Source organism: Kineosporia mesophila (assembly GCF_021129235.1).
Classification (GTDB): Bacteria; Actinomycetota; Actinomycetes; order Actinomycetales; family Kineosporiaceae; genus Kineosporia; species Kineosporia mesophila.
On record NZ_JAJOMA010000015.1, the window covers coordinates 55,774 to 168,272 of the forward strand.

104 protein-coding genes, 3 pseudogenes and 1 riboswitch (2 of these 108 only partly in view) are annotated in these 112,499 nt (G+C 70.3%); of the genes and pseudogenes, 66 read left to right on the plus strand and 41 right to left on the minus strand.

Annotation, left to right across the window (positions count from 1 at the left end; genetic code table 11):
• From LR393_RS21175 to LR393_RS21210, 8 genes are all read left to right on the plus strand, one after another.
• Nucleotides 1–343, plus strand: the 3' end of a protein-coding gene (locus LR393_RS21175; protein WP_231485866.1) for a cell wall-active antibiotics response protein. The gene continues 467 nt to the left of window position 1, outside the view; the window shows 343 of its 810 coding nt (coding positions 468–810); the start codon falls outside the window, past its left edge; its stop codon occupies nucleotides 341–343.
• Nucleotides 344–473: 130 nt separating this feature from the next.
• Nucleotides 474–1,418: an alpha/beta hydrolase gene (locus tag LR393_RS21180; protein WP_231485867.1), complete on the plus strand. Its 945-nt coding sequence runs from the start codon at nucleotides 474–476 to the stop codon at nucleotides 1,416–1,418.
• Nucleotides 1,419–1,468: 50 nt separating this feature from the next.
• Nucleotides 1,469–2,485 (plus strand): LLM class flavin-dependent oxidoreductase, encoded by a 1,017-nt coding sequence (locus LR393_RS21185; protein ID WP_231485868.1) that lies wholly within the window; start codon nucleotides 1,469–1,471, stop codon nucleotides 2,483–2,485.
• Nucleotides 2,486–2,727: 242 nt separating this feature from the next.
• Nucleotides 2,728–4,278 (plus strand): serine/threonine protein kinase, encoded by a 1,551-nt coding sequence (locus tag LR393_RS21190; protein ID WP_231485869.1) that lies wholly within the window; start codon nucleotides 2,728–2,730, stop codon nucleotides 4,276–4,278.
• 168 nt (nucleotides 4,279–4,446) lie between these two features.
• Nucleotides 4,447–5,928 (plus strand): flavin-containing monooxygenase, encoded by a 1,482-nt coding sequence (locus LR393_RS21195; protein ID WP_231485870.1) that lies wholly within the window; start codon nucleotides 4,447–4,449, stop codon nucleotides 5,926–5,928.
• Nucleotides 5,929–6,168: 240 nt separating this feature from the next.
• Nucleotides 6,169–6,990 (plus strand): hypothetical protein, encoded by an 822-nt coding sequence (locus tag LR393_RS21200; protein WP_231485871.1) that lies wholly within the window; start codon nucleotides 6,169–6,171, stop codon nucleotides 6,988–6,990.
• 49 nt (nucleotides 6,991–7,039) lie between these two features.
• Nucleotides 7,040–8,017 carry a hypothetical protein gene (locus tag LR393_RS21205; RefSeq protein WP_231485872.1) on the plus strand — a complete coding sequence of 326 codons (978 nt, stop codon included), beginning with the start codon at nucleotides 7,040–7,042 and terminating at the stop codon, nucleotides 8,015–8,017.
• 117 nt (nucleotides 8,018–8,134) lie between these two features.
• A complete protein-coding gene (locus LR393_RS21210; RefSeq protein ID WP_231485873.1) occupies nucleotides 8,135–10,453 on the plus strand; it encodes a hypothetical protein in 2,319 nt (772 codons plus the stop codon).
• Between the two features lie 25 nt (nucleotides 10,454–10,478).
• Here LR393_RS21210 and LR393_RS21215 read toward each other — a convergent pair whose 3' ends face one another.
• The 4 genes from LR393_RS21215 to fxsA form a co-directional block, all read right to left on the minus strand.
• On the minus strand, nucleotides 10,479–11,723 hold the full coding sequence (locus LR393_RS21215) for a cation:proton antiporter domain-containing protein (protein ID WP_231485874.1): 1,245 nt from the start codon (nucleotides 11,721–11,723) through the stop codon (nucleotides 10,479–10,481).
• Nucleotides 11,724–11,802: 79 nt separating this feature from the next.
• On the minus strand, nucleotides 11,803–12,840 hold the full coding sequence (locus LR393_RS21220; protein WP_231485875.1) for a hypothetical protein: 1,038 nt from the start codon (nucleotides 12,838–12,840) through the stop codon (nucleotides 11,803–11,805).
• Nucleotides 12,841–12,861: 21 nt separating this feature from the next.
• Nucleotides 12,862–16,746 (minus strand): FxSxx-COOH system tetratricopeptide repeat protein, encoded by a 3,885-nt coding sequence (gene fxsT / locus LR393_RS21225; protein ID WP_231485876.1) that lies wholly within the window; start codon nucleotides 16,744–16,746, stop codon nucleotides 12,862–12,864.
• 18 nt (nucleotides 16,747–16,764) lie between these two features.
• Nucleotides 16,765–16,974, minus strand: coding sequence for an FxSxx-COOH cyclophane-containing RiPP peptide (fxsA, locus tag LR393_RS21230; protein ID WP_231485877.1), 210 nt, complete (start codon nucleotides 16,972–16,974; stop codon nucleotides 16,765–16,767).
• A gap of 202 nt (nucleotides 16,975–17,176) precedes the next feature.
• Between fxsA and LR393_RS21235 the strand changes: the two genes are divergently transcribed.
• From LR393_RS21235 to LR393_RS21260, 6 genes and pseudogenes are all read left to right on the plus strand, one after another.
• Nucleotides 17,177–18,295 (plus strand): FxsB family cyclophane-forming radical SAM/SPASM peptide maturase, encoded by a 1,119-nt coding sequence (locus tag LR393_RS21235; protein ID WP_231485878.1) that lies wholly within the window; start codon nucleotides 17,177–17,179, stop codon nucleotides 18,293–18,295.
• On the plus strand, nucleotides 18,295–19,602 hold the full coding sequence (locus LR393_RS21240; RefSeq protein ID WP_231485879.1) for an aKG-HExxH-type peptide beta-hydroxylase: 1,308 nt from the start codon (nucleotides 18,295–18,297) through the stop codon (nucleotides 19,600–19,602). Before LR393_RS21235 ends, LR393_RS21240 begins: the two co-directional genes overlap by 1 nt.
• 214 nt (nucleotides 19,603–19,816) lie before the next feature.
• Nucleotides 19,817–22,054 (plus strand): choice-of-anchor J domain-containing protein, encoded by a 2,238-nt coding sequence (locus tag LR393_RS21245; protein WP_231485880.1) that lies wholly within the window; start codon nucleotides 19,817–19,819, stop codon nucleotides 22,052–22,054.
• A gap of 836 nt (nucleotides 22,055–22,890) precedes the next feature.
• Nucleotides 22,891–23,385, plus strand: a pseudogene (locus tag LR393_RS37115) (3-hydroxyacyl-CoA dehydrogenase family protein); the annotation flags it as partial.
• A 66-nt stretch (nucleotides 23,386–23,451) separates the two neighbouring features.
• Nucleotides 23,452–24,267 (plus strand): alpha/beta fold hydrolase, encoded by an 816-nt coding sequence (locus tag LR393_RS21255; protein WP_231485882.1) that lies wholly within the window; start codon nucleotides 23,452–23,454, stop codon nucleotides 24,265–24,267.
• Between the two features lie 309 nt (nucleotides 24,268–24,576).
• The gene (locus tag LR393_RS21260) at nucleotides 24,577–26,319 is read left to right on the plus strand and encodes a SpoIVB peptidase S55 domain-containing protein (RefSeq protein ID WP_231485883.1); all 1,743 of its coding nucleotides are present in this window, start codon (nucleotides 24,577–24,579) and stop codon (nucleotides 26,317–26,319) included.
• Nucleotides 26,320–26,360: 41 nt separating this feature from the next.
• Here LR393_RS21260 and LR393_RS37120 read toward each other — a convergent pair.
• A pseudogene (locus LR393_RS37120) lies at nucleotides 26,361–26,579 on the minus strand (isochorismatase family protein); the annotation flags it as partial.
• A gap of 233 nt (nucleotides 26,580–26,812) precedes the next feature.
• Between LR393_RS37120 and LR393_RS21265 the strand changes: the two are divergent.
• A complete protein-coding gene (locus LR393_RS21265; protein WP_231485884.1) occupies nucleotides 26,813–27,076 on the plus strand; it encodes a hypothetical protein in 264 nt (87 codons plus the stop codon).
• 31 nt (nucleotides 27,077–27,107) lie between these two features.
• On the opposite strand, the gene LR393_RS21270 is transcribed toward LR393_RS21265, so the two are convergent.
• On the minus strand, nucleotides 27,108–27,704 hold the full coding sequence (locus LR393_RS21270; protein ID WP_231485885.1) for a hypothetical protein: 597 nt from the start codon (nucleotides 27,702–27,704) through the stop codon (nucleotides 27,108–27,110).
• A 122-nt stretch (nucleotides 27,705–27,826) separates the two neighbouring features.
• Here LR393_RS21270 and LR393_RS21275 point away from each other — a divergent pair, with 122 nt between their 5' ends.
• Nucleotides 27,827–29,020 carry a sensor histidine kinase gene (locus tag LR393_RS21275; protein WP_231485886.1) on the plus strand — a complete coding sequence of 398 codons (1,194 nt, stop codon included), beginning with the start codon at nucleotides 27,827–27,829 and terminating at the stop codon, nucleotides 29,018–29,020.
• Nucleotides 29,017–29,708, plus strand: a pseudogene (locus tag LR393_RS21285) (response regulator transcription factor). Before LR393_RS21275 ends, LR393_RS21285 begins: the two are co-directional and overlap by 4 nt.
• A 20-nt stretch (nucleotides 29,709–29,728) precedes the next feature.
• On the opposite strand, the gene LR393_RS21290 reads toward LR393_RS21285, so the two are convergent.
• Nucleotides 29,729–30,580 (minus strand): hypothetical protein, encoded by an 852-nt coding sequence (locus tag LR393_RS21290; protein WP_231485889.1) that lies wholly within the window; start codon nucleotides 30,578–30,580, stop codon nucleotides 29,729–29,731.
• Between the two features lie 144 nt (nucleotides 30,581–30,724).
• Here LR393_RS21290 and pdxY point away from each other — a divergent pair, with 144 nt between their 5' ends.
• Entirely contained in the window at nucleotides 30,725–31,576 is an 852-nt protein-coding gene (gene pdxY, locus LR393_RS21295) for a pyridoxal kinase PdxY (RefSeq protein ID WP_231485890.1), read from the plus strand.
• 24 nt (nucleotides 31,577–31,600) lie between these two features.
• Here the strand turns inward: pdxY and LR393_RS21300 are convergent, their stop codons facing one another.
• Together LR393_RS21300 and LR393_RS21305 are read right to left on the minus strand one after the other, a co-directional pair.
• Complete coding sequence (locus tag LR393_RS21300; RefSeq protein ID WP_231485891.1) at nucleotides 31,601–32,509, minus strand: cutinase family protein; 909 nt, start codon at nucleotides 32,507–32,509, stop codon at nucleotides 31,601–31,603.
• Between the two features lie 24 nt (nucleotides 32,510–32,533).
• The gene (locus LR393_RS21305) at nucleotides 32,534–33,388 is read right to left on the minus strand and encodes a helix-turn-helix transcriptional regulator (RefSeq protein ID WP_269327633.1); all 855 of its coding nucleotides are present in this window, start codon (nucleotides 33,386–33,388) and stop codon (nucleotides 32,534–32,536) included.
• A 91-nt stretch (nucleotides 33,389–33,479) separates the two neighbouring features.
• Here LR393_RS21305 and LR393_RS21310 point away from each other — a divergent pair, with 91 nt between their 5' ends.
• Nucleotides 33,480–33,800, plus strand: a complete 321-nt coding sequence (locus LR393_RS21310) for a hypothetical protein (RefSeq protein WP_231485893.1) — start codon at nucleotides 33,480–33,482, stop codon at nucleotides 33,798–33,800.
• Here LR393_RS21310 and LR393_RS21315 read toward each other — a convergent pair.
• Entirely contained in the window at nucleotides 33,795–34,715 is a 921-nt protein-coding gene (locus LR393_RS21315) for a LysR family transcriptional regulator (RefSeq protein WP_231485894.1), read from the minus strand. The genes LR393_RS21310 and LR393_RS21315 overlap by 6 nt on opposite strands.
• 82 nt (nucleotides 34,716–34,797) lie before the next feature.
• Between LR393_RS21315 and LR393_RS21320 the strand changes: the two genes are divergently transcribed.
• The 4 genes from LR393_RS21320 to LR393_RS21335 all read left to right on the plus strand — a co-directional run bounded on the left by LR393_RS21320 (nucleotide 34,798) and on the right by LR393_RS21335 (nucleotide 39,389).
• Nucleotides 34,798–35,718 (plus strand): DMT family transporter, encoded by a 921-nt coding sequence (locus tag LR393_RS21320; protein ID WP_231485895.1) that lies wholly within the window; start codon nucleotides 34,798–34,800, stop codon nucleotides 35,716–35,718.
• Between the two features lie 77 nt (nucleotides 35,719–35,795).
• A complete protein-coding gene (locus LR393_RS21325; RefSeq protein ID WP_231485896.1) occupies nucleotides 35,796–36,854 on the plus strand; it encodes a glycoside hydrolase family 6 protein in 1,059 nt (352 codons plus the stop codon).
• Nucleotides 36,855–37,014: 160 nt separating this feature from the next.
• Nucleotides 37,015–37,542 carry a MarR family winged helix-turn-helix transcriptional regulator gene (locus tag LR393_RS21330; protein WP_231485897.1) on the plus strand — a complete coding sequence of 176 codons (528 nt, stop codon included), beginning with the start codon at nucleotides 37,015–37,017 and terminating at the stop codon, nucleotides 37,540–37,542.
• 167 nt (nucleotides 37,543–37,709) lie between these two features.
• Nucleotides 37,710–39,389: a hypothetical protein gene (locus tag LR393_RS21335; RefSeq protein ID WP_231485898.1), complete on the plus strand. Its 1,680-nt coding sequence runs from the start codon at nucleotides 37,710–37,712 to the stop codon at nucleotides 39,387–39,389.
• Here the strand turns inward: LR393_RS21335 and moeB are convergent.
• Genes moeB through thiO form a run of 4 tightly spaced genes read right to left on the minus strand, consistent with a single transcriptional unit; the run spans nucleotide 39,367 to nucleotide 42,719 of the window.
• Nucleotides 39,367–40,488 carry a molybdopterin-synthase adenylyltransferase MoeB gene (gene moeB / locus LR393_RS21340; RefSeq protein ID WP_231485899.1) on the minus strand — a complete coding sequence of 374 codons (1,122 nt, stop codon included), beginning with the start codon at nucleotides 40,486–40,488 and terminating at the stop codon, nucleotides 39,367–39,369. The genes LR393_RS21335 and moeB overlap by 23 nt on opposite strands.
• Nucleotides 40,485–41,309, minus strand: a complete 825-nt coding sequence (locus LR393_RS21345; RefSeq protein ID WP_269327635.1) for a thiazole synthase — start codon at nucleotides 41,307–41,309, stop codon at nucleotides 40,485–40,487. Before LR393_RS21345 ends, moeB begins: the two co-directional genes overlap by 4 nt.
• Nucleotides 41,306–41,530: a sulfur carrier protein ThiS gene (thiS, locus tag LR393_RS21350; RefSeq protein ID WP_231485900.1), complete on the minus strand. Its 225-nt coding sequence runs from the start codon at nucleotides 41,528–41,530 to the stop codon at nucleotides 41,306–41,308. Before thiS ends, LR393_RS21345 begins: the two co-directional genes overlap by 4 nt.
• 7 nt (nucleotides 41,531–41,537) lie before the next feature.
• Nucleotides 41,538–42,719: a glycine oxidase ThiO gene (gene thiO, locus LR393_RS21355; RefSeq protein ID WP_231485901.1), complete on the minus strand. Its 1,182-nt coding sequence runs from the start codon at nucleotides 42,717–42,719 to the stop codon at nucleotides 41,538–41,540.
• 3 nt (nucleotides 42,720–42,722) lie between these two features.
• A riboswitch (TPP riboswitch) is annotated at nucleotides 42,723–42,827 on the minus strand.
• Nucleotides 42,828–42,858: 31 nt separating this feature from the next.
• Between thiO and thiE the strand changes: the two genes are divergently transcribed.
• On the plus strand, nucleotides 42,859–43,518 hold the full coding sequence (gene thiE / locus LR393_RS21360; RefSeq protein WP_231485902.1) for a thiamine phosphate synthase: 660 nt from the start codon (nucleotides 42,859–42,861) through the stop codon (nucleotides 43,516–43,518).
• Between the two features lie 35 nt (nucleotides 43,519–43,553).
• On the opposite strand, the gene LR393_RS21365 is transcribed toward thiE, so the two are convergent.
• The gene (locus tag LR393_RS21365) at nucleotides 43,554–44,909 is read right to left on the minus strand and encodes a TolB-like translocation protein (protein WP_231485903.1); all 1,356 of its coding nucleotides are present in this window, start codon (nucleotides 44,907–44,909) and stop codon (nucleotides 43,554–43,556) included.
• A 240-nt stretch (nucleotides 44,910–45,149) separates the two neighbouring features.
• Between LR393_RS21365 and LR393_RS21370 the strand changes: the two genes are divergently transcribed.
• Nucleotides 45,150–46,283: an FAD-dependent oxidoreductase gene (locus tag LR393_RS21370; RefSeq protein WP_231485904.1), complete on the plus strand. Its 1,134-nt coding sequence runs from the start codon at nucleotides 45,150–45,152 to the stop codon at nucleotides 46,281–46,283.
• Here LR393_RS21370 and LR393_RS21375 read toward each other — a convergent pair.
• On the minus strand, nucleotides 46,258–46,827 hold the full coding sequence (locus LR393_RS21375; RefSeq protein WP_231485905.1) for an isochorismatase family cysteine hydrolase: 570 nt from the start codon (nucleotides 46,825–46,827) through the stop codon (nucleotides 46,258–46,260). The two genes, LR393_RS21370 and LR393_RS21375, sit on opposite strands and share 26 nt — an antisense overlap.
• A 135-nt stretch (nucleotides 46,828–46,962) precedes the next feature.
• On the opposite strand from LR393_RS21375, the gene LR393_RS21380 reads away from it, so the two are divergent.
• Nucleotides 46,963–47,541 carry a TetR/AcrR family transcriptional regulator gene (locus tag LR393_RS21380; protein ID WP_231485906.1) on the plus strand — a complete coding sequence of 193 codons (579 nt, stop codon included), beginning with the start codon at nucleotides 46,963–46,965 and terminating at the stop codon, nucleotides 47,539–47,541.
• 3 nt (nucleotides 47,542–47,544) lie between these two features.
• Here LR393_RS21380 and LR393_RS21385 read toward each other — a convergent pair whose 3' ends face one another.
• A complete protein-coding gene (locus LR393_RS21385; protein WP_231485907.1) occupies nucleotides 47,545–48,462 on the minus strand; it encodes a LysR family transcriptional regulator in 918 nt (305 codons plus the stop codon).
• Nucleotides 48,463–48,558: 96 nt separating this feature from the next.
• Between LR393_RS21385 and LR393_RS21390 the strand changes: the two genes are divergently transcribed.
• Nucleotides 48,559–49,692 (plus strand): thiolase family protein, encoded by a 1,134-nt coding sequence (locus LR393_RS21390; RefSeq protein WP_231485908.1) that lies wholly within the window; start codon nucleotides 48,559–48,561, stop codon nucleotides 49,690–49,692.
• Here LR393_RS21390 and LR393_RS21395 read toward each other — a convergent pair.
• Entirely contained in the window at nucleotides 49,689–50,567 is an 879-nt protein-coding gene (locus LR393_RS21395; protein WP_231485909.1) for a LysR family transcriptional regulator, read from the minus strand. The two genes, LR393_RS21390 and LR393_RS21395, sit on opposite strands and share 4 nt — an antisense overlap.
• Before the next feature lie 119 nt (nucleotides 50,568–50,686).
• Between LR393_RS21395 and LR393_RS21400 the strand changes: the two genes are divergently transcribed.
• The 4 genes from LR393_RS21400 (at nucleotide 50,687) to LR393_RS21415 (ending at nucleotide 53,679) form a co-directional block, all read left to right on the plus strand.
• Complete coding sequence (locus LR393_RS21400) at nucleotides 50,687–51,685, plus strand: NADP-dependent oxidoreductase (RefSeq protein WP_231485910.1); 999 nt, start codon at nucleotides 50,687–50,689, stop codon at nucleotides 51,683–51,685.
• A complete protein-coding gene (locus LR393_RS21405) occupies nucleotides 51,682–52,092 on the plus strand; it encodes a nuclear transport factor 2 family protein (RefSeq protein WP_231485911.1) in 411 nt (136 codons plus the stop codon). The genes LR393_RS21400 and LR393_RS21405 overlap by 4 nt, the downstream gene beginning before the upstream one ends.
• A 523-nt stretch (nucleotides 52,093–52,615) precedes the next feature.
• The gene (locus tag LR393_RS21410; protein ID WP_231485912.1) at nucleotides 52,616–52,948 is read left to right on the plus strand and encodes an ArsR/SmtB family transcription factor; all 333 of its coding nucleotides are present in this window, start codon (nucleotides 52,616–52,618) and stop codon (nucleotides 52,946–52,948) included.
• The gene (locus LR393_RS21415; protein ID WP_231485913.1) at nucleotides 52,948–53,679 is read left to right on the plus strand and encodes a cation transporter; all 732 of its coding nucleotides are present in this window, start codon (nucleotides 52,948–52,950) and stop codon (nucleotides 53,677–53,679) included. Before LR393_RS21410 ends, LR393_RS21415 begins: the two co-directional genes overlap by 1 nt.
• 98 nt (nucleotides 53,680–53,777) lie before the next feature.
• On the opposite strand, the gene LR393_RS21420 is transcribed toward LR393_RS21415, so the two are convergent.
• The 3 genes from LR393_RS21420 to LR393_RS21430 are packed head-to-tail and all read right to left on the minus strand — an operon-like array spanning nucleotide 53,778 to nucleotide 57,201.
• Nucleotides 53,778–55,088, minus strand: coding sequence for a dihydrolipoamide acetyltransferase family protein (locus LR393_RS21420; protein WP_231485914.1), 1,311 nt, complete (start codon nucleotides 55,086–55,088; stop codon nucleotides 53,778–53,780).
• The gene (locus LR393_RS21425) at nucleotides 55,088–56,065 is read right to left on the minus strand and encodes an alpha-ketoacid dehydrogenase subunit beta (protein ID WP_231485915.1); all 978 of its coding nucleotides are present in this window, start codon (nucleotides 56,063–56,065) and stop codon (nucleotides 55,088–55,090) included. The genes LR393_RS21420 and LR393_RS21425 overlap by 1 nt, the downstream gene beginning before the upstream one ends.
• Nucleotides 56,062–57,201: a thiamine pyrophosphate-dependent enzyme gene (locus LR393_RS21430; RefSeq protein WP_231485916.1), complete on the minus strand. Its 1,140-nt coding sequence runs from the start codon at nucleotides 57,199–57,201 to the stop codon at nucleotides 56,062–56,064. Before LR393_RS21430 ends, LR393_RS21425 begins: the two co-directional genes overlap by 4 nt.
• A 144-nt stretch (nucleotides 57,202–57,345) precedes the next feature.
• On the opposite strand from LR393_RS21430, the gene LR393_RS36555 reads away from it, so the two are divergent.
• The 4 genes from LR393_RS36555 to LR393_RS21450 all read left to right on the plus strand — a co-directional run bounded on the left by LR393_RS36555 (nucleotide 57,346) and on the right by LR393_RS21450 (nucleotide 61,712).
• Nucleotides 57,346–58,515 (plus strand): acyl-CoA dehydrogenase family protein, encoded by a 1,170-nt coding sequence (locus LR393_RS36555; protein WP_331282968.1) that lies wholly within the window; start codon nucleotides 57,346–57,348, stop codon nucleotides 58,513–58,515.
• A gap of 237 nt (nucleotides 58,516–58,752) precedes the next feature.
• Complete coding sequence (locus tag LR393_RS21440) at nucleotides 58,753–60,294, plus strand: acyl-CoA carboxylase subunit beta (protein WP_231485917.1); 1,542 nt, start codon at nucleotides 58,753–58,755, stop codon at nucleotides 60,292–60,294.
• Between the two features lie 147 nt (nucleotides 60,295–60,441).
• On the plus strand, nucleotides 60,442–60,912 hold the full coding sequence (locus tag LR393_RS21445; RefSeq protein ID WP_231485918.1) for a MaoC family dehydratase: 471 nt from the start codon (nucleotides 60,442–60,444) through the stop codon (nucleotides 60,910–60,912).
• Nucleotides 60,909–61,712, plus strand: coding sequence for an HpcH/HpaI aldolase/citrate lyase family protein (locus LR393_RS21450; protein ID WP_231485919.1), 804 nt, complete (start codon nucleotides 60,909–60,911; stop codon nucleotides 61,710–61,712). Before LR393_RS21445 ends, LR393_RS21450 begins: the two co-directional genes overlap by 4 nt.
• 380 nt (nucleotides 61,713–62,092) lie before the next feature.
• Here LR393_RS21450 and LR393_RS21455 read toward each other — a convergent pair whose 3' ends face one another.
• A complete protein-coding gene (locus LR393_RS21455) occupies nucleotides 62,093–63,133 on the minus strand; it encodes an isopenicillin N synthase family dioxygenase (RefSeq protein ID WP_231485920.1) in 1,041 nt (346 codons plus the stop codon).
• 238 nt (nucleotides 63,134–63,371) lie between these two features.
• Between LR393_RS21455 and LR393_RS21460 the strand changes: the two genes are divergently transcribed.
• The 4 genes from LR393_RS21460 (at nucleotide 63,372) to LR393_RS21475 (ending at nucleotide 66,811) form a co-directional block, all read left to right on the plus strand.
• Nucleotides 63,372–63,851, plus strand: coding sequence for a DUF1203 domain-containing protein (locus tag LR393_RS21460; RefSeq protein WP_231485921.1), 480 nt, complete (start codon nucleotides 63,372–63,374; stop codon nucleotides 63,849–63,851).
• 19 nt (nucleotides 63,852–63,870) lie between these two features.
• Complete coding sequence (locus tag LR393_RS21465; protein WP_231485922.1) at nucleotides 63,871–64,311, plus strand: NUDIX hydrolase; 441 nt, start codon at nucleotides 63,871–63,873, stop codon at nucleotides 64,309–64,311.
• Nucleotides 64,312–64,330: 19 nt separating this feature from the next.
• Nucleotides 64,331–65,092 carry a class I SAM-dependent methyltransferase gene (locus LR393_RS21470; protein WP_231485923.1) on the plus strand — a complete coding sequence of 254 codons (762 nt, stop codon included), beginning with the start codon at nucleotides 64,331–64,333 and terminating at the stop codon, nucleotides 65,090–65,092.
• 105 nt (nucleotides 65,093–65,197) lie between these two features.
• Nucleotides 65,198–66,811, plus strand: coding sequence for a tetratricopeptide repeat-containing diguanylate cyclase (locus tag LR393_RS21475; RefSeq protein ID WP_231485924.1), 1,614 nt, complete (start codon nucleotides 65,198–65,200; stop codon nucleotides 66,809–66,811).
• Here LR393_RS21475 and pnuC read toward each other — a convergent pair whose 3' ends face one another.
• A complete protein-coding gene (gene pnuC / locus LR393_RS21480) occupies nucleotides 66,812–67,480 on the minus strand; it encodes a nicotinamide riboside transporter PnuC (protein WP_231485925.1) in 669 nt (222 codons plus the stop codon). It abuts the gene before it with no gap.
• A gap of 171 nt (nucleotides 67,481–67,651) precedes the next feature.
• Here pnuC and LR393_RS21485 point away from each other — a divergent pair, with 171 nt between their 5' ends.
• A complete protein-coding gene (locus tag LR393_RS21485) occupies nucleotides 67,652–68,422 on the plus strand; it encodes a maleylpyruvate isomerase N-terminal domain-containing protein (protein ID WP_231485926.1) in 771 nt (256 codons plus the stop codon).
• A gap of 34 nt (nucleotides 68,423–68,456) precedes the next feature.
• Here LR393_RS21485 and LR393_RS21490 read toward each other — a convergent pair whose 3' ends face one another.
• A complete protein-coding gene (locus LR393_RS21490) occupies nucleotides 68,457–69,137 on the minus strand; it encodes a TetR/AcrR family transcriptional regulator (protein ID WP_231485927.1) in 681 nt (226 codons plus the stop codon).
• A gap of 292 nt (nucleotides 69,138–69,429) precedes the next feature.
• On the opposite strand from LR393_RS21490, the gene LR393_RS21495 reads away from it, so the two are divergent.
• From LR393_RS21495 to LR393_RS21530, 8 genes are all read left to right on the plus strand, one after another.
• On the plus strand, nucleotides 69,430–71,064 hold the full coding sequence (locus tag LR393_RS21495; RefSeq protein WP_231485928.1) for an ABC transporter substrate-binding protein: 1,635 nt from the start codon (nucleotides 69,430–69,432) through the stop codon (nucleotides 71,062–71,064).
• A gap of 88 nt (nucleotides 71,065–71,152) precedes the next feature.
• On the plus strand, nucleotides 71,153–72,163 hold the full coding sequence (locus tag LR393_RS21500) for an ABC transporter permease (protein WP_231485929.1): 1,011 nt from the start codon (nucleotides 71,153–71,155) through the stop codon (nucleotides 72,161–72,163).
• 4 nt (nucleotides 72,164–72,167) lie between these two features.
• On the plus strand, nucleotides 72,168–73,040 hold the full coding sequence (locus LR393_RS21505; protein ID WP_231485930.1) for an ABC transporter permease: 873 nt from the start codon (nucleotides 72,168–72,170) through the stop codon (nucleotides 73,038–73,040).
• Nucleotides 73,041–73,045: 5 nt separating this feature from the next.
• Entirely contained in the window at nucleotides 73,046–74,659 is a 1,614-nt protein-coding gene (locus tag LR393_RS21510; protein WP_231485931.1) for an ABC transporter ATP-binding protein, read from the plus strand.
• Nucleotides 74,660–74,744: 85 nt separating this feature from the next.
• The gene (locus tag LR393_RS21515; protein ID WP_231485932.1) at nucleotides 74,745–75,716 is read left to right on the plus strand and encodes a carbohydrate kinase family protein; all 972 of its coding nucleotides are present in this window, start codon (nucleotides 74,745–74,747) and stop codon (nucleotides 75,714–75,716) included.
• Nucleotides 75,716–76,345: a class II aldolase/adducin family protein gene (locus LR393_RS21520; RefSeq protein ID WP_231485933.1), complete on the plus strand. Its 630-nt coding sequence runs from the start codon at nucleotides 75,716–75,718 to the stop codon at nucleotides 76,343–76,345. The genes LR393_RS21515 and LR393_RS21520 overlap by 1 nt, the downstream gene beginning before the upstream one ends.
• Before the next feature lie 36 nt (nucleotides 76,346–76,381).
• Nucleotides 76,382–77,629, plus strand: coding sequence for an aminotransferase class III-fold pyridoxal phosphate-dependent enzyme (locus LR393_RS21525; RefSeq protein WP_231485934.1), 1,248 nt, complete (start codon nucleotides 76,382–76,384; stop codon nucleotides 77,627–77,629).
• Nucleotides 77,630–77,716: 87 nt separating this feature from the next.
• Complete coding sequence (locus LR393_RS21530; RefSeq protein ID WP_231485935.1) at nucleotides 77,717–79,339, plus strand: peptide chain release factor 3; 1,623 nt, start codon at nucleotides 77,717–77,719, stop codon at nucleotides 79,337–79,339.
• A gap of 79 nt (nucleotides 79,340–79,418) precedes the next feature.
• Here LR393_RS21530 and LR393_RS21535 read toward each other — a convergent pair whose 3' ends face one another.
• Entirely contained in the window at nucleotides 79,419–79,934 is a 516-nt protein-coding gene (locus LR393_RS21535; RefSeq protein WP_231485936.1) for a flavodoxin family protein, read from the minus strand.
• A 346-nt stretch (nucleotides 79,935–80,280) separates the two neighbouring features.
• On the opposite strand from LR393_RS21535, the gene LR393_RS21540 reads away from it, so the two are divergent.
• From LR393_RS21540 to LR393_RS21550, 3 genes are all read left to right on the plus strand, one after another.
• The gene (locus LR393_RS21540) at nucleotides 80,281–82,209 is read left to right on the plus strand and encodes an oxidoreductase (RefSeq protein WP_231485937.1); all 1,929 of its coding nucleotides are present in this window, start codon (nucleotides 80,281–80,283) and stop codon (nucleotides 82,207–82,209) included.
• Between the two features lie 68 nt (nucleotides 82,210–82,277).
• Nucleotides 82,278–82,538, plus strand: a complete 261-nt coding sequence (locus LR393_RS21545; RefSeq protein WP_231485938.1) for a hypothetical protein — start codon at nucleotides 82,278–82,280, stop codon at nucleotides 82,536–82,538.
• A 102-nt stretch (nucleotides 82,539–82,640) separates the two neighbouring features.
• Nucleotides 82,641–83,333 carry a hypothetical protein gene (locus tag LR393_RS21550; RefSeq protein ID WP_231485939.1) on the plus strand — a complete coding sequence of 231 codons (693 nt, stop codon included), beginning with the start codon at nucleotides 82,641–82,643 and terminating at the stop codon, nucleotides 83,331–83,333.
• On the opposite strand, the gene LR393_RS21555 is transcribed toward LR393_RS21550, so the two are convergent.
• Both LR393_RS21555 and LR393_RS21560 read right to left on the minus strand, forming a co-directional pair.
• Nucleotides 83,318–83,563, minus strand: a complete 246-nt coding sequence (locus LR393_RS21555) for a hypothetical protein (RefSeq protein WP_231485940.1) — start codon at nucleotides 83,561–83,563, stop codon at nucleotides 83,318–83,320. The two genes, LR393_RS21550 and LR393_RS21555, sit on opposite strands and share 16 nt — an antisense overlap.
• Before the next feature lie 162 nt (nucleotides 83,564–83,725).
• A complete protein-coding gene (locus tag LR393_RS21560; RefSeq protein ID WP_345718636.1) occupies nucleotides 83,726–84,571 on the minus strand; it encodes an ATP-grasp domain-containing protein in 846 nt (281 codons plus the stop codon).
• Between the two features lie 239 nt (nucleotides 84,572–84,810).
• Between LR393_RS21560 and LR393_RS21565 the strand changes: the two genes are divergently transcribed.
• From LR393_RS21565 to LR393_RS21575, 3 genes are all read left to right on the plus strand, one after another.
• A complete protein-coding gene (locus LR393_RS21565) occupies nucleotides 84,811–86,511 on the plus strand; it encodes a long-chain-fatty-acid--CoA ligase (RefSeq protein ID WP_231485942.1) in 1,701 nt (566 codons plus the stop codon).
• An 84-nt stretch (nucleotides 86,512–86,595) separates the two neighbouring features.
• Nucleotides 86,596–87,465, plus strand: a complete 870-nt coding sequence (locus LR393_RS21570) for a heme-dependent oxidative N-demethylase family protein (protein WP_231485943.1) — start codon at nucleotides 86,596–86,598, stop codon at nucleotides 87,463–87,465.
• Nucleotides 87,458–87,763, plus strand: coding sequence for a DUF4288 domain-containing protein (locus LR393_RS21575; RefSeq protein ID WP_231485944.1), 306 nt, complete (start codon nucleotides 87,458–87,460; stop codon nucleotides 87,761–87,763). The genes LR393_RS21570 and LR393_RS21575 overlap by 8 nt, the downstream gene beginning before the upstream one ends.
• Here the strand turns inward: LR393_RS21575 and LR393_RS21580 are convergent.
• Nucleotides 87,751–88,737 carry an amidohydrolase family protein gene (locus LR393_RS21580; protein WP_231485945.1) on the minus strand — a complete coding sequence of 329 codons (987 nt, stop codon included), beginning with the start codon at nucleotides 88,735–88,737 and terminating at the stop codon, nucleotides 87,751–87,753. The genes LR393_RS21575 and LR393_RS21580 overlap by 13 nt on opposite strands.
• An 81-nt stretch (nucleotides 88,738–88,818) precedes the next feature.
• On the opposite strand from LR393_RS21580, the gene LR393_RS21585 reads away from it, so the two are divergent.
• Genes LR393_RS21585 through LR393_RS21595 form a run of 3 tightly spaced genes read left to right on the plus strand, consistent with a single transcriptional unit; the run spans nucleotide 88,819 to nucleotide 90,554 of the window.
• The gene (locus LR393_RS21585) at nucleotides 88,819–89,367 is read left to right on the plus strand and encodes a TetR/AcrR family transcriptional regulator (protein ID WP_231485946.1); all 549 of its coding nucleotides are present in this window, start codon (nucleotides 88,819–88,821) and stop codon (nucleotides 89,365–89,367) included.
• A 42-nt stretch (nucleotides 89,368–89,409) separates the two neighbouring features.
• Nucleotides 89,410–90,126: a GOLPH3/VPS74 family protein gene (locus LR393_RS21590; RefSeq protein WP_231485947.1), complete on the plus strand. Its 717-nt coding sequence runs from the start codon at nucleotides 89,410–89,412 to the stop codon at nucleotides 90,124–90,126.
• A gap of 44 nt (nucleotides 90,127–90,170) precedes the next feature.
• Nucleotides 90,171–90,554 (plus strand): VOC family protein, encoded by a 384-nt coding sequence (locus LR393_RS21595; protein WP_231485948.1) that lies wholly within the window; start codon nucleotides 90,171–90,173, stop codon nucleotides 90,552–90,554.
• Nucleotides 90,555–90,830: 276 nt separating this feature from the next.
• On the opposite strand, the gene LR393_RS21600 is transcribed toward LR393_RS21595, so the two are convergent.
• The 3 genes from LR393_RS21600 to LR393_RS36560 all read right to left on the minus strand — a co-directional run bounded on the left by LR393_RS21600 (nucleotide 90,831) and on the right by LR393_RS36560 (nucleotide 94,117).
• Complete coding sequence (locus LR393_RS21600; protein ID WP_231485949.1) at nucleotides 90,831–92,267, minus strand: DUF4153 domain-containing protein; 1,437 nt, start codon at nucleotides 92,265–92,267, stop codon at nucleotides 90,831–90,833.
• A gap of 102 nt (nucleotides 92,268–92,369) precedes the next feature.
• Nucleotides 92,370–93,434 (minus strand): HAMP domain-containing sensor histidine kinase, encoded by a 1,065-nt coding sequence (locus LR393_RS21605; protein ID WP_231485950.1) that lies wholly within the window; start codon nucleotides 93,432–93,434, stop codon nucleotides 92,370–92,372.
• 5 nt (nucleotides 93,435–93,439) lie between these two features.
• Nucleotides 93,440–94,117, minus strand: coding sequence for a response regulator transcription factor (locus tag LR393_RS36560; protein ID WP_231485951.1), 678 nt, complete (start codon nucleotides 94,115–94,117; stop codon nucleotides 93,440–93,442).
• A gap of 42 nt (nucleotides 94,118–94,159) precedes the next feature.
• On the opposite strand from LR393_RS36560, the gene LR393_RS21615 reads away from it, so the two are divergent.
• The gene (locus LR393_RS21615; RefSeq protein ID WP_231485952.1) at nucleotides 94,160–95,065 is read left to right on the plus strand and encodes an alpha/beta hydrolase; all 906 of its coding nucleotides are present in this window, start codon (nucleotides 94,160–94,162) and stop codon (nucleotides 95,063–95,065) included.
• 2 nt (nucleotides 95,066–95,067) lie between these two features.
• Here LR393_RS21615 and thrS read toward each other — a convergent pair whose 3' ends face one another.
• From thrS to LR393_RS21630, 3 genes are all read right to left on the minus strand, one after another.
• The gene (thrS, locus tag LR393_RS21620; protein ID WP_345718637.1) at nucleotides 95,068–96,312 is read right to left on the minus strand and encodes a threonine--tRNA ligase; all 1,245 of its coding nucleotides are present in this window, start codon (nucleotides 96,310–96,312) and stop codon (nucleotides 95,068–95,070) included.
• 147 nt (nucleotides 96,313–96,459) lie between these two features.
• Nucleotides 96,460–96,987, minus strand: coding sequence for a nucleotidyltransferase domain-containing protein (locus LR393_RS21625; RefSeq protein ID WP_231485954.1), 528 nt, complete (start codon nucleotides 96,985–96,987; stop codon nucleotides 96,460–96,462).
• Between the two features lie 294 nt (nucleotides 96,988–97,281).
• Nucleotides 97,282–97,896, minus strand: coding sequence for a TetR/AcrR family transcriptional regulator (locus tag LR393_RS21630; RefSeq protein ID WP_231485955.1), 615 nt, complete (start codon nucleotides 97,894–97,896; stop codon nucleotides 97,282–97,284).
• Between the two features lie 50 nt (nucleotides 97,897–97,946).
• Between LR393_RS21630 and LR393_RS21635 the strand changes: the two genes are divergently transcribed.
• On the plus strand, nucleotides 97,947–99,395 hold the full coding sequence (locus LR393_RS21635; protein ID WP_231485956.1) for an MFS transporter: 1,449 nt from the start codon (nucleotides 97,947–97,949) through the stop codon (nucleotides 99,393–99,395).
• 23 nt (nucleotides 99,396–99,418) lie between these two features.
• Here the strand turns inward: LR393_RS21635 and LR393_RS21640 are convergent, their stop codons facing one another.
• Nucleotides 99,419–99,775, minus strand: a complete 357-nt coding sequence (locus tag LR393_RS21640) for a VOC family protein (protein ID WP_231485957.1) — start codon at nucleotides 99,773–99,775, stop codon at nucleotides 99,419–99,421.
• Nucleotides 99,776–99,834: 59 nt separating this feature from the next.
• On the opposite strand from LR393_RS21640, the gene LR393_RS21645 reads away from it, so the two are divergent.
• Nucleotides 99,835–100,863 carry a helix-turn-helix transcriptional regulator gene (locus tag LR393_RS21645; RefSeq protein ID WP_231485958.1) on the plus strand — a complete coding sequence of 343 codons (1,029 nt, stop codon included), beginning with the start codon at nucleotides 99,835–99,837 and terminating at the stop codon, nucleotides 100,861–100,863.
• Nucleotides 100,860–101,615: a tyrosine-protein phosphatase gene (locus LR393_RS21650; protein ID WP_231485959.1), complete on the plus strand. Its 756-nt coding sequence runs from the start codon at nucleotides 100,860–100,862 to the stop codon at nucleotides 101,613–101,615. Before LR393_RS21645 ends, LR393_RS21650 begins: the two co-directional genes overlap by 4 nt.
• 30 nt (nucleotides 101,616–101,645) lie before the next feature.
• On the opposite strand, the gene LR393_RS21655 is transcribed toward LR393_RS21650, so the two are convergent.
• Both LR393_RS21655 and LR393_RS21660 read right to left on the minus strand, forming a co-directional pair.
• Nucleotides 101,646–102,602 (minus strand): alpha/beta hydrolase, encoded by a 957-nt coding sequence (locus tag LR393_RS21655; RefSeq protein ID WP_231485960.1) that lies wholly within the window; start codon nucleotides 102,600–102,602, stop codon nucleotides 101,646–101,648.
• 30 nt (nucleotides 102,603–102,632) lie between these two features.
• Entirely contained in the window at nucleotides 102,633–103,334 is a 702-nt protein-coding gene (locus tag LR393_RS21660) for an alpha/beta fold hydrolase (protein ID WP_231485961.1), read from the minus strand.
• A 177-nt stretch (nucleotides 103,335–103,511) separates the two neighbouring features.
• Between LR393_RS21660 and LR393_RS21665 the strand changes: the two genes are divergently transcribed.
• Complete coding sequence (locus tag LR393_RS21665) at nucleotides 103,512–104,519, plus strand: GlxA family transcriptional regulator (protein WP_407937339.1); 1,008 nt, start codon at nucleotides 103,512–103,514, stop codon at nucleotides 104,517–104,519.
• A 67-nt stretch (nucleotides 104,520–104,586) separates the two neighbouring features.
• Here the strand turns inward: LR393_RS21665 and LR393_RS21670 are convergent, their stop codons facing one another.
• On the minus strand, nucleotides 104,587–104,799 hold the full coding sequence (locus tag LR393_RS21670) for a DUF397 domain-containing protein (RefSeq protein WP_231485963.1): 213 nt from the start codon (nucleotides 104,797–104,799) through the stop codon (nucleotides 104,587–104,589).
• A 355-nt stretch (nucleotides 104,800–105,154) separates the two neighbouring features.
• On the opposite strand from LR393_RS21670, the gene LR393_RS21675 reads away from it, so the two are divergent.
• Complete coding sequence (locus LR393_RS21675; RefSeq protein WP_231485964.1) at nucleotides 105,155–105,805, plus strand: thymidine kinase; 651 nt, start codon at nucleotides 105,155–105,157, stop codon at nucleotides 105,803–105,805.
• A 166-nt stretch (nucleotides 105,806–105,971) separates the two neighbouring features.
• Here LR393_RS21675 and LR393_RS21680 read toward each other — a convergent pair whose 3' ends face one another.
• A complete protein-coding gene (locus LR393_RS21680) occupies nucleotides 105,972–106,826 on the minus strand; it encodes a CAP domain-containing protein (protein WP_231485965.1) in 855 nt (284 codons plus the stop codon).
• Between the two features lie 190 nt (nucleotides 106,827–107,016).
• Entirely contained in the window at nucleotides 107,017–107,589 is a 573-nt protein-coding gene (locus LR393_RS21685) for a TetR/AcrR family transcriptional regulator (RefSeq protein ID WP_231485966.1), read from the minus strand.
• Nucleotides 107,590–107,681: 92 nt separating this feature from the next.
• Here LR393_RS21685 and LR393_RS21690 point away from each other — a divergent pair, with 92 nt between their 5' ends.
• Nucleotides 107,682–108,602 (plus strand): NADP-dependent oxidoreductase, encoded by a 921-nt coding sequence (locus tag LR393_RS21690; protein ID WP_231485967.1) that lies wholly within the window; start codon nucleotides 107,682–107,684, stop codon nucleotides 108,600–108,602.
• A 122-nt stretch (nucleotides 108,603–108,724) separates the two neighbouring features.
• Here LR393_RS21690 and LR393_RS21695 read toward each other — a convergent pair whose 3' ends face one another.
• Entirely contained in the window at nucleotides 108,725–109,501 is a 777-nt protein-coding gene (locus tag LR393_RS21695; protein WP_231485968.1) for an RICIN domain-containing protein, read from the minus strand.
• 744 nt (nucleotides 109,502–110,245) lie between these two features.
• Here LR393_RS21695 and LR393_RS21700 point away from each other — a divergent pair.
• Nucleotides 110,246–111,499, plus strand: a complete 1,254-nt coding sequence (locus tag LR393_RS21700; RefSeq protein WP_231485969.1) for a nucleotide disphospho-sugar-binding domain-containing protein — start codon at nucleotides 110,246–110,248, stop codon at nucleotides 111,497–111,499.
• Nucleotide 111,500: 1 nt separating this feature from the next.
• On the plus strand, nucleotides 111,501–112,499 hold the 5' portion of the coding sequence (locus tag LR393_RS21705; protein WP_231485970.1) for a pyridoxal-dependent decarboxylase. It continues 165 nt past the right edge of the window; 999 of the gene's 1,164 nt are visible here — the first part of the coding sequence; the start codon lies at nucleotides 111,501–111,503; its stop codon lies off the right edge, out of view.

The following is a 112,499-nucleotide window of genomic DNA, read 5'->3' on the forward strand; positions in this document are numbered from 1 at the left end:
CTCCTCCGCGCTCGCCCTGGACCTGGGGCAGGCCCGCGTGCACAGCCTGGACGTGACCCAGGGCGTGGCGAGCGTCGATGTGCGCCTGCCGCGTCCGGACGGCACCCTGCGCGCGCGGATCGGGGGCGGGGCCAACGCGGTGCGCTTCCTGGTTCCCGCGGATGTCCCGGCCCAGGTGACCTTCTCGGCGGGTGTGGGCCAGGCGGACCTGGACGGTGAGCATCGCGATGGGCTGGCGGCCGGGACCGTTCTGGACGTACCGGTGTCCAATGACTCCACGGACCGGGTCGAGGTGGCGCTCGACTCCGGAATCGGCAGCTTCAACTTCCAGCACGAGAACTGATCCGGTCATTCTCCTGACGTAACCCGACATAGCCCCCACAATGACCTGATCCATTGGGGTGGAGCGGGTCATTGTGGGGGAAGTTATGTCGGCGGATGAAAAAGTCGTACGGCCGGCCAGGAAGAGAAGCGTGTGGCGCCGGATCGGTCTGGTGGCCGGGGTGCTCCTCGCCGTGCTGGTCCTGCTGGTCGGCGTGCTGTACCTCTATCCGCTGGGCAGCGACCGGTTGCAGCACCCCGAGGCGAAGACGCTGTCGTTCGCCGAGGCCTCGGCGGCGGGGGCGGCCGCGGTGCAGCGCGACGCCGGTGACGGCCAGGTGCGGTCCGAGTGCCGCAGCATCCTGCGTGTGCATCCGGTGAAGACCGCGAAATCCGTTCTCATGCTGCACGGTTACACCAGCTGCCCGAAGGATTACGTGGCCCTGGCCCAGCTGTTCTACGACCGCGGCTACAACGTCTACGTGCCCCGGGAACCGCACCACGGACTGGCCGACATCGACGAGGCGAGCCAGGTGAAGACCGACGAGCTGGCCGTCTACGCGAACGACGCCATGAACGTCGTGGCCGGCCTGGGCGACGAGACCGGCGTGATCGGGATGTCGGGCGGCGGGGTGCTGGCGACCTGGCTGGCCGAGTACCGCACCGACACCGTGACCCACCTGCTGGCCCTGTCTCCCTTCTACCAGCCCGCCGCGTCCCAGGCCCCCTCCTTCGTGCTGCGCCCGCTGACGGTGCTGTACGGGTTCCGGATCCTGCCCGACCGCCGCGTCGGGGACACCAACTTCACCCTGAGCGGGCTCGGGCAGTACCTGCGGGTCAAGAGCAACCTGCGCGACGACCCCGTCAACACCCGGCTGCGCAGCGTGGCGGTGGCCGTCTCGGTGAAGGACCCGTACATCGACCTGGACGCCGCGACCGCGATCCCGGCCGACGTCGCGCGGGCCAACGACCTGAAAGTGGCCGTCCACGAGTTCCCCGCTAACTTTGATCTTGGTCACAACATCGTCAACCCCGCCGCGCTCGGCCGCCACGCCGCCGAGGTCGGAAACCTCTACCTCGCCCTGTACGAGGGCTGAACCGGCAGGCCAGTGGGAAGAAGTAGCGGCCGCCGGTGTTGGATCCGGGTATGAAGAAGATCGGATTCCTCTCGTTCGGCCATTGGTCGGACACGCCACACTCACAGACCCGCACGGCCGCTGACACCCTTCTTCAGTCGATCGAGCTCGCCGTGGCGGCCGAGGAGGTCGGCGCCGACGGCGCGTACTTCCGGGTGCACCACTTCGCCCAGCAGCTGGCCTCACCGTTCCCGCTGCTGGCCGCCGCCGGGGCCCGCACCAGCCGGATCGAGCTGGGCACCGGCGTCATCGACATGCGCTACGAGAACCCGCTGTACATGGCGGAGGACGCCGGCGCCGCCGACCTGATCTCCGGGGGCCGACTGCAGCTCGGCATCAGCCGGGGATCACCCGAGCAGGTGATCGACGGGTACCGCTACTTCGGGTTCGAGCCGAAGGACGCAGACCACGCGGAGATGGCCCGGGAACACACCCGGCGGTTCCTCGAAGTGATCAAGGGCGAGGGCTTCGCCAAGCCCAATCCCCGCCCGATGTTCCCGAACCCGCCGGGACTGCTGCGGGTCGAGCCGCACTCGCCGGGTCTGGCCGACCGGATCTGGTGGGGCGCCGGCACGCGGGCCACGGCTGAGTGGACCGCGCAGCAGGGCCTGAACCTGATGAGCTCGACGCTGCTGAGCGAGGACACCGGGGTTCCGTTCCACCAGCTCCAGGCCGAGCAGATCCAGCGCTTCCGCGACGCCTGGAAGGCCGCCGGTCACCCGCGGGAGCCGCGGGTCTCGGTCAGTCGCAGCATCTTCCCGATCGTCAGCGACCTGGACCGGATGTACTTCGGCTCCGCGCGCGGTGGCCAGGACCAGGTCGGCTACCTCGACGGTGGGGCGGCCCGGTTCGGCAAGACCTACGCGGGGGAGCCGGAGCAGCTGATCAAGGAGCTGGCCGACGACGAGGCGATCGCGGCGGCCGACACCCTGCTGCTGACGATCCCGAACCAGCTCGGGGTCGAGTACAACGCGCACCTGCTGGAGAGCGTGATGAAGCACCTGGCTCCCGCACTGGGCTGGCGCTGAGCACCGTCGTGCGTTCCCCATGAATGAATGGGGGACGCACGGCACCGGTCCCGATAACGATGTGGTCGCCGATGTATCTCCTCCCGAAGCCGCGTCCTCTTTGTCGCGATCGGGATGCGCGCCCCTGCCGTCCCGGAGCGCGCGTGCGATGACGTTCCCGGCTCTCACCCGGCCGGTCGGTGGAGGTGGACGACGTGTCCGGGGCCAATGATCTGAGACCCGCTGACCCGCGAACCATTGGTGTGTACCGGGTTCTGGACCGGCTCGGATCCGGCAGCCAGGGTGTGGTCTACCTGGCGGAAGCACCCTCCGGGGCCTGGGTGGCGATCAAGCGGTTGCTCTCCGGCGGTGAGGACAACACGCAGGAACGCCGGCAGCTGGCCAAGGAGGTCGCGGCCGCGCGGCTGGTGGCGCCGTTCTGCACGGCCCAGTTGCTGGACGTGCGCCTGGAGGGCCCTTCGCCGTACGTGGTCAGCGAGTACATTCCCGGCCCGACCCTGAGCCACAAGGTCCGTCGGGACGGCCCGATGACCGGGGCCGCGTTGCAGCGGACGGCCATCGGTACGGTGACGGCCCTGGCCGCGATCCACCGTGCCGGTGTCGTTCACCGGGACTTCAAGCCGGCGAACGTGATGCTGTCACCGGACGGGCCCCGGGTGATCGACTTCGGTATCGCGCGGGATCTGGCCACCGACCTGACCGAGACGTCCAGGGTCGTCGGCACACCGGCCTACATGTCGCCGGAGCAGCTGAGGAACGAGCCGGTCGAGCCGGCCGCGGACATGTTCGCCTGGGCCTGCGTCATGGTGTTCGCGGCCACCGGGCGCACGCTGTTCGACGGAAAGCACGTGATGGCCGTCGCCTACCAGATCCTCAGCGGCGAGCCGACTCTGAGCGGTGTCCCGGACGGGCTGCGGATCGTGCTGGAACGCTGTCTGGCCCAGGACCCGGCCCGGCGTCCCACCGCCGAGCAGGTGCTGGCGATGCTGCTCGGGCGGCCGGAACCCGTGGCCGACCTGGACCTGCTGATCCGGGGGAGCCGGATCGCCGAGGCGGCCACCCCGGTGCCGCCGCTGGTGCCGCCGGGTGACTCACCGCACCGGCGGCGCGGTGTCATGACCTCAGGGCGCCGCATCGTCCTCGGCGGTGTCCTGCTGGGTGTGCTGACGGCCGGTGGCTGGGTCATCGGGCACGGGGTCGGGTCCGACCGGGTGCCGGTCGCCGTCGGCAGCGGGTCCCCCGGGGGTGAAGCCGGGCCGGCCGGTCTGCCGTCCGAGACTCTCAGCCGGACAGCAACTCCCACCGCGACCCGGTCGGCCGTTCACACGACGGCCAGGAAGAAGCAGACCGCGACCACATCTGCCCGCACCCCCTCGGCCACTCGCAGGAGCACACCGAGCGCGACGGAGAAACGGGTCGCGTCCGTCACCGGCACCGCTTCGATCGTCGGCATCGCCGCGCAATGCCTGGACATCGCCAACGCCCGCTCGGAGAACGGCACCCAGGTCCAGATCGTGCCCTGCAACGAGTCGAAGGCCCAGATCTGGACCGCGCGCAGGGACGGCACGGTCCGGGCCCTCGGCAAGTGCCTGAACGTGGCCGGCCGGGCGGTCGAGATCAACGAGTGCGACGGCACCGGCGACCAGACCTGGCGGATCGCCTCGGGCGTGATCGTCAATGCCGGGTCGGGGCGTTGCCTGGGAACGAAAAGCAATGGCTCGAAGGAGTACACGCCCGCGGTCGTGGCCGCCTGTTCCGGCGCGGCCGGTCAGGTCTGGTCCTTCCGGGTCTGACCGGCGGCGAACCGTTCTGCGCTGACAATAATCGGTGTCGCAGTCGGGAATCGGATGGAACCGATGTCTGCTGTCACGGGCCGGATTCCGTGAACCGATACCCCGGGCGAGGGCGCGTCCTCTATGGTCGAAGGCGGGAAGAACCCATGACCGACCGGGGGGTCGCGCATGAAGGTCGCCATCGTCGGCGCCGGGTACGCCGGGCTGGGCACCGCCCGCATGCTGATGCGCTGCGGTTTCGAGGTGACGGTGTACGACCGGGCGCCGGACGTCGGCGGGGTGTGGAGCCGGACCCGCCGCTATCCCGGACTGCGCACACAGAACGACAAGCGCACCTACGCCTTCTCCGAACTGCCTATGCCGGAGCACTATCCGGAGTGGCCCGACGGCGAGCAGGTGCAGCGATACCTGGAGAGCTACGTCGAGCACTTCGGGCTCGGGTCGTCGCTGCGGCTGGGCACCGAGGTGGTCACCGCGGAACTGACCGACGGGCCGGGCTGGTCGCTGACGCTCCGCCCGGCCGGCGCTGGGGAGAGCACCCAGGAGGGATTCGACCACCTCGTGGTCGCCAACGGGGTGTTCTCCCGGCCCGCCGTACCGGTCCTCACCGGCCGCACGCAGTTCGAGGAGGCCGGCGGCCGGGTCGTCGCGACCTCGGAGTTCCACTACCTCGAGGACGCCCGGGGCCGTGACGTGCTGGTCGTCGGCTACGGTAAGTCCGCCTGCGATCTCGCAGTACCGATCAGCGACGTCGCGAGCACCACCACGGTGGCCGCCCGGCGCCTGCTGTGGAAGATGCCCCGCAAGGTCGCCGGCGTCCTGAACTACAAGTACCTGATCCTCACCCGGGTCGGCGAGGCCCTGTTCCCCTACTTCCGGCCCTCCCTGCGCGAGAAGGTCCTGCCCGGTCCCGGTGGCCGGGTCGGGAAGGCGATGCTGGCCGGGGTGAAGGCCATTGCCGTGCGCCAGTTCCGGCTGCGACCGCTCGGCCTGGTGCCGCCCGGGAGTTTCGGTGAAATTGCCCGCAGCACGGTCAGCCTCGTCACCGAGGGGTTCTACGAGCGGGTCGCGGACGGGCGCCTGCGGGTCGTGCGCGACGTGCGGGTCGAGGAACTGACGGTGCGGGACGGGCGTCCGCACGCCCGCCTCAGCTCCGGCGAGACGCTGCCCGCCGACCTGATCGTCTGCGGCACCGGTTTCGATCAGCAGGTGCCCTTCCTCGCCCCCGAGGTCGTCGCCCGGTTGCTGGACGAGCGCGGAAACTTCGTGCTGCACCGGCAGATCCTGCCGCCGGACGTGCCCGCCCTGAGTTTCGCCGGCTACCGCTCCTCGTTCTTCTGCCCGCTCGGCGCCGAGATCGGCGCGGTCTGGACGGCGGCCTACCTGCTCGGTGGCCTGCGGCCGCCGCCGGCGGCCCGGATGCGGGCCGAAGCCAGCGAGAAGCTCTGCTGGATGGAACAGTTCAGTGCCGGCAAGCACGCCCGGGGTGCCAGCGTGGTCCCGTTCTCGATGCGCGACATCGACGAAGTCCTGGCCGACCTCCAGCTGGACGTCGGGCCGGTCGTCAAGGCCCGGCAGTGGCTTCTGCCGGTCGACCCGTCGTCCTACCGCGGGATCGGGACCGCGCTCCTGACCCGGCACGGGCTCTAGACCTCGCCGGAGAACGATCAGGGAAGAAGCTCTGCCCGCGCGACGAATCACTCTCTGCGAAGCTGTTTTCGCTACGAGGACGACGATACGGCCGAGCGCTCCTCGATCGTCTGCACCACTGAGAGATGTCAGACGGGCACCGGGTGGCGACTGCCGAAGGGCGGACCGAAGGCGGGGTTTTCCCGGAACTGGCCCGTCGGTGATTCTGCCCGGGTACCCTCAGCAGATATGGGGGTCTGTATGGGTCGAAAAGGGGCGATTACCGCTCTGGCTCTCGGCGCGCTCCTGCTGCCCGCCCCCTCCGTAGCTTCAGCCGCCCCGGACGACTCAGACCTCGTCTACTGCCTGAGCGGGCCCCACCGCGATGAGGTGGTGACCGCGGCCTCGGTTCTGGGGTCTGCGCACCAGGGTGCGACCGGCGGAACCGTCCGCCGGCGGGCCGGAGGTGCCGACCTCAGCCTGGAGGCCTGGCGGGCGGTGGACCGGCCGTCCTTCGACCGTGCGTGCGCCGCGGTGGCCTGGCCCCTCTCGGCCGACCCGCCCCCGGCAGCGGAGGCGTCCACTCCCTGGTGGCGATCGTCGTCGGCCTGGTTCGCGCTCGCCGGTGTCGTCCTCGGCGCCGCCCTGAGCGCGTTCTTCTCGGCGGTCCGGGAGTCACGCGCCCGTCGGCGTACGCAGGCAGCGGCCCTGAGAACGGCGGTCCGGGGGTTCCACCTGGCGGTGTCGGTGTATGTCGAAGATCGACGGTCGGCGGATCCTGGCCTGAGGGTCTCGGAAGACAGGGTCCAGACCTCCCGATCCGATCTCCTGACCCAGCTGGCGCACGCGTCCATTGATCGCCGGCTCCTCCTGGAGGCCCAGAGACTCGGGCAGGAACTGGATTCGGCATCGAGTCCCGGTTCTCGTCCCTTGGGTGTGGCCCTGACGACCGACTGGCCGATGGGCCGTGTCGACACGACGGCCCGGGGAATCGAGAAGGCCCTCAGGACTCTGCTGGACGACGTGATGAAACTGGCGCGGGCTGTCGAGCAGCCGCTCTGGCAGCGGTTGAGGCGGACATGAACCCGGCCACGCGATTTCCGTCAGCTCACGAGTGAGGACCTGCGCCCAGATGCCGATGTTTCACGAGCAGAATCCCTTCGTGCTGCCTGGTATGTCGCAGGTGCACCAGGCGCTCGATCCGAACGACCAGCACCGGGTCGAGGAGGACTACGTCCAGGTCGACCATTCCCTGGAGGCGTTCGCAAGTTTCCAGAAGGAAGCGGTGAGCGCCGAAGCCCTGGCCCGGGGTGGTCGACTGGTGGTGGTGACCGGAAACGACCGTACCGGGAAGACCTCGGTGCTCAAGCGATGCGAGCACTGGGTCCGGACCGGTCTCACCGATTCCCCGCCGGCGGCGCAGAGGCGCCTGGAGCCCGCGTTCATCGATCTGAGCCTGGGCAAGCCGGGTGACCTGGTCGTCGCCGACAGCCTGGTCGGATGGGTGACCAAGCGGGTCATCCAGATCCTGGAGAACAAGCGAATCATCACCCCGGAGCAGAGTGGACGATGGTTGGGGTGGGATGCCCCGGACCGGTTGGAGGCGGTGGGCGACTGGTTGACGATGAACAATCAGAATCAACCCCACCGGGCCTCCGTCGGTGCGCTGCTCATCGAATTGCCGCCCCAGACCACCTCCGCCCTTCTCTCGCGATTCGCCCAGCTGAGTCATCCGTACGTGATCCTCTTCGCCGAGTACGCGCCCACCGAGAGGAGCACGGGCTCCTGGTGGGAAGAGGGGGAAATGGCACGGCCCGGGCCGATCGAGGTGAAGGTGGGAGAGCTGCAGCCCCAGGACTGCGGGCGCTTCGTCAACCAGAGACTGCAACGGCACGACATCGTCGGGCAGGTACCGACGCTCGCGGCCGACGTCGAGGTGGAGCTCGAGCAGTTCCGCAACCGCCTGAGCATCGGGATGCTCCAGAAGTGGATGTTCTTCACTTACGAAACAGCTCTGGCCGAGCAGCCCCGGCCGGTCGAACTGTCGTGGGTCTATCTGATGGAGCGATTCATCGATCTGTCCCTCCAGGGTGGTCGCGAGAATGGCTGAACCTGAATGCCTCGCGCACGAACCGACCCTGCAGGCAGACCATCGCCCGGTCGGCTTGTCGTGCGAGTATCAGACGGAAGTCCAGGCCTTACCTGCCGCCGGGGTGGAGTTGCCGACATGACCGAGCACGAAAGCCAGGAACAGGTCACCGACCTCGTCCCCAATCCGTTCGCGGCCAGCGCTTTTGCCCAGGTACCCAGTCCCGAGAACCTCGCCTGGTGGCTTGACGAGGGCATCGGGAGCACCAGTCTTCCCACCGTTGCCATCCGCAGCGCCCTGGGATATCTCGACGGGTATCTGGCGTCGGTGCGGGAGGGGAACGTGGCGGACGCCGGTACGGCGATCGTCGTGCTGGGCGACTACGGCACCGGCAAGACACATTTGGGTGTCGAACTCTTGCGGCACGCCCGGGCCCGGAGCGGGCAGGACGTCAAGGTGATGTACATCGACGCCCAGCTCGGGACGTTCATCCCGTTGTACCGCAGGTTCTTCGAGTATCTGAACCGGGAGAGCCTGTTACAGCAGGTCACCTCGTACTTCAACGATGTCCTCATCGACCATCTCGAGGACGGGTTCGGAGAAGACCTGACCAACCGGGTGAGCGAGAGCCTGCGGACCGGTTCCCAGCAGCCCGAGACCATCGTCGAGAACATCGGTCTACCAGCGAATCTGTTCGTCGGCAGGCTGCGTGACCGGCTGCGCTCGGTCACCGGGAACGAGGAGTTCGCCCGGGCCCTGACCCTGTTCCGGCAGCTCAGTTACCGCACGGCGGTCTGGAACTGGTTGCGAGGAGACCCGCCGGAGCCGATCCTGGTTGAGCAGGGCATCGTCAGCACCCTCGACACCGAGGTCGCCGCCCTGGAGGCGATGGGCGTTCTTTCGCTGCTGTACGGCCGCAAGGACCAGCGTCTCGTACTCGTCATCGATGAGCTGGAGAAGCCGCTGATCGGCGTCGTGCGCGACGGGGAGGAGGCCATCGAGGCGTTTCGGCATCTCCTCACCGTCCTGCGCGAGGCCGGCGCCTTCCTGGTCCTGATGGGTCTGCCGGACTTCGTCGAGGCATTGCCGCCTGACGTGCGCGAACGCCTGAGCACCCGGATCGAGATGTCCGGGATGAACGCGGACGACACCGAGGAGTTCATCCAGCGCACGATGGCCGCGGCCGGGCGTGGACGCCGCCTGGCCCCCTTCACCTCGGCCTCGGTCGCCTACCTCGTGCGTCTGGCCGGGCAGACACCGCGGAAGATCCTGCGGCTGTGTTACCACGCCTACCACCAGAGCCAGATCGAGAACAGCCTGGTGACACCGGATATGGTAACCGCGGTCGCGGCCAGGCACGTGGAGATACTCAGTGCCGAGAAGGTACGGACCCATATCGGGGCCGCGCTCCGTGAGCAGGGTCGTGAGTTCCTGATCGAGCACACGCTCACCTCCGACGACACACTCGCGGAGGTCGACTTCTGGGTGTTCACCGAGGCGACCCCAGAACGGGGCTGCGCCATTCTGGTCACGGACTCACTGCTCGGGGAGTCCCTGACCCGGGAGGCGCTCGCCCGGATCGCCGAGGTGGGGCGGACCGATTCCACCGCCGAGATCCTGCTCATCGTCAACGGGTACGTGTCGGACAGCGACAAGCGCCGCCTGGTGACGGCCCTGGGCCGGGCCCCCCTGGTGTATCGGCAGGTCTCCTTCTCCGCCGAACTCGAGGGCCGGCTCGAACCGATCATGAATGATCTCGAGGGGGGCGAGGGCACCGACACTCTCGTCACGGTGTGGCAGAGACTCGAGCGGATCCTCCGGCAGCAGGCGAACACCTACCAGTTCATCGAGCAACTGGCCGTGGATCAGGACCGGGCCCGGGACAGTACGGAAAGTGGACTCGCGGAACTTCTGCGGCGCACCGATCCGGCGTCCGCCGGCTCCCGACGTGATTCGGCGGGTGCGGGGACGGGCACCGGTCTACCGAACGATGTGCAGGCGGCGTTCCAGAGTGCCCGAGACGTCCTGGCCGGCGCCCACCGGGTGGAATCGTTGCTGGAAAACACGTTCCGTGGTCCTACCCCCGCGCGGCTGCAGCATGTCGGCATCCTCGGTCAGGAACGGGCCACAGGTGCCTACGGGCTGGCCATGATTCTGGGAAGCTTGATCTCGGTGTTCGAGACCGCGGTCGGGCGCTGGTTCGAGCACCGGCGCAGCCAGCCCGCGAGGCCGGGTTCTTCCAGCGATGATCTGCGGCTCCTGTGCCAGACCTACACGCGGGTCTACCAGGCGCTGCCGCTGCGCTGGCTCCAGGACTACGAAGACCAGATCCGCCGGTTGGGTGGTCTGGAGGCAACTGCGCAGGTGCCGTCGGACAGGGATTCTGGTCAGGTGCGCGAACGCCTGGAAGAGCTGGGATTCCGGGTCGAGCGGCTGGCCCTGCAAGGGGAGCGCTGAGGCCGGCCCACGGCCAGGAGAGTTCTCAGCGGCGCACCTTTTCCCTCACCTGCTCGTTCTTCCGGGAAGAGGCGGGGTGTGGCGGAGGCGGTAGCCGGGACTCTGAAAGAGGTTGCGGCCCGGGGGCGGGCTCGAACCGGTCCCACAGGTGGTTACCGAGCGCGTTGAGCGCGGCCACGACGGGAACGGCCAGGGCGACGATGCCCACGGTCCCGGGAAAACGTTCTTCCAGAACGAGCGCGAGGACGACGGCGGTGATCCCGTTCTGCTGCGCCAGCGACAGCCTCACCCGGTCCCGGCCGCTGAGGTCGCGGCCGCGAGTGATGGGAATGCTGACGAGTATGTGGGCGCCGTAGGCGGCCACAGCGAGAACGCCCGCGACGGCCGGGAGATTGACATCGAGCTCACGCATGACGCTCATCGAGTCGGCCAGCACCAGGCCCACGACGAGAGCGGCCGCGGTGAAGGCGATCTTCGGGACCCGCTCGAGATATCGGCCGGCGACCGGGCGGAACAGCACGCCGCAGACGGCAATCCCGAGGAAAGCCGACCAGGCCGTGGCCAGGGCGATCAGGCCGGTCAGCGCGATCAGGCCGGGAACCTGCCGCAGCAGCGGCGGGCCGAGACGGATACGGAACGAGCGACGACGGTTGTGCCGGGCTTGCCAGGCGATGGACAGGGCGGCCGCGATGAGGACGATGCCCACGCTGCCCAGCAGCGCCGCCCACGGAGTGGTGGTACCGGCGACGGCCTGGCTGCTACCGGGCGGGTCGAGCGAGGCGGCCCAGCCGGCCACGTAGATGGTCAGCAGCGCGGTGACGGGATCGTCGAAGGAGGCCCAGGCGTCGAGAATGCCTTTCGCCCGGCCGGAGAGCTGGGAGCGCCGGCGATTGGCCTCGACGGACAGCGGGTCGATCTGGGCCACCGCGATCCCCAGGACGATCGCCCAGGGCTCGCGCAGGACGAGATACAGGGCGCCGGCGACCAGGGCGGCCTTGGCGACGACACCCACGGTCACGGCGACGAGGACGAGCTTCCAGTCGCGGCGCAGGTCCTGCGGATCGATGCTGCTGGTGGCGCAGTACAGGCCGAGGCAGACGAGTAGTGCCCCGGCCACCGGGTACCAGCCGGAACCCAGCACCTGCCCGGAGGGCAGGAGCCAGCCGGCGGTCATACCCAGGGTCAGTGCGAGAGCGGGCAGGGCCAGGGGAGAGGCCGCGGTGGGCGGACCGTGATCGTTCACCCGGGTGAGGAGGGATCGATGCCCCATCAGACGCCCCCGCAGTCATTGGTCGCACAATTAGCGAATATTGTAATGTGCGCCACATCACGTTGGCGATCTTCTCGGCTCAGTCTTTCAGTTTCGCCCGGCAGCGTCTGGCCAGACTGGCCATCAGTCGGTCGGCGGTTCCGACCACCTCCTGGTCGAGGGTGACCCCGAGCAGGAACCGGCGTCCTTCCAGGCGATACACGTAGATGGCGCCGCGTTCGACATCGAGTACGACTCGCTGGACCTCGCCCGGAACCAGGGCCTGGACCGCCCGGCCCAGCTCGCCCGCCCGGTCGGGCACCTGCGTCCCCAGTTCCAGGTACATCCGGCGACGGGCCCGGGAGGAGAGATCGATGGAGAGCTCGCGGACAGCGGGCTCGTCGAACTGGTCGGCGAAGAGCTGGCACGTCTGGTCGTCGAAAAAGGCCACGAAATGCAGTTCGGTCCCGGTCACGGCCCGCTTGCACAATGACTCCACGGACTCCCCGGAAGGGTCGGCCAGATCCATCGCCGCCGAGGTGTTCTCGAACGCCTCGATGGTCGGGGAGCTCCGCTGGAGAGCATCTTTCAGGTTCCCCCCGACGTTCTGCGGCGTCAGCCGGACCTGCCGCCGCAGTTCCTCGGCCAGGGCCCCGGTGGCCAGGTCCCCGTCGTGCACAGCGGCGGCACCCGGGAGCGCGCCCTCCTCGGATCCCGGCCCGGACAGGGCCGAGATGGAGATCCCGACGACGTACTGCTGCAGGACCACCGCATCGCAGAACACCGCCCCGCCCTCGGTCTGGACCACCAGACGGATCAGAGGGCCGGTACGGAAGGACTCGGTGCGGGTGTCCAGGGTCCGCGCAGCGTGGACGACACGACCACTGGAGCGGCGGAAGTCTTTCAGCCGCCGTTCCGGGCTGCGGTCGGGCCAGTGGTCGGAGGACGGGGAGCGGTCCAGCCCGTCGGCGGCGAAGTCGAACCGGGCGTGGGAGAAATGGGCGAGGTAGTGCGGACTTCCCGTCTGCACCGCGATCTCGGTGGCTCTCACCCGGTTGTCCCACGCCCCGTCGATGTGGTCCTCCCGCTCGGTCCGGACATGGGTCCCGGTGGCAGAGTCATCGGGCACGCTGGTCATGGCTCCTCCTCGTCATTGGCCTCAGACATCGGGGATGTCGATGTCGACCCAGAACAGATCGGCCAGGGACCGTCGGCCGGAGTCGGCGGAGGCGATCGTCAGGCGGTTCTGGCGGGCCAGGCGGGTGCGGGGATGGCGACGGGTGAACATCTGCTCGTACCCCTGCTCGGCCTTCTCCGCCAGGCGCGTCGCCTCCTCCCGCGATCCGGCGGTGGCCAGCGTGGCGGCCTGGTTCAGGGTGGCGTCCAGCACCCAGGGATGGTTGCGTGAGAGCCGGGTCTTCAGAGCGCGGCGGGCGGCCTCGCCCTCCTGGACGGCTTGCTGCTCGAGGCCGGCGGCGCAGTGCAGCACCGCGACGTTCACCTGGGCCGCGTGCACGAAGGGATGATCGTGGTCGAAGGACGTGGACAGCCCCAGCAGTGCTCGCTCGCCCAGTTCCAGGGCGGTGGGCAGGTGCTGGGCCAGGAAGGCCGAGTAGGCCAGGTTCAGCCGGCAGGCCTGGGTGGACGGATGGGACTCGCCGAGCAGGAAACGGAACTGCTCCTGCAACTCGTAGTCCGGCGGCGCGACGTCGTGGGTACTGAGGCTGCGCCGGGCATCCAGGACAACCCTCTGGCGCTGCACTCCCAGAAGGTCGGCCTCACTGGTCACCCGGTTCAGCTGGTCGAGCGCGAGCCGTAGCAGCCGGGCCGCTTCCGGGTAGTCGCCCAGTTCGCGCAGGGCGACCGCCAGCGCCACGACCTGCCGGATCGTGAACACCGCGTCCGGGCCGAGCACGCGTTCCGACCGTGCGTACAGGACGGCTGTCGCCCGCCGGGAACCCTCGAGCTCGCCGATCAGGCGTGCTGACAGCGCCAGGTTGGAGTCGGCCATCATGGTGTCCGGATGGTCGGACCCCTGGGACTCGGTGAAAATTCCCGCGGTGGTCAGGTCTTCGCTGTGGGCGTCTTCGAACTCGCCCTGACCCCGGTAATCGCCGCCGAGGCCGCGCATCGTCAGGACCGCTTCGCGGGAGAGCTTGTCGGCGCTGCTGATCTGAGGACGGAGCACCACCAGGTCCAGCTCCAGGGCCCGCTCGTAGTCGCCCAGCGCCCGGTGGATGTTGGCGAGGTTACGCCCGAACGACTGGGTGATGTCGTCGGAGCCCGGGAAGTCCCCGTCCGACCAGCGTTTCCACACGTCCTCGCCCCAGGCCGCAGCGGCCCGCCAGGAGTACAGCTCACCGTTACGGTAGAGCCAGCGCAGATGCTTGCGGACCCAGCGCCGCACGTCCGGGTCATCACTGTTCAGTGCCCCGGAGGGGACGATGTGCGGTGCCAGTTCGGCCATGCTCTCCGGGCGAGCCGGGTAGTCACCCTCGGCCTCGGTCGGGGCGTACCGAGCCAGCATCAGCAGTGCCTGCTCGCGGCGGTGGTGCACTGCCTCCGGCGGCATCGACTGCCGCAGGGCCTCCTGAAGGGCGCGGTGCATCCGCAGGGCCCGGATCCGCCAGTCGACCTCGAACAGCCCGAACCGCTGAGCCGTCCAGAGGATGCGGTGGAACTCTCCGGCGTCCGAGGTCAGGGACCCGGGCGGGCGCCCGGCCGCAGCCTCCAGTTGCTCCAGCGCGCTGCGGGACCCCAGCAGAGCCAGGGGAACCCCTTCCGGGGCCAGGAACGAGCACAGTTCTCCGAGAGCCATCGCAAGATCGCCGAGGGGCTCGTCCCGCAGGCTCCGGCGCGCCAGGGCGAAGGCCGCGTCGGTGATCGTGGCCGGGGTCTGGCTGCCGGGATCGGGAAGAGCGGCGTGCAGTTCGTCCAGGGCCCAGGAGATCGTCTCCTGATAGGCCTGGAAGGCGGTCTCGCCGCTCTTGCGGTGCAGCGGTGCCTGCTGGCCGATCAGATCGGCCAGCAGGCGGACCGCCACCGGCAGGCGACCCACGGCGTCCGCCAGCTCGGCCACCTGATCCTCGTTCGCGATCCGCAGCCGCTCGCGAAGGTAGATCCGGGCGTCGGCGGTGCTGAACGGCAGCACCTCGAGAACCTCGGCCTGGATCTGCCGGTGCGGGACGACCCGGCTGGTGACCAGGACATGACTGGTCGCCGTCGGAGCGGCGATCAGGTTGCCGACAACCTCCGGGGCATCGGCATTGTCGTAGATCAGCAAGGTTCGCTGGCCGGTGGTGTTCAGGTCGGTGATGTGTCTCAGGGCCGCCCGCACCCGGTCGGTCGTGGCCCAGCCTTGGGGCAGGTCGAACTGGTCCTGGGTCGCCAGTTCGTACAGACCGGTGCGCAGGCCGGCCTCGTCGCTCGCCTCGAGCCACCAGACGGTGTCGTAGTCGAAGAGGAAGCGGTGGGCGTACTCGCGGACGATCTCGCTCTTACCGAATCCTTCGGGGCCCCAGATCCACTGGACGGTTTCGCTGGACAGGAGCCGATCGCGGATCTGTTCCAGCGCTTCGTCGCGACCGCCGAACGCCGGGTTGCGGGCCGGCAGGTTGCTCAGCAGCGGCACCCGGGCGTCGGGGCGGGGGAAACGGGCCTGGGTGGTGGCCTGTTCGGGCAGGCCGAACAGGGCGAGGTTCTGGAAGAGCTCGTATCGGGCCTGGCTCTCGCTGGTGCCGGCCAGGTCGATCTGTCCGGCCAGGAGCTCCCGGGGCAGCAGGGTGGTGGCGGCCCGCGCCGTACCGTCCAGCGCCAGGACGTAGACGAAGGGCCGGCCGGGCCCGGAGGCCCCGGACAGACGCTGGACCCAGCGGTTGGCCGCAGATCCACCCAGACGGCTGGACCACAGCACCAGGACCCGGGCGCCGGGGGCTGGGGGAGGGGCGTTCTCGTCGAGGCAGACGCGCCGGATCTTCGCCTGGGTCGGTGCCAGGGTCTGGGCGATCCAGTCGGCCCAGTCCCGGTCGTGGGGGGCGTGGGCGATGACATAGGGCTCCGGCGCGCCACTGCGGTCCAGGCCGATGAACCGGCGATAACTGTCCCGGTACGTCTGGGGTATCGAGGCCAGGTGCCTGGCGGCCGTCCCGGTGACGTTGGCGGCCACCTGCTCATAGGCCCGGACCGGGGAGGGCTCAGTGCCCGGTTGCTCCACCAGGACCGGCAGGCCCGATTCCCGGCCGTATCCACTGTCCGGGACGGAGACGATGGCGGCAGAGCCTTTTTCGGAGACGGGAGGGAGGTCGGAGAAGGCGCGCTCGGTGTCCTGGGCCTGGCCGGGCTGGGGCGGTCCGAGGTGGCCCAGCCGGATCGGGACCGGCCACACCCGAAGGCCGGGACGGGGACAGAACCGGTCGATCTGATGGGCGAGGACGGCTGCGTCGCCGGCGTTGCGGCCGAAATTGCGGAAACAGACGATCAGGTCGTCGCACAGCTGCGCCGTCAGCCGGGTGGTGGCCGCCGGCTCGCCGGTGTCGGAGGAGCTGACGGATGCGATCGGAATGTCGAGGAGGACGACGTCGTACTCGGAACTGCGCAGCTCATGGCGGAGTTTGAGGGCTGCGTCCGTGGCCGCGCCGCTCCACGGAAGGCTGTTGAGCGGGGTCAGCGGGATCTCGATGACGTGGACCGGGACGGCTTCCACGGTCGGTGGCCGGAACTCGCTCACCTGGACGTCGGAGGCCGTGATCGGGGAATGCCCCCCGCAGATCGGCCAGGGAAACAGGATGAGGGCATTGGCCAGGGGACTGCCGACCAGTTCACGCAGGCGCTCTTCGGGGCTGCCCAGGGTGGCAGTACCTAGTTGCAGGGGTTGGAGATATCCGCTGACCTGGGGAGTCGTGGTCGTGGCCGGCATCAGATCGAGAATCAGGACGCGAAGGCCACTGCCGGCCAGGACGACGGCCGTGTTGGCGACGAGACTGGTGCGCCCGGCCCCCGAACTCGGTGATACGGCGCCGATCACCGAGGCTTCTGTGTGGTCCATCTGGACCCTCCCCCTGGGTCAGATCGAGCTGTTGAATGCGACGTAGGAGTCGCGTTGCCCGAGGTCAAGGATACGGGCCAATGACGTCTTGAGAGCAGAAAACGGTAGCTCGGCAAGTTCTTCGAGATTGATGTCCCCGAGATCGGGGAGTGGGCCGGGCCAGTCGCCGCCCGAATTTTCCTGGCCGGCGGCTGCCGAAGAGCCGGCGGCGCTGTCGGGAATGGTCATGATCCGGCACCGGACGACACTGGATTCCTCCGCTCGGGACGCCGCAGACTGAGGGGGCAGGTGTACGTCCGGCCGGGCGCGAGGGCCGGATGTTCCGTGACGGCCCAGTACATCAGGTCGGCCGGAGGTTCGGTATTGATTCAGTATTGATCACGACGCCATTGTGACCTCAGCGTGGGAAATTCGGAGGTGGAGGGGCTCGATGCTGCGCCAGTACATCGTGAAGGTGCACAGTCGCTGTAATCTGAGATGCGATTACTGCTATGTCTACGCCAAGAATGACAGTCGCTGGACGACGCGGCCCCCGGTGATGGCGACGGCTACTGTCGACCTTCTGGCCCGGCGGTTGGCCGAACACGTGAATGGCGAATCATCGTCACCAATTGATGTCATTCTTCATGGTGGTGAACCGCTGCTGATCGGGCGTACCCGTCTGCGTCATCTGGTGCAGACGCTGCGATCTGCCGTCGGGACGCTGAACTTCTCCGTGCAGACGAACGGCAGCCTGCTCTCGGCGGCCATGCTCGACGAACTCGACGAGCTGGGGGTCGGGGTCGGCGTGAGCCTCGACGGGGACGCGGCCGCCCATGACCGGCATCGCCGCACGGGGGGTGGGCACGGCAGTCATCGTCTCGCCGAAGCCGGCCTGGAACGGCTGACGGCCGAACGTCACCGCCATCTCTTCCGTGGCCTGCTGTGCACGATCGATCTGGCCAACGAGCCGGTGGCCACCTACGAGGCGCTGCTGCGGTTCGCGCCGCCGGCCGTGGACTTCCTTCTGCCGCATGCGAACTGGGATCAGCCACCCGACCTGCCCGCCGGCCGTGCCGTGCTCTCCCACGGCGACTGGCTGATCGCCGCCTTCGACCGCTGGTACGACGCACCCCGCCAGGAGACGTCCGTGCGGATGTTCGAATCCGTGATCGACGGGCTGTTCGGGCGCCCGTCATCGGTGCACGGACTGGGCACGGTGGCACCCTCGCTGGTGGTGGTGGAGACCGACGGCGCGATGGAGTGGAACGATTCCCTGGCGAGTGCCTACCACGGCGCCGCATCGACCGGCCTGGACCTGGAGCGCCATCGGTTCGCCGAGTTCGAGGCCCTCCCCGATGTTTCCGGCCCGCCGCCGGGATCCAGGGTCCCCACCCCGTGCCGGTCCTGCCGGGTGCAGCGCGTCTGCGGCGGTGGTCTGCCCGCACATCGTTACGCCGCAGATGGATTCGACCGGCGCTCGGTCTACTGCGCGGACCTGCTGGCCTTCATCCGGCACGTGCAGACCCGGCTGCGGCACGACCTGGGCGCCCTGACCCGGGCCGGGTGATGTCCCACCCCACCCACAGCCTCCCGGCCGGGATGCTGGACGAACTGGCTGCGGGGCGCTCCGACCCGGCGGCGATCCAGGTACTGACCCTGGCCCGGCGTAGCAAAGTCCTTCTGGCGCTGCGATTCCTCATGGAGCGCAGCGCCGGTCTGGATGCCGGGACCGCCCGGCGCACGGCCGCTGCCTATGCGCTGCTGGCCCAGGTCCAGAGCAGGAACCGGTCGATCGTCGACGAACTGCTGGCCTACCCGGCCGTCTCGGCGTGGGTCCTGCGGACCGCGGTGGCGATGGCCACCGGCCCGGCCCGTCCCGACGCCCTCGCCCTGGTCGCCGCGGCCGCCGCCCACCGGAGCGGTCAGCCCTACGAGATCGAGGTTCCGTTACGCCCGGCCCTCGTGCTTCCCGGGATCGGCCGGTTCACCTCCGCGGACGCAGCCGGTCTCGGGGTGATCCGCAGATCCTCGGCCGGTGGCGACAGCCGGTTGCGGGGCCCCTCGGGCCGGGAATCGGGACTGACCACCTCACCGGGCTGGGTGCCGCTGGAACGGATCAGCTGCTCGGCCGGCGGCATCGACCTGCGACTGCTGGTGGACGGTGACGATCTCGGGTCCCCGGACGGATCCCCTCTCACGCTCGCGCACCCGGGGCCGTCGACGGTGCGGACCTGGGCCGCGGCGCTCGCCCGGGCCTGGGAAACCCTGGTGGACAGGCATCGTGAGGTGGCCCAGGAGGTCGCGGCGATGTTCGTGGTCCTGACGCCTGTCGAGGCGGGCACCGGAGGGCACTCCAGCGCTACTGCGGTCGACGCTCACGGCGGTCTGCTGATGTCCTCGCCGGGAACAGCTCTGACCGTCGCCGAGATCTTCGCCCACGAGGTGCAGCACGCCAAACTCGCGCTGATCGTCGACGTGCACCCCTTGCTGCGCCGGCCCGCCCCGGGCGAGGACGGACCCCGCTTCTACGTGCCCTGGCGGCTCGACCCCCGTCCGCCCATGGGCATGCTGCACGGTGCCTACGCGCATCTGGGGGTCGCCGAATTCTGGCGCCGCAGGCAAGCACTGGGCAGCCAACGGGAGCGTCAGCGGGCCCAGGTGAACTTTGCCCGATGGCGATCGGCCGTGGCCGAGGTCGTGGCCCGGCTCCGGGACCACAGCGAACTCACCCCGGTGGGACGACGATTCGTCGAGGGCATGAGCCGCACGGTGAATGAGATGCTGATGGAATCCGTTCCGGCCACGGCCCAGAAGCAGGCCCGAGCGCTGGCCCAGGCCCACCGGCGAGCCGCGAAGGCGAGGCCCGAAGCGTGACGGGCGGGACTCCGGGGACTTCGGTCTGGTCGAGGGCGTGATGACCCACAGCGATCCGCGACAAGTCCTGACTTTGTGCACAGGTTCGGCTACCTTTCAGTGCAGTCCGGCCGGGACACCCGTTCCCGTCCGGCCGGCGTCCGGGCCGGGCTCATCCGCTCGTGCCGGCCGCCGCTCGCGCAGTGACCTCCGTCCACGTCTTCAAGGAGATTCGATGGTCCGGAAACGACTGGCGGCGACGATCGCTCTCGCGCTCGCCGTGCCGCTCACCACCCTGGCGTTACCCGCAGCCGCTGGTGTCGCAGCAACCACGCAGGACAAGCCCGGTGGCGCCGCTTCCGACATCACCATGGGCAACAAGGCCCCGCGTCTGGTGGACGGGAAGAAGGTCAAGGCCCCCACCAGCTACCAGGCGCCGAGCAAGGCCAAACTGAAAGCGTCGGCCGCGGCCGAGCCGACTCCGGCCGTCGGCACGGTGCGCCAGTGGGTCGCCTCCGACGACGTCGAGGGCTACTACCGCAAGGACTTCACCCTGCGGGGCGTGGGTGACCACATCGAGGTGTGGGTCGCCAACGACCTGGCGTTCCCCGAAGGTGACTGCCGTAACGCGGTCACGGGCAGCACCACGGTCACCGACGCGCAGGTGCAGGGCCTGGTCGACGAGTTCGACGACAACATGTACCCGAAGGAGACCGCTGCCTTCAGCACGCCCCCGGACCGGGACGGCTCGAAGGCCCTGCTGGGGCCGGACGCGAACGGCAACGGCGGCGTCTACACCGGCGGGGGTGAGAAGACCGTCACCCTGGTCGACAACGTCCGCGACGACAACTACTACGACTTCCCGGCCGTGCAGACCTACACCGCGGGCTTCTTCTCGTCGTACCTGAACGAGCTGTTCGACCGCAACACGATGACGATCGATGCCTACGACTGGACGCACCGCACCACCGCCGACCCGGTGGACGCGTCGACCAGTGACCCCTGCACCAGCCGGCCAGCTCGTCCGTGGCTGTACGAGGGCGTTTTCGGGCACGAGTGGCAGCACCTGCTGCAGTACTACACCGACCCGAACGAGGTGACGTGGGTCAACGAGGGCCTGTCCGACTTCGCCATCGCGCTGGACGGTTACTCCAACTCCACCGCGACGGTGTTCGAACCCGGCTTCGACAACCACATCATCTCCTACCAGGGCTACAGCACGGTGCCCACGACCTACAACCCGAACCCGAGGGACAGCGGTGGGGCGCAGAACTCGCTGAACCTCTGGGGTGAGGACGGCGACAACCCGAACGCGGTGCTGGCCGACTACGGTCAGGCGTACTCGTTCATGCTGTTCCTCTACGACCGGTACGGCCTGGACTTCATGTCCCAGCTGCACCGTGACGGCGAGCGGCAGGGGCTGGACAGCCTGGCCGCCGAACTCAAGGCGATCGGGGTCAAGGACGTCTACGGCGTGCTGCACGACTTCCAGTCCTCCACGCTGCTGGACGCCTTCCTGGACGCCTCCAGGAAGTCGAAGATCTCCGGCATCTCGAAGTCCCGGGTGACCACCAAGAGCCTCGAGGCCTCGGTCAACCTGGAGAACACGCAGTCGTACGCGAAGCCGGGCGCAGCCCCCAACGGCGCCGACTACGTGGAACTGAAGGGCAAGAACGGCAAGGCCCTGCGGGGCAAGGACCTGAAGTCGCTGACGTTCGCCGGCGCGAAGACCCTCCCGCCGGTCCCGCTGGCCTGGACCGTCGTGAGCGACGACCCGGACCGGGCCGGTAACCCGGTGCTGTTCTCCGGCAACGAGAACAACACCGACGCCGCCCTGGTCACCAGGGCGACGGTGCCGGCCGCGGACCCGACCCTGCGGTTCCTGGCCAAGTACGGCGCCGAGGCGACGTACGACTACGGCTACGTCAGCGTCTCCACCGACGGTGGCAAGACCTACAGCGCACCGATTCCCGGCAACCACACGGTGGCCGACGGTCCGCTCGGCGCGGGCCTGAACGGTACGACGACCGGGTTCGAGTCGGAGGAGTACGACCTGTCGGCGTACGCCGGTCAGGACATTCTGATCAGCATCCGGTACGTCAGCGACGGTGGCGTCAACGAGGGTGGTCTGCTCGTCGACGACATCTCCGTCGGTGGCACCGCGATCAGCGACGGTTCCAGCCTCGAGCCGTTCGACTCTCCCACGGAGATCGTGCCGGTCACGGTGAACAACTGGAACGTGCGCCTGGTCGGCCTGAACGCGAAGAAGCACCGCGCCGTCCAGGTCACCTTCAACGGCAGGTCCAGCATCACGCTCAGCCGCAAGAGCCCGGACCTGAAGAAGCTCAAGAAGTTCGACCAGGTCGTGGCCATCGTTGCCTACGACGAGCCGACCGAGCAGGTCCAGCAGTACGCGCCGTACACGCTCACCGTGAACGGCACCCTCCAGCCGGGCGGTAGCGCCCAGAGCTGATCGGGGAACGTGGGTACCCGCCGTCAGTGACGGCGGGTACCCACTCGTTCACCAGGCGGTGAGGATCGCGTCGGCCGGCTGCGAGAGGAACGGCGAGTGCGAGGTCGCCAGCGTGACGACGTTCGCCGGGGCGACGGAGATCTCGTCGATGTCCTGCACGAAGCGGCGCTGCCGGGGCCAGTTCGGCCGCCTGCGTGGCCACCACCCCACCCATGCTGGGGGCCACCACGACGCACGGTTCGCCGTTGCCGATCAGGCGCATCTGCCCGATCAGCGTGGCCGCCGCGGCGGTGGTCGTGAGGCCGGACACGGGGAGGGCTCGAATTCCCCGGTGCTGAACGGCCTTGCCCATCGCGCCTGCGGGGACCGGCCGCGCAGGCCGTGACCGGCCAGGTCGACGTCGGCACCGGTCCACCGCGGACGTCAGCCGGGCGTCAGTGCCGTGAAAGAGAAGCCTCCTGGCGTTGTCCACGCATCTGTACGGGAACTTCCCCCGAAACGCGAGGACCGCATGAGTACAGCTCCGCCGATATCCGATCGTTCCCGGTCCACGGTGATCCTGGTCGCTGTCTGCGCCGCCGTCCTGGTGCTGCCGGCATCGCTCACCGGGACGTCGGTCGCGCTTCCGCGGATCAGCACCGAACTGGACGCCGGTCTGGCGTCCCTGCAATGGATGATCAACTCTTACGATCTCGCGTTCGCCTGCTTCATGCTGGCCTGCGGATCTCTGGCCGACATCTTCGGCCGGCGGCTGGTGTTCACCGTCGGGGTGGTGCTGTTCGGGATCTCGGGCCTGGTCAGCGCGCTGACCTCGAACGTCTACGTGCGTCGCCGACCTCGCCGCCCGCACCCGGCGGCCGGAGTCGGTGATCGGGCTGCACTTCTTCAACCCCGCGCCGGTCATGCCCCTGGTCGAGATCGTGACCACCGGGTCCACCGGGCAGCCCGCCCTGGCCAGGGCCGTCGCGGTGACGGACGCGCTCGGCAAGGACCACGTGCGGTGCGGCGACCGGGCCGGTTTCATCGTGAACCGGCTGCTGGTGCCGTATCTGAACGACGCGCTGGAGACGGTGGCCCAGGGCTGCCCGCCCGGAGACCTGGATGCGGTGATGACCTCGGCGCACGGTTTCGGAATGGGCCCGTTGCGGCTGGTCGACCTGATCGGGACCGACGTCGTCCTGGCGATCGCGACGTCACTGCGGGAGGCGTTCGACGAACCCGGCCTGGACCCGTCACCGCTTCTCGTCGCCTGCGTACGTGAGCAGGTGCTCGGGGCCAAGAACGGCACCTCGGTCCGTGACCTGATCGGAGCGTCCTCGTGGAGCAGCTGATCGTACCGCGGCCGCGATCCGGCTCTGGACCGAGAGTCTCGGGCACCTGGACGACCCCTGCTGCTCGTGGCCGGTGGTGGGGCCCAGGGAATCTCCTGGCCCGACGACTTCTGCCGGGCACTCGCCGACGACGGGTTCCGGGTGGTGCGGTACGACCATCGCGACACCGGCCGGTCGACCGGGGGCGACCACGCCCAGCGTCCCTACGACCTGACCGCCCTGGCGGTGGATGCCGCCGAGGTCGTCCGGAGGCTCGGCGCGGTCGACGCGCACGTGGTCGGGCAGTCGATGGGAGGCATGCTCGCCCAGCTCCTGGCCGTTCAGGAGCCCGAGGTGGTGCGGTCGCTGGCGCTGTTGTCGTCCTCGCCGGACGCCAACGGCAGGGTCGGCAAGCGGCCGCGCACCGGGCTACCGGGCCCGGGCCGGGCGATGCTCGACCACGTCGCGACGATGGCGGTCGCCCCGCCCCGCACCCCGGAGGACAGGGTGGCGGCGGACGTGGCCGGCTGGCGCGTGCTGGTGGGCCCGCAGGCCCCCTTCGGCGAGGCCTACTGGCGTGATCCGGTCGAGCGCTCGACCCGTCGCGCCGAGACCCCCGGTGCCTCGGGATATCACGTGCAGGCGCTGGACCGAACCCCACCGCTGAGCCCGGCGGTCGCCGGGATCGGGGTCCCGACCCTGGTGGTGCACGGGGAGTGTGACGCGGTCTTCCCGCCCGAGCACGGCCGGGCCCTGGCCTCGGCGATCCCTGCCGCCCGGCTGGTCGAGATCGCCGGGACGGGACACATTTTCCCGCCGGAGTGGTCGTCCCGCATCATCGGCCTGCTGCGTGAGCACCTCCAGGAGGCAGTCGCCAGGGGAGGGAGCGTGGTGGGCCCGTAGGCGGCGGTCACCTTTTCGGGCGGGGTGAAAGCCACTGCCCTAAGGGGCGATTGCCCTTGTACCGGCTACTGGTCGGGAGATCAACCTCCCTCAGGAGGAAATATGGCACCCGTCGGATACGGGACGGTGCCCGCTCTACCCCTATGGTCGTAACTCCCCGCAAAAGCCGGACAAGCCATCCGAAGCGGCTTATGGTCGAAGTCGCCGAGAGGCACCACCACCGCCGACCGAGACAAGCGATGAGTGGGCCACCCGGTACCGCGCGGCAACGTCATGCCGCGCCTGGGATCTCGAACAGCAGGGGGAAACATGAGCAGGTCCCACGTGGCCTTCGGGTTCATCACGACGGCGGTGGTCTCCGGCGTCCTCGTCGCACTTCCCGGGTCGTCCTCCTTCGCCGCGGCGACGGACTGCCCGACGGCACTTCCCACCGCCCAGGCTGTCGACGGCCTGACCGGTACCGGTTACACGGTCGAGAAAGGTACGAAGGCCGAAGAATTCACGGCCAAGGTCCTGGGCCGGGTCACCGACGGTATCGCCCCGGGCGTGGACATGATCATGGCCGAGGTCGACTCGCCCGCCCTCGAGCGTGCGGGTGGCGTGTGGGCGGGCATGTCCGGCTCACCGGTCTACACCTCCGGCGGCAAGCTGATCGGGTCGGTCTCCTACGGCCTGGCGGCGTCCTCGAAGATCGCCGGGATCACCCCGGCCGCAGACCTGCTCGCGCTCAAGGGCGGTACGAAGAGCGCGACGAAGATCGCGGTCTCGTCGACGAAGGCGGCCCGCATCGCCAGTACGGGCGAGGCCTCCGCGAAGCTCGCCGCGAAGGGCTTCCAGCGGCTGCCGGTGCCGGTCACGATCACCGGCGCGGCCCCGAAGAACACCCAGCACTTCCTCGCCGGGATCGAGAAGAACAGCGGTCCGGTGGTGCGCACCAGCGCCTCCGCCGCCTCGACGCTGAGCGCGAGCGCCAAGTCCTCGCCCAGCGAGATCTTCGCCGGGTCGAACTACGCCGCCGCGCTGTCCTACGGCGACATCGCGGCCACCGCGCTGGGCACCACCACCTACGTGTGCGGCAAGACCGCGATCGCCTTCGGTCACCCGTTCTTCGGGGTCGGCCCGGCCGAGTACAGCGTGCACCCGGCCACCGCGGTCTACGTGCAGGCCGATCCGGTCGGTGGCCCGTTCAAGGTGGGCAACCCCGGTGGGGTGGTCGGCACCGTGACCCAGGACGGCACCATCGGGCTGACCAGCACCCTGGGCACGGCGCCCAAGCACACCTACCCGATCACCACCTCGCTGAAGAACGCGGCCGGTAAGACCTTCACCGGCAAGACCGTGGGTGTCTACCAGCCCTACGCCGGTGACATCGCGGCCACCCACCTGCAGTCCGCGATCGTCAAGGCCAACGGTGCGCAGGGGGCCGGGTCGGCCGCGGTGACCTACACCGTCACCGGCACCCGGGCCGGCGGCAAGAAGTTCTCGCTGACCCACACCGACCGCTACGCCGACTCCTACGACGTCGCCTACGCCACGGCCGACGCGCTCTACGCGTCGATCAGCCCGCTCGTGCAGCAGGAGTTCGAGAACGTCAACATCACCGGCGTCAAGGTCACCGGCACGGTGAGCACCACCTACAAGCCCTACCGGGTGACGAAGGTGGAGACGAAGAAGAGCGGCACCTGGGTGGCGCTCAAGGGCACCCAGAAGGTCACGTCCGGCGGCACCATTCCGCTGCGCGCCACGCTGCTGGCCTACCGCTCCACGAAGAAGGTCACGGTGCCGCTGACGGTGGCGGTCCCGAAGAAGAGCAAGGGCTGGACCGGTTCCCTCACCGTGGCCGACGGCCTGACCGCCGCCCCCGCGACGAACGAGCCGGCCTCGCTGACGGCCCTGCTCGCCCAGCTGCGCAGCGCCCCGGCGAACAATGTCCTGGTCAGCCAGGTCGACCTGAGGAGCTCCAAGGGCGCCAAGAAGCACAGCGTCCGGGAGACCGCGCTGAAGACGACCGTCAGCTCGTACTTCAAGACGGTCTCGGTGACGGTGAAGTAGCCGACCGCCCGGTCAGGGCAGTACACGATCCATCGCGTTACGACGGCACCGGCGGCGCTGAGTTCCTCCAGCGCCGACCGGTGCTCGTCAGTGGTGGCGCTCGCGGTGGCATCGGGCACCACGGTCACGGCGAAGTCGCCCGCCGGCGCGCTGACGGCCGTGGCGGCCACCCCGTGGGCCGTCGACAGGCCCACGATCACCGTCCAGGACACGCCCTGTTCGCACAGCCGGACCCGCAGGACCGATCCGGTCCTGGAGATCCACGAGGATCATCGCGGTCGACGGGTCGGTCACGAGGCCTGCTTTCGGGGGAGAAGGTGCCGTCGTCGTACGCCATCGGGCCGGACAGGTGCTGAGCCTCGTCCGTGATCCGGGGCCCCAGGAACGCGCCGGCTCTCGCGGCCGGGCCGGATCACGAACTATTCTCCCGTCATGACGGTTCAGGTGATCTGGCGGCCCGGGTGGTTCCGCGAAGACGGCCGGACCGTCTGAGGTGAGTGGCCCGGCGGTCATCCCCGGTGTTCTCCAGATCGAGACGGTGCCACCGCGGCCCGGCTTCGTGGCGGTGACGTTCCTCAGCGGTCCACGCCTCACCGTCGACATCCCGCGCGCCAAGGTGCAGGAGATCCTCAACTGGTGGCTGACCATCGCCCCCGAGGTCGCCGTCGACGGCTACATCCCCGACGACGTCATCGCGCAGTTCCGGGACGACATCATCGCCGCGGCCGTGCCCGACACGCCCGACCCCTCCTCCTGAGCCCACGGATCGGGTCCCGCACGAGGAGGAGTCAGCTCGGGTTAGCCTTCGCGCGACGCAGCCGGACGGTGGAGACCAGGTAGAGGATCGCCCCGCCGACGGCGTAACCGGCCACCCCGGTGAGCATCAGTTCGTCCTGGGCCGCCTGGGCGAAGAACATCAGCCCGATCAGCGTGGAGAGCCCGCCGCTGACGATCATCGCGACCTGCCCGGGCAGACCGCGGCGCCGCCGGGTGATCGCGAGGGCGAGCTGGATCAGGCCGGTGAGCGTGGCCCAGACCCCGAAGACGCGTAGAACCGTGGCCGGGCCGTCCGTCACGGCCACGATCAGGGCGACGGTGGTGATCGCGCTGATGCCCGCGTTGACGAGCTGGGCCCGCACCGTGCCGGGGGCACCGGCCGCCTGCTGGGTCCGGGCATCGAGGACGGACGCGACCACGTCGAGGACGGGGTAGAGGATCAGGAGGACGACGGCGAGCCGGGGCAGGTCGGAGTCGGCGGTCAGGGTGCCCGCCGACGACAGCGACACGGCCAGCAGGCCGGCCCAGACCAGGGCGATGACCGCGCGGGTCAGATAGAGCCGGGAGATGGCGCCGATCGCGTCCCGTCCGGTGGTGGTGGTCGACATGGTGATGCGTCCCGTCCTGAGAAGTGTGGGGGCTGTTGGTAGCGAGTCTGTGGGCCGGGCGGGACGGGCGCGTACTTCGAACGAAGTACAGGGGCCGGACCCGCGTGCCGGAGAATCGGGGCATGGTCATGGAGGTCCTGGAGCGCAACCGGCCGGCCGGGCCCACCGCCCCGGCGTGGATCCGCCGGCCCGGTGTGCTGCACCTGCTGGCCTACGCGGCGGCCACGCTCTCGTTCTCCGGGCAGATCGTCGCGGTGGTGATCCACGGGTCGGACCGGGACACCGTGCTGTCGGTGCTGCTGGCCGGCAGCGGGGTGGCCCTGTCGTGGTGGAGGCCGTGGGCCGGGCTGGTCGTGACCAGTGCGGCCGCGTTCGCCGTCACCGCGGTGGGCACCGATCCGCTGGCGGTGTGGATGATGGCGGTCTTCGTCCTGGTGTCGGTCACCTTCCGGGGAAAACCCGCCGTGCCCGCGATCGCCGTGGTCGCGGTGTTCTTCCTGGGGGCGTTCATGACCGTGGGCGGATTCCGGGGTGGTGCCAACGTCGGTGTCGCGGCGCTCTTCTCGGCCATCGCCGGAGGTGCCACCGGGGCCGCGCTACGGCATCACCGGGACCGCTGGTGGATGCTGGAGGAGCGGGCCGAGAAGGCCGTCGCCGACCGCGAGGTCGAGGCCTTCCGGCGGGTGACCGCCGAGCGCCTGCGGATCGCCCGCGACCTGCACGACGTGATCGGTCACCAGGTCGCCATGCTCAGCATGAACCTCGGGATCGCCGAGATCAGGCTCCCGCCCGACGCCGAGAACTCCCGCCGCGCACTGATCTCCGCCCGTTCGAACGCCCGCACGGTGATCGTCGAGACGCAGCGCATCCTCGCCCTGCTGCGCCGGGGCGACACCCGGCCCGGTGACGAGGCGCTGCGGCCGACCCCGTCCCTGGCCGGGATCCCGGCGCTGGTCGCCTCGTTCGAGCAGGCCGGGCTGAAAGTCGTCACCCGTCTGGACCTCCCCGAGGGTTCCGTCGAGCCGGGGGTCGGGGTGACGGTGTTCCGGGTGGTCCAGGAAGCACTGACGAATGCCTACCGCCACGGGGACGGGACGGCGGAGGTGGCGGTGCGAGAACACGAGGGCAGGATCCGTGTGACCGTCGAGAACAAGGTCGCCCCCACCAACGGCGGGGCCGTCCCCGGCGGTGGGCTCGGCCTGGTCGGGATGCGGGAACGGGTCGAGTCGTCGAACGGGAGCCTGTCGATCGCCGGCCACGGCGGGGTCTTCCGGGTGCGGGCCGAGTTCGGCCCGGTGGGCGAGGTGGTCGTGTGACCCGGGTCCTGATCGTCGACGACCAGGACGACATCCGCGCCGGGATCCGCGCGATGCTCCTGCTCGATCCGTCGCTGGAGGTGGTCGGCGCCCTGTCCGACGGCCTCCAGGCCGTGCCGTTCCTGCGCGAGCACCCGGTCGACCTGGTGCTCATGGTCCCCCAGCCCTAAAGGGCCGGGAGGTGCCCCCAATCCGGATGCCGGGCATCGACGGGGTCGAGGCCACCCGCCGCATCCGCGCCGATCACCCGCCCCAGTCGCTCCGGGTGATCGTGCTGACCACGTTCGACCAGGACGACATCGTCATCGCCGCGTTGCGGGCCGGGGCCAACGGCTTCCTCGGCAAGACGGTGAGCCCGGCCGAGCTGGTGGCCGGGATCGCCGAGGTGATGGCGGGCGGGGGAGCGCTGTCGGCGGTCGCGACGGCCGCCCTCATCGGGCAGATGACCGACAACCCGCCGCCGGTGGTCGACAAGGACCTGCTGCGCCGGTTCGACGCCCTGACACCCCGGGAGCGGGACGTCGTCGTCCAGGTCGCGCGGGGCCTCAGCAACGAGGAGATCGCGGCGCAGATGTCCGTGTCGCCGTTCACCGTGAAAACTCATGCGGTGCGGGCCATGACGAAGGTCGGCGCCCGCGACCGGGCCCAGCTGGTCTCGTTCACCTTCCGCGCCGGGCTCAACCCCTAGAGCCGGGCTCAGCCCTTGGATCAGATCCCGAACTCGGCCAGCGTCAGGTCCCCGACCGCCTTCTCGTCCGCCACGTCGGCCACCAGCCGGCTGACGGTCATGGCGTGCAGCGCGGCCGTGCACGCGCGGATCCCGGCCGGGGACAGCCCGGGGTTGGCCGCGACGAACTCCAGGGTCACGTCGAGCACCGCGCGCATCTGCTCGCGCAGGCGGTTCTCGCGGTGACAGGCCCAGGCCGCCTCGTGCATGGCCTGGGCCCAGACCCCGGCGGGCCAGGTGATGCCTGCCAGCTGGGCGGGCGTGACCTGCCCGGACCGCACCCGGTCGATGAGCTCCAGCACGGCGACGCTGCGCGGGCCGTAGAGAGAGTCGCCGCTCTCGTACAGCGAGGTCCTGTCCGCGGCCTGCTCGAACGGGGCCCGCAGGGCCGCCACCTGCTCGGCCTCCAGCTGCGGGTGGGCCCACAGCCCGGCCGCGGCCGCCGCGGCGACGGCCGCGGAGGCGGGCACGTAACCGGTGCCCGGCACCGGCGCGATCGCCGCGTCCGGCCAGTCGGCGGCCGCGGTCGCGACCAGCGCGGCGACCTGCGAGCTGGTGCCGAACCGGCCGGTCGCCAGGGAGTCGGCGCTCATCGTGGCCCCGGCGCTCTTCAGCGTCTCGGCCATCGTGGGCACGTTCATGTCCAGCAGCGCCACCAGCACCCAAGCCACGCCGTGGGCGCTCTCGTCCCGGTCGTGCCAGGCCTGGGCGAGGGCGTAGGCGCCGTCCTCACTGATCCGGAACGCTCCGCTCAGCCCCCGCAGGAGCGGCAGGGCGTTCGGATGGGCGGCGGCATCCGTGGCCAGGACGGTGGGTGAGGACAGGGTGTACACCCGTTCGACCCTGCGTCGTCGGGCCGCTCCCGGTCAATCAGGGGCCCGCGTTCGCCGCACGCCCGGTGACCGGCCGTGTTGCCGGGTCTACGGTCTGTCCACCCCTCGTCGGGTCCGGCCGGTCACCGCATTAAGGTGGGGGGAATGAAGGTCCTCTCCATCCAGTCCGCGGTCGCCCACGGTCATGTCGGGAACTCCGCGGCAGTTTTCCCCCTGCAGCGCATCGGTGTCGAGGTCGTCCCCGTCCTCACCGTGAACTTCTCCAACCACACCGGGTACGGGGCCTGGCGCGGCCCGCTCATCCCGCCGGCCGACGTCGCCGAGGTGCTCCTCGGGGTCGAGGAGCGGGGAGTGTTCCCGCAGGTCGACGCGGTGCTGTCCGGCTACCAGGGCGGAGTGGGCATCGGTGACGTCATCGTCGACGCCGTGCGCCGGGTCAAGGCCGCGAACCCCTCGGCGGTGTACGCGTGCGACCCGGTGATGGGCAACGCCAAGTCCGGGTGCTTCGTCGCCCCCGAGATCCCCGACCTGCTGCGTGAGCGGGTCGTGCCGGTGGCCGACATCATCACCCCGAACCAGTTCGAGCTCGGTGTGCTCACCGGTACCGAGCCCTCGTCCCTGGAGTCCACGCTGGCCGCGGCCGACCTGGCCCGCGAGCTGGGCCCGGCGACGGTGCTGGTCACGAGCGTCGAGCGCCCGGACCGCCCGCAGGACACCGTCGAGATGCTGGTCGTCGACGACAGTGGCGCCTGGATCGTGCGCACCCCGCAGCTGCCCTTCAAGGCGAACGGCTCCGGCGACGTCACCGCGGCCCTGTTCACCGCGCACTACCTGGAATCGCGCAAGCCGGCCGTGGCGCTGGAACGCACGGCCTCCAGCGTTTTCGACCTGATCGACCTGACCTACCGTTCCGGTGAGCGCGAGCTCCAGCTGATCCAGGCCCAGGAGTTCTACGCCACGCCCCGCATGCAGTTCAGCGCCACGCAGGTGCGCTGACTTCCGGCCCGGTGGCCTTCCCGGTCACCGGGCCCGCATCCGGCTCAGCGCGAATTGTGCTCCCTGTTCCTGCATCCCGTTGGTGAAGTAGGACACGTGCGGGGCGAAGCGCCCGCCGGACTGACAGACGAAGTCGTCGGCCACGCAGTAGTCGCGCAGGCGATCGACGAACGCGTCCAGGGCACCGGCCGGTCGCGGGTCGGTCATCATGCCGTCGACGGTGCTGTCGTAGTCGCCCACATTGAACGGCTCTCGGCCGACGAAGCGCGGGTCGCCGTAGAGCACCACCGCGTCGATGTTCCCGGCCGCCGTGGGGGTCAGCTCGGCCTCGTCCCGCCCGGCGTCCCGGACCGATGCACCGATCAGGGCGTCGCCGGCCACGAGGGCACCCTGCGAATAACCCATCACGATCGACCTCTGCTGCGGGCACTTTCGCGCCGCGACGTTGAGTTCCCCGACCAGCAGCCGCACTCCCTCGTCGGCGCTCGCCCCGAAGAACGCGTCCCCGGGGGTGGTGCTGAGCGACACGGCGTCGGCGGGGTAGGGCACGTCGTAGTGGCGCGTGCGGCCCGGGTGGGCCGCCGCGATCTGCCGCGCCACCCCGCTGAGCAGGTTGGAGTCGGCCAGTGGCTCGCTCGTGCCCCGCGCGGTGATCACCAGATAGCCGGTGCAGGACGGGTTCTGGTCAATGGTGGACGCCCTGGTCGCCCCCGGTGTCGTCGTCACCACCGGGGTCGGGGTGTGTGAGGACGAGGTGCTGGTGGACGCCGGTGTCGTCGGCGATGTGGTGGTCGGGGAAGCGGTGGTCCCGTCGCCGCATCCGCTCACGAGCAGCCCGGTGGCCAGAGCCGCCACGGCTGCTACGGCTGCTACGGCTGCTACGGCGAGGCGGAACGCGGTGGGCACGGGGAACTCCCGGGAATCGGCGGTCACGTCAGCGGCTTCGTCTCGCCCGGATCAGGTCCACGACGGGTCGCTCGCCCGGGCCCGGCGCCAGGGGGTGGGCGAGACGCCCGTGTGCTGACGGAACACGCGGCTCAGGGCGGTGCCGCTGGAGAACCCCAGCTGCGCGGCGATCTGCGTGATGTCCAGATCGGTCGAGCGCAGAAGGCATTTGGCCCGGTACAGGCGCCACCAGGTGAGGTGTTCCATCGGTCCCTGGCCGGATGTGGCGCGGAACGCGGCGGCGAAGGCCGAACGGGACATCCCCGCCACCGCGGCCAGATGCGCCACGGTCCAGCCCCGGGAGAGATCGTCGTGGGCGGCGCTCACGGCGCGGGCCAGCCGCGGGTCGTTGAGCAGGGCGAGCCACGTGCCCTGGGCCAGGCAGAGCGCCGCCGCCCGGACCACGGTCACGTAGACGACATCCGCCAGGCGCGAGGTGATCACGGATGCGCCGGGGCGCGCGCCGGCGTGCTCCTGCGAGATCAGGAGCATGGCGGCCGCCGCCGATCGGGCCGCCTCACCGCCCGACTCCAGGGCGATCAGCGGAGGAAGGGCCCGGCCCAGCGCGTCGGCGGACAGCGGCTCGATGTCCAGCGACAGCACGTGCACCTCGGCGTCCGGGGCCGCTTCGAGGACGAAGGAGGCGTCCGGGCCGGCGAAGAGGACGTCTCCGGTGACCAGTTTCCCGTCGGACGGCGCCGGCGCGGCGAGCGCGGACCCCGCCACGGTGACCGGTCCGGCGGCCACCCAGACGACCAGGGCCTGGTTGCCGGGACGGTCGCCCGGAAACGTCCGCCGCCCCACCAGTCGCTCGTGGCGGGCATCGTGAGTCCGTGCGGCCGAAAGGACCGAATCCAGTGCATTCATTCCCGACCGCCAGCTCGCCGTGGACTATTCGTCATGAATTATGGACTCAACTGCCTAGCCCTTCCAGTCGGGTCGTCCTTAGCGTCGTGCCATGACCTACTTCATGCTCGCCCAGCTCCAGTTGCGCTACGGCTGGACCAATCTGCCCGCCTACGAGGAAGGGATGCGGCACGTCAAGGACCTTTTCGAGAGCCAGGGCATCATGCTGGAGCAGGCCGCGATCACGAAGATCGGCCCTCTCTACGAGACCTGGAACCTCTGGCGCGTCGACGATCCGGGGCACATCGACCGGGCTTTCGCCGCCCTGGAGTTCACGGAGCAGCAGCAGGAGGCGATTGCCCGCATGCACGCGGTCGTCGAGCACGAGCAGGTCCGCATCCTGGAAGGGCTCGACCTCGTGAGCACTTCATGAGCCCGGTCTGAGGACGGGGACGTCGCGGTGGGTCCGGGACGCGGTGCGCAGCAGGTCCAGGGCGAGGGCGCCCGGGCGGGTGGCGGCGGCCGCGTCGCGGACGATCGCGTGGATGCTCCGCACCGGGCGGGGGCGGACCACCGGGACGACCACCACGTCGTCGGGCGGTGACAGGGCGCCGAGTTCGGGCATCACGGTGACCCCGATGCCGGCGGCGACGAAGGCGATGGCGGCGCGGTAGTCGTGGGCCTCGACGTGGAAGGGCGGGCTGATCCCGGCCGCGGCGCAGGCGTCGATCAGGTTCTGCCGACACCAGCCCTGGGTGAAGTCGTTGTCGATCCACCGCTCGCCGGCCAGCTCGGCCAGCTCGATCTCCTCACGGGCAGCCAGCGGATGGTCGCGGTGCAGGACCACGACGTACGGATCGTCGAGCAGGTGGTGCACGGCGAAGCCGGTGCCGGCGGTGAAGGTGCTCTGGGCCACGACGAGATGAAGGTCCGCGCGCTCGTCGGGGTTGTCGGGCGGGACGTCGCTGAGGCGCAGATCGATGCGCAGGCCGGGGAACTCGTCACTCAGCCGGTGCACCAGGGGCGGCAGCCAGAGCGCGCCCGCCGAGGCGAAGTAGGCGATCGACAGCGACCCCGTGCGCCCGGACCGCAGGTCGGCCACCAGGGCCTCGGTGACGCCGAGCCGGGTCAGCAGGTCGTCTGCCTCGGCCGCCAGGGCCAGCCCGGCGGCGGTCGGGCGCAGGCCCCGGCCCACGCGTTCCAGCAGGGGCAGCCCGGTCTCGCGCTGAAGCGCCGTGATGTGCTGACTCACCGCGGAGGGCGTGTACCCGAGGTTGGTGGCGGCGGCCTGGACCGAGCCGCTGGCCACGACCGAACGGAACACGCGCAGGCGATGCAGATCCAGCATGCCGCAACTCTACAGTCGGGCTTAATGGTCAGGAAGAAAGTCGTGCTGGTGCTTAATCAATGCCCGCCCCGACGATGAACCCATGACCGTTCCGGCACCGCCCCGCACCTCCCTCCTGCCCCTGGCCGCTGCCGGTGTCACCGTCGTCCTGTGGGCCTCGGCCTTCGTGGGCATCCGGTCTGCCGGGCACGACTACTCGGCCGGAGCCCTGGCCCTGGGGCGCCTGCTCGCCGGCTCCGTCGCCCTGACCGCCGTCGTTCTCCTCCGGAAAGCGAAGGCGACCCGGGCGACCGGGGAGGGTGCGCGTCCTCCAGCACCCCGGCGCCCGCTCCTGTTCGCCGCGATGCTGTGGGGCGTGGCCTGGTTCGGTCTCTACAACGTGAGCCTGAACCGCGCCGAGCAGAGTCTCGACGCCGGGACCACCGCCCTGCTGGTCAACCTGGCGCCGGTCCTGATTGCCGTGCTCGCGGGCCTGTTGCTGGGGGAGGGTTTTCCGGCCCGGCTGATGATCGGCATGGCCGTCGCCTTCGGTGGTGTGGCCCTCATCGCCGTCACCACCTCCGACGGGCGGGGCGACCTGGCCGGGGTCCTGCTCGGCCTGGCCTCGGCCGTGCTCTACGCCACGGCGGCCACCGCGCAGAAACGTCTGCTGGCCCGGATCGACGCCCTGACCCTCACCTGGATCGGCTGCCTGTCCGGCACGGTGGCCTGTCTTCCGTTCGCGCCCGGCCTGATCCGGCAGGCCGCCGATGCCTCGCCAACCTCCACCCTGAGCCTGGTCTACCTCGGGGTCTTCCCCACCGCGATCGCCTTCCTGGCCTGGGGATACGCACTGTCGCGGACGAATGTGGGACGTCTGGCCGCCTCCACCTATGTGGTGCCGGCGTTGGTGGTGCTGATGTCGTGGGCCCTGCTGGGGGAGGTGCCGGGCGTGCTGGCGCTGGTGGGGGGCGTGCTGTGCCTGGCCGGGGTGGGGATCGCGACGGTCCGGAGGGCGCGATGAGGAAAGGGATAAGGAACTCATAACGTCGGATTCCCTAGGTTGGTCGCTGACGCCCCAGGCCTGACCGAAGAGGACCCGTGAAACGACGCACCACCGTGACCATTGCCGCTGCCGCCTCCCTCGCCGTTGTCGGTGCGGTGACGCAGAGCCTGGTCGGTCACGCCGAGAACGCCGCCCCCACCGCCGTGACCCAGGCCGCGGTGACCCGGGCGGCCGACACCACCGTGACGGCGGCTGCGGTCAAGGGCCTGCCCAAGACCATGACGTTCTACGTCGACCCGAAGTCGGGCCCGGCCACCTGGGTCTCCCAGAACAAGAGCGACAGCCGCGCCGCCACGATCAAGGCGGGCCTGTCGTCCAAGCCGATGGCCCGCTGGTTCGGGAGCTGGTCCAACGACATCAAGCCGGCCGTGAACGTGTACGTCACGGCGGCCACGAAAAAGAAGAAGGCACCGATCCTGGTGGCCTACAACATCCCCGGCCGCGACGCCTGTGGTGGGCACTCGGCCGGTGGCGCGCAGGTGAGCGAATACCGCACCTGGATCAAGAACTTCGCCGCCGGTGTCGGCAAGCGCCGGGCCGTGGTGGTGCTCGAGCCCGACGCCCTGGCCGACTTCAACTGCCTGACCACGGCCCAGGCCGCCACTCGTCAGAAGCTGCTCACCTACGCCACCGAGCAGTTCCACCAGAGCGCCCCCAACGCGTACGTCTACCTGGACGCGGGCAACTCGAACTACGCCACGGCCACCGCCATGTCGGGCCGGCTGCTGAAGTCCGGTCTGAAGAACATCCGCGGGTTCTCACTGAACGTGTCCAACTACCACACCACGGCGGAGGAGAACGCGTTCGCCACGAAGCTGAACGCGCAGCTGCGCAAGCGGGGCTCGGCGACCAAGCCGTACATCATCGACACCAGCCGGAACGGTCTGGGCAGCAACGGTGTCTGGTGCAACCCGGCCGGCCGCAAGCTGGGCGTCACCTCGCGCGTCAACCAGACGCCCACGGCGAAGACACCCGAGGCGCGCCTGTGGATCAAGACTCCCGGTGAGTCGGACGGCAACTGCGGCATCGCCCCGAACGCGGCAGCCGGGGTCTTCGACCCGGCGATCGCCGTCGGTCTGGTGCGCGGCAAGTAGGGCCTTCCGCCCGGGCAGCAGAACGCGGTCAGCCGGGGGCCTGTCCTGGCCGGGCGAAACGGGGATATCTCACCGTGCGGGAGCGGCCCGAAGCGAGACCGGAACGGCAGCGGCGGGCCGTTCCCCGGTGAGGCCCCGGGTCACTGCGTAGTCTCAAGGGATGGATGAGTGGCCCGGGAGTGACACAGGTAGGGCCCCGGCCCCGGTCCGCGGGTCGTTCCTGCTCGAGCGGGTGTACGCGGACTCGGCCCGTGACCTGGGGATTCCCCCGCGGCAGGGCGTTCTGCTGTGTGTGCTGACACCGGGCCCACTGGAGCTGTCCCGCCTGGGCACCGTGCTGCGGGTGGCTGAGCCGGTTCTGACCGGCCTGGTCGAGGCCGCCGAGGCGAGCCGCCACGTCACCCGCACCACCGACCCGGCCGGCACCCACACCGGTACCGTCACCGTCGTCCTGACCTCGATCGGCGCGTCCATCGCCCAGGAGTTCTACGACGAGACCTGCGCCCGCATCGACGCCCTCACCTACGGGCTCTCGATCAGTGAGCGCACCGCGCTCGCGGCGCTGCTGGGCCGGTTCATGGTGGGCCGGCACCGGCCCCGCCCGGTCACCCACCTGCACGCCGGCACCCGGTCGGGTTCCGGGCCCCGCCCGCACAACACCCCCACCCCTCCGGCCCAGAGCGCCTGATCCGGCCCAGCTCGTGGGAGCGGTGGCGCAGACGCCCATCCCGAAGTCGCTCAGGTCCGGGGTGAAGGGGGCGGGCTGTCTGTCAGGCGGTTCCAGGAACGTTCACGCGGTGTTTGCCGCTGGTGAATCATTGTTGCCAGGAGTAATGAAAAGCCATAAATTGTGGCGTGCCTTTATCGTCCGATATCCCTCTCTTAACACCCGTAGGTGCAGGTCTTCAGCCCGACCCCCTCCAGGCCCCGCCGCCGGGCGGTCTCCGGCACGGTTCGCGCGTACATCGCCCGGGCGGCGGTGGGCCCTGGGCCGAGCTGATCCTCGGGCGGCACTACCTGGGCCTGATCATGGGACTGGCCACGACCGGCGTCCTCACCTGGGGTCTGGGCCGCAGTGCCCTCTGGCTGGACGAGAGCGCGAGCGTGATGGCGACCCAGCGCAGCTGGTCGCACCTGTGGACCCTGGGCCAGGGCGCCGAGACCCCCTTGCTGCCGTACTACGTTCTGCTGAAACTGTTCACCGGTGGGGCCCGGATTCTGGTCCCGGCCCTGCAGAACCATCCCGAGGTGCTGTACCGGCTGCCGTCGGTCATCGTCACCGTCCTGGCCGGCTGGGTCCTGACCGCCTGGCTGAGCCGGGTCGCCCCGCCCCGCCTGGTCGTGGCCTGTGGCGCCATGCTCCTGCTGACCACGGGCTTCTCCCGCTTCGGGCAGGAGGCCCGCCCCTACGCCGCGGTCCTGTTCCTGGCCGTGGTGGTCACCGTGCTGTGGAGCGTGATGGCCCACGACACCCGCTGGCGCTGGAGCGTGGGCTACGCCCTCGGCGTCGCCGCGATGATCTCGCTGCACACCCTCAGCGCCGGGCTCCTCGCGGCCCATCTGGTCGCCACCCTGGTCTGCCGGCCACAGCGCTCCCTGCTGCTGCGCACGACGATGGCCGGGACACTGGGAGTAGCGCTGGCCTCGCCGCTGATCCTCACCACCGCCGGCAACGGCACCGGCCCGCTGTACATCTATCCCGACGTCACACCGCGTTACACACTGGGCCTTTTCGTGCGGTTGTTCACCAACGATCAGTCGCCGCTGCTCCTGGTCGGGCCCGTCCTCCTGCTGGCCCTGGTCGGGCTGGTACAGGTGCTTCCGGGCCCGTTCACCTTCGTCGCCCGCCTGGCGGCCTGCTGGGCCCTGGTTCCCCTGATCGCCATGGTCCCGGTCCTGCTCGTGCACCCCAACCTGCTGGTCGGGCGTTACGCCCTGTTCGTGGTCCCGGCCTGGGCCCTCCTGGCCGGACTCGGCGTCGTGACCCTGGCCGACCGGGCCCGCGCGCTCCTCACCGACAGGCCCCGGGCCGCCACCGCCCTGGCCACCGCGGTGACGGTCGCCCTGATCGGCGGGACCACCGCGCTCGAAGCCCACTCCCAGACCGGGATCCGCACCGCGGCCGGGCACCGCGAGGACATCCGCCCCGCCCTGGCCCTCGCCGCCCGGCCGCAGTACGCCGACCTGAGGATCGTGGTCAACAGCCGCAACGGCGCCGTCGAGGTCGGGGTGTACGGCCGGGCCCTGGAGAAGCGGCTCGTCATGCAGCGGGTGCAGCGCGAGGGCCCGGCGATCTGGCCCGACCCGGTTCCGGCCGAAGACGTGAAAAAGGTACTGAGGGAAAAGAATCAGCTGATTCTGCTGCAGCGGTACGCCATCGAGCCCGGTTGCGACCAGACCGCGACACCGGTCCCCGCGGCCGAGATCGATCTCTGCGAGCCGAAGCTGCTGAAGAATTTCGGGTTCCACGTGCAGAAGATCGAACCGGCCGGCGACGGATGGGTCTTCGCGCTCATGCGGAAGGACCGGCGGTAGCGCTCGCTGTCCAGGCCCGGATGCCTCCGTCGAGATGCTGCAGGAGGCCGTATCCCTGGCTGCGCAGCACCTGGATCGCCCGGGCCGATCGCTGACCGGTCGCGCAGTACAGGATCAGCGGCCGGTCACGGGGGAGACCGGCCGCTTCCAGGCCGGCGAGCGGCACCAGAAGGGCTCCCGGGATGGCGTTCCGGGCGTGCTCAGCCGGTTCCCGCACGTCGATGAGCAGGAAGTCGTTGTCCCCGGCGGTGCGGGCCCGCAGGCGTGCGGCCAGGTCTCCCGCCGTGATCGTGGGCAGCGCCGGCGGTGCCATCCGGGTGATCGGTGCCCGGGTGGGGTCGGGGGTGAGGCGGAACGTGCGCCACGACCAGGTCTGCGCGTCGAGGGTCACGACCCGGCCGAGCAGGCTCTGGCCCGTGCCGGTGATGAGTTTGACCGCCTCGGCGGCCATGATCGAGCCGAACAGGCCACAGACGGCCCCCAGGACGCCCGCGTCGTTGCAGTCGAGCACGGTGCCGGGGGCAGGCGGTTCGGGGAACAGATCCCGGTACTGCGGGCCGTGTCCGTCCCAGAACGTGCTCGCCTGACCCTGTGATCGCGCAACGGCGGCCCAGACCCACGGGGTGCCGGCCAGGACGCAGGCGTCGTTCACCACGTAGCGGGTGGGGAAGTTGTCCGAGCCGTCGAGCACCAGGTCGTACTGCTCGACCAGCCGGACGGCGTTGGCTGGGTGCAGCCGTTCGCGATGGCGCTCGACGCGCACCAGCGGGTTGGCCCGGTGCACCGCATCGGCGGCGCTGTCCACCTTGGGCCGCCCGACGTCCGCACCGGTGTGGATGACCTGCCGTTGCAGGTTGGACTCCTCGACCACGTCGTCGTCCACCAGCCCGATCGTGCCCACCCCGGCCGCGGCCAGGTACTGCAGGGCGGGCGATCCGAGACCCCCGGCTCCCACCAGCAGCACGCGCGCGGCCTTCAGCCGTCGCTGACCGTTCCCGCCCAGGTCCGGGAGCACCAGATGGCGCGCATAGCGCCGGTGTTCGGCCTCGGTCAGAGGGTCTCCCGGCTCGACCAATGGTGGACGCACGTCACTGGTCACGAGCGGTCACCGAACTCGGCCAGACCCACCGGGGTCGAGGAGGCCAGCGCGCGTTCCCGTTTCGGGATACGCCCCGCGAGCCGGGCCGCGTGCCCGGCCTGGACGGCCAGCCGCATCGCGACCGCCATCCGCGCGGGGTCCTGGGCCCGGGTCACGGCGGTGGCCAGGAGCACGCCGTCGCACCCCAGCTCCATCGCCAGGGCGGCGTCGGAGGCGGTGCCGACACCGGCGTCCAGAATGATCGGCACGGAGGCCCGTTGAGCGATCAGGGCGATGTTGTGCGGGTTCAGCACGCCCAGGCCGGTGCCGATCGGGGCGCCGAGCGGCATCACCGCAGCGCAGCCGGCGTTCTCGAGGCGGAGTGCCAGCACCGGGTCGTCGTTGGTGTAGGCCAGCACGGTGAAGCCGTCGTCGACCAGCTGGCCGGCCGCGTCGAGCAGTTCACCGGCGTCCGGGAGCAGGGTGTCGTCATCGGCGACCACCTCGAGCTTGACCCACGACGTGCCGAGCAGTTCGCGGGCCAGCCGGGCCGTCAGCAACGCCTCGCGGGCGGTGCGGCATCCGGCGGTGTTGGGCAGGACCTGCACGCCGACCCGGTTCAGCACGTCGATCAGCCCACCGCCGGCTGCGGGGTCGATCCGGCGCATCGCCACCGTGGTCAGCTGCGTGCCGGAGGCCCGCAGCGCGCTCTCCAGGATGTTCAGGTTGCCGGCACCACCGGTTCCCATCACCAGCCGGGAGGTGAAGGCCTGGCCGGCGATCCGCAGCGGTTCGCCGGGCAGTTCGGGAACCGGGGTGCCGATCAGGGATGCGCTCGTCATCCGCCCGCCACCGCCCCGAGAACCTCGAGCCGGTCGCCGGTACGCAGGCGCGTCGTCGTCCACTGCCCGGCCGGGACCACGTCGTCGCCCAGGGCCACGGCCATTCCCGTCGGCCGGGGCGCCTCCTCGTCGCCGGGGCCGGTCAGATGACGTAGCACGTCCACAATGGTTGCCCCACTGGGTAATTGCAGGGGTTCTCCGTTGACGATCACCTCGAGCACCGTGGTCCTACCTCCGTCCGGCCGTGGCCGCCGCAGCGGTGTCACGGCCTGTCGTCACTATGTCGGCCGACCGGGCCGGCCCGGGCCGCCGGGGATCGCAGGCCCGCACCGGGCCCTCGGGAACCTCGCCGTCGATCAGGGCGGCGGCGACGGCGTCGGCGGTGACCGCGCACAGCAGCACCCCGTTGCGGTGGTGGCCGGTGGCCAGGGTCAGGCCCGGAACCACGGAAGGCCCGATCAGGGGCAGATTGTCGGGGGTGCCCGGGCGGCACCGCGCCGTCGTCCCGGTGAGCTCCAGTTCCGACACGGCGGGCACCAGGGCCTGCGCGTCCCGCAGGAGATCGTGCACGGCGCCGGCCGTGACCCGCTGGTCCAGGCCCACGTCTTCACTGGTGGCCCCGACCACCAGTTCACCGTTCTCGCGCGGCACCAGGTAGACATCCCGTCCGTGCACCACCGCGCGGACGGTGCGGCGCAGAACGTGCTCGCCCGCGGGCATCCGCAGCCGCAGGATCTGTCCCTTGACCGGCCGCACCGCCGGCACGACCGACCGGGACCACGCCCCGGTGGCCAGCACCACCCGGGGTGCCCGCACCAGTGTCCCGGAATCCAGACGGACCCCGGCGAGCGCCTCGTCCACCCGTTCCGGGGTGCCCGAACCCTGAACGGTGACCACCCCGGCGGCCGTGGCCGCGATCCGCAGGGCCTCCAGCAGCCGGCGCGGATCGACCTGGTGGTCGTCGGGGATCAGTGTGCCGGCGCTGACCCCCGGATCGAGCATCGGCTCCAGGTCGCGGCACCGGCGCCCGGTGAGCGCCTCGACCGTCAGCCCGAGACCAGCCTGCAGACGCCGGTTCTCGGCCAGGCGCGCGCGGTCGTCGGCGGTCAGGGCCACGGCCAGGGTGCCGCACCGGCGGTACCCGGTGACCACACCGCTGACCCGCTCGAGTTCCCGGACGAAGTCCGGGTATCCCTGCGCCGCGTGACAACCCAGGCGCAGCAACGGTTCCTCACCGGGCTGCACCTCGCTGACCGGGGCGAGCATCCCGGCCGCCGCACCGGAGGCACCCGATCCGGGCGCAGGGTCGACGAGGATCACTCGCAGCCCGCGCCGGGCCAGCCGCCAGGCACAGGCCGCGCCAATGACACCGCCGCCCAGGACGACCACATCGGTGGCCGAAACAGGCACGTCTAGTAACATGTTCGAGCTCCCTTCGCCGGCATGACCCGGAGCAGGTTCAACGGTCGGCGAGATGTTCGCCCTCTCAGCCCTCGGTGGGCTCCCGTGCTGGCATCACCATACCCCGCGAAATGCGACACTTCAGCGCATGCCCCGACTCCCGCACCCGGCCCTGACCCGGGCCCGCCTCTACCTCTGCTGCGATTCCCGTTCCCGCCAGGGCGATCTCACCGACTTTCTGGACGCCGTGCTGGCGGCCGGGGTGGACGTCATCCAGTTGCGGGAGAAGGGACTGGAGGCCGCGCACGAGCTGGAGCTGCTGGAGGTGTTCGGCGCCGCGGTGCAGCGGCACGGCCGGTTGCTGGCGGCCAACGACCGGGCCGACATCGCCGCGGTCGCCCGCACCGACGTGCTGCATCTGGGTCAGCGCGACCTGTCCCCGGGGGCAGCGCGGGGGCTGGTCGGCCCGCAGACCCTGATCGGGCGCTCCACCCACGACCGGGATCAGTTCGACGCCGCCCGGGCCGACCCCGAGGTGGACTACGCCTGTGCCGGGCCGGTCTGGGCGACCCCGACCAAGCCGGGTCGGGCGGCCACCGGCCTGGACCTGGTGCGGCACGCCGCGCGCACGACCGAGGACAGCAGTCGTCCTTGGTTCGCGATCGGTGGTATCGACCTGAGCACGGTGGACGCCGTGGTCGAGGCCGGTGCCCGCCGCGTGGTGGTGGTGCGGGCGCTCACCGGGGCCGACGATCCGGCCCACGCCGTGCGGCAGTTGCTGGACCGGCTGCCCCCGGCCGTCGACTGAGGGCCGGGGGCAGCCGAGAGGGCCACCTGGTCAGGTCAGTACGTCACGACGAACGAGTCCCAGTTCTCGTTCGTGTCACCGGGCACGATGTTCGTGGCCGCCGACTGGAACAGGAACGTGGTGTCGTCGGCGATGGCGGTGATGGACACCCAGAGGTCGAACGGCTCGCCGGCCGCGTTCTCGGCGAGTCGGTAGACATTGCCGGTCGACAGATTACGGACGAAGGTGCCCGACCCGGGGTCGCCGGGGGCGACGTTCGTGTCCTGGGAGTCGAAAGCCACCGACTGTCCGCTGGGGGAGATGACCGGGCTGCGGGCACCGCTGGCCCCCTGACCGCCGTCGGTGGTGATCTCGACCAGCTCGGTGACGCCGGTGTCGAGGTGACGCACGTAGACGTCGTTCGCGTGGGCCCCGGGGGTCACCAGGTCGGTGTAGGTGGAGTAGAAGGCCACGGCCTTGCCGTTCGCGGAGATCGACGGGCTGCTGGACCCGCTGCCCCGAACACCCGTGGTGGACTGTGATCCGTCGTTCTTCACCGAGACCCGGGTGGTGGTGCCGTCGACCAGACTGTGCACGAAAACGTCCATGGTCAGGTTGGTGTCGCCCGGTACCAGATTCTCCGCCCGGGAGGAGAAAGCCACCGTGCGGCCGTCGCCGGAGATCACCGGTTCACCGTTGTCGCGGTTCTTGGTGTAGATCGTCGGTGGGTTCGCCGGTTCCGGCTCGGACTGCTCCCCGGTCGAACTGACCGAGACCCGGCTGGTGACCTTGGTCTTCAGGTTCCGGACGAAGATGTCCTTCGTGCCGTTGGTGTCGTTCGGCACCAGGTCGGTGGCCGGGGAGTCGAAGGCGATGAGGTTGCCGTCGCCCGAGATCGAGCTGTACACGTAGCCACCGCCGGAGTCCGCGGCGCCGCTGGTGCCGATCGACACCCGCGTGATCGTGCCGGTGCGCATGTCACGGCGGAACACGTCGGTCTTGCCGTTCGTGTCGGCGGCCACGAGATTCGTGGCCGCGGAGGTGAACGCGACGTACCGGCCGTTGTCGGAAACCTTTCCGCCCGCGCCGTTCCCGTCGGGGATGCCACCACCGAGGGCGACGTCCACCGGCCGGGTGGTGCCGGTCGTGGTGTCCTTGAGGAACAGGTTCGACCGGATCGAGTTGCTGGGCGTGCCGGGCATGCTGACGTAGCTGGTGAACAGCACGTACCGGCCGTCCGGCGTGATGTCCTCGGCGTCGTTCATGCTGTCGAGCTGGCCGCCGGCCGAATCGGTGGAGACCCTCGTGAAGGTCGGCCCCGTGTCGGCCCGGGCGGCGCCGGCCGTCACCGGCAGGGCGGCCGCGGTGGTGGCGGCGAGAAGTGCGAGAAGTCGTCCGTGACGTCGCTGCATGGTGCTCCTTGAGTGATCAGTCCCCGAGCTCATGTGATTCCCCCGAGCTCACCCGGAAGCCAGACCTGCCTCTTCCGGACAATTCACGCTACATCGCCCATGCGGGTCGGCGGGCGCAAAGTCCCGGACCGGTTTCCCCGTGCTCGAACGCCGCCCGCTTGACAGGTTTGGAACGGCGTTCCAGCATGTTCTGGAACGACATTCCACAGTCACGCGAACGCATCTCTCGAAGGAGTCCGCATGGGTAACCCAGTCACGATCATCGGCGCCGGCCTCGGTGGCCTCACCCTGGCCCGGGTCCTGCACGTCCACGGCATCCCGGTCGCGGTCTACGAGGCGGACGCCTCGGCGGGGGCACGCACCCAGGGAGGCCAGCTCGACATCCACGAGCACAACGGGCAGGTTGCCCTGCGGGCCGCCGGCCTGTTCGAGGAGTTCCGGGCGATCATCCATGAGGGGGCCGAAGCCTCTCGCGTGCTGGCCCCGGACGGCAGGGTGCTGCTCGACGAACCGGACGACGGCACGGGTTCGCGCCCCGAGGTGCTGCGCGGCGATCTGCGGCGGATCCTGCTCGATGCCCTGCCGGAGGGAGCGGTGCGGTGGGGGCACAAGGTCACCGGCGTCCGTTCCCTCGGCGAGGGCCGCCACCAGGTCGACTTCGCCGGCCAGCCGAGCGTGACCACGGGCCTCCTGGTCGGGGCCGACGGCGCCTGGTCACGGGTGCGACCCCTGCTCTCCGACGCCGTACCCCGCTACACCGGCTTCTCGTTCGTCGAGACCTACCTGTACGACGCCGACACCCGCCACCCCGCGACGGCCCGGGCCGTCGGTGACGGGGCGCTCATCGCGGTGGTGCCGGGCAAGGGGATCCAGGCCCACCGGGAGAAGGGCGGCACCCTGCACACCTACGTGGCGCTCTCCCGGACTCAGGACTGGTTCGCGGACATCGACTTCGCCGATGCCGCCGCTACCACGCAGCGCATCGCCGCCGAGTTCGAGGGATGGGCGCCGGAACTCACCGCACTGATCACCGACGGCGAGACCGCCCCGGTGCTGCGCCCCATCCACGCCCTGCCGATCGGCCACCGGTGGGAACGGATCCCCGGGGTGACGCTGCTCGGTGACGCCGCCCACCTCTCATTCCCGAACGGTGAGGGCGCCAACCTCGCGATGTACGACGGCAGCGAACTCGGCCGGGCCATCGCCGGGCACCCGGACGACGTGGAGGCCGCCCTGGCCACCTACGAACAGTCGCTGTTCCCCCGCAGCGAGCACGAGGCGGCCGAGGGGCACCGCGACTTCGACCTCATCTTCGGCGACACCGCTCCCCACGGCCTCATCGCCCTGTTCACCGGACAGCAGCAGCCGGCCTGAGTAGGTCGGTGATCTCGCTCGTGGTGCCGATCTGGGCCAGGACGGGGAAGACGCGGGTGAGGCTGGAGCGGTGCGACTCCTCGGACAGGTCGGCGATCGCGTCCGAGGCGATGACCACGTCGTAGCCCAGGTCGTAGGCCGTGCGGGCCGTCGACTCGACGCCGAAACTGGTGGCCAGGCCGATGATCACGGTCTGCGTCACACCGAGGTCCCGCAGCTGTTCGTGCAGGTCGGTGCCGGTGAAGGCGCTCCACGCGCTCTTGCTGATGACGATGTCACCGGGCTGCTGCGCGAGCTGCGGGGCCAGGGTGTCCCAGCCCTCGGGCATCGGGCGCGGGCCTCCGCCGTACTCGGTCAGGCCGGAGGGCATGGCGTGCGCGGTGACGAGGACGACGGGCCGGCCACCGGCGCGGAAGGCGTCGGCCAGGGTGGCGGCGTTCGTGAGGATCTGCCCGGCGGGCGTGGTGAGGTTCTGCGCCAGGGTGCCCTGCTGGAGATCCACGACGATCAGGGCGGCGTGCTCGCGGATGGCGGTGATGGTCATGATGCCCTTCCTGGGGGAGCGGATCGGTTCGAGCAAAATAGCCGACCGGCTATCTATTGGCTAGCCGATCGGCTAGCCATCCTCCGGGTAGGATGCATCGTTGAGGCCGAGTCGAGGCGGAGGAGTGGTGGGCGCGTGGATGCCGCGATGCGGGGCGATGCGCGCAAGGAGACCCCGCGGTCCAGGCTGCTGGCGGCTGCCCTGGCGCTGTACTCCCGGCACGGGGTCAACGGCACGTCGCTGCAGATGATCGCCGACCGTCTCGGGGTGACGAAGGCCGCTGTCTACCACCAGTTCCGCAGCAAGGACGCGATTCTCCTGGCTCTGCTCGAGCCGCTCGTGAGCGACATGCGCGAGGTGGTGGAGCGGGCCGAGTGCGAGCGCACCCGCACAGCCCAGGTCGAGTCGGTGCTCACCGGAGTCATCGACCTGGCGGTACGGCACCGTGAGGTCAGCGCGCTGATGCAGGCCGATCCGGCGGTGCCGGCCCTGCACGCCTCGCAGTCGGACAGCGCAGCGCTGTCGGAGCGGATCGGGCAGTTGCTGCTCGGCCCCGACCCGGAGCCGGGCCGGCTGATCAGCGTCGCGATGCTCGGATCGGCCCTGATGATGACGGGCAAGAACCCCAAGCTCGCGGCCGTGGAGGACGAGGAGCTGCGGCGGCAGATGCTGGTCGCGGCCCGCCGGTTGCTGGGGCTGAGAAGCCGCGGCTGAGGCCTATTCGGGCGCTCCGGCGAAGTAGGTGTGGCACAGGGCCCGGAACTCCCGCGCCCGCTGGGTGAGGCGGGCTCCGGTGCGGGTGGCCAGCACCACCTGCACGGCGGGCACGGCCTCGACGATGTCCAGCGTGGTCACCGAGCTGCCGTTGTGCGTGTAGCCGTGGGCCAGGCGCCGGTTGAGCACCGCGTAGCCGTGCCCGTCACCGACGAAGGCGCGGACCGTCTCGTACCCGCGGAACCGGTGACGGACCTTCGGGCTGACGCCGGCCGCGGTGAACACGTCCTGGATGTAGTCGCGGGTGGAGGGCAGGTCGAGCAGGATCATCGGCTCGTCGGCCAGCTCGCGCAGGCTGACGCGCCGCACGCCGCGGGTGGCCAGCGGATGGTCCGAGGCCACGATGACGTGCGCGGGCAGGGTCTCCAGCGTCTCGTAGGTGAGGTCGCCGCCGATCGACATGTCGTACATCAGGGCGACGTCGCACAGGCCGTCCAGCAGGGCCAGCCGGGTCGATTCCTGATCGCTCTCCAGCAGGTGCACGTCGACCGCCGGGTGGAGTTCGGAGAAGCGCCGTAGCAGCCGCGGAAGGTCTTGCGAGGCAAGCGGTTCGTAGACGCCGACGACCAGGCTGCCGGTCATGCTGGCCTCGTCGCCGCGCACGGCGGCGGGCAGCTGGTCGACCTCCTCGATCAGCGGCAGGCACTGGTCCAGCAGGCGCCGGCCGGCGTCGGTCAGCTCCAGACCGCGCCGCGGGATGCGCCGGAACAGGGCAGAGCCCATGGAGCTCTCGAGCTGACTCATCGCCGACGACAGCGCCGACTGGGTCATGTGCAGCTCGCCGGCCGCGACCGTCATGTTGCCCAGGCGCGCGGTAGTCACGAAGTAGCGCAGCTGCAACAGCGTGAACGGCCTGGACATGAGGAGGAGAACATATCCTGGATGCGGATCGCGCCCGAGACACCGGTGCGAAAAGACGAAACGCCATCTGATTCATCGGGGAAACGGGAGGCAACCGTGTCGCGAGACGCCGTCATCGTCGAGGCCGTACGCACACCGGTCGGCAAGCGCGGCGGGGGACTGGCCCCCGTGCACCCCGCCGACCTGACCGCCCTCGTCCTCACCGCACTCGCCGACCGCACCGGGCTCGACCCGGCCGTCGTCGACGACGTCATCTGGGGCTGCGTCTCCCAGTCCGGCGAACAGACCGGCAACATCGCCCGCACCGGCGTCCTGGCCGCCGGCTGGCCCGAGTCGGTGCCCGCCACCACCGTCGACCGGCAGTGCGGATCATCGCAGCAGAGCTTGCATTTCGCGGCCGCCGGGCTGATCGCCGGCCACTACGACGTGGTCGTGGCCGGCGGCGTGGAATCGATGAGCCGCGTGCCGATGTTCTCCTCCGCCGCCGGCCAGGACCCGCTGGGCCCGCGCTACCACCAGCGGTACGGCGAGGGCGGCCCGAACCAGGGCATCGGCGCCGAGATGATGGCCGACCGCTGGCACCTGAGCCGCACCCAGCTCGACGAGTTCGCCCTGACCTCGCACGAGCGGGCCGCCGCCGCGCAGGACTCCGGCCGGTTCGAGGCCCAGATCGTCCCGGTCGGAGACGTCACCACCGACGAGGGCATCCGCCGCGGCGGCACCCTTGAGGCCCTGGCCGGGCTCAAGACCCCGTTCCGCGCCGACGGCGTGATCTCGGCCGGAAACGCCTCCCAGATCTCCGACGGCGCGGCCGCGCTGCTCATGACCACCACCGACAGGGCCCGCGAGCTGGGACTGACACCCGTGGCCCGCGTCCGCGCCACCGCACTCGCCGGGGCCGACCCGGTGATCATGCTGACGGCCCCGATCCCCGCCACCCAGAAGGTGCTGCAGCGCTCGGGCCTGCGCCTGGACGAGATCGGCGCCTACGAGGTCAACGAGGCCTTCGCCCCGGTACCCCTGGCCTGGCTGGCCGAGTTCGGCGCCGACCCGAAACTGCTCAACCCCAACGGCGGCGCGATCGCCCTGGGCCACCCGCTGGGGGCTTCCGGTGCCCGCCTGCTGACCACCCTCGTCCACCATCTGCGCGACCATGGCATTCGCTACGGCCTGCAGACCATGTGCGAAGGCGGCGGCACGGCGAACGCCACCATCCTCGAACTGCTCTAGGCGCTACCGGCCAGATGCGACCGGGCCACCGACTGGAACCTCCGGACCAGGGCGTTCGGGTCGCCGATCCGGCTGACCATCACGACCTGGCTGGTGGGGGCGCCCTCGATCGGCACGGTCACCAGGCCGGGGCGTAGCGTGCTGCGCCGGTCGCCCACCGGCAGTACCCCGATCGCCTGCCCTCCGGCCACCAGTTCCAGCTTGTCCTCGTAACTTTCGATCGCCGGACCGGCCGGCGGATCGCCCAGCAGCCGGTACGCGCTCCACATCGACGTGGTGACGGGGCAGGGGAACGGGCGCTCGCCAACCAGGTCGTCGGGCGTCACCGACGTGCGCCCGGCCAGCCGGTGGCCCTCGGGAACGACCAGCATCCGGGGTTCCTCGTAGAGCGGGGTGGTGCGCAGGTCGTCGGCCGGGAACGGCAACGGGATCCGGGCGACCAGGACGTCGACCTGACCCGCGGGGAAGTCCGGCAGTTTCTGGCAGTCCAGGTGGCGGGTGCGGATCTCGGCCTGCGGGTGCAGGCGGCGCAGCTCGCGCACGGCCGGGGTGATCACCAGGTCTTCGGCGTAGCCGATGGTGATCCGCTCGCCCGGGGCGTAGGCGCGGGCGGTCCGGATCGCCCGCCGGGAGGCCTGCACCAGCGCCTGGGCCTCGGGCAGGAACGCCTTACCCGCCTCGGTGAGCAGATTGCCCTGCGGCGTGCGCTCCAGCAGCCGCACGCCCAGGCGATCTTCCAGGCGCTGGATCTGCCGGCTCAGGGACGGCTGGGCCAGGTGCAGCTCGGCGGCGGCCCGGCCGAAGTTCAGGTGCTCGGCCACCACCGTGAAGTAGCGCACCAGCCGCAGCTCGAGGTCTTCGCCCAGGTCGTTCACCCGGTCCACGGTACCCCCATGCGCTTTCGGTATGGCGGGGTGCGAAACAGGTCTTGGACGGGCCGGGGGGTTGCGGGTTTGACTCGTGGCACCGGTTGCGACGAGGAAAGAAGAAGGCAATGAAGGCGATTCGCCTGCACGAGTACGGCGGCCCCGAGGTTCTGCGGTACGAGGAGGTCCCGGTTCCGGTCCCGCAGTCGGGTGAGGTGCTCGTACGCGTCCACGCCGTCGGCGTCAATCCGCCGGACTGGTACCTGCGCACGGGCATGGCGGCCGAGCTGCCTCCGGAGATCATGCCGAAGTTCGACCTGCCCGTGATCCCGGGAACGGACGTCTCGGGGGTGGTCGAGGCGCTCGGCCCGGACGTGGAGGGTTTCTCCGTCGGTGACGAGGTGTTCGGCATGCTGCGTTTCCCGGGCATCGACGGCCGCGCCTACGCCGAGTACGTGGCCGCCCCGGCGTCGCAGCTGGCGATCAAGCCGGCCGGGATCGACCACGTGCACGCCGCGGGTGCCCCGATGGCGGCGCTCACCGCCTGGCAGTTCCTGATCGAGCTCGGGCACGACGCGCCCTCGCCGTTCCAGCCGCAGCCGCATCGTCCGGTGCCCTTCGGCCCGGGTTCGACGGTGCTGGTCAACGGGGCCGCCGGGGGAGTGGGTCACTTCGGGCTGCAGCTGGCGAAGTGGAAGGGCGCCCGCGTCATCGCGGTCGCCTCGGGCGGTCACGAGCAGTTCCTGCGTGACCTGGGCGCCGACGAGTACGTCGACTACACCAGGATCACGATTGAGGACGTCGTGAACGACGTCGATCTCGTGCTCGACACGGTCGGTGGCCCGGCGAGCAGCCGGTTCCTGCCCGTCCTCCGCCGGGGCGGAGCGCTGTTCCCGGTGTTCTTCGCCCAGGTCGATCCCGAAGAGACCGCCCGGCTGGGCATCTCGGTATCCAGCACCCAGGTGCGCTCCAGCGGCGAGCAGATGGCGCAGCTCGCCGGCCTGCTGGAGAAGGGCGTGCTGCGCGTCGGCGTCGACAGCACTTACGCTCTGGAGGACGCAGCCGCGGCCCACGAACGGGCGGCGCAGGGGCACATCCGGGGCAAGATCGTGCTGACCGTCGCATGAGTGCCCTGGAGGCGTCCCAGCGCCTGGCCGTCCAGGAGGCGCTGGCCCGCTACGCTCTGGCCCTGGACGACCAGGATGCCGCCGCCTTGGAAAGCGTTCTCACCGAGGATGTCTCCTGGAACTTCACGCTGGCCGGCCAGGGTGACCTCGGCCCGGTCGCCGGGCGCGAGGCGGTGCTCGGCTTCGTGCGTGAGTCGTGGACCACGCAGACCGACCGGAGCCGCCATTACCTGAGCAACGTCGTCGTGAACGGTGAAGGCCCCGACACGGCTGCGGCCCGGGCCTACCTGCTGATGACGTCGGACTCCCGGGTCGTCACGACCGGCTCCTACCGGTTCTCGCTGCGGGCCTCAGGTGGCGAATGGCGCATCGCGCAGCTGGTTCTCGGGATGGAGAACGCCGGGTGACGACGGGACGGCCGGTGCCCCGCGGGTCACCGGCCGTCCGGGTCGGTTCACGATGACGCCGATGTCACCGAAGACGGCGGCGTCCTTCGAACAGGGGTGATCGCCAGGCAATATGTGGATCAAACGGCGCCAGGCGCCTGGTTGCGACACTGTGTGACGCATTCGTAGCTGTGTTCTCTTGGAGAAGTCCGCAGGACCCTGCGCCGAAACCGTCCGCTTGCTCTCGCGGGAACTGCTGCTCTGGTGGCTGACGGCTGGGTTCCCGTGGTGGCGGGGTCCGCACGGGCGGCCGATGGCAAGGCCACCGCCGCTGTGATCAGCGAACACCATCCGCAACTGAGAACGCGATCTGGTCGCCCTTCTGGGTGTGCCTTCAGCGGGCGGGGCCGGCGGGTCCAAGTCTGTGGGCCCGGCCCGGCTGCGCAGGAAGCCCGCTCAGGCGCACGTCCCAGCCGGTGTGCTCGGCGATGTCGGCCCTTGATACATCGATGGATGAATACATCTTTGCGTGTACTGTCGAGGCATGGAGGTCGCGACGCACGGTCAGGTGCTGACGCGGTTCGGGTTTGCGCTGTCGGATCCGACCCGGTCACAGATACTGCTGGCGCTGCGCCAGGCACCGGCGTACCCGGCCGACCTGGCCGAGGGGATCGGGGTGTCCCGGCAGTCGCTGTCGAATCATCTGGCCTGCCTGCGGGGATGTGGCCTCGTCGTCGCCGTCCCGCAGGGCCGGCGGGTGCGGTACGAACTGTCCGACAGCCACCTCGCGCACGCCCTGACCGAACTGCTCGACGTGGTCCTGGCCGTGGATCCCGAGGCCTGCACCGCTTCCGGCGCCGGGAAGGACTGCTGCTGATGAGTCTCATCGAGCTGGGCCCTTCCCCGGCGCGCCGGGCCTTACTGACCCGCCGGGTGCGGCTGCTGGTCGCCGCGACCATCACCTACAACGTGGTCGAGGCGATCATCGCCCTGTCGGCCGGGGCCGCCGTGTCCTCCAGCGCCCTGCTCGGGTTCGGGCTGGACTCGGTGATCGAGGTGTCCTCGGCGGCCGCGGTGGCCTGGCAGTTCTCCGCCCGGGACCACACGGTGCGGGAGGCCCGTGAGCACACCGCCCTGCGGGTGATCGCGCTGTCCTTCTTCGCCCTGGCCGGTTTCGTCACGCTCGACGCGGTCCGGACCCTGACCGGTACCGGCGAGAGCAGCCCTTCGACCATCGGAATCGTTCTGGCCGCCGTGTCTCTGGCCATCATGCCCGTCCTGTCGTACGCCCAGCGGAGCACCGGCCGTCAGCTCGGCTCGGCCTCGGCCGTCGCCGACTCCCAGCAGACCCTGCTGTGCACGTACCTGTCCGCGGTCCTGCTGCTCGGCCTGCTGGCCAACACTCTGCTCGGGTGGTCCTGGGCCGACCCGATCGCGGCCCTGGTGATCGCGGCCGTAGCCGTTCGCGAGGGGATCAGCGCCTGGCAGGGCCAGGACTGCTGCCCTCCCACCACAGCTCTGGCCTTCGGCCCAGATCGCCAGAGCGGAACGTCGGACACGAACAGCGGTACCTGCGGCTGCAGCCCGGGCTGCACCTGCTGTTCCTGAGCATCTCGTTCTCACCCAGCACCGACGCGCCCCTGGTTCCGGCCCTCACCGTCAGCCGGCGCGCGATTCGGCGGATCGCCGGCCCGGTCGTCAGAATGTCAGGCCAGCAGCAGCTCCCGCTTCGGGTCGCGCAGGATCGCCCCGATCCGGGCCAGCGCCTGAGCACCCTGCTGCCCGTCGATGATCCGGTGGTCGAACGACATCGCCAGCTGCGTCGTCCACCGCAGCGCGATCCGGCCCTGGTGCTCGGCCGGGGTCTGGCGCACCGAGCCCAGGCACAGGATCGCGCTCTGGCCCGGGTTCAGGATCGGGGTGCCCGAATCGACGCCGAACACACCGATGTTCGTCAGCGTGATCGTGCTGCCCGACAACTGGGCCGGGCTCGCCGCACCGGAGCGGGCCAGCTCCGTCATCCGGGTGACCTCCCGGGCGAGGGCGGGCAGCCCGAGACCACCCGCGTCCTCGATCGTCGGTACCAGCAGGCCCCGCGCGGCCGCCGTCGCCACCCCCAGATGAATACGCGGGTGCCGCAGGATCTCCTGGTCCCCGAACGTCGCGTTCAGATCGGGGAACTCGCGTGCGGTCAGGCACAGGGCCCGCGCCGCGAGCAGCATCACGGTGACCCGCACGCCCTCGAAAGCCTTGTCCGCCCGCAGTTTCCCGACCAGTTTCACCGACTTCGTGACGTCCACCGTGTGGAACACCGTCACGTGCGGGGCGGTGAACGCGCTCGCCGTCATCGCCGCGGCCGTGGCCGCGCGCACCCCTCGCACGGGGATGTGCTCGTCCCCGTCCACCACAGCCGCCACGATCGCCGGTACCGGGGGCACCGACGCTGCCACCACGTCCTCACGCGTCACCACACCGTCGCGACCGGTGCCCGCGAGCGACGCGAGATCGATGCCGAGGTCCTTGGCCAGTTTGCGCACGGGTGGCTTCGCCAGAGGACGCGGGGGGACGCCGGCGGTCGGGTCGGCCGCCGGGGTCGCTTCCGTCGGTGCGGGTGCCGGGGTGGTTTCCTCGGGCGGTCGGGCCGGGTTGCGCCCGTTCGATGGTGGACGCCGGCGGGCTCGCCCCCGGCTGTGGCTGGGTCCGTACCCGACCAGTGTGGACGGGGGTTTCTCGTCGTCGGGCACGCCGATGGGTTCGTCCATCGGCCCATCCTCGGTGATCGTGATGATCGGCGTGCCGACGGGTACCAGTTCACCGGCGGCCACGAGCAGTTCGCCGACCACCCCGGCGTACGGGGAGGGCAGTTCGACCAGCGACTTGGCGGTCTCGATCTCGACCAGGGGGTCGTTGACGGCCACCTGGTCACCGACGGCCACCCGCCAGGTGACGATCTCGGCCTCGGTCAGGCCCTCGCCCACGTCGGGCAACCGGAATCGCTGGGCAGCAACCGATCCCATCAGAACTCCAGGAGTTTGTCGATCGCGGCCAGCACCCGGTCGGCGTCGGGCAGGTACTGGTTCTCGTATTTCGCCGGCGGGTAGGGCAGGTCGAAACCGGTGACCCGCAGCACCGGCGCCTCCAGGTGGTAGAAGCAGCGTTCGGTGACCCCGCTGACCACCTCCGCGCCGAGCCCGGCAAAGCCCGGGGCCTCGTGCACCACCAGGCAGCGCCCGGTTTTCCGCACCGAGGCGCACACCGTGTCCAGGTCCAGCGGCGACAGCGATCTCAGGTCGATCACCTCGAGCGAACGGCCCTCTTCCTGCGCGTAACCGGCTGCTTCGAGGCAGGTCGCGACCATGCCGCCGTAACAGACCACCGTGGCGTCGGAACCCTGCCGCGCGATCACGGCCCGGTCGAACGCGGGAGCCAGGGAAAGGTCGTCGGACACCTCGCCCTTCTCCCAGTACCGGCGCTTGGGCTCGTAGAAGATGACCGGGTCACCGCAGGCCAGGGCCTGCCGGAGCAGGTAGTGCCCGCTCTGCGGGTCGGAGCAGATCATCACGCGCAACCCGGAGGTATGGGCGAAATAGGCCTCGTTGCTCTCGCTGTGGTGCTCGACCGCACCGATGCCCCCACCGCACGGGATCCGCACGACGACCGGCAGCGGCACGTGACCGGCCGTGCGGGCGCGCATCTTGGCCAGCTGCGACACGATCTGGTTGAACGCCGGGTAGACGAACCCGTCGAACTGGATCTCGCAGATCGGGTGGTAGCCGCGCATGGCCAGACCGATGGCCGTGCCGACGATGGACGACTCGGCCAGGGGCGTGTCGATGACCCGCTCGGCGCCGAAATCCTTGCTCAGGCCGTCGGTCACCCGGAACACGCCACCCAGCGGGCCGACGTCTTCCCCCATCACGATCGCCTTCGGGTCTTCTTCCAGCACGTGTCGCAGCCCGGAGTTCAGTGCCGCGGACAGACTCAGCCGGGTCATGACGACACCTCCTCGTAGGCCGCGACGTAGTCGGCGTACCCGGCCTTCTGCTCCGCCAGCAGTGCGGAGCGCCCACCGAGCACCGTGTCGAACAGCCCGTCCAGCTCGACCGGGCCGAAACTCTGCACCGCCGAGCGCAGATCAGCGCCCAGCCGCTCGCACTCGGCGTCCAGACCGAGGCGCCACGCAGGCGTCCACCAGTCCCGCGCGTCCAGAAGTTTCTCGACCCGGGCCAGGGGATCGCGCGACGCCCACGCGTCGGCCTCAGCCTGATCCCGGTAGCGCGTGGGGTCGTCGGAGCTGGTGTGCGGGCCGGTGCGGTAGGTCACCGCCTCGATCAGCGCGGGCCCGCCGCCGGCCCGGATCTGGGAGACCGCCTGGCGCGTCGCAGCGTGCACGGCCAGCACGTCGTTACCGTCGACGAAGAACGACTGCAGGCCGAAACCCCTGGCCCGCTGGTGGATCGGGGTCCGCATCTGTAGCCGGGTGGGGGTGGAGATCGCGTACTGGTTGTTCTGCACGAAGAACAACACCGGCGCATGGCAGGCCGCCGCCCAGTTGAACGCCTCGTTCGCGTCGCCCTGGCTGGTGGCGCCGTCGCCGAGGTAGGCGGTCACGACCTCGTCGGTCCCGTCGCGCTGCACCCCCATCGCGTACCCGGTGGCGTGCGGCAGATGGGCCGCCAGCACCACGGTGTAGGCATGCAGGTGAAGGGCCGCCGGATCCCAGCCGCAGCCGGAAATGCCGCGCCACTGCTCCAGCATCTGCGCCGGTGTGACCCCGCGGACCAGGGCCGTGGCGTGCTCGCGGTAGCTCGGGAAGACGTAGTCGGTCGGTCTCAGCGCGGTGATCGACCCGACCTGCGCGGCCTCCTGGCCCAGGCTCGGCGCCCAGAGGCCGAGCTCGCCGTGGCGCTGCAGGGAGAAGGCCTCGGAGTCGAGGCGGCGGGTCAGGCGCATCCAGCGGTACAGGTCGCGGACCAGCTCGGCCGTGACCTCCAGGGACGTGTCCCAGAGCGCCTCGGTGGATGCCTCGGAGGATGTCTCGGAGGATGTCTTCAGGGCGCCGTCGGGCGCCAGAAGGCTGGCAGGCTCCCCGGTTCTCGACGGGTCGCCGACGTGCTCATCGTGCGTCATTGCATCCTCCACCAGGTCAGGTGCTGGATCCCGGGACGATGGGTGGCCGCCTCGGGACCCGCGGATGAGTCCGTGATCCACCGTGGGTGAGGTGAATCACGGACAATGTAGCCCGCGGCAACGTGATCTGGGTACCTTGACTTCGTGGACCCAGAACGAGCTGGCCGCTTCGAGCTCTCGGCCGATCACGAGAACTTCCGTCGTAGTGTGCGGGCGTTCGCCGAACGGGAGGTCGCCCCTCACGTCGCCGAATGGGATCGCACCCATCACTTCCCGGTCGACCTGGTGCACAAGATGGGCGATCTGGGGCTGTTCGGGCTGGTCGCCCCGGAGAAGTACGGCGGCGCGGGGGGTGACTTCACCAGTCTGTGCGTTGCCATCGAAGAGTTGGGACGCGTCGACCAGTCGGTGGGAATCACTCTTTCGGCGGGCGTCGGGTTGGGTATCAATCCCCTCCTGACCTTCGGTGACGACGCCCAGAAGGAACGCTGGCTACCCGATCTGGTGGCCGGGCGGTCGCTGGCGGCGTTCGGGCTGACCGAGCCGGGCGCGGGCTCCGACGCCGGCGGCACCCGCACCCGGGTGCGTCGCGACGGGGACGCGTGGGTGATCGACGGTTCCAAACAGTTCATCACCAACTCGGGCAGCTCGATCACGTCGGTGGTCTCGGTGACCGCCCGGCACGAGGACGGCTCCATCTCGACCTTTCTGGTGCCCTCCGGCACAGCGGGTTTCGCGGCCGGTCCGGCCTACGACAAGCTGGGCTGGCGCATCTCGGACACCCACCCCCTGACCCTCGACGGGGTGCGCGTGCCGATCGAGAACCTGCTCGGTGTGCAGGGCCGCGGCTTTCACCAGTTCCTGGCCATTCTCGACGACGGGCGCATCGCCATCTCGGCCCTGGCCCTCGGGCTGGCCCGGGCCTGTCTGGAGGCCGCGCTGAAGTACGCCGGTGAACGCCAGACCTTCGGCCGGCCGATCGGCAGCCGTCAGGCGGTCGCGTTCAGCCTGGCCGACCTGGCCACCTCGATCGAGGCCGCCCGGCTGCTGACCTACCGGGCCGCGTCGCTGAAAGACGAGGGCGCACCCTCGAAGGTGGTCAAACAGGCTGCGGCCATGGCGAAACTGTTCAGCAGCGAGGCCGCGGTCGACGCGACCCGCGCGGCCACCCAGGTTTTCGGCGGGTACGGCTTCATGGAGGAGTACCCGGTCGCGCGCTTCTACCGCGACGCGAAGATTCTCGAGATCGGAGAGGGTACGTCGGAGGTGCAACGGCTGGTGATCAGCCGGGGTCTCGGGCTGAACGTCGAGTAGTGCGACGAACGAACGGGTTCAGCGATGCGTTGGCGGCGGACGTCACCTCTCGCCCCTTCCCCGGAGGGCCTTCACACACCGGGGCCCTCGATCGTTGTGTACACCTGGTACATCCGGTACCGGATGTACCAGGTGTACACAACTGCCGACCTCCGCTCCAGATACCCGGGCCCTCGAAGGGCCGGCTGGCCTTCTCGTCCATCGCACCAGGTGACACCGGTACAGAGAGGGGCACTGATGGCTGATGACTTCGCCGAGCGCGGGCACGCCTCGTTGAAGGACGCCCGCGCCGCCACCCTCGCGCCCACCCCGGCGGGAGCTGCCAAGCTTGCCCGGGCCGGGAAACTCTATGTCCGCGAGAGAATTGACCTGCTTGCGGACGCGGGGACGTTCGTCGAGGACGGGCAGCTCGCCAACGCGCTGGCGGCGGGTCTGCCGGCGGACGGGGTGGTCACCGGAGCCTGTCTGGTGGACGGTCGACCGGTGCTGGTCGTGGCCAACGACACCGGGGTGAAGGCTGGTTCGTGGGGTGCGCGCACGGTGGAGAAGATCGTGCGGATCACCGAGCGGGCGCTGGTCGAGGAGCTGCCGATCTTCTGGCTGGTCGACTCGGCCGGGGCCCGGATCACCGATCAGGTGGCACTTTTCCCCGGGCGGCGGGGTGCCGGGCGGATCTTCCACAACCAGGTGAAGCTTTCGGGCAAGGTGCCGCAGATCTGCTGCCTGTTCGGGCCGTCGGCGGCGGGCGGAGCCTACATCCCGGCGTTCTGCGACGTGGTCGTCATGGTCGACGGTAACGCCAGCATGTACCTGGGCTCGCCCCGGATGGCCGAGGTGACCGTCGGCGAGAGCGTCACGCTGGAGGAGATGGGAGGAGCCCGGATGCACACCGAGATCTCCGGCTGCGGTGATCTTCTGGCCAGTGACGACGCGGACGCGATCGAGCTGGCCCGGGACTTCTTCTCCTACCTGCCCACCTGCTGGCGGGAGCCCGCACCGGAGACCGAGCCCCTGGCCCCGGCCCGCGAGCTCGACGACACGACGGTGCCCGCGGCCGAGCAGGTGCCGTTCGACATCCACACCGTGATCGACGGCATCGTCGACGACGGCAGCTTCTTCGAGATCAAGCCGTCGTTCGCGGCCGAGATCGTCACCGGGTTCGGCCGCATCGAGGGCATGCCGATCGGGGTGGTGGCGAGCAACTCGGCCGTGCGCGGCGGGGTGCTGTTCGTGGACTCGGCCGACAAGAGCGCGCGTTTCGTCGAGCTGTGCGACGCGTTCAACCTGCCGCTGGTGTACCTGGCCGACGTGCCCGGGTTCATGATCGGCCAGGAGGTCGAGCGGCAGGGCATCATCCGGCACGGCGCCAAGATGATCACGGCGGTGGCCGAGGCGACCGTGCCGCAGATCTCGGTGATCGTGCGCAAGGCCTACGGCGCCGGGCTGTACGCGATGAACGGTCCGGGCTTCGAGCCGGACGCCTGTCTGGCCCTGCCCACGGCCCGGATCGCCGTGATGGGGCCTGACCCGGCGGTGCAGGCCGTCTACGCCCACCGGATCGCCGAGATCGACGACGAGGCCGAGCGGGCCGCGTTCGTCGCCGCCCGCAAACAGGAGTACGAGGCCGACGTCGACCTGCTGCGTCTGGCCTCGGAGCTGGTCATCGACGCCGTGGTCGATCCGGGCGCCCTGCGCCCGGAGCTGGCCCGGCGCCTGGGTCTGCTCGCCGGCAAGGTGCGGCAACGGGTGGAGAAGCATCACGGGGTGAGGCCGGTATGAACCTCGAAGTGCGGGGAACGGCCTCGCCCACCGAGATCGCCGCCCTGGTGACAGCTCTTGTGCCTAGGCTCAACAACGTCCTCAATCACTCACCCGACCACCTACGCACCTGGCGCCGAGGGCGCCAACGAGCCCTGGGAATGCGCCGTGACGCGTGAGATCGAACAGCGGGGGCTGTACTTCGAGGAGTTCGAGGTCGGCACCCGGTACCGGCACCGGCCCGGCCGCACGATCACCGAGGCCGACAACGTGCTGTTCACCACCCTGACCATGAATACCCAGTCGCTGCATCTGGACGCCGCCTTCGCCGCGACCCAGGAGCCGTTCCGGCAGCGGCTGGTCAACTCGATGTTCACGCTGTCGACGATCGTGGGCCTCTCGGTGGCCCAGCTGACCGAGGGCACGCTCGTGGCCAACCTCGGGTTCAGCGAGATTTCTTTTCCCGAGCCGGTGTTCATCGGGGACACGCTCTATGCGTCCACCATCGTGCTCTCCAAGCGTGCCTCGGTCTCCCGACCGGGCGAGGGCATCGTGAGCCTGGAGCACGTGGGGCGCAACCAGCAGGACGTGGTGGTCGCGAAGGCCACCCGGGCGACCCTGGTGCGGAGGCAGCTGTGAGTTACGGTCCGGCGTGGTTGTTCTGTCCGGCCGACCGGCCGGAGCGGTACGAGAAGGCGGCCGCGGCGGCCGACGTCGTGGTGCTGGACCTGGAAGACGCGGTGGCTCCGGCCGAGAAGGTCTACGCCCGGCAGGCGCTCATCGACCATCCGCTCGACCCGGTTACCACGGTGGTGCGGCTGAACCCGGCATCCTCCCCGGAGCACGCCCTCGACCTCGCCGCTCTGGGGCACACCCGCTACTCCACGGTGATGCTGGCCAAGACCTCGTCCGCCGGCGAGGTCACCGCCCTGGCCCGGCTGGACGTGGTGGCCCTGATCGAGACCCCGCGCGGCGTCGTGGAAGTGGCGGCCATCGCGGCGGCGGGAAACACCGTGGGCCTGATGTGGGGTGCGGAAGACCTGGTGGCGGCCCTGGGCGGAACCAGCAGCCGGCGCACCGACGGCAGCTACCGCGACGTCGCAATCGCCGCCCGCTCAGCCGTGCTGATCGCTGCCGCGGCCTTCGGCCGGTTCAAGCTCGACGCGGTGCACCTGGACATCAAAGATCTGGCCGGGCTGCGCACCGAGGTGGTCGAGGCCGCAGCGGTCGGGTTCGACGGCACCGCCTGTATCCATCCCAGCCAGATCCCGGTCGTACGTAAGGGTTATCAGCCGCCGGCGGCCGACCTGGACCGGGCCCGGCGCCTGCTCGAGGCCGCGCGGGACGAGGGCGGGGTGTTCACCTTCGAGGGCCGCATGATCGACGCACCCCTGCTGCGCCACGCCGAGACCCTGGTGCGGCGGGCGGGCCGGGTCTGAGGATCGCCCGGCAGCCGCATCCTTGGCAGAACGTTCGCTGTGTCCTCATCCTCCTGGCACTGGCCATCATGCTGCGCCGCAGCGCTTTCGACGCCGTCTGGCCCCTGGCAGTACCGCATCGTGACTACGAGCCCCTCCAGTTCGGCTAGCCAGTCCCGCAAGGCGCTCGGCGTACGGCTGCGTGAGATTCGCCAGGACGCATGCCTCACCGCCAGAGGTGCTCGGCGCTCACACTGGCGAGCGTTACGCCCAGACCCGGCTGTTCCTGATCACGCAATCACCAGCCTCCGGCTGGGAGATGCCCCCACCTCGCCGGGGAAGGTTTGCCTGATCGCGAACGCAAGGAGGCGAACGTTCCTGGCCACCGCGTTAGAGGGGCGCTACTCCTGCGACTGCAGCACCCGGCCGGCCTCCCGCACCGCGCCCGGGTTGAGGATTCCGGCCCGGGAACCGGCGAGCTTGGCCTGGATGTGCTCGTCCACCGTGACCTGCGTGTACAGCGCGGGGTGCTCGTCGTCGACGAAGGTGGGGAGGGGGCCGATCGTGGCCTCGGCGTCGCCGTCGAAGAAGTAGGCGGCCGAGCGGCGCCGGCGGATCGTGCCGTCGACGATCGGGGGCTTGACCCGGTGCAGCGTGGAGAGCCACTGCTCGTTGGTCAGGCGGGTGGTCAGGTCGCCGAGGTTGATCAGGAGCGCACCCTCGGCCGGGCTCACGTCGTGCCACCGGCCACCGTGCAGCACCTGCAGGCCCGGGGAACGGTCGGCCCAGAGAATCGTCACGATGCCGTAGTCGGTGTGTTCGCCCATCCCGATCAGGTCGTCGTCGACCTGCACCGTCATCCCGTCGGGCAGCGCGTAGTTGTTCATCCGCAGCACCTCGATCGGATGCCGGGTCATCCCCTCGAAGAAACCGGAGGCGAGCCCGAGCGCGTCCGCAAATATCGTGGTCATCGTGCGGGCCACCCGGCCCGCCCCGGTGCGCCACGCGTCCACCCGCTGCTGGAAATGGTGGACGTCGGGCCACGTGTTCTCGGCGTAGTGCGCCTCGAGCAGGTGGTCACCGGGGTGCTCGGACACGCTCGCCCCGACGTTGTACGCCTCGAAGAAATCCTTCATCCGCGTCGAGGACTGCACCCCCGCGCTCAGGGCGAGCGACTCGGACTTCGGCGGCGTGTAGCCCCGGTTCTCCGCCGGCGGGCGCACCCACTGCCTCTTGGTCTCCAGCGGCAGCCCGAACAGGTCGTCGATCGCGCTCGCCAGGCCGTCGGCGACGGCGGGGGAGACACCGTGCCCGCGGATCTGGATGAAACCGATCTCGCGGCAGGCACTGTCGATCTGCCGGGCCACGGCCGCCCGGTCCGGCGGGGTGCCGCCGGTGACGTAGGGGGTGATGTCGACGGTGGGGACCTGGAACGTGCTCACGGAAATCTCCTTCGGGCGCGGGTGGCATCGGTGCCCGGAGGTGTCCGCTTTCCCGACCCGTGGGGGTCTCGCTGTCCGTTGAACTCGGGCGGCGTCGAGGCTAACCCGCCGGGGTTGCCGTGAGGTTTCGCCTGACACCCATGGTCGCCGATGATCTGGACCGGGCATTCTCCCGCGCCTGAGCGCGATGTCGGATTGCTGCCAGCGCAGCGATCAGGGGGCGTGTGACGATCTCGGAATGAACACCACAGGCACCCTGCGCATAGCCGCTGTCGACCCGTTGCGTCTGGACGCCGTGCGCGCTGCCGGAACGGACGGGCACGGCAACCGGCTCGAGGTCTTCGCCGCCGAGGGAGAGGGTGAACCGTTGCGCTGCTGCCTGCGCTACGCCGAGGCGGGTGAGCCGATCATCCTGATGTCCTACGCGCCCTTCGACCATGCCTCGGTGTGGACCGAGGTCGGGCCGGTCTACTTCCATGCCGAGCGGTGCGAGGGCTACCCGGTGGACGACCGGCTGCCCGTGCAGTTGTCGAAGGGGCCGGGGGTGCTGCGTACCTACCGGGCCGACGACACGATGAACTACGAGCACAACACCGTGGTCCTCGACGAGGCCGACCTGGAGCCGGTGATCGGGCGGCTGCTCGCGGAACCCGACGTCGCCACCGTGCACGTGCGCACGCTGAAACCCCAGTGTTTCCTTTACGCGGTGACCGCCTGAGCGGTGCGAACATGGCCTGATGGACGACGTGATCAACCGAGAAGGGGCCCGGGTCATTCTCGTCGGGCCGGACGGGCGGGTGCTGTTGTTCCAGGGCGGCGATCCGGGCGATCCGGAGGCCGGGCTGTGGTGGATGACGCCCGGTGGCGGGGTGGATCCGGGGGAGAGCACATGGGCTGCGGCCGCGCGGGAACTGCGCGAGGAGACCGGGTTCGTCGTCGGTGAGCTGGGCCCGATCGTGCACGAGCGCACGGCGGACTTCCGGTTCATGGGCAAGCCCTACCGGCAGCACGAGGTGTTCTACCGGGTGCGGCTGGAGCAGGCCCCGGCCGACCTCGACCGTTCCGGCTGGACCGCCGTGGAACGCGACACCCTGACCGACGCTCGCTGGTGGTCGGCCGCGGAACTGCGCAGCACCGCGGAGATCATTTACCCCGAATCCCTGGCCGACCTGATCTGAGACGTCGCACAATCCGGGGATGGACCTTCAGGTGCAGCGCAACCGGACGGTGTGGGAACGAGCCTCGTACAAGCATGTTCGCGAGTACGACGACCTGCTGAGACAGGCGCGGGAGGGCGGCTCGCTGTTCGGCCGGGAACGGGACCGGCTGACGGATGTGCTGCGGCCGGGACCGGCCGTGGTGCACCTGCAGAGCGGCCACGGCCTGGAAGACGTGGGTCTGCTCCGGGCCGGGGCCCGCTCGGTGGTGGGGGTGGACTTCAGCCGGGTGGCGACCGGGGCCGCGCAGCGCCGGGCCGACGAACTGGATCTGGCCTGCCGGTACCTGGTGGCCGAGGTGCCCGGCGTGCCCCTGGCCGACGGGTGCGCGGACCTCGTCTACACCGGCAAGGGCGCCCTGATCTGGATGCGGGACATCCAGGCCTGGGCCCGCGATGCCGCTCGTCTGCTGCGCCCGGGTGGCCATCTGTTCGTCTACGAGTCGCATCCCGCGGTGCCGTTGTGGAACTGGGACCCCGACGAGCCCCGCGTCCGCGCCGACCGCAGTTACTTCGCCCGGTCCTTCGTCAACGACAGTTTCCCGGCCGACGGGGCCGTGGAGTGGCAGTGGACGCTGGGCGAGATCGTCACCGCCGTCGTCTCCGCCGGTCTGCGCCTCGTTCACCTGTCCGAGCACGCGGAGCCGTTCTGGCGCCCGGAGGGGGCCGAGGCAGCCGCCTGGCAGGGACGTCTGCCGAACACCTTCATGCTGCTCGCCCGGCTCCCTGGGGAGGGTGAGTAACCGGCTAGCCCGGACGGGTTCCAGGGCAGGCGCGAGGCTGCAACACTATGCAAACGTTGCAGAAGATTCGTATGCAGAGATGTCGGTCGGCGGAGGCACGAGGTCATGGGTCAGGTGCAGGGATCCCGCACCGATCACGACCGGGCGACCTTCATGATCCGGATGCGCCGGGCTCATGCGGACGACTCTTCGCCCGCGATCCTGGCCGAGCTGTCCGACCTGCAGCGACTCGTCACCTCCGAGCCGGCCGTGACGATCGACCGGGCGCGGGACCTGCAAGAGCGCGCCGAGGCCCTGGGCCTGCGGGAGGCCGTGGCGGGGGCTCTGCTGTGCCAGGCCGAAGGGCACCAGCGCAGCGGTGAGCTGGCCGCCGCGGTGACCCTCATCAATCAGGCCTGCGACCGGTGGGCCCCGCTGTCCGCCGACAACCAGGTGCGCGCGTACCTGCTCAAGGCGTTCGTCTACAACGACCTCGGGGACGAGCCGACCGCCCTGCAGCGCACCTTGGACGCGACCGCGGCCTTCACCCCGGAGATTCCCCTGCCGCTGCGGGTGCGGGTGCTGACCAAGACCGCCGACCTCCTGCACGACCTGGGCGACCAGGAAGACTCGGTGCGTTACTACGGTCAGGCCGAGGAGCTGGCAAACGGCGACCCGAAGATGCATCTGCTGGTGGCCAACAACCGGGCCTTCTCCGCGCTGGAAGACGGGCGGGTCGAGGACGCCCTGGCCGGGGCCCGGCAGTTGTGGTCGCTCAGCGAGCGGTACGGGCATCCTCTGGGTGCCGCCGGTCTGGACACCATCGCCCGGATCCACCTGATGGCCGGTGACCCGGTGCTGGCCGCCGTGGTCGCACAGCAGTCCGTGGACGCCTCCGGTCAGGTCGACTTCCAGACCGCCGACGCCGGGCCGTACTACCTGCTCACCCTGGCCGTGGTGCAGCGGGCGCTGGGCGATCTGCCGGCCGCCGGGATCACGCTGGAGCGGGCCCGGCGGGCCTGCACCGCGGAGGGCTACGACCGGTGCAAGAACCAGATCCTGCGGGAACAGGCCGATGTCCGGGCCGAGCTCGGCGATCACCGTGCGGCCTACGAGATGCTCAAGGAGTTCGTGGCCGCCGACGCCGACCTGCTGTCGCGGCGGCGGGAGGCCCAGGCCCGGATTCGGCAGGCCCTCTTCGAGACCCTGACCGCACGGGAAGAGGCCGCCCGCTACCGTGAGGAGGCCCGGCGCGACCCGCTGACCGGCCTGCGCAACCGGCTCTACGTGCACGAGCGGCTGGGCGAACTGCTGGAGGAACCCGGTCCTCGCGGTGAGCTGACCGTCGCGCTGGTGGACCTGGACCACTTCAAGTCGGTCAACGACGAGTTCTCGCACGAGGCCGGCGACCGGGTGCTGCAGACCATCGGCCTGCTGCTGGAAGAGAGCGTGCCCGGCGGGGACAGCGGATCGTTCGTCGCCCGGCTGGGCGGCGAGGAACTCCTGCTCGTGCTGGTCACCGCCGACCGGGCGCAGGCGGCCCGGATCGTCGAGCAGGCCCGCCTGGCCGTGCAGAACCACGACTGGAGCGGCGTCACCCCCGGGCGGGGGATCACCTTCAGTGCCGGCGTCACGACCCGGGTGCCGGGGGATACCTACACGGTGCTGCTGGGCCGCGCCGACAAGCAGCTGTACCTGGCCAAGTCGCAGGGGCGCAACCGGATCAGCGTCTACCGCTGATCAGGCACCCACCGTCTCGACGCTGGGCCGCAGCACCGCGTTGCGGCGCTTCCAGACGAAGAAGCCGGTCAGCGTGAACACGCCGTAGAACGCGTACATCAGGCCCGAGGCGTAGTAGCCGGCGGAGAAGAGCAGGGGGACGCCGACGACGTCGACGGCGACCCAGATGAGCCAGAACTCCACCCAGCCCTTGGCCATGCCGTAGGTCGCGAGGACGGAGCCGACGAAGATCCAGGCGTCGCTCCAGACCGGCTCGTAGGAGCCCAGAGCCCGGAAGACCGGGGTGAGCAGCAGGGTGCCACCCACCATTCCGGCGGCCAGCAGGGCCCGGGTGCGCCAGGAGGCCCAGATCGGCTCGATCACGGTGCCGGCCTCGTCGGGGCGGCGGGTCCAGGCCCACCAGCCGTAGGCGGAGACCAGGATGAACATGATCTGACGACCGGCCTGACCCAGCAGGTTGACGGGGTTGGGGGTGCCGAACGCGACGCCGAGGAAGACGGTGAGCAGCAGGGCGTTGCCGGCGATGCCGACGGGCCAGGCCCAGGCCTTGCGGCGCATCCCGCCCAGGGCGCTGAGCAGCCCGAAGACGTTGCCGAGGATCTCCCGCCAGAGAATGGTCTGGCTGCCGATGACCAGCTGCGCGTCGAACAGCCAGTGGATCAGGCCCACTTTGTCCCCTTCGCCGATCTTCCCGGGTGAGCGTTCACGGACGCGCACGCCACCCCTAACCGGAGGGTCCGGCTCGGCATTCCGGGGGCGGTTGGCCTGATCACTGACAGGACAGGGCGGCGCCCGGAAAATGAGTGTCGGGTTGTCGGTACCTGGTGGTAGACATCCGGCGTGCCCGCCACCCTGAACTTCACCGACCTGCTGCGGCTGCTCGACGAGCGATACGCTGCCTTCCGGTCGGTCATCGCGTCCGCGCCCGACCTCGATGCGCAGGTGCCGACCTGTCCCGGATGGACGTTGTTCGACCTGGCCGCGCACATCGGTGAGGGGCGCCGCTCCTGGGCTTCCACCGTCGCCGCCGGGCCCTCGGGCACGGGCCGGGTTCCCTTCAGCGGCACCCCGGCCGCCCCGCGCGAGCCCGAGGCTCTGGTGGAGTGGCTGGCTCAGTCGTGCCAGGAGCTGCTGGACGCGCTGGTCGAGACCGGCCCGGATCGCGGATGCTGGTCGTGGTGGGGCGATTCGCAGACACCGCTGACCACCGGGGCCGTGGCCCGGCACCAGCTCCACGAGATCTCGATGCACACCTACGACGCGCAGGTCGCGGTCGGCGGGCCGCAGCCGCTGCCGACGCAGATCGCGGTCGACGGGGTCGAGGAGTTCCTGTTCACCTGCTGCTCGACCACGACGATCGCCTGGCCGCACGAGCCGGCGACCATCGACTACGAGGTCACCGAGGGTCGTTCCTGGCGCCAGCACCTGTCCGTCGAGGGATCCAGGATCACGCGCAACGACGGCACCGAGAGCGCCGCCGGGGTCCGGATCCGGGGTGCGGCGAGTGACCTGATGCTGTTCCTGTTCGACCGGATCTCCATCGAGACCCTGGTGATCGACGGCGACCGGAAGATCGTCGACCAGGTCACCACGTGGGACTGGTCGGCGTAGCGCGCGCTACGCCTTCTTCGGGCATAACCGCCGCTCAGCTGCTGCGGCCGGCTAGGGCTTTGTGGCCCGAACCCTGACGGCGCAACGGTTTACGATCGGGAATCAGCCGGGCCAGGACCTCGGGCCCGGTGGCGATCCGCAGCAGGTACCGGTCGACCAGCAGCATCTGGCGCTCGGCGGTCATCCGGCCGGGCTCGATGATCGCCGCGACCGACAGCGAGTCGATCAGGACCATCAGGTCGTCGACGATCAGGGCGCCGTCGTCGTCGGCGTCGATGTCGCCGACCGCCTGCGCCGCCTCGACGAAACCCGCCCACTGCCGGCGTGAACCCTCGTTCGAGACCCGCCGGATCTCGCGCAGCCGGGCGTTGCCGACCGTGTACCCCAGGAAGCTGACATCCACCTGCGCCTCGAGAACGCCCTCGGCGTCGAGGGGGAGGGCCTCGAACAGCGCCCGCCGCAACGCCTCCAGGCCGGTGCGGTCGGCCGTCACCCGGGCGATTCGCTCACCCGCCCGCGAGAACGCCAGCTGGTGGGCGGAGATCAGGATGTCTTCCTTGTTCTGGAAGTAGTGCTGCAGGATTCCGTTGGAGTATCCGGCCTCGTCCGCGATCCGGCGCACGGTGGCGCCCTCGAGGCCGTAACGGCCGATGACCCGCCAGGTCGCGTTCAGGACCTCGGTGCGGCGCTCTTCATGATCGACGATCTTGGGCATCAGGGAGCTCCTCACAGCGCCGGCAGTCGAACCGTACTACCCAGGACCAAATCACAGCTTTCGCCGAGAAGGGATTTACACGGGCGTTACGCACCCGGAAATTATTTCGTACATCCGCAATAAAAACTAGCGCCCGTCCACCCCGGTCGATCGAGGAGCTCCACCCATGTCTGCGTCCCTGCGTTCCGCCCCTGGTGAGGGGGCAGACAGCGGTGTCTCGTGCGGCGCGCATGGTCGTGCGACCGGCCTGCCCGCCGGTCCCGCAGCACTCCACCCCCACCAGGAGAAGCCCATGCAACACAAGACCCTGTTCGCCCACCGGCCGATTCGTCGTGGGCGCCGCACGCTGGGCGCGGCCGCGGCGGCCCTGGCGCTGATGGCCCTCGCGGCCTGCTCGGCCCCGGCTGCCTCCTCCTCGGGCGGCGACTCCGGGGAGATCATCCTCGGGCGCTCCATGGACGTCTCGACGCTCGACCCGGAGCGCTCGCTGTGCGACTCCTGCCAGATCTACAACGGCGCGGTGTACGACACGCTGCTGGCGGCCACCACCGCCGACGGTGACCTGCAGCCCCTGCTGGCGCAGAAGTGGGAGGCGAACGACGACAACACCGAGTTCACCTTCCATCTCGACCCCGATGCCGTGTTCTCCGACGGCTCACCGGTGGAGGCCAAGGACGTGAAGTGGTCGTTCGAGCGCCTGGCGAACCTCAAGGGCGACCCGAGCTACTTCATGGCGGGTGTGAAGGAGGTCGCGGCCCCCGACGCCGCGACCGTGGTGGTGACGACGGACGCCCCGAACTCGGCGTTCTTCAACGTCGTGACGGCCGGCTACACGGGCATCATCAACTCCGACGTGGCGATCGAGAACGGCGCCACGGCCGACAAGGACGCCGCGAAGACGGACAAGGCCGAGCAGTGGTTCCTGAAGAACTCCGCCGGGGCCGGCCAGTACGTGCTGACCTCCTACGAGGAGGGCTCGCAGCTCGTCCTGAGCGAGAACAAGAACTACTGGGGTGACGACAAGCCCAACTTCAAGAAGGTCGTCATCAAGGACGTCCCGGACGCCTCCACCCAGCTGCAGCAGCTCCAGCAGGGCGACATCGACGTGGCCATGCAGCTCAGCTTCGACACGCTCGACCAGGTCAAGAGCGACGAAAGTCTCACCTCCGAGGTGGTTCCCACCTACAACTACGTCTACCTCGGGATCAGCCCGGGTGCCGCCGACGCGCCCAAGGCACTCGACGACAAGCGGGTGCGCGAGGCGCTGCGCAAGGCCATCGACTACGACACCGTCATCGACGCCACCGTGGCCGGCCAGGGTTCGAAGCAGGCCTCGGCCATCCCCAACGGTTTCGAGGGCTCGGACGGCCTGGACGTGCCCACCTACGACCCCGAGGGTGCGAAGGCCCTGCTCGCCGAGGCCGGGGCGTCGAACCTCAAGCTCGAGGCCACCTACCCGACGTTCACCATCTACGGCGTCAACTTCAGCACCATGTTCCAGTCGATCCAGCAGAGCATGAAGAAGGCCGGCATCGAGCTGACGCTCAACCCGCTCGACTACACCGCCTGGGGCACCAAGTTCGGTGCGGGCGAACTGCCGCTCACCGCGGTCTACTTCGCGCCCGACCACCCCGACGCCGTGCAGTACTTCCAGTACTTCTCGCTGGCGAAGGGTGCCTCCTGGCTGGGCTACTCGGGCCTGTCCGAGAACACCAGGGAGACCAAGGGCGTGGCCAAGGCGCTGACCGAGACCGGCGACGCCCGCGCGGCGACCTATTCCGAACTCGGCCAGGACATGATCGACGACGCGATCATCCTGCCGGTCGTCAACCCGCAGGTGATCCTGGCCGGCGGCAGCAACGTGAGCGGGAACAACTACCACGTCACCCGAAACATCGACCTGCGGCAGCTGAAGTTCACCGACTGAACCGACCCGATGAGGGACGCCGTGGCCGGCGTCCCTCATCGGTCGCCCTGATCGCCCCATCCGCAAAGCGCCCGAACAGCAGGTACCGATGCTTCGATACACACTCAAGCGACTGGCGATCATGCCGCTCCTGCTCTGGGGGATCGTCACGATCGCGTTCTTCCTGTCGCACTCGATCTCCAGCAACCCGCTCGCCTCGATCGTGGGCACCCGCAACCTCGGCAACGCCGACGTGGTGGCGGCCGCGACGCAGCGCTGGGGCCTGGACAAGAGCCTGCTCCAGCAGTACTTCATCTATATCGGGAACCTGCTGCACGGTGACCTGGGAACCTCGTTCCGCACCAAGGAGCCCGTTGCGTCGGACCTTTCGAGCCGGCTGCCGGCCACGCTCGAACTCGCGCTGTTCGCCCTGATCATCGCCGTCGTCCTGGGCATCGTGCTCGGGGTCGTGGCCGCCCGCAACAACGGGCGGCTGCTGGACGGGGCCCTGCGCACCGTGGCCCTGGTCGGCTCCTCGACCCCGGTCTTCTGGGTGGCCCTGCTCCTGCTGTTCGTGTTCTACGCCCGGCTCGGCATCGCAGCCGGCCCGGGACGCCTGTCCTCCCGCGTCGACCCGCCCCCGCACTTCACCGGGATGTACACCGTCGACTCGCTGCTGGTGGGCAACTTCCCGCTGTTCTCCGACGCCCTCAGCCACCTGATCCTGCCCTCGATCGTGATGGCCCTGCCGTTGCTGGGCACGGTCATCCGGATGGTGCGCGCCCAGGTGCTGGAGGAACAGAGCTCCGACTTCGTGCGCACCGCCCGGGCCAAGGGCATGACCCCCTCGCAGGTGACGAACCGGCACGTGGTGAAGAACGCGATCACCCCCGTCATCACCGTGGTCGGCATCTCGGTGGGCATGCTCATCATGGGCGCCGTCATGGTCGAGACGATCTTCACCTGGAACGGCATCGGCACCTACGCGGTCGAGGCCTCCCGGTCGCTGGACTTCCCCGCCATCACCGGCGTCTGCCTGGTCGGCGGAGTGATCTTCCTGGTCTCGAACCTGGTGACCGACATCGCCTACGCGATCATCGACCCCCGAGTGAGGCTCTGAGCGCATGTCTACCGACTCCACGATCGCCGCCGGCTCCCCGCCGGGCACTCGCCGCGCCTCCCGGCTCCGGCCGTTCCTGCGTCCGCAGATCATCGGCGGATCCGTCGTCGTACTGCTGTGGCTCCTGGTCATCGTCCTCGCGGGCGTCCTGGCCCCGCACGACCCGATGGCGGCCTCCGGCCCCCGTCTGCAGGCACCCTCGGGCGCCCACTGGCTCGGCACCGACACCCTGGGCCGGGACGTGTTCTCCCGCATGCTCTACGGCGCCCGCCAGTCGATCCCGCTCGCCGTGCTGACCCTCGTCATCTCGGTGGTCGTGGGCTCGCTGGTCGGCGCGATCGCCGGCTACTTCGGCGGCATCCTCGACGCCCTGGTCATGCGCCTGGCCGACATCGTGATGGCCTTCCCCTCGATCCTGCTGGCGATGGCCGTCACCGCCGCGCTCGGCCCGGGCCTGTGGCACGCCTTCATCGCCATCGTGATCGTCTGGTGGCCGATCTACGCCCGCCTGATGCGCGGGCAGGTGCTCTCCCTCAAGGAACGCGAACACGTCACCGCAGCCCGGGCGATCGGGCTGGGACCGTGGAAGACCCTGTTCAAGCACATCGTCCCGCACTCGCTGACCCCCGTCATCGTGAGCGCCACGATCGACCTGGGCACGGTCATCATCATGATCGCCTCGCTGAGTTTCCTCGGCCTGGGCGCCCTTCCGCCCTCGCCGGAGTGGGGCGCCATGATCACCGAGGGCGCCTCGAACTTCTACCAGTGGTGGATCGCCACCGGCCCGGGCGTCGCGATGGTGTCGATCGTCCTGGCCGTGAACTTCCTCGGCGACGGCCTGCGTGACGTGCTCGACGTGAAGACAAGGACCCGGTGAACCCCGTGACCACGAATCTCCTCGAGATCCGCGACCTGAGCGTCGTCTTCCGTACCTCCCGGGGCGACGTCGAGGCGGTGCGCTCGGCCAGTCTCAGCGTCGCCGCCGGGGCCACCGTCGCCCTGGTCGGGCAGTCCGGTTCGGGCAAGTCCACACTCACCTCGGCGCTGAACCGGCTGCTGGCCGGGAACGGCCGGGTCACCCAGGGTTCGGTCACCTTCGCCGGCACCGACCTGCTGGCCCTGTCGGAGCGGCAGATGAGCGGCATCCGCGGCCGGCAGATCGGCCTGGTGCCGCAGGACCCGATGTCGAACCTGAACCCGCTGCTGAGCGTCGGCCGCCAGATCAGCGAGGTCTTCACGATCCACCGGGTGGCCGGGCGCACGGAGGCCAGGCGGCGGGCGATCGAACTGCTCGACATGGTCGGCATTCCCGACGCCGCACGCCGCTACGGCCAGTACCCGCACGAGCTCTCGGGTGGCATGCGCCAGCGGGTGCTGATCGCGATCGGGCTGGCCTGCCGGCCCAGGCTCCTGATCGCCGACGAGCCCACCTCGGCCCTCGACGTGACCGTGCAGAAGAAGATCCTCGACGAGCTCTCCTCGCTGACCGCCTCGATGGGCACCGCGGTCATCATGGTCACGCACGACCTGGCGCTGGCCGCCGAGCGGGCCGATCACGTGGTGGTGATGAACCGCGGTGCGATCGTGGAGTCCGGCCCGGCGGCGGAGGTGCTGAAGAGCCCGCAGGACGAGTACACCCGCCGGCTGATCGCGGCGGCCCCGAGCCTCACCACGAAGTCCCTGGTCTCCGGGCCCACCGAGAAGGACAGCGCCCCCCTGGTCGAGGCGGCCGCCCTGACCCGGGACTACCCGACGCGCTCGGGAATCCTCGGCCGGGCCGGGACCTTCCGGGCGGTCGACAAGGTCAGCTTCCGGATCCCACGGGGCCGGACGGTCGGCATCGTGGGGGAGAGCGGCTCGGGCAAGTCGACCACGGCCAGGATGATCCTGCGCCTGGAGGACGCCAGCGCCGGCGACATCTACTTCAGGAAGGACGACGTGACCCGGCTCTCGGGGCGCAAGCTGAAGTCGTTCCGCCGCCAGGTCCAGCCGGTGTTCCAGAACCCCTACGCGGCCCTGGATTCCCGGCAGACGATCGGTGAGGCCATCCGTGAGCCGCTGGACGTGCACGAGGTCGGCACCCCGGCGCAGCGCGGTGAGCGGGTGACGCTGCTGCTGGAACAGGTGGCCCTCGATCCCTCGTACGCCTCCCGCTACCCGCACGAGCTCTCCGGTGGTCAGCGCCAGCGGGTGGCGATCGCCCGGGCCCTGGCCCTGGAACCCGAGCTGGTCGTGCTCGACGAGGCGGTCTCGGCGCTGGACGTGCTGGTGCAGGCCCAGATCCTGGAACTGCTCGTCGACCTGCAGGCCCGGCTGGGCCTGAGCTACCTGTTCATCAGCCACGACCTGGCCGTGGTGCGGATGATCTGCCACCAGATCCACGTGATGAAGTCCGGGCAGGTGGTCGAGAGCGGCACCCCGGAGCAGATCTTCGAGAATCCGCAGCACGAGTACACCAAGACCCTCCTGGCCGCGATCCCGACCGGGCGCCCCTGAGGCGTGAGGCGCCCCTCGGGTGAGGGGCGCGTCCACCCGTCCTCATTTTATGTCGGACATCCGCACAACTTCCTGGGACGATCACATGACCCGTATCGCCGTTCTCGGTCCTCACATCGTCGATGTGCTGGGCCGCCCGGTCACCGAAATACCTCCCGGACAGGGAGGAGTCCTGCTCGAGGAGATCCGGATGACGGTCGCCGGCACCGGTGGCGGCGCCGCGGTCGACCTGGCCAAACTCGGGTGGGAGGTCTCCTCGTTCGCGGCCGTGGGCGCCGACGGGCTGGGCGTCTACCTGCGCTCGCAGCTCGACCTGCTCGGGGTCGACACCCGGGGGCTGATCAGCCGTCCCGGTGAGCTGACCTCCTCGACGATCCTGCCGATCCGGCCCAACGGCGAGCGCCCCTCCCTGCACGTGCTCGGTGCCACCGCGAGCCTGCGGGTGGACGATGTGGACTGGGACGCCATCGCCTCCTGCGGGGCGGTGCTTCTCGGAGGTCCCGAGACCATGCCGGCGCTGCTGGAGCCGGCCGGCCTGGACCGGCTGCGCGCAGTGCGGGCCGGTGGGGTGAAGGTGTTCGTCGATTTCCTGCACGGCGGTGACACGGCCATGCTGGAGAGCCTGGCCGACCTCTGGCCGCTGATCGACTGGCTCATGCCCAACGACGATCAGTTGCGGAATCTCACTGGCCATCAAGAGCTTTCGGACGCGGCCGGCTCCCTGGTCGATCGGGGCGTGGGTGGGGTGGCGGTCACCCAGGGAGGGGAGGGCGCCCTGCTGGTGCGCCCGGGGGTGCCCGACGTGACCGTGCCGGCGTTCGCCACCACGGTCGTGGACACCACCGGCTGCGGTGACTCGTTCAACGCGGGCATGATCACCGGGATCCTGCACGGCTGCCGGGTCGAGGACGCGGCCCTGATCGGGTGCGCGTGCGGTTCCCTGGTCGCCTCCGGTCTCGGCTCCGACGCCGGGATCGTCGACCTGGCCGGGGTTCTCGACGTCGTGCGGGGCCAGGACCCGCAGGCCGCCGACCGCATCGCCGTGCTGGTCTCGTGATGGACCCGCGGGAGAAGCTGGCGGCCACCTGCCGCGACGTGGCCGCGCGGGGCGTGGCCGTGGGCGGCGCCGGCAACATCAGTGTGCGCGTGGACGACCGGATCCTGATCACCCGGGGCGGCCTGCGGTTCGAGGTCGCGACGGCCGACGACATCAGTGTGGTCGGGCTCGACGGGGAACTGCTCGAGGGTGAGCGGCCCTCGTCGGAGACCGGTCTGCACCTGGGCGTCTACCGGCGCTCGGGCGACACCGCGATCGTGCACACCCACGGGAAGGCCGCCGTGGCCGTCGGTCTCGTCGCGCAGGAGATCCCGCTCATCCACTACAACCTCCTGCGGCTGGGGGGCCGGGTGCCCACCGTCGGCTACTTCACCTTCGGGTCGCGGGAGCTGGCGGACGCGGTCGGCGCGGCGGTCGGGAACGGCGCCCGGGCCGCCCTGATGCGCAACCACGGCTCGGTGGCCTGCGGCACCTCGCTGGACGAGGCCGTGGAGCACGCCGAGATGACCGAGTGGCTCTGCGAGATCTACCTGGCGGCGCGGCCGTTGGGTGAGCCGGCGCTGCTGACCCCCGGCGACCTGGACGACGTCCTGGCCCAGGCCCGCCGCCTGTCCTACGGGCAGAACTGACCTTTCTTCAATAACATTCGCACACAAGGAGTTCCGATGACCGGCTTCCTCCGCCCGGAGAGTCTTCCCCTCGACCAGCAGCTGCGCGCCCGCGCCCGGCAGGTGCTCCCCGGCGGTGTGTACGGGCACATGAAGGCCGATCACACCCTGCCGCCGTCGTGGCCGCAGTTCTGGGAGCGTTCGCACGGCCCGTACGGCTGGGACGTGGACGGCAATCGCTACATCGACCTGATGTGCGCCTGGGGCCCGATGGTGCTCGGCTACCAGGACCCGGTGGTCGAGGCCGCGGCCGCCGAGCAGGCGGCCCGGGGCGACACGATCAGCGGCCCGAGCGCCCGGATGGTCGAGTTCGCCGAGCTGCTCACCTCGGTCATCCCGTTCGCGGACTGGGCGATGTTCGGCAAGAACGGCAACGACGCGACGTCCACCGCGATCCGGGTGGCTCGCTCGGCCACCGGCAGGGCCAAGTTCCTCAAGGCGACCCCGGCCTACCACGGGGCCAACGACTGGTTCACCCCGAACACGACCGGCGTGCCGGCCGGGGAGCGGGCCAACATCGGGTACTTCGCCTACAACGACATCGCCTCGCTGGAGGCGTCGGTGGCGCAGCACGACGGGGAGATCGCCGCGATCATCCTCACCCCGTTCCAGCACGACGCGCTGGTGCCGCAGCAGCTGGTCGACCCGGCCTTCGCCCGCCGGGCCCGCGAGCTGGCCACGGCCCAGGGCGCGGCGCTGATCATCGACGAGGTGCGCAGCGGCCTGCGCCTGGACCTGCGCGGGGCCTGGGAGTCCATCGGGGTGCGGCCCGATATGACGGCGTACTCCAAGGCCATCGCCAACGGGCACCCGATCGCCGCGGTGGTCGGCAGCGACTCGCTGCGCGAGGGCGCCTCGAAGATCTTCGTGACCGGCAGCTTCTGGTACTCCGCGGTGCCGATGGCGGCCGGGATCGCCACGGTGAAGCGGGCCGCCGAGCTCGACCTGCCGGCCGTGCTGAAGGCCTCCGGAGAGCGGTTCAAGCAGGGCATCGAGGCGCAGGGCGCCGCGGCCGGCCTGCCGGTAGCGATCACCGGGCCGGTGCAGATGCCGCACCTGAGCTTCGCCGACGACCCGGAGATGAAGAAGGTCTTCGCCTTCACCGACGCGGCCGTGCGGCGCGGCGTACTGCTGCACCCGTGGCACAACATGTTCCTGGCCGCCGCGCACACCGACGAGGTCGTGGACGAGGCGCTCGCGCGGATCGAGGGGGCCTTCGAGGAGCTGGCCGGACTGGGTCTGTGACCCGTTGGCGGTGGTCCGGGCAGGCCGTGCGGCCTCCCCGGACCACCGCTGGACCGGGCAGGGTCCGGGAGCAGGGAGAATGGCAGGGTGAGAGCCGATACACAGACCCCGGGACAGACGGCCGACGTCACCCCCGCACAGGTGCTGGCCGAGGCCGGCCGCCGTCGCACCATCGCCGTCATCAGTCACCCCGACGCCGGTAAGTCCACGCTGACCGAGGCGCTGGCGCTGCACTCCAACGCCCTGCGCGAGGCCGGGCACGTGCACGGGAAGGCCGGTCACGCGGGCGTCGTCTCCGACTGGCAGGACATGGAGAAGCAGCGCGGGATCTCGATCTCCTCCGCCGTGCTGCAGCTGTCCCACCGCGACCAGGTCGTCAACGTCGTCGACACCCCCGGTCACGCCGACTTCTCCGAAGACACCTACCGCGCCCTCACCGCCGTCGACGCGGTGATCATGCTGATCGACGCGGCCCGCGGCATGGAGGTGCAGACCCGCAAGCTCTTCGCCGTGTGCAAGGAGCGCGGCCTGCCCGTCATCACGGTCGTGAACAAGTGGGACCGGCCCGGCCGCGAGGCCCTGGAGCTGCTCGACGAGGTCGAGTCGGTCACCGGCCTCAGGCCCACCCCGATGACCTGGCCGGTCGGTATCGCGGGCGACTTCCGCGGCCTGCTCGAGCGCGGCACCGGTGCGTACGTGAAGTACACCAAGGCCCCCGGCGGTGCCACCCGCGCGCTGGAAGACCGGATGAACGCGCAGCAGGCGGCCGAGGCCGAGGGCGTGGCCTGGCAGCAGTCGGTCGAGGAGCACGAGCTGCTCTCGGCCACCGGCGCCGACCACGACGAGGAGGAGTTCCTGGCCTTCCGCACCACCCCGGTCTACTTCACCGCCGCCGTCGCGAACGTGGGCGTCGGTCAGGTGCTGGACGCCATCATCGACGTCGCGCCCGCCCCCCACGACCAGCTCGACGTGGCCGGGCGCACCCAGGCCCTGACGGCGAACTTCAGCGCCCAGGTGTTCAAGACCCAGACCGGGATGAACCCGGCCCACCGCGACCGGCTCGCGTTCGCCCGGGTCCAGACCGGTGTCTTCCACCGCGGCATGACGGTGCGCGACAACCGCAGCGGCCGCCCGATGGTGCTCAAGCACGTGCAGACCGTCTTCGGCGCCGACCGTTCCACGGTCGACGTGGCCTGGCCCGGTGACGTCATCGGTCTGGTCAACGCCCGCCACGTCAACGTCGGCGACACCCTGTCCGAGGCGGGCAAGATCGCCTACCCGCCGCTGCCGGTGTTCGCCCCCGAGCACTTCCGCACCGTGCGCCCGGCGGACCTGAGCTTCGGCAAGCAGTTCCGGCAGGGCCTGCGCGAGCTCGATGCCGAGGGGGTCGTGCGGGTACTGACCTCCGACTCGCGCGGTGACGGCGAGCCGGTCCTGAGCGCCGTCGGCGTGCTCCAGTTCGACGTGGTGCAGCACCGCATGACCCACGAGTACCGCTCGGCCGTGGTGTTCGGTGAGCTGCCCTTCTCGACGGCCCGGATCATCGACCCGGCCGACGCCCCGGTGGTGCGCGGCCACCGCGGTACCGAGGTGGTCTCGAACGCCGAGGGCCGCTTCTTCGCCCTGTTCACCGACGAGTGGCGGGTGCGCAGCTTCGAGCGCGACAACCCGGGCGTGAAGCTCCAGGAACTGGTCGTGACGAGCAACTGAGGGTCCTGAACGGGATGACCCGCCGGCGGAGTTCCGTCAGCGGGTCATTTTGTTCGGTGGTGCTGTTCCGGGCCGGGCTTCAGGCGGGGGTGAGGGTGCCGGCCACCTCGGCGGCCAGGTGCTGGGCCCAGCGGCGGGCGTGCTCGAGCTCGCGGCCCTCGAGCGGGCCCAGGGTGTCCCGGGTGTAGAAGGACTCGTGCCGCATCACGCGCATGCCCAGGTGGTGCAGGCGGTGGCTGACCGGGTCGGCCGGGTTGTCGGCGGTCGCCGGGAACGGCGTGTACACGCTGGTGTCGAACGAGACCGCGGGGATGTCGGCGGGCTGCAGGCGCTGCAGCCACTCGCACACGCCGATGCCGGTGGAGCGCGCGGGGATCCCGGCGCGGTGGGCCTGCGTCACGGCCAGGTGCCGGGTGGCCTCCAGGCCGGCGGGGGCGCCGACCACGAGCAGGCCCACGTCGTCGGGCAGGACCAGGGGTGCGCTGGCCACCGTGTGGATGTCGGTGCGCAGGACGGTGCCTAGCCCGGCCGCGACCGCGCGGGCCACGGACTCGGTGTTGCCGAACATGGATTCGTACACCAGCAGTGCCCTCATGTCAGTTCCTCTGAACGTCTGTCCGCAATGGTTTTCCGGTTGCCCTCAGGATGGCTTGAGGACGCCGCGGCCGGGCAGGGGCGGAGGTCCCCGGGAGGCCTCCACCCGGGTGGGGAAGGTAGGGCCGAAGAACCCGGGCCCGGGATTCCCGGTGAGGGTCCCCTTAGTTTTGTGCGTGGCCAAAAGGCTTGCCAGGACTCCTGTCCCACACAGTCGCGCAGGAGATCAGCGAGTGGCGTCTCAGGTTCGGGACCATGGCCTCTCCGAGACAAAACCATTCATTGAAAGGATGTCGTCACGAGCTGAGGAGCGGCCGGTCGGCCACCAAAACGGAAGTGAAGATGTGATGACCTCCTTCGAGAATCTGCTGTCCCCGGGCCGGATCGGATCGCTGGAGGTGCCCAACCGGGTGCTGCTCGCGCCGATGGGCACGGAGATGTGCACCCCGGACGGCAGGAGCACCGAGCAGGAGGCCGCCTACTACGCGGCCCGGGCCGCCGGCGGCACCGGCATCGTGATGAGCGGCATCAACGCCGTGCAGTCCGACACCGAGCCGATCACGGCCGGTCTGGGCCGGATCGACACCGACGAGCACATTCCGGGGATCGCGCGCATCGCGCAGCGGGTGCACGAGGAGGGGAGCCTGTTCGCCCTCCAGCTGACGGCGGGCCTGGGGCGCAACATCAACACCGTGCAGCCGGGCACCGTACCGGTGTCCGCCTCGGACAACACCTGGTTCGCCGACGCGTCCATTCGTTGTCGCCCTCTGACACTCGACGAGATCGCGGTCATCGTGAGGCGTTTCGGTGAGGCCGCAGTGCGGGCGCGCGCCGCGGGCGTGGACATGATCGATCTGCACGGCCACACCGGTTACGTGCTCGACCAGTTCCTCAGCCCGGTCTGGAACCGCCGCACCGACGCCTACGGTGGCTCGGTCGAGAACCGGGTGCGCCTGACCGCCGAGATCGTCGCCGTGATCAAGGCGAACGCCCCCGGTATGCCGGTCAGCTTCCGGCTCTCGGTGCACCACCGCTTCGAGGGCGGGCGCACCCCGGACGACAGTCTCGACATCGCAAGGGAACTCGAGAAGGCCGGGGTCGACCTGATCATCGCCGACGAGGGCTCGTACGAGGCGATGGACTACGTGTTCCCGCCCTACTACCTGGGCGACGCCTGTATGGCCGATGCCGCAGCGGTTCTCAAGGATGTGGTGACCATCCCGGTCGCGGCGGTCGGCAACCTGCGCCCGCAGGACGGGGAGCGCCTGCTGGCCGAGGGGAAGGCCGATTTCATCGCGATCGGGCGCGGCCTGATCGCCGACCCCGACCTGGTGAACAAGCTGAGGGCCGGACGCCCGCAGGACGTGCGCCCGTGCATCCGCTGCAACGCCTCGTGCACCGGAAACGCTTTCTTCGGGAAAGCATTGGAGTGTGCGGTCAACCCGGCGGCCGGTCACGAGCTGGAACTTGGCCCGGTGCTGTCGGTCCGGCCCCGGCATGTGGTCGTGATCGGCGGAGGGCCGGGCGGGATGGAGGCGGCGCGGGCCGCGGCTCGGTGCGGTCACCGGGTGGACCTGTACGACCAGGGCCCGCAGCTGGGCGGGGTGCTGCTGCCGGCCGCCACTCCCGACTTCAAGCGGGAGCTGCGCTCGATGATCACCTGGTGGGAGGGGCAGCTGGCCGCGCTCGGCGTCACCGTGCACACCGGCGTCACGATCACCCCGGGCAGCCCGGAACTGGCGGAGGCCGACGAGATCATCGTGGCCACCGGATCGGTGCCGCTGCGGCCGCGGGCGATCGAGGGCCTGGAAGACCCGTCCGTGATCGACGTGCTGGCCTTTCATCAGGGGACGCCGGTCGGCCACCGGGTTCTGATCGCCGGGGGCGGGCTTTCGGGGGCGGACGCGGCCCTGGAGCTGGCCCGCGACGGCCACGAGGTGACGCTCGTCGAGGCGGCGGACGAGGTGGCCCGCGACATGCTGATGGTCAACCGGGTGACGTTGCTGCGCGACCTGGCGCACGCCGGCGTCACGGTGCTCACCGGCCACCGGATCTCGAAAATTGCCGGGGACGAGGCCATCGCCGAGGGCCCCGACGGCCTGATCGCCCTGCACGCCGACACCGTGATCAGCGCCTTCGGCCTGCTGCCCGCCCGCACCCTGGTCGAGCAGCTGCTGCCCGACGCCCGGGTGCACCCGGTCGGCGACTGCGTGCAGCCGGCCAAGGTCGGCGAGGCCGTGCGCTCGGGGTACGACGCGGCTCTGGCCCTGGGCTGAGGGGCGCTCGCCGGCGGGAGAGAAAATCACTGTCCCGCCGGCGGCCGGGTACGCCACCATGACGACTCATGACAGGAACGAGACGACGTCGTGCGACCCACCTGACCCGGGTGCTGAGGCTCACCCACGAACCGCGGAACGGTCACGGGGAGAAGATAAAAGGGATCTGCGAGAACAAGCGCCGGGTGAACCGGGTGAGCCGGCGCACCGACCGGCACCACCTCGCCGCCGTGTGCCGGGACAGTCAGGTCGCCGACCAGATCGCCGACGCCCGGCCCGGCCCCCGCCGCCCGGTGCGGTGCCACCTCCCGGCCCCGGAACAGGTTTAGCGGTGGCCACGAACCAAGGAGTCAGGACCAGGATTCCGGCAGCCTGAATGCCCTGAGGCGTTTGGACATGCCGACGGTGATCATTGTGGTGATCATGGGCTCGTGACGGAATCGGAGCGGAACGAACTGATCACGGCGGATGCGTCCCCGGGCGGTGATCCGGCGGATGCCGGTGAGCTGGCCGAGATCTCGGCGCTGGCCCAGCGCCGCAGCGACCGCTGGTTCACCGGCGTGAGGGTGTTCTCCCTACTTGCCGTCGCGGTGACGACGATCGTGGTGCTGGTGATCGGCGATGTCTCATCCGACGACGATTCGTCATGGTGGGTCTGGCTTTTCATTCTGGCGATCGCAGTCCTGCCCCTGGTGCTGATGCTCGCGGTGCTTCGGTGGCTACGGCGCCGGGGCGCGCGGTGGTTGCAGCCCGTGCTGGCGGCCGGGGTGGACCGCGAACGCCGCAAGAAGATCGCCAAGGCCATCCGGTCGGTGCGGCCCGTCGATCCGCGTGACCAGGTGGTGGCCCAGGACCTGGCCGAGCGCATCCTGATGCAGCGCTGGATACTCTTCGCGTATCTGCCCGTGCTGCTGCTCATGGTGGCCAGCCGGCTGCTCTCGTCGGATCGCTTCCTGTTCGCGGACGTGATGATCGGTGTGGGCGCGCTGGGATACCTGATCTCGTTGCCGCTGCACTGGCGCAACACCCGTCGGGCCCGCTCATGGATCGATCAGTACGGCACGGGCGGAACCGGTACGGCCGAAGCCGTACCGGACCGCCGGTCGGGTCAGGAGCAGGTGTAGATCACCGGGATCCGCGCGCCTCGCTCGCCGTCCTGCCCGACGACGCTGGTGCCGTCGAGGTCGCCGGTGACCAGACCGTCCTCGTTCCTCGCGATGTCGGCGCCATCGGCCGCCATGGCGGATTCGCCCGGGAAATCACCGGGTGCGTCGACGGTCTGGGCGTGCCAGGTGCACGACGGCGCGGTCGGGGCCGCGGTGGCCGGGGCGATGATCAGACCGGCAGCGACCACCGGACGGGCCGGCCGGACCAAAGTTCCGGCAAGATGACTGGTGAGCTCAACGCGATGGGGGATTTCCGAGGTCTGGCCGGACAACCGTTGACCAAGGCCATGATCGAGAATGCATACGTGTTCGTGATCATGCAAAGATCTTGGTGCCGGCGAGGATCAGGGTCAGGGGCTTGGGGCGGCCAGGGCGTGGATCAGATCTGGTGTCAGGGCGGGTGGGCAGTCGCTGACCTGGCCGTCGCCCAGTTCCATCACCCGCCAGACCCCGTCGCTGCGCAGGGCAAAATCGACTGTCACGAAGGGTAGTTCAAGGGCGCCGATGAGGCACGCGTAGACGCTCGGATCGAGCGGCGTATCCGGTAGCGCGGTGGGGGAGTCGGGGTGGGGTCCGGCCAGCACGCAGGCGCCGCCGATCCACCAGGTGCGCACCTCGGCGGGGGCCAGGTCCTCGAAGCGGCGCAGCACGTAGCCACCGGTGAAGCTGTCGTCGCGCAGTTCCCGGAACCGCGACGCGATCTTCCACGCCGCGTCGGTGTCGGTCAGGTCGGGGATGAACGCGGCCTCGGCCCAGTAGTGCTTCATCGACTTCGTCCAGTCGCGCAGCACCGCCGGCCCCGCACCCAGGGCGAGGCGGGCGCGATCGAAGCCCGCGCGTCCGTCATCGGTGCTCCACTCCGTGACCGGGGTGACCTCGCGCAGCGAGGGATACCAGCCGGGCAGCTCGTGCGCGGCCCGGAACTGTTCCACCCCGGTGACCAGGGACACCGACCGGGCGTGGAGGGCGTCCTCAAATCTGCCGTACTGCCCGGACGTGAGCATCCAGCCCCGGTAGAGCGCCGGCCCACCCCCGCGTGGCACCCGCTCCACCGCGCGCTCGGCGTCGCCCGACTGCAGCGCGTCGTGATCGACCAGAGCCACCGCGAGCCCCAGCTCGCGCGCGAGCGCGGCCTCGTCGGCGTAGTGCTCGTCGGGACGGCGGGCACGCAGCGGGTCGGCGGGCAGCAGAAGCATCACCCGCGCAGTATCGGTGCGCGGGCGGGCCCCCGTCACGGGAGTTTCGAGCCGCCCCCAACCCTTCGTGATCATGCAAAACCTCCCCGACCCTCGGGAACTCGGGCGCGAGGAGTTCTAGAACTCTGGGGAGGTTTTGCATGATCACGGGAAAGATCTTGGGCGTCGTGCACACGCCTACGGCCGACCGCGTAACCTACGTTCCCGTAGGTTTCTGTCGTCGTGAAGAGGAGTCCGCTGTGCCCGACGAATCGATCTGGGCGGGATCTTATGGCCCGGGCGTTCGGCTCCACCTCGAGTACGGCGACGAGACGCTGATCGATCAGCTCGACGGCGTCGTCTCGAAGTTCGCGGACCGGCCCGCCCTGGAGTTCCTGGGGCAGCGCACCACCTACGCACAGTTCGGGGAGAAGGTCGCCCGGGCCGCGGAGGGTCTGCGCCGGCTCGGGGTGAAGGCCGGCGACCAGGTCGCGATCCTGCTGCCCACCTGCCCGCAGCACATGATCGCCTTCCACGCCGTGCTGCGCCTGGGCGCCACCGTGGTCGAGCACAACCCGCTCTACACCACCGGCGAGCTGCGGGCCCCGTTCGCCGACCACGGCGCCCAGGTCGCGCTGGTCTGGGACAAGGCGATCGCCACGGTCGAACCGCTGCGGGCCGACCCGAACCTGGCGCTGCGCACGATCGTCAGCGTCGACATGACCCTCGACCTGCCGCTGGCCAAGCGCCTGGCCCTGCGCCTGCCGATCGCCAAGGCCCGCAAGACCCGCGAGGAGATGACCTCCCCGACCGCCACGGGCGTCCCCCTGTTCGCCGACCTCGCCACCGCACCGCCGCTGGCCGGTGACCACCCGCGTCCTGGCGCCGACGACGTGGCCGTGCTGCTCTACACCTCGGGCACCAGTGGTACACCCAAGGGGGTGCCCCTGCGTCACCGCAACGTGATCGCCGACTGCGTGCAGGGCGTCTCCTGGATCCCCGAGCTGAAGCACGGCCACGAGGTGGTGCTCTCGTCACTGCCGATGTTCCACGCCTACGGCCTGACCATCGGGGTGCTGTGCGGCCTGCGTCTGGGCGGTGAGCTGGTGCTGCTGCCCAAGCCCGACACCACGCTGCTGGTGGACGCGGTCAAGCGCCGCAGCCCCACCTTCGTGCCCGGCGTACCGCCGATCTACAGGCGCATCCTCGACGAGGCCAACCGCCGCGGCGTCCCGGTCAAGGGCATGAAGTACTCGCTGTCCGGCGCGATGACGCTGCCCGCCGAGCTGATCGAGCGCTGGGAGGCCGCCACCGGCGGGTTCCTGGTCGAGGGCTACGGCCTGACCGAGACCGCCCCGTGCATCGTCGGCAACCCGATGAGCCGCAACCGGCGCCCCGGCTCCATCGGCGTGCCCTTCCCCGACGTGCAGGTGCGCATCGTCGACCCCGAGAAGCCCTCCGAAGAGGTACCTCTCGGCGAGCGCGGCGAGCTCGTGGTGAAGGGGCCGCAAGTGTTCAGCGGCTACCGCGACCGCCCCGAGGAGACCGCCCAGGTGCTCGACGAGGACGGCTGGTTCCGCACCGGCGACATCGTCACCATGGCCCCCGACGGGTTCCTCACGGTCGTCGACCGGATCAAGGAAGTCGTCATCGTCGGCGGTTTCAACGTGTACCCCTCCGAGGTGGAGGAGGTGCTGCGCCGCCACCCGAGCGTCGAGGACGCCGCGGTCGTGGGCCTTCCCGGGGAGGACGGCGACGAGGTCGTGGCCGCCGTGGTGCCCGCCGACGGGCACACCGTGGACAAGGACACGCTGGCCACGTTCCTGCGCGAGGAACTCACCCGCTACAAGGTGCCGCGTCGCTTCGTGCCCGTGGAGAAGCTCCCCGTCAACCAGATGGGCAAGGTGCTGCGCCGCGAGGTCGCCGACCTGGTGCGGGAGATCGAGCAGCGGAAAGCCTGAAATTGAGGACGCGGCCGGGCCCCTGAGGGTGCCCGGCCGCCGGTCGGCCAGTGGTGGGGCTGGGGGGCCTGGCATGCTGAGGTGATGACGACCCGGGCGCAGGAGCTCCAGGCGCGGCTGCCGCGGCAGGCGCTGCGGGCCGACGACTCCTGGTGGCCCAAGCCCGCGCCGAACCCGTTCCGGCACGTGGTCGGAGCCCGCACCCTGCCACCCGGTGAGTGGCTGAGGCCCCGGCCGTTCGACGCGCCGCTCATCGCCTGGCGGCAGGCCCTGCTCGACGAGCAGGGACCGGCGGCGTTCGACGCCCTGCCCGGCACCGAACCCGCGGGCGAGGTGCTGCTGGAACTGCTCGGCGCCAGGAACCGGCCCGGCCGGCACCCGCTGGACACCGCCGGGCGCCTGGTCGCCGAAGACCTCTGCCTCGTCGACATCTCCGGCGGTGAACCCCGGCTCGTGGGTGCCAGCCTGGCCATGCCCAACCGCTGGCTGCTGGCCGACAAGCTCGGGCAGCCGATGATCGGCATCCACGTGCCCGTTCCCGGCTACGCCGAACAGCTCTCGGCCGCCGTGGACAAGTTCCTCACCAGCCTGCGCGAGCACCGCATCATGACCCGCGCCAACTGGGCCATCACCGACGACGACCGCCTGTTCCAGCCGGCCGCCGACTCCCGTGCCCGCCGCGCGGGCACCGTCACCACCGCCGACGAGGCCGCCGAACATCTGTACGTGCGCGTCGAGTACCAGACCCTGCGCCTGCTGCCCGGATGCGGCACCGTGCTGTTCACCATCCGCACCGCCCACGAGCCGCTGGCGGCGCTCGCCGACCGGGCCCGGGTGGCCGCCGGCCTGGCCTCGACCATCGAGGTCATGCCCCCGGCCGATCTCGACTACAAAGGTGTTCTGCCGTACCGAGACGCGGTACTGGCGCTGCTGAGGAGGTTTCGCGATGGCTGAGCAGTGGTTCGGGGTGCGCTGCGTGTACCGGTTCGCCGACGTGGACACCTACGAGGAGCGTGTCACCCTCTGGCGGGCGGCCACGCCGGACGAGGCCATCGCGCTCGCGGAAGAGGAAGCCGCCGAGTACGGCGAGATCGTCGGCGCCGAATACCTCGGCCTGGCCCAGTGCTTCACCATGTTCGACACGCCGGAGCACGGCTGTGAGGTCTTCTCACTGATGCGCACCAGCAAGCGGGAACCGGAGAAGTACCTCAAGCACTTCTTCGCCACCGGCAGCGAGCGTCAGGCCGGCTGAGCGAGGCCGAACAGGGCGCGGGCATTACCGGCGGTGAAGCGCTCGCGGTCGGCGTCGGTGGGGAACGCGGTGAGGAACTGCTCGATGTCGGCCGGGGTGGGCCGCTGGAACGGGTAGTCGGTGGAGAACAGCAGCCGGTCGGGCGTGGTGACCTCCAGGGCGTGGCGCAGCAGGGCCGGGTTCAGCATCCCGGAGCTGGTGATGTGGACGTTGGAGCGGAGGTAGTCCGACACCTTCCGCTCCAGGCCCGCGACGCGGGAGAGGCCGTCGGCCCGGTCGGTCCAGAACAGCAGCAGTTCACCCCAGTGGCCCAGCACGAGCTGGAGCTCGGGGTGGCGGTCGAAGGTGCCGCGGGCGATCAGGCGCAGGGCGGCCAGCGCGGCCTCCAGATGCCAGCCCCAGCCGAAGGTGGCCAGGGCCAGTTCGGTCATCGGGTCGAAACCGCTGTAGGCGGCCTCGCGGACCGGGCCCGAGGGGATCTGCGGGTGGATGAAGACCGGCTGGTGCAGCGCCGCGGCCGCGGCGAACAGGTCGTCGTAGCGCGGGTCGTCCAGGGGCGTCTCGCCGGTTCGCCCGTAGACCATCGTTCCCACGAACCCGAGCCCGGCAGCGCGTTCGAGCTCGGCGACGGCGGCCTGCGGGTCGGCCATCGGCAGCGTGGAGAACGCCCGCAGCCGGGAGGGGTGCCGGCCGACCGCCTCGGCGGCGAGGTCGTTGGCCCGCCGGGCCAGCGAGCGGGCCGGCGAAGGGTCCAGCGGCTGCGTACCGGGCGGGGCCAGGGAGAGGATCTGCAGGTCGACGCCCTGGGCGTCCATCGCGGCGATGCGCGCGTCGCCGATGTCGTCGAGGCGCTCGAGGTTGTCGCCCATCTCGTCGAACACGATGCTCGCGTCACCCCGGTCGCCGGGCAGGGCTTTCACCGCTGCGGTCAGCTCGGGCAGGTTCCAGTGCTCTTCGATCGCGATCAGGGCCACGTCAGGTCTCCTCGGGAGTTCGCTCAACCTCTGTTGAGTGAAGAGGCTACACCTCTCGCTCAACACCGGTAGAGTGAATTCATGGCCGGGACCTCTCGCGACGCGAAACGCGCGCTCACCGCACAGCGCATCCTCGAGGCCGCCCGGCAGGAGTTCGCGGCCCAGGGGTTCGAGGGCGCCACGATCCGGGGGATCGCCCGCGTGGCCGGGGTGGACCCGTCGCTGGTGATGCAGCACTACGGCTCGAAGGCCGCGCTGTTCCACTCGGCCGTGCAGCTACCGGTCGACGACGACAAGGTCGCCTCTGAGCACCTTCTGGAAGTGCTCACCGTGCGGCTGGGCGAACTGCCGCCGGAGACCAGGGCTCTCGTGCGATCCATGCTCACCGTGCCCGAAGCGACCGAGTCCATGCGGGCTTACCTCGACGAGCGCGTCGACAACCTGACCCGGTCGCTGGACGGGGACGACGCGCAGCTGCGGGCCCTGCTCACCGTCAGCGGCATCCTCGGCCTGACGATCACCCAGCACTTCCTGAAGCTGAACGCCTTCGACGGGGTCTCGCAGGAGGCGCTGCTGCGGGCCGCCCGCGGCTGGATCGCATCGCTGGCGGGCGATGAGCCAGTAACCTGATCACAGGCCGGAAGGAACGGCACCGGGCATCAGGATGGGGATATGACCACACAGGCATTCTCGCCGGGCAGTCAGATGCTGATCGTCGAGGAGCTGATGCTTCTCCTGCTCGACGACGAGAAGGGCTCGGTGGCCGGCAGCCCGTCGCTGCAGTTCCTGCTGGGCGGTGGGCTGCTGGTGGAGCTGGCCCTGCTCGAGCGGGTCGGGCAGTCGGAGAAGAAGTCGCTGCTGACCGGCCGTAAGTTGCTGGCCACGGGCACCGGGCCGCTGCCCGACCCGCTGCTGCAGGCGGCCTACGACACGATCGCCGAGAAGCCGCGCGGCGCCCAGCAGGCCCTGACGAAGATCGGCAAGGGCCTGCAGAAGACCGTGCCGGAGCGCCTGGTCGAGCGCGGCATCCTCCGCGAGGAGAAGAAGAAGATGCTCGGGGTCATCCCGCACATCGTGCACCCGGCCGAGAACACCTCGTACGAGACGCAGTTGCGGCGCAAGATCCGTCCCGTGCTGGCCGACGGGGCCACGCCCGACCAGCGCACCGCGTCGCTCATCGCCCTGCTCTCGGCCGGCAACGCGCTGAAGACCTCGCTGCGCGACATGGAACCGCCGCTGAAGTGGTCGTCCGACATCCGCCGGCGGGGTAAGGAGATCCAGGAGGGCGACTGGGGTGCCACGGTGGTCAGTGACGCCGTGAAGGCTGCGGCCGCCGCGATCACCGCGGCGACGGTCGCCGCCACGACGGCCGCCACCACCTCCGGCTGAGAAACCTCGTGGCCGCCCCTGCCGGTACCTGGTAGGCAGGGTTCATGACCTCACGGATCCGTCACCTCACGTTCGACTGCGCCGACGCCTGGGCCCTGGGCGGCTTCTGGAAAGACGTACTCGGGTACACCGATCATCCGGAGAACGAGCCCGGTGACGAGGAGTACCTGATCATTCCGGGCGACGGTGGGCCGGGCCTGCTGTTCATCCCGGTGCCCGAGGGCAAGTCCGCCAAGAACCGCATCCACTTCGACGTGGTCCCGCAGACCGGTACCCGAGACGAGGAGGTCGAGCGTCTCCTGGGCGTGGGCGCCACCCAGGTCAGCGATCACCGTCGGCCCGACGGCACGGGCTGGGTGGTGCTGGCCGACCCGGAAGGCAACGAGTTCTGCGTGGAACGCAGCCGTGCCGAGCGAAGCGCCGTGTAGTCAACGGCCGCATCATGCACATCGGCCGGGGGCCCCGCCGGTGCGCGAGCAGGCCGCGGGCCGGGCCCTTTTCGTGGCCCCGTCGATCTTCCGAGGGCCGGCCATCGGCATCACCACCCATGGTGCGCCGTTCGCAGGGGTGCCCGATCGTTGTGTACACCTGGTACCGGATGTACCAGGTGTACACAACGATCGCGAGCCGCTCCGGGTATCGGCCGGGGCGGGACGTTCGCTGGTCACTGCACTGGTCAATGGCTCGCTTCGTCAGCCGCTTCGTCAGTCGCGGAGACACTGCGCGGGCCAGTCGGACCGGTTGTCGGCCCGTGAACGGCTGAGATTCCAGGAGTACCAGGGGTGATCGTCTGGTAGCCGGGGCAGTGCACAGGGGCGGACGTCGTCGGGCAGCTTCGACAGGGCGGGGGTCGCGTCGGGCGACAGACGCGACAGATAGAAGACGTCGATGTCACCAGTGCGTTCGTAGCGGCGCACGTCGGCGGCGGCGACCACGGCATCGGGACCGGCCAGCGCCACGACCAGGAGACCGACGCCGGCCGAGCCCGCGGTCAGGCGGGGGAGCAGGTCGGTGCGGCGGACCAGCCAGGTGCCGCCGACCAGGACCAGTACCCCGACCACCCACAGCTCAAACGCGCCCGCGTTGAAACGGGTCACGGTCCAGCCGAACTCGCTCATGTACAGCCACAGGCGGCGCAGGGCGGAGATGGCCAGCAGCAGGGTCAGGGCCAGCAGGGGCCCGCCGCCCGCCGCGAGCAGCCGGCGGTGACGGGGCGCGGCCAAGCGCCCGGCCCAGCCGATGAGCAGCAGCACGAGCACCGTCACCACGATCAGCTGGCCGAACCCCTCACGGGCCCGTTCGGCGTGCGTGCTGGTCGGCGCCGCCGGCCCGGCGCCGAACAGGCGGGTGGCGTCGACGGCGAGGAAGGCCGCGATGGTGACCGCGACCAGCACCAGCGGCACCAGCCACTCGGCCGGGTGCCGGTCGCCCGGGCGGTCGGGAGAGCGGCGCGGCGCTGACGAGTCGGCGAAACCCAGACCGAGCACGAAGAGCGTCACGACACCGAACGTGATGATCCGGGCCGCGATCACGTCGGAACGGGGCACGTCGACCACGAACCAGCCCCCGACGTCCGACAGCACCTGCGCGAAGCCGGCATCGGCGCTGGCCAGCAGCGCGCCCACGATCACCGCGCAGACCAGGCCAGTGGCCACCCCACTGAACACCGAGGCCGGGGCCCGGAACGGCAGGTGCCGGGGCCGGTGCCGCAGCCCGGTCGCCGCAGCCCACGGAACGGCCCGCAACGTCGCCTCGCCGAACAGGAAACCCGTCGCCAGCAGCGTCTTCCAGGTCCGGGTGCCGAGCGACACGGTGGTGGCGAGCGTGGCCGAGGCGAGGATGCAGCCCACCACCAGCCACTCGCTCGCCCGCAGCACCGCCACCGTGCTGAGCAGCAGGGCGATCACGGTCAGGACGACGCCGGACCGGGGGTGTCCCTCGGCGCGTGATCGCCGGGACAGCAGCACGGTGGCCGCGATCAGGGAGGTGGTCACCGGCACGTTGATCCCGAACGCGGTGTCCGTCAGCAGAAAAGCGGCCGACCCGGCGCAGAGCAGCGCTCCCACCAGCAGTCTCAGCCGTGGTGGCGGCGGATCGGGCCAGTCCGGCGTGGACAGACCGAGGCCCGGGGTGTCGTTCATGCCGCCGACGGTAGGAGTGACCCGGGGAGCATCCTGTGGCCACGTTGTGGAGATTCCGTGAAGAACCATTTCTCCGTGATCATGCAAAACCTCCCCGGAGTTCTAGAACTCTTTCGGTCCGGGGCGGGCCGGGATCTCCACGCGGATCCGGCAGCCGTCACCGTCGGCGGGCACGACCGCGATCCGCCCGCCGTGCAGCACCACGGCCCAGCGGGCGATGGCCAGACCCAGGCCGGTTCCGCCGTCCAGTCGCGAGGTGCCCTGGGCGGCGGGTGATCCGGAGCCGAACCGCTCGAAAACGCTCTGCCAGTCCTCACGAGGGATGCCGGGTCCGTCGTCGGTCACCTCGAGGGCCAGACCCGAAATGGTGGACGAGGTGAGCGCGCGGGCGCTCACGGTCACCTTTCCGCCGTCCCCGGCGTGACGGGCCGCGTTGTCCAGCAGGTTGGTGAGCACCTGGCTCATCCGGGCGGGGTCGACGTCGGCGACCAGCCCGGGGGAGACGTCGACGGTGATCGAGGGTCCGGGCCGGGCGGTGCGGATCTCGGTCACCACCGGTGCGATCAGCTCCTTCAGGCCGACGGGCCGGCGCTGCAGCGTCTGCGCCCCGCCGTCGGTGCCGGCCAGGTGCAGGAACTGGGTGAGCAGGTCACCGAGCCGCTCGACCTGGGCCAGTACCTGACCCAGCGCCGGCTCGTCCGGGGCGCGCACCCCGTCCACCAGGTTCTCGACCTGGGCGCGCAGGGCGGCGACGGGCGTACGCAACTCGTGACCGACGTCCGCCAGCAATTGCCGTCGTTGCTGATCGACCGCGGCGAGCTGCGCGGCCATGACGGTGAAGGCCCGGGCCAGCTCACCGACCTCGTCGCGACTGTTGGTCTGCAGGGGCGGGGCCGGGCGGCCGGCCGCCAGTTCCCGCACGGCGGCGGTCATCTGGCGCAGCGGCAGGGTCATGCCGTGACCCACGACCTGGCTGACGGCCAGCACGATCAGGCTGGCGACGATCATGCCGTAGCGGGTGCGCCAGTGCAGTTCCACCACCGCGTACCAGGTCACGCCGGCGGTGAGCACCAGGTTCACCGCCACCAGGAGGGCGAACTTCATCTTGATCGAGGGCACCGGGTCGAGCGGGCGCAGCCGGTCCCAGAGTTCCGCAAGATGGTCCATCGTCGTCACGGTGTTTCCAGGGCATAGCCGACGCCGTGCACCGTGCGGATCCGGCCGGGCCCGAGCTTGCGGCGCAGCGCCTTCACGTGGGTGTCCATGGCCCGGGAGGTCTTCGGCGCCTCGGGCCAGGACCAGACCTCGGTGAGCAGGGTCTCGCGCAGCACCACCTCGCCCGCCCGGCGGCCCAGCGCGTGCAGCAGGTCGAACTCGGTGCGGGTCAGATGGATCTCCTGCCCGGCCAGATCCACCCGGCGGGCCGCCACGTCGACGGTCAGGCCCTGGCCCAGGTCCAGACCGGCCCGCCGGCGGGCCAGTTCCTCGGCCCGCTCCACCCGTCGCAGCAGCGCCCGGACCCGGGCCACCAGCTCACGGGGACTGAACGGCTTGGTCAGGTAGTCGTCCGCCCCGACCCCCAGGCCGATGATGCGGTCGGCCTCGTCGGCGCGGGCGGTGAGCATGAGCACCGGAACCGGCCGTACCGCCTGCACGCGGCGGCAGACCTCCAGCCCGTCCAGGCCGGGGAGCATGACGTCGAGCACCAGGAGATCGGTCTCGTCGCGGAAGGTTTCCACCGCCGCGCGCCCGTCGTGCACGACGTCGACGGCGAAACCCTCCTTCTTCAGCCGGCGCGCGACCGCGTCGGCGATCACCAGATCGTCTTCCACCACGAGAACCCGCTGCACGGGGTGAAACTACGGCATCTTGTACCCGGCATAATCCCCGTCATGGCTTCTTCCGGTCAGATCACCCGCCGCGTCCTGCTGACCGGGGTCTCGGGCCTCGCGCTGTCCGGCGCGGCCGTGGCCGGCTCGCTCAACGGCGTCCTGCCCGGACGGGCCCGGCTGCGGCGCACGCTGGGTATCGGGCAGGTGGTGGCGGGAGCGCCCGACGCCGGCGGCTCGGACCCGGCCTACGAGAGGTTCGACTCCGCCGCCCGGGGCCGGGAGGTCACGTGGGGCTGGGTGACCCCGCCCGGCCAGGACCCCGACGGGCTGCCGGTGGTGCTGGTGCTGCACGGCCGCGGTGACAACGCTCACTCGGCGTTCGACGGCCTGGCCCTGCACCAGTACCTGGCCCAGCACGTGCAGGAGGGTGGGGCGCCGTTCGGGGTGGTCTCCGTGGACGGCGGCGAGACCTACTGGCATCCGCGGGCGTCCGGCGACAATGCGCTGGCCATGCTGCAGGACGAGTTGCTGCCACGGGTCGCCGGGCTCGGCTTCAGCACGAAGAAGGTCGCCAGCATGGGCTATTCGATGGGCGGTTTCGGATCCCTCCTGCTGGCGCGCGAGGCCACCCACGGGCGCTTCGGCGAGCCCGGGCAGCTGGTGGCCGCGGCGGCGTCGAGCCCGGCCCTGTTCGCCGGCGGCGCGGCGAGCTCGGCCGGTTCCTTCGACGACGCCGAGGACTTCACCCGATGGGGTGCCCTGTCCCGCCGCCCCGGTATCAAAGGCGCGTTCCCGCTGAGTGTCTCCTGCGGCAGCGACGACCCGTTCTGTGCCGAGACGAAGCGGTACCGCAGCCGGTGCGACCCGGCGCCGCAGGGCTCGATCGGGGACGGGGCGCACACCACGAACTACTGGCGCAGCCAGGTGCCGGACCAGTTCCGTTTCCTGGCCCAGCACCTGGCCTGACCTCAGTCCCACAGCTCGACGCGGTGGGATCTCACGAGGGCCTCCATCCGGCTGAGCAGCTGATCGGCGGGCCGGGGGTCGAGGCGTCGTCCGTCGCGCAGGCGCAGGGCGACCTGACCGTCGGCGGCCTCGCGGGCCCCGATGACGGCCTGATAAGGGATCAGGCGGCTCTCCCGGATCCTGGCGCCCAGGCTGTCACCGTCCGGGGTGACGACCCGGGGGCGCAGCCCGCGGTCGAGGCAGCGCCGGGCCAGGTCCTGGGCGTGCGGCATCTCGGCGCCGGAGATCGGGATGATCGCCACCTGGTGCGGGGCCAGCCAGGGCGGGAAGGCGCCGCCGTGCTGCTCGATCAGGTGCGCCACCGCCCGTTCCACGCTGCCGATGATGCTGCGGTGCACCATGACCGGGCGGTGCCTGGCCCCGTCCGCGCCGACGTAGTGCAGGTCGAACTGCTCGGGTTGATGAAAGTCCACCTGCACGGTGGAAAGGGTCGACTCCCGGCCCACGCTGTCGGTGACCTGCACGTCGATCTTCGGCCCGTAGAAAGCGGCCTCGCCCTCGACCGCCTCGTAGGGCAGGCCGTCGAGCACCTCGGTCAGCAAGGCGGTGGCACGGTCCCATTGCTCCGGCGCCGCAACGTATTTGCCTCCCGGACCGGGCAGGGACAGCCGGTAGCGGGAGGCGGTGATGCCGAGCGCGGCGTAGGCGTCGCGGATCATCGCCAGCGCGGCCCGGGCCTCCTGTGTGACCTGGTCGAGAGTGCAGAAGATGTGGGCGTCGTTGAGCTGGATCGCCCGCACCCGGGTCAGGCCGCCGAGCACCCCGGACCGCTCGGAACGGTACATGCCGCCGAGTTCAGCCAGGCGGAAGGGAAGTTCGCGGTAGCTGTGCAGCCGTGACCGGTAGATCAGGGCATGGTGCGGGCACAGGCTGGGCCGCAGCACCACCTGCTCACCGCCCAGGTCCAGGGGCGGGAACATGTCGTCGCGGTAATGGCCCCAGTGGCCGGAGATGTCGTACAGCTCCCGCTTGCCGAGCACGGGGGAGTAGACGTGCTGGTACCCCGCCTTGCGCTCGGCGGTGCGGATGTACTCCTCCAGGGTGTGGCGCACGGTCGCGCCCTCGGGCAGCCAGTAGGGCAGACCCGCCCCGATCAGCGGGTCGGTGTCGAACAGGCCCAGCTCGCGGCCGATCTTGCGGTGGTCGAACATGATGGCTCTCCTCCGGGAAGAGGGGTGAGCGACCACACGAAAAAGCCCCGGGGTGCTCACCCCGGGGCTTTGAAAACAGGTTTCAGCGCGCCGGGAGACTTTCCGGCGTCGTCGTCATGGCAGCGCGCTTCATGCCGACCACCGTAGCAGGGCCGTCGCCGTTTCTCCCCGGGACCGGTGGGGTCACCGGTACTGCTCGGGCACGACCAGCCCGAACCGGTCGCACAGCGCCCGTACGTCGGCCCGGTCGTCGGCGTCCCCCGCGTAGGCATCGTGGAAGCGCACGACCCAGGCGGCGGCGATGCAGCTGACCGGCCGGTCGCCCAGGACGCCGTGCCCGGTCAGGGATTCCGCCGGGTACACGGCCCCTTTCCCCACCGGCCCGAGAACCCCGTTGTCGTGCTCGTCCAGCACGATGACGTGCAGATCGACGACCGCACCGCCGGGACCTGCCAGCAGGAAGTTCCAGGCCGTCGCGCCGTCCTCCCCGACCGCCGTGAACCCGTGGTGCGACAGGGTGCCGACGAAGGCGTCCAGGTGCCGGGCCTCGATCGCCAGGTCGAGATCGCCGTGGTCGCGGGTCTGCCGGCCCAGAAGGGCGTCGACGCCCCAGCCCCCGTCGATCCAGACGCGGGCGCTGCCGGCCAGGTCGAGCACGGTGAGCACGTCGCCGAGTTCGGTCCGGGATCCGGGTGGTGTGCTGGTCGCCATGTCCGGGATTCTCCGCCTCGCCGTGGGGCTGTGTGCGCATCCCGGGACGACCCGTTCACGCCTTACCGCCAGGCCGGCCAGAACCCTTCCACGCTGGGGGAGCTCGCGGTGACGCAGCAGACCCGTCGCACAGGTCAAGCGGTGTCGGCGGGGACTCCCGGCCTGTGCGACGGGTCGTTCTGGGGCTGGTGCGGTGATCCTCTATCGGACACCGGCCTCCCCTCCACCGTCGAGCGTTGTGGGCCGGCAATCGCCCGGCGGTTCGGCCGGGACGGCTGAAACCCCAGCGTCGGCCTACCGACGCGTGAGGACCCCGTTGCGCAGGGCGGCGAACATCCCCTCCAGGCGGGTGCGGTGGTCGTCGGTCGCACGCTCGGGCGACGCACCGGCGATGCGGCGGCGCGCCGTCTCCACCAGCACGCTGCTGTACCCGGCGATGAAGAAGGCGGCCAGCAGCGGGGCATCGCCGTCGAAGGTGCCGTCCTGCTCCAGCTCGGCGGTGAGGGTCTGCTGGAGGTCGGAGGCGATGTCGCGGGCCCGGGCGATCAGGGCGGGGGACGCGGCGAGCGTGGCGAAGAAGGGGTCGGACGCGGGGTCGAGGCCGGAGAGCGGGTGGCTGGTGGCGGTGAGCCCGAGCGCCATGACCCGCAGCGACTCCAGTACGTCGGTGCCCGTGGCGCGGTCGCGCACGGCCGACCGCAGCAGTTCGACGGCGTCTTCCGAGCGGTCCAGGAACAGGTCTTCCTTGCGGGGGAAGTGCTTGAACACCGTGACGCTGGAGACCCCGGCCTCCTTGGCGACCTGGGCGACCGTCACGTTCTCGAACCCGTGCTCGTAGAACAGTTTGTCCGCGATCTGGGCAATCCTCGCCCGCGTCTGCGGGCCGCCCCGCGTACTGGTCCTGGGCATCCGTCTCCCGTTGTCTTGTGTAACTTAGCTTAGTCACTTAGCTTAGTTGCATGACCTCCGAAGCCTCCACTGTAGGCGCCGCCCCCCAGTCCCTGCGCGGTGCCTGGATGGCACTGGCGGGCCTGTCCGCCGTGTTCCTGTTCGAAATGCTCGACAACTCGATCCTCAGCGTCGCCCTCCCCACCATCGGCCGCGAGCTGGACGCCTCCACCAGCGCCCTGCAGTGGGTCACCAACTCCTACGCGGTCGTCCTGGGCGGGCTGATGCTCGCCTTCGGAGCCCTGGCCGACCGGTTCGGCCGCCGCCGCATCATGCTCATCGGCCTGGCGCTGCTCGGGCTTGCGAGTCTGGCGACGGCCTTCGTCACCACCGCCGAGCAGCTCATCGCCGTCCGGGCCGTCATGGGCGTCGCCGCCGCGATGACCACGCCCGGCTCGATGGCCCTGGCCTTCCGCCTGTACACCGACGACGACCTGCGCGTACGGGCCACCACCCTGATCTCCACCGTCGGTCTGGTCGGGCTCGCGATCGGGCCGACGCTCGGCGGTTTCGTGCTCACGATCGCCCCGTGGCCGGTGCTGCTGCTGGTGAACGTGCCGATCGCCGTGCTCGCGTTCGCCGGGGTGCACGCCGGTATCGCCGCCGACACCGAGTCCGAACTGCACCGCGACCCCGTCGACGTCACCGGGGCCGGGCTGGCCACCGCGGCCATCGTGTTCGCGCTGGTCGCCCCCACCCTGTTCGTCGAGGAGGGCACCGGATCCGGGTGGCCGTGGGCGAGCGCCGCCGCGGCCCTCGCCGGGGCCGCCGGATTCGTGGTCCGTGAGCGCTCGGCCCGATTCCCGCTGCTCGACCTGCGGCTCGTGGCCCTGCCCCTGGTCTCCGGCGGCCTGGCGTTCAAGGCCGCGGCCGGGCTGGCCACCGCCGGCCTGGGCTACCTGGTGACGTTGCAGCTACAGCTGCAGTGGGGCTGGTCGCCGGCCCACACGGCGGTCGGCCTGCTGCCCCAGGTGGTCGTGCTCATCGCCGGCGGTGCGCTGGTGCGGCCGTTCGTCGAGTGCGTCGGTCTCGATCGCGCGGCCTGGATCAGCTCTGCGGCCGTCGTGTCCGGGCTCGCCGTCTACGCCGGGCTGGGCCGTCTGGCGTACGTCTGGATCGCGCTGGCCCTCGTGCTCGTGGCCGCCGGTCTGCGCGTGGTCGGTGTCGTCGCCGCGGTCAACGTGATGCGCGGCCTGCCGGAGAACCGCACCACGATCGGTGCGGCCCTCGTCGACACGGCCACCCAGGTCACCTCCGGCGTAGGTGTCGCCATTTCCGGCACCTTCCTGGCGGCCCTGTTCACCGGTGCCATCTCCGACCCGGACTGGAACGCCCACCAGATCGTCCAGTTTCAGCACGCGGTCACGATCGCCGCGCTCACGCTCACCGCCCTGGCCGCGGTGCTCGTGGGCTGGGGCTTCGCCCGCAGCCGACGAGCCACCGAGACCGTGTCGCTGTGAAGCGCGAGCTGTCCGGCGATCTGTCAGTCGAACGGGGAGACCCGGATCAGGTTGCCGTCCGGATCCGTGACCACGAACGTGCGCCCGAACACCTCGTCGTGGGGCTCCTCGGCCACGGTGACGCCCTTGGCCACCCACTGCGCGAAGAGCTCGTCGACCGGCTGCTTCGTCATCAGGCCGACCTCGGAAGTACGGGGCACCTGCGGTGTCACGGTGTCGGAGCGTCCGCTCCAGAGGGCGAAGAGCACACCCGGGGCCGCCTCGAACGGCACGTAGCGGGGGGTGAGCATCACCGGCTCGATCCCGAACAGGTTGCTGTAGAAGGCCGTCGCGCGCGGCACGTCGGTCACGTAGATCAGGAAAAGGTTGGGCGCTGTCATGACGTCAGAGTGTCGCGATAACCTGACACCGACTGTCAGGTTATCGGCAAGGAATGTCCATGGCCCGTCCTCAGCGACTGATCGAGCTGCTCGCCGCCCTCCAGGCGCACCCGCAGACCACGGCCCCCGACCTGGCCGCCGAACTCGGGGTCTCGGTGCGCACGGTGCTACGTGACATTCACGACCTGGTCGCCACCGGCATCCCGGTCGTCACCGAGCGCGGGCGCTACGGCGGGGTCAGCCTGCTGCCCGGCGACCAGGTGGACCTGTCCCGGCTCACCACCACCGAGGCCGACCTCCTGCGCACGGTCGGGCTGGACCTCGACCGTGCCCGTCAGCTGGGCGGGGAGTCCGCGGCGCGCTCGGCGCTGGGCAAGCTCGACCGTGCCCGCCGGTCGGGCGGGGAGTCCGCGGCGCGCTCGAAGCCGGGCAAGCTCGACCGCGAACGCCGGGTCGTGAACTCCTCACCGCTGTCCCTGGCCGACGTCGTCACGGTCGACAACCGCCCGTGGTTCACCGACGACCCACCGGCCGTCGACGTCGCCGCGCTCGCCGATGCCCTGCGCACCGGCCACCGCCTGACCCTTCGGTACCGGCGCAGCGGTACCGACCGCGTCCATCATCTGACGGTCGACCCCTACGGTCTACTCAGCCGGGGCGGGCGCTGGTACCTGATCGCCGACGAGCTGGGCATCCCCCGAATGTTCGCGCTGGCGAGGGTTTCCGGCTGGGAGGCGCTGGACGAACCCCGCCGGCTGCGCGAGGGCGCCGACCTCGCGTCCGTGGCCCGGCAGCTGGGGGAGAAGCTGGAACGCCGCGACGAGGTGATCGTCACGGCCCATCTGGCGCGCGACCGGCTCGACCTCGCGCGCCGGATTCTCGGCACGCGGCTGCGGGAGATCACCGATCTGGATGATGGACGCGTGTCCCTGACGGTCGCGTACGAGGAGACCGCGGGTGTGCGGCAGCTGCTCCAGTTCGGGGAGCACATCGAGATCGTCGCTCCCGAGCCGGCCCGACGGCTGGTGAGGGATCTCGCGCAAAGGCTGATGGACGTCCATCATTTAATCGAGAGGGATGGATCGTGAACCGGCACATCGGGTTCGAGCGGCTGCACAATGTCCGCGATCTGGTCGGCTACCGCACGAGTGACGGGGCTTACGTGGTGCCGCGCACGGTCTATCGGGCGGACTCGCTGGGCAAGCTGCAGGGGGCCGACTGGGAGACCTTCCTGGGCCTGGGCATCCGCACCGTGATCGACCTGCGCCATCCCTGGGAGATCGAGGCCCGGGGCCGGGTGCCCGAGGCGGAACGCTTCGAGTACGTGAACCTGAGCATCGAGCACCGGCCCTACGACCAGGCCATGATCGACCCGGATCTCGATCCGTGGCGCTACCTGGCCGACCGCTTCGCCGAGGTGGCCGATGACGGGGCCGACGAGATCCGGCGGGTGATCGGGCATCTGGCGCAGTCGCCGGTTCCGGTGGTGTTCCACTGCACGTCGGGAAAAGACCGCACCGGCCTGATCGCGGCCCTGCTGCTCACCCTGCTCGGGGTCCCGCGCGACGACGTGCTGGCCGACTTCGCCCTCACCGAGCTGGCGACGGCCCGGCTACTGGCCGACTGGCACACCGCGAACCCGGACCGGCAGATGCGATGGCCCTGGTACGGCCGGGCCCCCGCGGTGGTCATGGAGCTGACTCTGGCCGACCTGGAGGCTGAATATGGTTCGGTGCAGGGGTATCTCACCGATCACGTGAACCTGGATCCGGAGACGGTGGAGCAGTTGCGACGTCGGCTTCTTACCGATGTCAGGGCGGAGCCCGGGCCGGGAACCTGAGGTCCCGGCCCGGGCTGTCCTAGGCGTTCGTCACGCGTGCAGGGTGTCGAACAGGAACTCGCCGGCCTGGCGGGTCGCACCCAGGGCGGCCTGGGTGTCGCGCATCGAGTTCACCATCACGAAGTCGTGGATGATGCCCTGATAACGCACGGCCGTGACCCGCACGCCGGCCTGGCGCAGCTTCGCGGCGTAGGCCTCGCCCTCGTCGCGCAGCACGTCGGCCTCACCGGTGATGACGAGGGCCTGGGGCAGGCCGGCCAGGTCGTCGAGGGTTGCCCGCAGCGGGGAGGCGGTGATCTCGGCGCGCTGGGCCTCGTCGGTCGTGTACTGGTTCCAGAACCATTTCATGCCCTCGCGGGCCAGGAAGTAGCCGGTCTGGAACTGCTCGTACGAGTCGGTGTCGAAGTTCGCGTCGGTCACCGGGTAGAACAGCACCTGCGCCGCGATCGCCGGGCCGCCGCGCTGCTTGGCGCGGATCGTCGTGGCGGCGGTCATGTTGCCGCCGACCGAGTCGCCGGCCACCGCGATGCGTGAGGGGTCCATACCGTGGTTCGCGCCTTCGGCGGCGATCCACTCCAGGGCCGCGTAGACCTCGTCGATGGCCGTCGGGTACCTGGCCTCGGGGGAGAGGCTGTAGTTCACGAAAACCGTTGCGGTCTGGGCGCGGACCGTGAGCTCACGGACGAGGCGGTCGTGCGTGTGGGCGTTGCCGAACACCCAGCCCGCGCCGTGCGTGTACAGCAGCACCGGCAGCGGGCCGGTCGTGCCGACCGGGCGGAGGATCCGGATCGAGACCGAGCCGGAGGGGCCGCCGGTGATGGTCAGCTCCTCGACGTCGGCCTCGGGGACGGCGACGTCACCGCCCTGCACACCGTCGACCGCGGCGCGGCCGTCGGCGGGGGTGAGCTCGTAGAGGAACGGCGGCTTGCTGGTCGCGTCGGCGAATTCCTGGGCGGCGGTCTCGAGGACGGGTTCTTGTCCGGGCATGAGAATGACTTCCTAAAGGGGTAAGGGTTTTCAGAGAGCGGCGGCGTCGGTGATGACCTTCGCGACCTCGGCCGGGTGCGTCTGCATGAGCAGGTGCGGGCCGTCCAGCTCGACCACGTGCTCGATGCCGGCGCGCTGGTAGCCGAAACGCTCGACGTCGGGGTTGATCGTGCGGTCGGCCGCGGCGACGATCGCCCGGCTCGGCTTCGTGCGCCACGCCGCGACAGAGGCGGCCTCACCGAACGCGGCCGCGGCCAGGGGCCGCTGTCCGGCGGCCAGCACCTGCGCCACCTTCGGGTCCAGTCCGGCGGCCAGAACCTCGCCGAAGGCGGCTGTCTCGACGGTGAATTCGGGGCCGTCGACCGGCGTGGTGTTCTGCACCAGGTGGGCGGCCAGGTCGGAGTCGGGGAAGCCGCCCTGCAACTCGCCCAGGCTCTCGCCCTCGGTCAGGGCGTAACCGGCGATGTACACCAGCGCGGTGACGCTCTCCGCGACACCCGCGACGGTGATGACCGCGCCGCCGTAGGAGTGACCGGCCAGCACGACCGGGCCCTCGATCTGCTCGACGACCGAGCGGATGTAGGCGGAGTCGCCGCTCAGGGTGCGGTTGGGCACGGACGGCACGATCACCGGGAAGCCCTGGTCCAGCAGGATCCGGGTGACCGGTGCCCAGCCGGCGGCATCGGCGAAGGCGCCGTGCACGAGGACGATCGTGGGCTTGGCGTCAGACATGGATGGGTGCTCCTGGTGGGGGTTCGTGCCCCCCCAGCCTGCCCGGGGCACGGGCCTGACGACCCCTCTCCTCCGGACGGGAAACCCTCGGAATCCGACACCCTCAGACAACGGTGCGATGATGACGCCCGGTCCCGCGTGGACCGGGTGTGTCGGTGATGTGACCAAGCTGGACGGGTGGCCGTAGTGGCAGTGCGAAAGGGGCGGCTGCGCATCGGCGTCCTCGTGTTCGATTATGTGAAGATGCTTGACTTCGCCGGTCCGGCCGAGGTTTTCATTGAGGCCAACCAGACCGTGGGTAACTACGAGGTGGTACTGATCTCACCCGACGGCAAGCCGGTGAACACGTCTGTCGGAGCCCGGGTCGAGGTGATGGCCGTCGCGGCCGACGTGAACGACCTCGACACCCTGGTGGTGCCGGGCAGCGAGTCCGCCCCGCCCTCGTTCGTCACCCCGGCCGTGCTGGAGGCCACCGCGCTGCTGGTGCCCCGGGCCCGACGGGTGACGAGTATCTGCAGTGGGGCCTTCGTGCTGGCGGCCCTCGGGCTGCTCGACGGCCGCCGGGCCACCACGCACTGGAAGTTCACCAAGCGCCTGACCAAGGACTACCCGCGCGTGCTGGTGGAGCCGGACTCGATCTTCGTGCGCGACGGCAACGTCTACAGCTCGGCCGGGGTGGTCGCCGGCATCGACCTGGGCCTGGCCCTGGTCGAGGAGGACCACGGCGCCGACGCGGCCCGCCGGGTCGCCCAGTCGCTGCTGGTCTATCTCCAGCGGGCCGGGGGTCAGTCGCAGTTCTCCGCCCAGCTGGCCGGCCCCGCTCCCCGCACCCCGGTCGTCCGCCTGGTCGTCGACCTGATCCAGGCCGACCCGGCCCAGCCCTTCACCGCCCAGAAGCTCGCCGACCACGCCCGCGTCAGCGTGCGGCACCTGGCCCGGATGTTCCGCGAGGAACTCGACTGCACGCCGATGGAGTACCTGGCCTCGATCCGTTTCGAGGCCGCCCGGGCCAAGCTCGACGCCGGTTCGACCGTGGCCCAGGCCGCCCTGCTGTCCGGGTACGGCGGCGCCGAGTCGTTGCGCCGGGCGTTCGTCGCCCGCCTGGGCATCTCACCACTGAAGTATCAGCAGCGGTTCCGGTCCACGGCCCGGTCCGGGCTCGGCGAGAACGACGCCGCCGGGTAAACAGCAGTCGGTGGTGTGGGGACGGTATCCGGGGATGCCGCCCCCACACCCGGGTGAGGCGACTACGTCAGAGGGCGAGGTGGTCGAACTCGCCCTTCTTGGCGCCGTCGATGAACGCCGCGATCTCGGAGGGGGCGAGCGCCAGGACCGCGCCCTGCTTGTTCTTGCTGTCCCGCAGGTAGACCACCGATGCGTTGCCCTCGCTGGCGCCCAGCTCAACGCAATCGCCGTTGTTACCGGACTTGGTGGCCTTGATCCAGGTGACGTCGTCGGTGCTCATCGCTCGTACTCCTTGAGGTGAACTGCCTGAGTAACCAGACTGGCATAACGCCGCCTCATCTCGTCGAGCACCGGCTGCTGGCGGTTCCCTCCTGGTCGACGACCTGCTGTGGAGCGTCGAGGGCGGGACCACCTTCCTGACCGTCGACGGTCGTCGTACCTACGTCATCGACGGTGAGACGGTGACGAGGCTGGCCACCGCCGTCGCGTGAGCGGACCGGGGGGATGTCCCCACTTCCCCGGGACGGTTCGCATGATCACGGAAGGGGCGGGTGGCCCCTCATCGACACCGCGCCGGGTCCCGGCCGGTACCGGGGAAGGTCCTGGCCGGTTCCCGGGCCTGGCAGGATACCGGGGTGTCCGAACTCGTGTTCTTCTCCGGGACGATGGACTGCGGCAAGTCGACCGTGGCCCTTCAGACCGATCACAACCATCGCATCCGTGGCCGTCAGGGCCTGCTGTTCTCCCGGTTCGACCGGTCCGGCGAGGCCGTGATCTCGAGCCGCATCGGCCTGTCCCGGCCGGCGATCGAAGTGCACGACGACACGGATCTGCTCCAGGCCGTCACGGACCGCATCACGACCGGCCAGACGGTGGACTACCTGGTGTGTGACGAGGTGCACTTCTACACCCCGTCCCACGTCGAGCAGCTGGCCCTGCTCGTCGACGACCACGACATCGACGTGTTCGCGTTCGGTCTGCTGTCGGACTTCCGCACCAAGCTGTTCCCCTCCTCGGCCCGGTTCATCGAGCTGGCCGACCGCATCGTCGGCTCCCAGGCCGAGGCCCTGTGCTGGTGCGGTGCCCGCGCCACCCACAACGCCCGCACGGTCAACGGCGTGATGGTCGTGGCCGGCGAGCAGGTCGTGGTGGGTGACGTCACCAGCGGCGCCACCGGGGCGGTGGCCTACGAGGTGCTGTGCCGTCGTCATCACATGCGGCAGCAGACGGTGGCGACGTCGGTGGACGTGCGGGAAGCCGCGAGTGACCGGTCGGCCCGTGCCTGAGACCGGAAGCGGCTCGTGCCTGAGACCGGAAGCGGCTCGTGCCTGAGACCGGAAGCGGCCCGGTGCCCGGCTGCGGGAACACGGTCTGGCCGCGGGTAGGCTGACAGTAGCTCGTAGTCACTCTGGATCCGCCCCCCGGTACGCCGGGGGACGGATCCGCCGGGGGTTACTTCCTCGGTGAGCCGAAGTCCTGCACCCAGTACTGGCCGTAGGCGGCGCCGCTGCCTGCGGCGTAGCCCACTCCCAGCTCGGTCAGGCCGCAGTTCAGGATGTTGGCCTTGTGGCCGGCCGAGTTCATCCAGGTCTTCATCACGGCCGCGGGCGTCGCCTGCCCGGCCGCGATGTTCTCGGCCGCACCGCTCCAGGTGTAACCGGCGGCGGTGATCCGCTCGAACGCGCCCGTGCCGTCCTGGCTGTCGTGGCTGAAGTAGTTGTTCTTCAGCATGTCCTCGGCGTGGGCCTGGGCGGCCTTGGTGAGGGCCGCGTTGGCCGTGAGCTTGACGTTGCATCCGGCCGCAGCACGCTCGGCGTTGCTCAGGGCGAGCACCTCGGCCTGGTACTTGGCCACCTGGCTGTTGCCGGTGCCTCCGGTGGGGGCAGTGGCCGTGGGGCTCGTGCTGGTGGTGCCGGACGGTGCCGGGGTGGTCTCGTCGGGGTCCGTGGTCGGTTCGGCCGGCGGCGGGCTGGGGTTGCCGGCAGTGGACGTCGGGGTCTGGTTGGGGGTCGCGGTCGGCTTCGGGTGGTGGCCGTGGTGCCCGCGACGACGGTTCTGCCGGACCTCCTGCGCATCGGGTGATGTCGCCCGGCTGGTGGGGGTGTCGGTGTCAGGGCCGGTGGTCGCCGAGGCGCTCGGCGTGTTCCGGGTGTGGCCGGAGATGGGAGAGGCGTTGGCAGCAGAGCCATTACCCGCCCACGGGGTGCAGGCGAAGGCGGCGCCGGTGCCTCCGACGACCACGGCGGTGACGCCCGCGATCAGGACGGGCCGGAATTTCCGGATCTTCTGGTGACGTGTCAGGGCCATGGGCGAGAGGTCTAGCACGATCGCGGATTAAGGCGTGCTCATGCCGAAAGGCGTTGCGAACGCCATTCAGTGCTCAGCCGTCACATTCTCACGGGCGTTGTGCGGACCACCGTTATGCCGACGTGACCGGGTAGTTAATGCAGGGCCTCAAAGATTTTGCCGAAGACCGGCGTCCACCGGTCTCGTCACGTCACCGCGGGCCCGGCACCGACCGCAGCCCGGCCAGCAGCAGATTCTCCAGGCGCCGCACGGTGTCGTGCGCCCGGCCGGCCGGGCGCACGCCGATCGAGGCGATCGCCAGCAGGCCCGCACGCACATCGGTCACCGTCACCCCCTCACGCAGGGCCCCCGCCTCCCGGGCCCGGTGCACGAGCTCGTTCAGCGCCTGGGCGTGGTCGCGGCGCCGGTCGACGAATGAGGATGTGCCCAGCAGCATCTGGGTGATCGCCGGGTCACTGAGCTGGGTGTCGGCGAAGTGCCGGATCACCCGGGTCAGCCCCGACCAGGCGTCCGGATCGGCCTGGGCCCGCACCAGATCGGCCTCGCAGGCCACCACCCGTTCCGCGAGGACGGCGTCGAGCAGGTCGGTGCGGGTGGGGAAGTGCCGGTACAGCGTGGCGGTGCCGATCCCCGCCCGCCCGGCGATGGTCCTCACCGGCACGTCGAGGCCGTCGGTGGCATAGGCCCGCCGGGCGGCGCCGAGGATGCGCAGGCGGTTGAGATGCGCGTCCGTGCGCGGTTTCCGGGACGTCTGCGGGTTCATCTGTCTCACTTCGCTGGGTTTCCGGGACCGGGCCGCCGCCGGCCGGCCTACGGTACCCGGCAGCCCCGACCGCCAGGCTCTGAGGAGAACTCGTGTTCGTCGTCCATTATTCATCTTTCGGGCCACCCGAGGTGCTGCGCACCGGTGAGGCCCCGGAACCGCACCCGGGCCCGGGGCAGATCCGGATCCGGGTGCGGGCGGGCGGGGTCACGCCGGTCGACGCGGCCCTGCGCTCGGGCACCACGGCGGCCGCGGCCCGCCTTGAGCTCCCGCACGTCCCGGGGGTGGACGCGGCCGGTGTGGTCGACGAGATCGGGGACGCGGTCACGCTCACGAACGTGGGGGACGAGGTCTTCGGAGCAGTGGACGTCCGCACGCTCGGTGGCGCGAACGCCCAGTTCGCGGTGCTCACCTTCTGGTCCCACCGGCCCGCGGCCCTGCCCTGGCACCAGGCCGGAGCAGCCGGGACCAGCGTGGAGACCGCCACCCGGGTCCTGGACCGGCTAAAGGTCCGGGCCGGGCAGACGCTGCTCGTGGACGGCGCGGCCGGGGGAGTCGGCAGCGTGGTGGTGCAGCTGGCCATCGCCCGCGGGCTGCGCGTCATCGGCACGGCCCGGGCGGAGAACCGCTCCTTCGTCGAGAGTCTCGGGGCGCAGCCGATGGTCTACGGTCCGGACCTGCGCGCCCGGGTACGACAGGCGGACGTGGCCCTGGACATCGCCGGGAAGGGCTCGCTGCCGGAACTGATCGCGATCACGGGATCGGCCCAGCGGGTGCTCAGCCTCGCCGATCTCGCCGCCCCCGGACTCGGCGTGGCCCTGTCCCTGGGAGCGCTCGCCGGGGAGCCGGGCGGTGAGCACGGTCTGGCCGAGGCCGCCCGGCTGGCCGTCGAGGGCCGCTTCCGGGTGCCGCTGCAGGAGGTCTTCGAGCTGAAGGACGCCTGGCGCGCCCACACGCTGGCCGAAGCCCCGGGCCCGCGCCGAGGAAAGATCGCCCTCGACGTCGAGGCGTGAACCCCCCCAAAAAACCTCCGTGATCATGCAAAGTGTCCCCGGAGTTCTAGAACTGTGACGGCAGGAGTTCTGGAACGCGGGGGACACTTTGCATGATCACGAACAAAGGAGACGGACGGTGATCAGGCGAAGGTCCAGATCTGGGTGGCGGCTGAGCTGCAGGTGGTCATCACGATGTTGCGGCCGTTGCCGACCTCACCCTCCGGGTCGTCGGCGACCAGGTCCAGGCAGAGGTTGCTCTTCACGTTCACCAGCTGGAAGCCCGCACCCTTGGCCTGGCTGCGGAACACGGCGTTGTCGGTGGCGTTGCGCACGCACTGACCCAGCAGGGCGTTGCTGCCGGCGGGCACGGAGTCGTAGCCGACCAGGTCGATGCACAGCTGGCTCTTGACGTTGCTGAGCAGGATCCCCTGAGACACCTTGATCCGCTCGAACTCCTGGTTCTCGCTGGTCCCGGCCGTGCACTTCCACTGGGTCAGGACGGCGGCGGCCTGGGCCGGGCCGTCGTCCGGCAGGTCGAGGCAGCGTCCGCTGCTCTGGTTCCGGATCAGGAACGGGCTGGTGAAGGCCGGTGTCGTGGTCTTCTTCTTCGCCGTGGTCGGGGCCGGCGGAACCACCGTCACGGTCACGGTCCGGACGCGGGTCGTGACCGAGGCCGACGGGGTGGCCGACGGGGTCGGGAGCGAGGTGGCAGGGGCCGACGTCGGGCCCTGCGCCGTGGAACTGGCGATCGGCGGCAGGGTGACCGGCGGGACGTCGGCCAGCTGGACGTCCGGATCGCCGGGCCAGGTGTAGGCCAGCGCCCCGAGCGCCGAACCGGCCACGACGAGCACGAGCCCGGTCGAGATCAACGCGGCACCGGGGCGCCGCTCGCGCGACAGGAGACGGGGAGTACGCATGGGCCACACCTCGGGGCAGGCGCGCGGGCAGGCACGCCACGATCAACGGTCACGGACGAAGTCAGCCCACAGTGTGTCAGTACGCCATGAACCGCATGTGAACCGTCGTTCCCCGGCAATCCCTTGCGGCTGAGGGACGCCCACGGCCGTGGCGGCGGCCCGGCTCACCAGCCGCCCGGCCTCGGCCAGGGCGGCGTTCACCGCGCCGGCGTCGTGGGCGCGATCGGCGCACCGGCGCAGGTCGTGGATTTTCGCATCGCCGGAGGGAACGAGGGGGTCGGCGTCGGCGTAGTGCCCCGACGTTCCCGGACACAGACGCTGCCCGCGTCGGGGGGAAGTCCGACGGCGTCAGTCATGCGACCTCGGATCGTGGGAGACGGATCGGCCAAAGCAGAGACGGCACAGGGAACTTGGGGTGCTGACCGGAGTTGGCTTACCGGTGCGGCGAGGTGTGTGCACCAGAAGTACCCCATGGCTGGATTACCGGTCAACCACGGGGTGATAAATCGGGCACAAATCTTCGTCCGGCGGCGTGGCCGGGCCTGATGCGTTGCGCGACAGAACAAAGCGCACGCTTTTCCGGGCCGGGCTGACAAACCGGACAATTCCTGTACCCTCGGTCCAACCCAACCGGCCGACCTCCGGTTCCGGTGCCTGTGTGCTCCCAAATCCTTTGGCGTACAGCCTGATCGGAGGACGAGTTTGTCAAGATTGGTCATCTCGGCCACGCCCTTCCATGGTCACGTGGGTCCCCTGCTCACCATTGCCGCCGACCTCGTCGACCGCGGCCACGACGTGCTCTTCTGCACCGGCCGGCGCTTCGCCGGCCAGGTGCGCTCGGCCGGCTGCCGGTTCGAGCCGGTGGCCCCGGAGGCCGACTTCGACGACCGGGCCATGGAGGTCGCGTTCCCGGCCTTCGCGCAGGTCAGGGTCGGTCCGCCGATGCACGCGTTCTTCTGGCGGGTCTTCGTCGACGCGGTTCCTGCGCAGAGCCAGCAGATGTCGGACATCACAGCGGCTTTCGGGCCCTCGGCGATCATCCACGACACGGTCTACCTGGGGGCGGCGCCGCTGGTCCTGGCCGATCCGGACCGTCGCGCGGGTCGTCCCCGGGTGATCGGGATCGGTGTGCTGCCCCCGGTGCTGCTCAGCGACGACACCGCTCCCTTCGGGCCGGGCGATCCCTATCTGGACGGTGAGGAAGGTCGTGAGCGCAACCGGCGGCTCAACGCGTCCGCCCGCGAGGACTACGCCGAACTCCAGGAGCACGCCGAAAAGGTCTTCAGGTCTTTGAATGTCGATCTTCCTGATTTTATTTTCACGAGTGCGGTCGTGATACCGGACGATTTCCTGCAACTGACGGTGCCAGGCTTCGAATATCCGCGTCCGTCCGCGCCGCCGTCGTTCCGCGTCATCGGTGCCCTGCCCCGCGTGCTGCACGAACCGTACGGGGAACCGGACTGGTGGCCGCGGCTGACCGGCGGCCCGGTCGTGATGGTCACCCAGGGGACCCTGGCCAACGAGGACCTGACCGACCTGATCCTGCCCACGGTGCAGGCGCTGGCCGGCAGCGGGATCACCGTGGTGGCCGTGACCAGCCGGCCCGACGGCCCGGCCGAACTCGCCGGGCTGCTGGGCGACGTCCCGCCGAACGCGATCCTGGCCGGGTACGTGCCGTTCGAGCGCCTGCTGCCGCACTGCGACGTGATGGTGACCAACGGCGGTTACGGCGGGGTGAACACGGCCCTGCGGCACGGGGTCCCGGTGATCGTGGGCGGGGACTCCGAGGACAAGCCCGAGGTCGCGGCCCGGGTGACGTGGAGCGGTACCGGTGTCGACCTGCGCACCGGCACCCCGTCGGCGCCGGCGGTCGGCGCGGCGGTCCGTGCCGTCCTGGACGATCCGGGCTACCGCCGCCGGGCCACGGCTTTGAGTGGCCAGTACGCCGAGCACGACCCGTTGTCGTCGGTGGCCGGCCTCGTCGCGCAGGACGGCTGAGGTGACCGAGAGCGCCCGGCTTCTCGACCGGCTCCTCGACCTGGAGCAGCGTCTGCGGCACGCCGAGGACCGTAAGGTGGGCTTCCCCGGCTGGTCGAACCCGTTCCCGCCGGAGCTCCTCCCGTTCCTGTCCCACGAGCTCAACAACTACGGGGACGTCCACCAGGACCCGGTCTTCGGCTGGCACACCAAGGATCTCGAGCGGGAGCTGGTCACCTTCCTGGCCACCTTGTTCGGGGCCGGACCGGACGGCTGGGGTTATGTCACCTCCGGCGGCGCCGAGGGGGTGATGTACGGGCTCTGGCGGGCCCGCACGCTGCTGCCCAAGGCCCGGCTCTACCACTCGGCGTCCGCGCACCCGAGCGTCACCAGGGTCGCGGGACTGCTGCAGCTGGAGACGGTGACCGTGCCCGTGACCGGTTCCGGTGCGATGGATCACGTCGCGCTGGAGCACCTGCTGAGGCTCGCTCCGGGGGCCTCGGCGATCGTGCTGGCCACGATCGGCACGACACTGACCGAAGCAGTGGACGACGTGCCCCACATCCGCCGGGCCCTGGACCGGGCGGGGGTCACCGATCACTACATCCACGCGGACGCCGCCTTCGCCGGTCTGCCGCTGGCGCTGGCCTCCCGCACCCCGGCGGCCCTGCCGTTCGGGGTGCACGACCGCGGGGTGGACAGCCTCTCGATCAGCGGGCACAAGTTCCTCGGGGCGCCCTTCCCGTGCGGCGTGGTGATCAGCTCCTCGGCCCCGCCCGACGAGATCGAGAACCTGGCCGGGTCGCTGTGCGGAGCCGGTGACCTGGTCGGCAGCTCCCGCAGCGGTCACGCCGCGCTGCTGCTGTGGTTCCACATCCGTCGTCTCGGGCTGGAGGGCCTGCGGGCCCAGGCCGCCTACGGACGCGACGTGGCCCAGCTCGCGGTCCGGCACCTGCGCGCGATCGGCTGGGACGCCTGGCGCAGCCACCCCCAGGCACTGACCGTCGCCTTCCCCACCCCG

Excerpts from the sequence above, each read along its gene's own strand:
- LR393_RS21185 (WP_231485868.1), top strand. The coding sequence starts at position 1,469 with ATGAAGAAGATCGGATTCCTCTCGTTCGGCCATTGGTCGGACACGCCA.
- LR393_RS21195 (WP_231485870.1), top strand. The coding sequence starts at position 4,447 with ATGAAGGTCGCCATCGTCGGCGCCGGGTACGCCGGGCTGGGCACCGCC.
- LR393_RS21200 (WP_231485871.1), top strand. The coding sequence starts at position 6,169 with ATGGGTCGAAAAGGGGCGATTACCGCTCTGGCTCTCGGCGCGCTCCTG.
- LR393_RS21205 (WP_231485872.1), top strand. The coding sequence starts at position 7,040 with ATGCCGATGTTTCACGAGCAGAATCCCTTCGTGCTGCCTGGTATGTCG.
- LR393_RS21210 (WP_231485873.1), top strand. The coding sequence starts at position 8,135 with ATGACCGAGCACGAAAGCCAGGAACAGGTCACCGACCTCGTCCCCAAT.
- LR393_RS21215 (WP_231485874.1), bottom strand. The coding sequence starts at position 11,723 with ATGGGGCATCGATCCCTCCTCACCCGGGTGAACGATCACGGTCCGCCC.
- LR393_RS21220 (WP_231485875.1), bottom strand. The coding sequence starts at position 12,840 with ATGACCAGCGTGCCCGATGACTCTGCCACCGGGACCCATGTCCGGACC.
- fxsT (WP_231485876.1), bottom strand. The coding sequence starts at position 16,746 with ATGGACCACACAGAAGCCTCGGTGATCGGCGCCGTATCACCGAGTTCG.
- fxsA (WP_231485877.1), bottom strand. The coding sequence starts at position 16,974 with ATGACCATTCCCGACAGCGCCGCCGGCTCTTCGGCAGCCGCCGGCCAG.
- LR393_RS21235 (WP_231485878.1), top strand. The coding sequence starts at position 17,177 with ATGCTGCGCCAGTACATCGTGAAGGTGCACAGTCGCTGTAATCTGAGA.
- LR393_RS21240 (WP_231485879.1), top strand. The coding sequence starts at position 18,295 with ATGTCCCACCCCACCCACAGCCTCCCGGCCGGGATGCTGGACGAACTG.
- LR393_RS21245 (WP_231485880.1), top strand. The coding sequence starts at position 19,817 with ATGGTCCGGAAACGACTGGCGGCGACGATCGCTCTCGCGCTCGCCGTG.
- LR393_RS21260 (WP_231485883.1), top strand. The coding sequence starts at position 24,577 with ATGAGCAGGTCCCACGTGGCCTTCGGGTTCATCACGACGGCGGTGGTC.
- LR393_RS21270 (WP_231485885.1), bottom strand. The coding sequence starts at position 27,704 with ATGTCGACCACCACCACCGGACGGGACGCGATCGGCGCCATCTCCCGG.
- LR393_RS21275 (WP_231485886.1), top strand. The coding sequence starts at position 27,827 with ATGGTCATGGAGGTCCTGGAGCGCAACCGGCCGGCCGGGCCCACCGCC.
- pdxY (WP_231485890.1), top strand. The coding sequence starts at position 30,725 with ATGAAGGTCCTCTCCATCCAGTCCGCGGTCGCCCACGGTCATGTCGGG.
- LR393_RS21305 (WP_269327633.1), bottom strand. The coding sequence starts at position 33,388 with ATGAATGCACTGGATTCGGTCCTTTCGGCCGCACGGACTCACGATGCC.
- LR393_RS21310 (WP_231485893.1), top strand. The coding sequence starts at position 33,480 with ATGACCTACTTCATGCTCGCCCAGCTCCAGTTGCGCTACGGCTGGACC.
- LR393_RS21315 (WP_231485894.1), bottom strand. The coding sequence starts at position 34,715 with ATGCTGGATCTGCATCGCCTGCGCGTGTTCCGTTCGGTCGTGGCCAGC.
- LR393_RS21320 (WP_231485895.1), top strand. The coding sequence starts at position 34,798 with ATGACCGTTCCGGCACCGCCCCGCACCTCCCTCCTGCCCCTGGCCGCT.
- LR393_RS21330 (WP_231485897.1), top strand. The coding sequence starts at position 37,015 with ATGGATGAGTGGCCCGGGAGTGACACAGGTAGGGCCCCGGCCCCGGTC.
- LR393_RS21345 (WP_269327635.1), bottom strand. The coding sequence starts at position 41,309 with ATGACGAGCGCATCCCTGATCGGCACCCCGGTTCCCGAACTGCCCGGC.
- thiE (WP_231485902.1), top strand. The coding sequence starts at position 42,859 with ATGCCCCGACTCCCGCACCCGGCCCTGACCCGGGCCCGCCTCTACCTC.
- LR393_RS21365 (WP_231485903.1), bottom strand. The coding sequence starts at position 44,909 with ATGCAGCGACGTCACGGACGACTTCTCGCACTTCTCGCCGCCACCACC.
- LR393_RS21370 (WP_231485904.1), top strand. The coding sequence starts at position 45,150 with ATGGGTAACCCAGTCACGATCATCGGCGCCGGCCTCGGTGGCCTCACC.
- LR393_RS21375 (WP_231485905.1), bottom strand. The coding sequence starts at position 46,827 with ATGACCATCACCGCCATCCGCGAGCACGCCGCCCTGATCGTCGTGGAT.
- LR393_RS21385 (WP_231485907.1), bottom strand. The coding sequence starts at position 48,462 with ATGTCCAGGCCGTTCACGCTGTTGCAGCTGCGCTACTTCGTGACTACC.
- LR393_RS21400 (WP_231485910.1), top strand. The coding sequence starts at position 50,687 with ATGAAGGCGATTCGCCTGCACGAGTACGGCGGCCCCGAGGTTCTGCGG.
- LR393_RS21405 (WP_231485911.1), top strand. The coding sequence starts at position 51,682 with ATGAGTGCCCTGGAGGCGTCCCAGCGCCTGGCCGTCCAGGAGGCGCTG.
- LR393_RS21410 (WP_231485912.1), top strand. The coding sequence starts at position 52,616 with ATGGAGGTCGCGACGCACGGTCAGGTGCTGACGCGGTTCGGGTTTGCG.
- LR393_RS21415 (WP_231485913.1), top strand. The coding sequence starts at position 52,948 with ATGAGTCTCATCGAGCTGGGCCCTTCCCCGGCGCGCCGGGCCTTACTG.
- LR393_RS21420 (WP_231485914.1), bottom strand. The coding sequence starts at position 55,088 with ATGGGATCGGTTGCTGCCCAGCGATTCCGGTTGCCCGACGTGGGCGAG.
- LR393_RS21425 (WP_231485915.1), bottom strand. The coding sequence starts at position 56,065 with ATGACCCGGCTGAGTCTGTCCGCGGCACTGAACTCCGGGCTGCGACAC.
- LR393_RS21430 (WP_231485916.1), bottom strand. The coding sequence starts at position 57,201 with ATGACGCACGATGAGCACGTCGGCGACCCGTCGAGAACCGGGGAGCCT.
- LR393_RS21440 (WP_231485917.1), top strand. The coding sequence starts at position 58,753 with ATGGCTGATGACTTCGCCGAGCGCGGGCACGCCTCGTTGAAGGACGCC.
- LR393_RS21460 (WP_231485921.1), top strand. The coding sequence starts at position 63,372 with ATGAACACCACAGGCACCCTGCGCATAGCCGCTGTCGACCCGTTGCGT.
- LR393_RS21465 (WP_231485922.1), top strand. The coding sequence starts at position 63,871 with ATGGACGACGTGATCAACCGAGAAGGGGCCCGGGTCATTCTCGTCGGG.
- LR393_RS21470 (WP_231485923.1), top strand. The coding sequence starts at position 64,331 with ATGGACCTTCAGGTGCAGCGCAACCGGACGGTGTGGGAACGAGCCTCG.
- LR393_RS21475 (WP_231485924.1), top strand. The coding sequence starts at position 65,198 with ATGGGTCAGGTGCAGGGATCCCGCACCGATCACGACCGGGCGACCTTC.
- LR393_RS21490 (WP_231485927.1), bottom strand. The coding sequence starts at position 69,137 with ATGCCCAAGATCGTCGATCATGAAGAGCGCCGCACCGAGGTCCTGAAC.
- LR393_RS21495 (WP_231485928.1), top strand. The coding sequence starts at position 69,430 with ATGCAACACAAGACCCTGTTCGCCCACCGGCCGATTCGTCGTGGGCGC.
- LR393_RS21500 (WP_231485929.1), top strand. The coding sequence starts at position 71,153 with ATGCTTCGATACACACTCAAGCGACTGGCGATCATGCCGCTCCTGCTC.
- LR393_RS21505 (WP_231485930.1), top strand. The coding sequence starts at position 72,168 with ATGTCTACCGACTCCACGATCGCCGCCGGCTCCCCGCCGGGCACTCGC.
- LR393_RS21515 (WP_231485932.1), top strand. The coding sequence starts at position 74,745 with ATGACCCGTATCGCCGTTCTCGGTCCTCACATCGTCGATGTGCTGGGC.
- LR393_RS21520 (WP_231485933.1), top strand. The coding sequence starts at position 75,716 with ATGGACCCGCGGGAGAAGCTGGCGGCCACCTGCCGCGACGTGGCCGCG.
- LR393_RS21525 (WP_231485934.1), top strand. The coding sequence starts at position 76,382 with ATGACCGGCTTCCTCCGCCCGGAGAGTCTTCCCCTCGACCAGCAGCTG.
- LR393_RS21535 (WP_231485936.1), bottom strand. The coding sequence starts at position 79,934 with ATGAGGGCACTGCTGGTGTACGAATCCATGTTCGGCAACACCGAGTCC.
- LR393_RS21540 (WP_231485937.1), top strand. The coding sequence starts at position 80,281 with ATGACCTCCTTCGAGAATCTGCTGTCCCCGGGCCGGATCGGATCGCTG.
- LR393_RS21545 (WP_231485938.1), top strand. The coding sequence starts at position 82,278 with ATGACAGGAACGAGACGACGTCGTGCGACCCACCTGACCCGGGTGCTG.
- LR393_RS21560 (WP_345718636.1), bottom strand. The coding sequence starts at position 84,571 with ATGCTTCTGCTGCCCGCCGACCCGCTGCGTGCCCGCCGTCCCGACGAG.
- LR393_RS21570 (WP_231485943.1), top strand. The coding sequence starts at position 86,596 with ATGACGACCCGGGCGCAGGAGCTCCAGGCGCGGCTGCCGCGGCAGGCG.
- LR393_RS21575 (WP_231485944.1), top strand. The coding sequence starts at position 87,458 with ATGGCTGAGCAGTGGTTCGGGGTGCGCTGCGTGTACCGGTTCGCCGAC.
- LR393_RS21585 (WP_231485946.1), top strand. The coding sequence starts at position 88,819 with ATGGCCGGGACCTCTCGCGACGCGAAACGCGCGCTCACCGCACAGCGC.
- LR393_RS21590 (WP_231485947.1), top strand. The coding sequence starts at position 89,410 with ATGACCACACAGGCATTCTCGCCGGGCAGTCAGATGCTGATCGTCGAG.
- LR393_RS21595 (WP_231485948.1), top strand. The coding sequence starts at position 90,171 with ATGACCTCACGGATCCGTCACCTCACGTTCGACTGCGCCGACGCCTGG.
- LR393_RS21600 (WP_231485949.1), bottom strand. The coding sequence starts at position 92,267 with ATGAACGACACCCCGGGCCTCGGTCTGTCCACGCCGGACTGGCCCGAT.
- LR393_RS21605 (WP_231485950.1), bottom strand. The coding sequence starts at position 93,434 with ATGGACCATCTTGCGGAACTCTGGGACCGGCTGCGCCCGCTCGACCCG.
- LR393_RS21615 (WP_231485952.1), top strand. The coding sequence starts at position 94,160 with ATGGCTTCTTCCGGTCAGATCACCCGCCGCGTCCTGCTGACCGGGGTC.
- LR393_RS21625 (WP_231485954.1), bottom strand. The coding sequence starts at position 96,987 with ATGGCGACCAGCACACCACCCGGATCCCGGACCGAACTCGGCGACGTG.
- LR393_RS21630 (WP_231485955.1), bottom strand. The coding sequence starts at position 97,896 with ATGCCCAGGACCAGTACGCGGGGCGGCCCGCAGACGCGGGCGAGGATT.
- LR393_RS21635 (WP_231485956.1), top strand. The coding sequence starts at position 97,947 with ATGACCTCCGAAGCCTCCACTGTAGGCGCCGCCCCCCAGTCCCTGCGC.
- LR393_RS21640 (WP_231485957.1), bottom strand. The coding sequence starts at position 99,775 with ATGACAGCGCCCAACCTTTTCCTGATCTACGTGACCGACGTGCCGCGC.
- LR393_RS21645 (WP_231485958.1), top strand. The coding sequence starts at position 99,835 with ATGGCCCGTCCTCAGCGACTGATCGAGCTGCTCGCCGCCCTCCAGGCG.
- LR393_RS21655 (WP_231485960.1), bottom strand. The coding sequence starts at position 102,602 with ATGCCCGGACAAGAACCCGTCCTCGAGACCGCCGCCCAGGAATTCGCC.
- LR393_RS21660 (WP_231485961.1), bottom strand. The coding sequence starts at position 103,334 with ATGTCTGACGCCAAGCCCACGATCGTCCTCGTGCACGGCGCCTTCGCC.
- LR393_RS21670 (WP_231485963.1), bottom strand. The coding sequence starts at position 104,799 with ATGAGCACCGACGACGTCACCTGGATCAAGGCCACCAAGTCCGGTAAC.
- LR393_RS21680 (WP_231485965.1), bottom strand. The coding sequence starts at position 106,826 with ATGGCCCTGACACGTCACCAGAAGATCCGGAAATTCCGGCCCGTCCTG.
- LR393_RS21685 (WP_231485966.1), bottom strand. The coding sequence starts at position 107,589 with ATGAACCCGCAGACGTCCCGGAAACCGCGCACGGACGCGCATCTCAAC.
- LR393_RS21695 (WP_231485968.1), bottom strand. The coding sequence starts at position 109,501 with ATGCGTACTCCCCGTCTCCTGTCGCGCGAGCGGCGCCCCGGTGCCGCG.